Genomic DNA, 113,192 nt, shown 5'->3' with positions numbered 1-113,192 from the left:
TCCCGCCGACACCCTGCTCGGCTCCGTGCGCTGCCACGTCCGACCCGGATTTGGGCGCCCGCCCCGGAGGTGGTTGGCTTGGCGCGACGAGCGAAAACCACTGCTGGAGGAGTAGCCATGGCGCAGGTCGAGGCCACCACGGAACGCATCATCGGGGCGGACGCGGAGACCGTGTTCGACGCGCTGGCCGACTACACCGGGACCCGGGGCAAGCTGCTGCCCGAGCACTTCAGCGAGTACGAGGTGCGCGAGGGCGGCGACGGCCAGGGCACCCTCGTCCACTGGAAGCTCCAGGCCACCAGCAAGCGGGTCCGCGACTGCCTGCTCGAGGTCAGCGAGCCCACGGACGGCCAGCTCGTGGAGAAGGACCGCAACTCCTCCATGGTCACCACCTGGACGGTCACCCCGGCCGGCGAGGGCAAGTCCAAGGCCGTCGTCACCACCGTCTGGAACGGCGCGGGCGGCGTCGGGGGCTTCTTCGAGCGCACCTTCGCGCCCAAGGGCCTGGCCCGGATCTACGACACCCTCCTCGCCAACCTGGCCACCGAAGTCAAGGGCTGAGCAAGGCCGTTGGGGTGAGGCCGGCGCCGGTGGGGCCGGGGATCGGGCCTCACCGGATCGGGTGAAACGAACCCGCCCGGCCGCCCGCCGGGACCCGCGACCGGACCCGTGCCGGGCCGGCCGCGCGGACCCGCGCCCGGACCCCGCGCCGAGGGCGCGCCGCGGCGGGCGTGGCCCCGGTGTCCGGCGGGGGCCGGAAGGTTACGCTGGCTCCCTGAGCGCTACCGACCGCCCGGGGGCCCGATGAAGATCCTCATCTCCGCCGACATGGAAGGCGCCACCGGCGTCACCTGGCCCGCCGACGTGCTGCCGGGGACGCCGCAGTGGGAACGCTGCCGGACCATGTTCACCTCCGACGTGAACGCCGCCGTCCTCGGCTTCTTCGACGCCGGCGCCGACGAGGTCCTCGTCAACGAGGCCCACTGGACCATGCGCAACCTGCTGCTGGAGCATCTCGACGCACGCGTCGAGATGCTCACCGGCCGCCACAAGTCCCTCTCCATGGTCGAGGGCGTCCAGCACGGTGACGTCGACGGCATCGCCTTCGTCGGCTACCACACGGGTGCGGGGACCGAGGGCGTGCTCGCCCACACCTACCTCGCCAACTCCATCACCGGGGTCTGGGTCAACGGGATCCGCGCCAGCGAGGGCCTGCTCAACGCACACGTGGTCGCCGAGTACGGGGTCCCCGTCGTCCTCGTCACCGGAGACGACCTGACCTGCGCCGACGCCGCCGGCTACGCCCCGGACGCGGTGACCGTCGCCGTCAAGGACCACGTCTCGCGCTACGCCGCCGTCTGCCGCACCCCCGCCCGCACGGCCGCCGACATCCGGGCCGCCGCCAAGCAGGCCGCCGCCCTGGCCGTGCGCCACGAGCCGGTGCGCGGGGGTCCGTTCGCGGTGGAGGTCGAGTTCGACGCCGAGCACCTGGCGATGGCCGCCACCGTGGTGCCCGGGGTCGGCCGGACGGGCGAGCGTAAGGTCGGGTACACCAGCGAGACGATGTACGAGGGGATCCGGACCTTCAAGGCGGTCACGACGATCGCCTCGGCGGCTGTGGAGGAGCAATATGGCTGACATGTCCGACCCGGGCGGGAGCACCCCCGTCGACCAGGTGGCGCTCGACGAGGCCGTCGAGTTCACCTCCGGGCTGATCCGCATCGACACCACCAACCGCGGCGGCGGCGACTGCCGCGAGCGGCCCGCCGCCGAGTACGTGGCCGAGCGGCTGGCGGACATCGGGCTGGAGCCCGCACTGCTGGAGCGCACCCCGGGCCGTACCAACGTGGTGGCCCGGATTCCGGGCACCGACCCCACCGCCCCCGCCCTGCTCGTCCACGGCCACCTCGACGTGGTCCCGGCCGAGGCCGCCGACTGGAGCGTGGACCCCTTCTCGGGCGAGGTCCGCGACGGGGTGGTCTGGGGTCGCGGCGCGGTCGACATGAAGAACATGGACGCGATGGTGCTCGCCGTCGTACGGGCCTGGGCGCGGGCAGGGATCAGGCCCCGCCGCGACATCGTGATCGCCTACACCGCCGACGAGGAGGACAGCGCGATCGACGGCTCGGGCTTCCTCGCCGACCGCCACCCGGAGCTCTTCGAAGGCTGTACCGAGGGCATCAGCGAGTCCGGCGCCTTCACCGTGCACGCCGCCCCCGGCCAAGGCCTCTACCCGATCGCGGCAGGTGAACGCGGCACCGCCTGGCTGAAGCTCACCGCGACCGGTACCGCCGGGCACGGCTCCAAGCCCAACCGGGCCAACGCGGTCAGCCGGCTCGCCGCCGCCGTGGCCCGCATCGGCGAGTACGAATGGCCCGTCCGCCTCACGGACACCGTCACCGCCTGCATCACCGAACTCGCCGCCCTCCAGGGGCTGTCGGTCGACCCCCGGGCCCCCGGATTCGCCCTCGACCCGATCCTCAACAAGCTCGGCCCGGCCGGCGCCCTCGTCGGGGCGACCGTGCGCAACAGCGCCAACCCGACCATGTTCAGCGCCGGTTACAAGGTCAACGTCATTCCCGGCGCCGCCACCGCCTACGTGGACGGCCGGATGGTGCCGGGCGGTGAGGAGGAGTTCGCAGCCACCCTGGAGGAACTCACCGGACCCGATGTGCACTGGGAGTTCCACCACCGGGAGGTGGCCCTCCAGGCCCCGGTGGACGGGCGGACCTACGGGATCCTGCGCGAGTCCGTGGAGACCTTCGACCCCGAGGGCCACGTGGTCCCCTTCTGCATGGCGGGCGGCACCGACGCCAAGCAGTTCTCCCGCCTCGGCATCACCGGCTACGGCTTCTCCCCGCTCAAGCTGCCGCCCGGCTTCGACTACTGGGCCCTCTTCCACGGCGTGGACGAGCGGGTCCCCGTCGACGCCCTGCACTTCGGGGTCCGCGTCCTCGACCGCGCCCTGCGCGCCCTGTGATGGAGGTCGGCACGGCCCCCTACGGCAGCTGGCCCTCGCCCATCGACGCCGCGCTCGCCGCCTCCCTCGACGGGCGGCCCGAGTACGTGGGCGCGGTCGGCCCCGAGGTGTGGTGGACCGAACCCCGGCCGGCCGAGGGCGGCCGCCGGGCCCTGGTCCGGCGGCCCGCGGACGGCGGCCCGGCGCTCCCGGTACTGCCCGCGCCGTGGAACGTGCGCAGCCGGGTCACCGAGTACGGCGGCCTGCCCTGGGCGGGCGCGCAGCGACCCTCGGGCGGGCCGCTGGTGGTGTTCGTCCACTTCGCCGACCAGCGGCTGTACGCCTACGAGCCCGACGCGCCCGGCGGGCCCGGCCCGCGCGCGCTGACGCCCGTCTCGGCGGTGGGCGGCGGGCTGCGCTGGGCCGACCCGGTGCTGCGGGGCGGTGAAGTCTGGTGCGTGCTCGAGGAGTTCACCGGCGAGGGGCCGGGCGACGTGCGCCGCGTCCTGGCCGCCGTACCGCTGGACGGGTCGGCCGCCGAAGACCGCTCCCGGGTACGGGAGCTGACCGACGACCGGTACCGGTTCACCACCGGGCCCCGGCTCTCCCCGGACGGGCGGCAGGCGGCCTGGCTGGTGTGGGACCACCCCCGGATGCCGTGGGACGGCACCGAGCTCAGGCTCGCCGAGGTCACCCCGGACGGCCGGCTCGCGCGGCCCCGTACCGTGCTCGGCGGACCCGAGGAGGCCGTCGCACAGGTCGAGTGGACCACCGGCGGAGCCCTCCTCGCGGTGAGCGACCGGGGCGGCTGGTGGAACCCGTACCGGGTGGACCCGGAGACCGGTGAGGCGGTCAACCTGTGCCCCCGGGAAGAGGAGTTCGGCGGAGCGCTCTGGAAGCCCGGACTGCGCTGGATCGCGGCCCTGCCCGGCGGGCTGGTCGCCGTCCTGCACGGTCAGGGCTCTTCTGTGCTCGGCGTGCTCGACCCGGAGAGCGGCGACCTGGTCGACGCGGCGGGACCCTGGACGGCCTGGCAGCCGACGCTCGCGGTCTGCGGCGAGCGGGTCTACGGGGTCGCGGCCAGTCCGCGCAGCGCGTACGAGGTCGTGGAGCTGGACACCGTCACCGGGCACGCCCGGGCGGTGGGCGGGCGCGGCCCGTCGGGGGCGGACCGGGTGGACCCGGCCTACTACCCGGAGCCGCTGAGCAGGACCTTCGCCGGCCGGGGCGGCCGGGAGATCCACGCCCACGTCTACCCGCCGCACCACCCCACGCTGCGCGCCCGGGCGGTCGAGCTGCCCCCGTACGTGGTGTGGGCGCACGGCGGCCCCACCGACCACGTGCCGCCCGTGCTCGACCTGCACATCGCCTACTTCACCTCGCGCGGCATCGGCGTCGTCGAGGTCAACTACGGCGGCTCCACGGGGTACGGACGCGCCTACCGGGAACGGCTGCGCGAACAGTGGGGCGTGGTGGACGTCGAGGACTGCGCGTCCGTGGCGCGGGCCCTGGCCGCCGAGGGCACCGCAGACCCGGACCGGCTCGCGATCCGGGGCGGCAGCGCGGGCGGCTGGACGGCGGCGGCCTCGCTGGCCGCCACCGGGCTGTACGCGTGCGCGGCGATCATCTACCCCGTACTGGAGCTGGCCGGCTTCGCCGAGGAGACCCACGACCTGGAGTCCCACTACATCCAGGGACTCGCCGGCCCGCCGCAGACCCTGGCGCTGATCAGCCGCGAGCGCTCCCCGGTGGCCCGGGCCGACCGGATCACCGCCCCGTTCGTCCTGCTCCAGGGCCTGGACGACCCGGTCTGCCCGCCCGCCCAGGCGGAACGGCTGGTGGCCGCGATGCGCGGGCGGTCGGTACCGCACGCGTACGTCACCTTCGAGGGCGAGGGGCACGGCTTCCGGCGGGCGGAGACGATGGTCCGGGCACTGGAGGCGGAACTGTCCCTGTACGCCCAGGTGTTCGGCTTCGACCGTGCCGACATCCCCCGGCTGCCGCTGAGCGGGAGGTGCCCTGAGGACCGGTGACCTGATCGACCGGTGACCTGAGCGCCCGGTGCCCTGAGGGCCGTTGACCCGAGCTGCCCGGTGACCTGGGCGACCGGTGACCTGGGCGACCGCTGACCCGAGCCGCCCGGGTGCCCGGTCAGCCCGTGTGGACCCAGACGCGGAGCGGGCCGATGGCGGTGAAGCCGTGGCGCAGTGCCGTGTCGAGGTCGTCCCCGGACTCGTAGCCGACGACCGCCAGGCCGGGCCAGATCCCGGCGATCCCGGTCAGCGCGCCCGCCCAGGCCTCGTCGTCCGGGGTTCCTTCGGCGCTGAACACGTTGGAGATTCCGACGACTTGGCCGGTGCGGTTGGCGGCGGCCCCGGCGCGGATCCGGCCTTCGGCGTCCCGGCCCGCGAAGAAGGCGATGTCCCCGTCGTGCCCGGAGTCGCCCGTGTCCCCGGAGAGCAGCCCCGGGTGGAACAGGCCGGTGCTCTCCTCGCCGTCCCACGCGGTCTCCCAGGCCTCCAGCTCGGCGGAGCCGGTGACCCGGCTCCACTGCAGCGCCGGGGCGGCGCCGGGAGCGCCCGCCGGGCGGTGGATCCACTGGGCGCCGAAGAGGACTTCGAAGCCGGCCGGAGCCAGGTCGAGCGCGGCGAAGCTGTCCTTGACGGAGGCGCGCGGGGAGCCGGTGTCGATCCCGGCGAGCAGCGCGGCCGTGTCGGTGTCCCGGGTGAGGGTCACGGCGTCGGGATAGTAGAGCGGGGTCGGGCGCGGACTGCTCCAGACCTCGGAGGTGAAGGAGCCGTCGCGGCTGACCGCGGCACACCACGCGGCGTTGTTGTACGCGGCCGCGAGGAGGAGTTCTTCGGTGTTCGGGGTGATGATCACACCGGGGATCGTGTCATAGGTCCTAGCCTGGTGCGATGTCATATATCGCGTACCTCGTCGAGGGCGAACGGGTGGCCCTGCGACCCCTCCGGCCCGCCGACGGACCCGAGTTCACCGCCCGGGTGCGCGAGAGCCGGGAACTGCACCGGCCGTGGCTGTCCCCGCCCGCCACACTCGAGGAGTACGGAACCCACGCCGCCCGGTTCGCCGGGAGTCCCGGCGACGAGGGCCCGGCGCGGGCCGGGTTCCTGGTCTGCGAGCGCGGGGCCGGCGGCGCCATCGCCGGGTTCGTCAACGTCAACAACATCGTGCGGGGCGCGTTCCGGTGCGGCGCGCTCGGCTACGGGGCCTTCGCGCACGCGGTGGGCAAGGGGCTCATGCGGGAGGCGCTGGGCCTGGTCATCGGCCACGCCTTCGCCGGGGACGGTCTCGGCCTGCACCGGCTGGAGGCCAATGTCCAGCCGGGCAACGCCGCTTCGATCGCGCTCGTCCGCGGGCTCGGCTTCCGGATGGAGGGCCTGTCGCCGGACTTCCTCCACGTCGACGGCGCCTGGCGGGACCACGAACGATGGGCGATCACGGCCGAAATGCCTCGTCCAGGGGCCCGGCATCGCCCAGGATGAGTCCATGCGAACCCTCGTGCTCCTCGACGCGCCGTCCAACCTCGGCCTCAGGCCGCCCGCCCCGGGGACCGTACCCGGCGTCTACAAACTTGCCGGAGCCCTGCGCGAACAGGGCCTGCTGGCCCGGCTCGGCGCGCGCGAGGGCGGGGTGGTCGTCCCACCGCGCTACGACCGGGGCGACTGGAAGGAGGGCGACGGGGTGTTCCACGCCGGGCCGCTCGCCGCGTACACCGTGGCCCTCGCCGACCGCATCGAGAACCACCTGCGCAACGGCCAGTTCCCCGTCGTGCTCGGCGGCGACTGCTCCATCCAGCTGGGCGCCTCGCTCGCCATGCGCCGCCTCGGGCGGTACGGGATCGCCGCGATCGACGGCTCCGCCGACTTCCGTCACCCCGGAAACGAGGCCGTCAACGGGCCCGTCGGAGCGGCCGGCGGCGAGGAACTGGCGCTCGCCACCGGGCGCGGCCAGGCGGACCTCGCGAACCTGGAGGGACTCGCGCCGTACGTCCGCGACGAGGACCTGCGGATCTTCGGGCTGCGCGACGGTGACCCGGACCTCCCCGAGCTGCGCACGGCCGGGATCTTCGCCGCCACGGTCGGGGCGATCCGCGACCGCGGCGCCGGGCCGGTGGCCCGTACCGCCCTGACGGGGCTCCAGCCCCCGGCCACCGCCGGGTTCTGGGTCCACCTGGACGCCGACGTGCTGGACCCGGCCGTGATGCCGGCCGTCGACAGCCCGGACCCCGGCGGGCTGGTCCCCGACGAACTCGCCGAACTGCTCGGGGTGTTGATCAGTTCCCCGCGGTGCGTCGGACTCAACGTCACGATCTACGACCCGGACCTGGACCCGGACGGCCGCGCCGGAGCCCTGCTCGCGGACCTGGTGGCGGGAGCCTTCGGCTGACCGGCCCAACTGACCGGCCCGGCCGGGCTTTGCGTAATCCTGACCGGTGGTGATCCGCCGAATCCCTGTGCAGCGGCGGCCTCGGCGTGTTCCATTTTCCTCATGGCCACCACCGTCCGCCGCTCCGTACTGACCCTTCCCGCAGCCCCGTTGGGCCCCGAGAACCCACTGCCCGGCCTCCGCGCACCCGACGGCGTGCACGCGCTGGACGATCGCTCGCGCGAGGGCCTGCCGCGCGACATGGCCCGCCAGATCGGGTACGAGCCGCTGCGCTCGCTGCTGCCCGTCCGGATCCGGGACGGCTACCAACGCCGGCGCACCGAGCAGGACATCGAGACGATCGTCATCGAGAACGCGCACCTGCGCGTCACCGTGCTGCCCGGACTCGGCGGCCGGATCCATTCGCTCGTCCACCTCCCCACCGGACGCGAACTGCTCTACCGCAACCCGGTGCTGCAGCCCGCGAACTTCGCCCTGAACGGCGCCTGGTTCTCCGGCGGCATCGAGTGGAACCTCGGTGCCACCGGCCACACCACCCTCTCCTGCGCACCGCTGCACGCGGCCCTCGTACCGGCGCCCGACGGAGGCGTCATGGTGCGGCTGTGGGAGTGGGAGCGGCTGCGCGACCTGCCGTTCCAGGTGGACCTGTGGCTGCCCGCGGACTCGGAGTTCCTCCACGTCGGGGTCCGCGTGCGCAATCCGCACGAGCGGCCCGCGCCCGTGTACTGGTGGTCCAACACCGCCGTGCCCGAGGGCGCCGGCACCCGCGTCCTGGCCCCGGCCGACGAGGCCTGGCACTTCGGGTACGAGCGCTCCCTGCGCCGGATCCCCGTACCCGCGTGGGAGGGCGCGGACCGCACGTACCCGCTGCGCAGCGAGTACCCGGCCGACTTCTTCTACGAGGTCGACGGCCGGTCCCGGCCCTGGATCGCCTCACTCGACGCCGACGGGCAGGGACTCGTCCAGACCTCGACCGCCCGGCTGCGCGGCCGCAAGCTCTTCGTCTGGGGCTCGGGCACCGGCGGCAGGCGCTGGCAGGAATGGCTGACCGAGCCGGGCACGGGCGGCTACGCGGAGATCCAGGCCGGGCTGGCCCGGACCCAGCTGGAGCACGTCCGGCTCGAGGGCGGGGCGGAGTTCAGCTGGCTGGAGGTCTACGGGCCGCTGTCCGCGGACCCGGCGGCCGTGCACGGGGACGACTGGTCGGCGGCCCGCGCCGCGGCCGGGGCGGCGCTGGAGTCCGCGCTGCCGGGGGCGGCCGTGGACGCCGCCCACGCGGCCTGGCGCGCGTGCGCCGACACCGAACCGGGGGAGCGGCTGGCGGCCGGTTCCGGCTGGGGTGCGCTGGAGGTGCTGTGCGGCGGCCACAAGCTGCCCGGTACCCCCTTCACCGAGGACACCCTCGGCGAGGCCCAGGCCCCGTGGCTGGAACTGTGGCGCACCGGCGTGTTCCCCACGCCGCGCCGGGTCGCGCCGCCCGGCCCGAGCCTGGTCGCCCCGCACTGGCGGGACATGCTGGAAACGGCCCGGGCGGACCCGCTGACCGAGTACCACCTCGGGGTCGCCCAGTGGCACGCCGGGGACATCGCCCAGGCGGTACGCAGCTGGGAGCGCGGGCTGGCGCTGGCCCCGTCGCGGTGGCCGCTGCTGAGGTGCCTGGCGGTGGCCGACGACCTGGCCGGTGACCCGGCCCGGGCGGCCGGCTGGTACGCCGAGGCCTTCGAGGACCTGACCCAGGAGAGCCGCGGCGGCGCGGGCTGGCTGGCGGCGGAGTCGGCGCTGGGCCGGGAGGCACTGGCGTCCCTGCTGGCGGCCGGGCTGGTGCCGCAGGCCCGCTCGGTATGGGACCGGCTGCGCCCCGCCCTGCGCGAGGAGGGCCGCTTCCGGCTGGCGGCGGCCCGGCTGCTGGCGGCGGAGGGGCATGTCGGCGCGGCCCGGCGGGTCTTCGAGGAGGGCTTCGAACTGGCCGACCTCCGGGAGGGCGAGGAGATCCTCTCGGAGGTCTGGTCGATGCTCACGGACCGGCCGCTGCCGGGCCCGTACGACTTCCGCATGCGCCCGCCGGGGGTCTGAGGCCCGGCGGTCGGGAGCGGACCGTGACCTGGGTCAGTGCGTGTACCGGCGGATGCGGTAGCGCAGACCGGTCGTCGAGGACTGCCAGCCGCCGTCCTCGGCGACCTTCCACGTCGGGTCCGGGACGGGGGCGTGGGTGTCGCCCGCCACGGCCGAGTCGACCTCGGTCACCGAGAGCACCGCGGCATGCGCCAGGGCGGCCCGGTAGACCTCCCCGCCGCCGATCACCCAGCACTCCGCGGCTGAGGCGGCCGGCCCGGGCGACGCCGCCGCGAGCTCCAGCGCCTCGGCGATGGACCCGGCGCGCTCCGCGCCCTCGGCCGCCCACAGCGGATCGCGCGTCACCACGATGTTGCGCCGGCCGGACAGCGGGCGGAACCGCGGCGGCAGCGAATCCCAGGTCCTGCGCCCCATCACCACCGGGTGGCCGAGGGTGGTCGCCTTGAAGTGCGCCATGTCCTCGGGCAGCCGCCACGGGATCCCGTTGTCCGCGCCGATCACGCCGTCGGTGGTCTGCGCCCAGATCAGCCCGATGCTCATGCCGCCGGTCGTGCCGCTGGCCGTGCCGCTGGACACAGCGCTCGTCGTACCGCTCGTCATACCGCGACCGGGGCCTTGATGGCCGCGTGGTGCCGGTAGTCGAGCACCTCCACGTCGGAGTAGGCGTAGTCGAAGAGCGAGTCGGCCCGGTTCAGCTTCAGCTCGGGGAACTCGAACGGGGTGCGGGAGATCTGCTCGGTCACCTGCTCGACGTGGTTGTCGTAGATGTGGCAGTCGCCGCCGGTCCAGATGAAGTCGCCGGGCTCCAGGCCCGCCTGCTGCGCCACCATGTGCGTGAGCAGGGCGTAGCTGGCGATGTTGAAGGGGACCCCGAGGAACAGGTCCGCGCTGCGCTGGTACAGCTGGCAGGAGAGCTTGCCGTCGGCCACGTAGAACTGGAAGAACGCGTGGCACGGTGCGAGCGCCATCTTGGACAGCTCGGCGACGTTCCAGGCGGAGACGATCATCCGGCGGGAGTCCGGGTCGCGGCGCAGGGTGTCGAGGATCTCGCTGATCTGGTCGATGTGGCTGCCGTCCGGGGTCGGCCAGGAGCGCCACTGCACTCCGTAGACCGGCCCGAGATCGCCGTCCGCGTCGGCCCACTCGTCCCAGATGGAGACCCCGTGCTCCTGCAGCCACCCGACGTTCGAGTCGCCGCGCAGGAACCACAGGAGCTCGTACACGATCGACCGCAGGTGCACCTTCTTGGTGGTGACCAGCGGGAACCCCTGCGAGAGGTCGTAGCGCAGTTGGTGCCCGAAGACACTCCGGGTGCCGGTGCCCGTCCGGTCGGCCTTCGCCGTCCCGGAGGTGAGCACGAGCTTCAACAGGTCTTCGTACTGGGTATCCGCCACAGGCACCGAGTCTACTGTCCGGTTCCGGTTCCCAGGTTCCCGCTCTGCGCCGCGGGCGCCGTCAGCCGGTCACCAGCCCGTCGGCGATCAGGCCGGCGAGGACCGCCTCGCCGACGGTGATGACCGCAGTCTGGGGGCGGATCATCACGGTGATCTCCTTGATCCGCCCGCCCGGGGCGGAGGCGTCCCCAGGGGCCAGGTACAGCATGTCGATGCCGTGCACCTGGCGGCCGTTCACGACGGTCCGGAACGGGAGGACCGTCGCCGGGCCCTCGGTGCCGTCGGCGGCGTCCTCGACGCTGCCCTCGAACCGGCCGACGTAGCGGAAGTCCTCGAAGGTGCGCAGGAGGACGCGGAAGAGGGCCAGCACCGGGGCCTTGCCCTCGAAGGGCTTCGACTTCACCGGGCTGTTGAGCCGGACGTCCTCGGTGAACAGGGCGTCCAGGGCGGCGAGATCGTGGCCGGCGACTGCGGCACGGAATCGGTCCGCGGTGCTCATGTCCGCGGTGCTCGAGTCTGCGGTGCTCGTGTCTGTGGTGCTCGAGTCTGCGGTGCTCATGACGGCTCCTGGTGTCGATGAATAGTCATGGATGTGATTACTCAGTTTCTTGACTATCATGGCCGGGCGTTCCTGAGAAGACGCCGTCGCGCACGGAAGAGGTGGACCGATGGCTTTGCGCCACGCCGTACTGGCGGCGCTGCTCGACGAGGAGCTGAGCGGCTACCAGCTGGCCAAGGCCTTCGGCACGGGCGTGGCCAACTTCTGGCACGCCCTGCCGCAGCAGCTCTACACCGAGCTGGCCAAGCTGGAGCGCGAAGGGCTCACCGAGGGCCGGGAGGTCGTCCAGGACACCCGCCCCAACAAGCGGCTGTTCCGGGTGACCGACGCCGGACTGGCCGAGCTGGAGCGCTTCACGGCCGCCGCCACCAAGCCCTCCGTCATCCGCGACGACCTGCTCGTGAAGGTCCAGGCCGCCGACCACGTCGACACCCAGGTGCTGATCGCGCAGCTCGCGGAGCGGATCGCCTTCGCCGCGGCCAAGGCCGAGCTGTTCGAGGCGCTGCTGCGCACGATGCGCGGCGAGCGCACCGAGGAGGAGTTCCTGCTCCACGGCGCGGGGATCGGCCCCTACCTCACCTGCCTGCGCGGCCTGGAGTTCGAGCGGGCCAACCGGGCCTGGTACGAGCGCACCACGACCATCCTGAGCGAGAGGCGGGCATCCCGTGCCGAGTGACGAGCACGACCAGGACCGCGGGACGCGGTACGTGGCCCTCGGCGACAGCCAGACCGAGGGCGTCGGCGACGGCGACGACCGCACCGGGCTGCGCGGCTGCGCGGACCGGTTCGCGGAGCTGGTGGCGGCGTACGACCCCGGCGTCCGCTACGCCAACCTGGCCGTACGGGGCCGGCTCGCGGCCGGCGTGCGCGAGGGACAGCTCGGGCCGGCCCTCGCGCTCCGTCCCGACCTGGCCACCGTCGTCGCCGGGGTCAACGACGTGCTGCGGCCCCGGTTCGACGCCGACGAGGTCGCCGGGCACCTGGAAGCGATGTTCGCCGCGCTCACCGCGCAGGGCGCCCGCGTCGCCACGGTCACCTTCCCCGACATCGCGAAGCTCGTTCCGCTCGCCCGGGGCGCGGCCCCGCGCGTGGACGCGCTCAACGACCGGATACGGCGGGCCGCGGGGCGGCACGGGGTCGCCGTCGCCGACTTCGCCCGGCACGAGGCGTGCACCGACCCCCGGATGTGGAGCGCGGACCGGCTGCACGCCGCCCCGCTCGGCCACGCGATGATCGCCGCCGGTGTCGCGCACGCCCTGGGGCTGCCCGGCAGCGACGACTCCTGGACCCGCCCGCTGCCCGGGCCGCCGCCGGCCGCACCGACGGGCCTGCGGGGCGTCGCCGGGGAGGTCCGGTGGGCCGTCGGCTTCGCCGGGCCCTGGATCGGCCGTCGGCTGCGCGGGCGCTCCTCCGGGGACGGCCGTACGGCGAAGCGGCCCGAGCTGCTTCCCGTCCGCGGCCTCGTCAGCCCTTAGCGGGGGCGGGCCGTTCCGTTGGGTCGGGCGCGGAGCGTTCCGCGGGAGTCAGGCGCGGGCGATGATCTCGCCGTTCAGTACCGAGAACCAGGCGTCCGGGTCCGCGCCCCACGTGCGCCACGCGTCCGCGATGCCCGCCAGCTCCGCCTCCGTCGCGTGTCCGCCGCCGGTCGCGATCCCGGCGTAGGCCGAGGCGGTCGTACGGTCCGCCCACAGTGCTGACCACCACGCCGCCTCCTCCGCGGTCGCGTAGCACCACGAGCTCGCCGTACAGGTGGTGTCGGTGAAGCCCGCCGCCCGTGCCCAGCCGCGCAGGCGGCGTCCGGCGTCCGGCTCCCCGCCGTTGGCGCGGGCGACCCGCCGGTACAGGTCCAGCCACTCCTCCAGCCCCGGGGTCGGCGGGTACCAGGTCATCGCCGCGTAGTCCGCGTCCCGCGCGGCCACGATGCCGCCCGGGCGGCACACGCGGCGCATCTCGCGCAGGGCCTGGACCGGGTCGCCAACGTGCTGCAGTACCTGGTGGGCGTGGACCACGTCGAAGGAGTCGTCCGGGAAGTCCAGTGCGTGGACGTCGGCCGTGGCGAACCGGATGTTGGTCACTCCCCGTTCCTCCGCGTGGGCGGAGGCCTGCTCGATCACTTCCCGCGCCGCGTCCACCGCCGTGACGTGGCCGTCCGGCCCCACCAGCTCCGCCAGGTCCGCCGTGATGGTGCCCGGACCGCAGCCCACGTCCAGCACGGCCATTCCCGGGCGCAGCTCGCCGATCAGGTACGCGGCGGAGTTGCGGGCGGTGCGCCAGCGGTGCGAGCGCAGCACCGACTCGTGGTGTCCGTGGGTGTAGACGGCGGTCTCGTGCGAGGCGTGCGAGGCGTTCATGGGGAGTGGCTCCTTCGTCGTCGAAGCATTGGTTTCACCGTAAGGGATCAGTTCGTCATTTGAGATATGCGTTTTGACATGTGGACACCATCCCTGTGTGCCAAGGGGGTTCGAAGGGTCGGTGGCAGGGCGGAGCGGGTGCGAGGACAGTGAAACCGGGGGAGGACCCGACCCTGGCCAAGGACGGTGAGATCCATGCCGGACCCGCTGCTCGACCGGCACGCCGAGGCGCTGCGGCTCTTCGGTCAGTACGTGCACGCGGTCTCGGACGCCCAGTGGGACGCGCCGACGCCCTGCAGCGAATGGAGCGTGCGCGAGCTGGTCAACCACGTCACCGCGGAACAGCTGTGGATACCGCCCCTGGTCACCGACGGGCGAACCGTCGAGGACATCGGCAGCACCTTCAACGGCGACGTCCTCGGCGCGGATCCGGGCGCCGCCTGGGACGAGGCCTCGGCCGCCGCGCACACCGCCTTCGAGATCCCCGGGGCGATGGACCGGACCGTCCGCCTCTCGTACGGGCCCGCGTCCGGCTCGGCGTACTGCTCGGAACTGACCGCCGACTGCGTCGTCCACAGCTGGGACCTGGCGCGGGCCATCGGCGCCGACGACCGGCTGCCGGACGGCCTCGTCGAGTTCTCCATCAAGGAGGTCATGCCCTACGCGGACACCCTGGCCGCGAGCGGCATGTACGCCGCCCCGCTGGAGGTGCCCGCCGGAGCGAACGCGCAGACCAGGCTGCTCGCCCTGCTGGGGAGGAGCGGCTGAGGCCGCGTCGGGCCGCCGCGGGGTGGCGGCAGGCCGGTGGCGGCAGGCGACAACGGGCGACTCGGGGCAAATAACCGTATAAAGGCATGGTCGGTGAGCGCCGGGACGGCAGGAAGAGGTGGCGCGCGGTGTCGGGGATCCAGCGCACGACGGCCGAGGGCCGCGGCCCGGTCCGCTACGGCCCGCCCGCACCCCAGCCGGGCCTGCCCGTCCTGCCCGAGCTCACGGCCGTCCTCGCGTCGGCCGCCTGGCGCTCCGCCCCCGAACCCCCGGGTGGGGGAGTGCCCGTACGGGCCGCCGCGGCCCGGCACTGGGGGCGGCGCGGGCTGCCGACCGACCCCGACCAGGTGGCCGCCGGACCCGGCGCGCCCGCCCTGCTGCTCGCGCTGCTCGGCGCGTACGGCGGCGACGTCATGCTGCCCAGGCCGTGTCCCGCGTGGTGGACCCCGCAGGTCCGGCTGCTGGGACGGCGGGCCTACCACGTGCCGACCCCGGCCGAGTGCGGTGGCGTGCCCGACCCGTACGCCCTGCTGGAGACCGTGCGCCGGGTGCGCGCGGAGGGCGGCGACCCGCGCGTGCTGCTGCTGTCCGTCGCCGACGACCCGACGGCGACCGTCCCGCCGCCCGAGCTGCTGCGGGAGGCCTGCGAGGCCGCGGCTTCGGCCGGGCTGTTCGTCATCAGCGACGAGACCTGGCGCGACACCGTGCACCGGCCCGGCCGAGGCTCCCAGGGTTTCCAGGACACCGGCGGCTCCCACTCCCTCCAGGACCCCCGCGACACCCGTGGCGCGCACGACACCCTCGTCGTCCTCAGTCCCGCCGAGATGCTGCCGGACGAGACCGCCGTGCTCCTCGACCTGTCCGGTGCGCTGCTGCCCGCGGGCTGGCCCGCAGCCGTCATCCGCTTCCCCGGCACCCCGCACGGCACGTGGCTGCGGGCCCGGACCCTGGACGTCCTCACCGCCACGGGCGGCTCCGTCGCGGGCCCCGTCGCCGGGGCCGCCGCGCACGCCCTGGACGAGCCCCCCGCCGTCGCCGCACGCGCCGCCGCGGCCGCCGCCCTGCACGGTGCGGTGGCCGGCGCCGCGCACCGGGAACTGCTGGCCGTCGGGGCGCTCGCCAGGCCCCCGCAGGCGGGCCGGCACCTCTACGCCGACCTGACACCGCTGCGCGCGGGCCTCGCCCGCCAGGGGGTCGGCGACGCCATGGAGCTGGAGGACTGGCTGGGCGGGCGGCTCGGCGCGCCGACGCCCGGCGGGCAGCGGTTCGCCGACGAGCCGGTCGCGCTGCGGGTCCGCCTGTCGACCGGACCGCTGCTGGGAACCACTCCGGAGGAACGGCTCGCCGCGCTCACCGCGGGCGACCCCCTCGAACTGCCCCACGTACGGGGCTCGCTGGACCGGCTCCGGTCGGTCCTCGCCGGACTGTCCGACTGACGCCGCGGCCGGCACCCGGCTGACGCCCCCGACCGAACCGCACCCGACCGAACCGCACCCGGCCGAACCGCACCCGGCTGGCGCCGGTGAACGGAGACTTCTCGATGAGGGACCAGACGGACGCCCCCGAAGCCCCCGTCCCGGACGCGCCCGCCGCTGCGGGCGTACGGCGGGCACCGGTGCGGTCGGCTGCGGCTCCGGCGGGGGTGCGGCCGCTCGGCGAGCACCGGCTGTGGCCGCGCTCCTTCGCGGACCGGCTGACCACCCCGCTGCCGGGGCTCCGGGCGTTCGCCCGTCTCGCCCGCGAGGGCGCCTTCCGGCCCGACCCCGCGGGGCTGCGCGGCATCCCGGACCTGCCCTACGAGCCCGCCCCGCTGCCCGCGGTGGCCCCGGGGACGGTGTCCGTCACCTGGGCCGGGCACGCCAGCTGGATCCTGCGGACCGGCGGGCTGACCGTACTCACCGACCCCGTCTGGTCCCGCCGGATCCTCGGCACGCCCGCGCGGATGACCCCCGTCGGGGTGCGCTGGGAGGAACTGCCGCCCGTCGACGCCGTGGTGATCAGCCACAACCACTACGACCACCTCGACGCCCCCACCCTCAAGCGCCTCCCGCGCCGGACGCCCCTCTTCGTCCCGGCCGGCCTCGCACGCTGGTGCCGGCGCCGGGGCTTCACCCGGGTCACCGAACTCGACTGGTGGGAGTCGGCCGAACTGGACGGCGTACGGTTCGACTTCGTGCCCGCGCACCACTGGTCGAAGCGGTCGCTGCTCGACGCGTGCCGCACGCTGTGGGGCGGGTGGATCCTCACCGATGCGCGGGGCGGGGCGCCGAAGCAGGTCTACTTCGCGGGGGACACCGGCTACGGCCACTGGTTCGCGGAGATCGGGCGGCGGTATCCCGGTATCGACCTCGCGCTGCTGCCGATCGGCGCGTACGCGCCGCGGTGGTGGCTGCGGGACGTGCACGCGGATCCGGAGGAGGCCGTGCAGGCCTGTCTGGACCTCGGGGCGCGGCGGATGGCCCCCATGCACTGGGGGACCTTCGCGCTCTCCTCGGAGCCCGTCATGGAGCCGCTCCAGCGGGTCCGGGCGGCGTGGGCCCGTACCGGGCTGCCCCGGGACCGCCTCTGGGACCTGCCGGTCGGGGCCTCCCGCGCGCTGTAGCCCCCGCTCCTCAAACGCCGGAGGGGCTGGAAAATCAAGCCCCGCCGGCGATTGAGGCGATCTTTTCAGCCCCGCCGGCGTTTGAGGAGCGGGGTCCGGGGTCCGGGCCCCGGCAGCGGCGCCGCCCCGGGACCGTTCCCGACCGGCCAGGTCAGCGGCGGCGCCACAGCGCAGGGGCTCCGCTGATCGCCAGGGTGAGGCCCACCGCCAGGGCCACGCCCTTCCAGGGGTCCGAGAAGAGGGAGCCGCCCAGGATGCCGATCAGGCCGTAGGTCGCCGCCCAGGCCAGGCAGGCGGGGGCGTCGCCGCGGGCGAAGCGGCGCAGCGGTAGCTCCGCCAGGAGGCAGGCCAGCATCACCGGGATGCGGCCGGCCGGCACCAGGCGGGAGACCACCAGGACCAGTACGCCGTGCTCGTCCAGCTTCCGCTGCGCCTGGGCGAGGCGTTCCGGGCTGGCCCGGCGCCGCAGGGCCTCCAGCCACCGGGAGCCGCCCCGGGAGCGCACCCCGCGCCGGCCCAGCCAGTACAGCGCCAGGTCCCCGGTGAACGCGGCCAGCGAGGACACCCCGAACACCAGCAGCAGGCCGAAGGGGAGGGACTCCTGGTGGAAGGCCACCACCGACGCCGTACTGACCAGCGCGCCCGTCGGAATGACCGGCACCAGCGCGCCCAGCGCCACCAGCACGAACAGGGTCGGATAGCCGACCGCCTGCTGGGTGGATTCGGGCGGGGTCTGGGCGGCGGCCTCCGCCAGCCGCACCAGGGCGGAGGCCGCCGCGGGCATCGTCACGGCAGCCGCACCCGCTCACCGTGTACGGGTACCCGTACCGTCACCTTCGGCGCCTCCCGGCGCGCGCACCGCACGAACTCCTCGCCCGGCGAGTGGAACTCGTGCGGCCGGACCGCGTCCATCCCGATCGGCCAGTACGTCCCCCAGTGCACCGGAACCGCCGCCGCCGGCGCCAGCAGGGCCAGCGCCCGCGCCGCGCCCGCCGGGTCCAGGTGCCCCGGACCCAGGTACGGTCCCCAGCCGCCCACCGGCAGCAGCGCCACGTCCACGGGCCCGACCTCACCGGCCATCGCGTCGAACAGCCCGGTGTCCCCGGCGAAGTAGGTGCGGGCCGAGCCCTCGATGACGTACCCGAGCGCGGGTGCCCGCTGGGGGCCGAACGGCAGCCGGCGTCCGTCGTGCCGCGCGCTGACCGCCCGTACCCGTACGCCGTCCCCCGCACCGGCCACGTCACCCGGCGCCATCTCCGTGGCCTCCAGACCCCGGGCGCGCACCATCCGCGCCAGCCCCGGCACCGCGCCCCGCGCCCCGCGCGGCAGCAGCAGCCGGGTCCCGGGCGCGAGCCGCGCCAGCGAGGGCAGGTGCAGGTGGTCGGCGTGCAGGTGCGAGACGAGCACCGCGTCGGCCACCGCCGCCTCCGGCGGGGGCACCGCCCCGCGCCGCCGCCGCAGGTGCGCCAGCCGGCGCGCGAAGAGCGGGTCCGTCAGCAGCCGGACACCGGAGTCCTCGACCGTGCACGTGGCGTGGCCCCACCAGGTGATCTCCACCGGCCCCTGATCCCCTCCCTCGTCCCGCGCCCGCGCGGTCCCGTCGAGCCTAAAGGCTGCCCGCCGAAACCGCCCGGAACCGGGCCCCGACGCCCTCTCCTCCCCGGCGGCGGATCGGAGTAGGGTCGGGCGGCATGGATGAGCTGCGCGTGGCCGCGATCACCAGCCTGGCCCCGCTGGAGGATCTGGACGCCGATCCCTTCGCCGTCGACACCCGGAGCCAGCACGCCATGTGCGCCCGCTGGGCCGCCGACCGGGGCTACGTCGTGACCCGGCAGCTGTTCGTCTACGGGCTGCGCGCCGACCACTGCGGGCTCTGGAACGACATCGACGCCGGCCGCGTCGACCTGTTCGTCACGGCCAACCACCGGGTGCTGACCCGCGCGCTGCACTCCGTGGACGAGTTCACCGCCGAGTGCGAGCGGCGCGGGGTACGGCTGGAAACCGCCGGTCTCGAAGAGCCCCGCTACACCTCCGCGATGAAGGCCGAGGTGCACCGCCGCCTCTCCATGCCGACGGCCGGCTACGACGGCACGTAGGCCGCCGGCCGCCCGCGTCCGACCCCGCCGCCTTCCGTACGCATATCCGCCACCCGTGTCATCCGGCCGTCCGGGCGCCCCTGTGCGAGCCTGGAGACCGTGGGACGGGGGCTCGTCGGCGCGGTGCGGGCCACGGTGGTGAGGCGGGTTCGGCGTGCTGCGAGGCCGGTGGCGGAGTGCGGGCAGCGCCCTGGTGCGGGTCGTCCTGGTCTGGGCGGTTTCCACCCTCACCATGCTCGTCCTGGCCGGCATCCTCCCCGACTTCCGGCTCCAGGGCGGCGGAGACGACGACAGCATCACGCAGATCGGGCTGACGGCCGCTCTCGGCGCCGGGGCGTTCGGTCTGCTGAGCGCACTGGTCTGGCCGGTTCTCGTCCGCGCCCTGCTGCTCGTACCGGCCCTGGTGCTCGGCCTGCTCGTGTTCTTCCTCAACGGTTCGCTGCTGCTGATAGCGCTCAGCCTGATCCCGGCCGGCCGCGGCGAGTTGGCCCCGGAAACGGCCGTGGTCGTCGCCGCCGTGATGTCCGCCGTGGCCTCCGCGACCTCCACCGCGCTCGCCGTACGGGACGACGAGGCCTACCGGCGCCGGCTCTACCGGCTGGCCGACCGCCGCCGGCGCCGCCAGCGCCGCGAAGGGACGCCCGGCGCCGGCGAATGCGCGCCCGCCCTGGTGTTCCTGCAGCTCGACGGGGTCGGGTACGAGGTGCTGCGGCACGCGGCGGGCAGCGGTCTGATGCCGACGGTGGCCGACTGGCTCGACCGCAGCCACCGCATCACCTCCTGGCGGACCGACTGGTCCAGCCAGACCGGCGCCAGCCAGCTCGGCATCCTGCACGGCTCCAACTTCGACGTACCGGCCTTCCGCTGGTACGAGAAGGACACCGGCGAGGTGGTGGTCTGCAACCGGCCCACCAGCGCCGCCGAGCTCCAGCGGCGCGCGGTCGAACGCACCCGGAACGGCGGCCTGCTCACCCTCGACGGAGCCAGCCGCGGCAACCTCTTCAGCGGCGGCGCCGACCAACTGGCCCTGGTCCTGTCGGTCTCCGCCCGGCGGGGCCCGGACAACCGCTCCCGCGCCGGCTACTTCGCGTACTTCTCCGACCCGGCCAACGCCGTCCGCACCGCGCTCTCCTTCGTCGCCGAAGTGGCCCGCGAGATCATCCAGTCGCTGCGGAGCCGTGTGCGCGGGGACCGGCCGCGCGTCGCGCGCGGCGGGCTCTACCCGCTGATCCGGGCCTTCGCGACGGTGGTGGAGCGCGACGTCGTGGTGGCGGCGGTGATCGGCGACATGCTGGCCGGGCGCGCCGCGGTCTACGCGGACCTGGTCGCCTACGACGAGGTCGCCCACCACTCGGGCCCGCGCGCCCGGGACACCGAGCAGGTGCTCGCCCGGCTCGACCGCAGCCTCGCCCTGATCGCACGGGTGGCCGAGCACGCGCCGCGGGAGTACCGGATCGTGCCGCTCTCGGACCACGGCCAGAGCCCGGGGGAGACCTTCCTGGCGCGGTACGGGCTCACCCTGAAGGACCTGGTCCGCGCGGGCTGCGGGCTGCCGGTGTCCCGGCGGGCCGGCCGCACCCACAGCGGGGCCGAGGCACGTGCCGCCGTACGGGCCGCCCTGCACCGGCCGGTCGAGGAGGAGGCCGGGGAGGCGCACCCCGCGGCGGGCCCGGACCCGGTGGTGCTGGCGTCGGGCAACCTGGGGCTGATCTCCTTCCCGGACCTGCCCGGCCGGGCCTCGCGGGAGCGGATCGACCGCGCGCACCCGGCGCTCCTGGCGACCCTGGCGAACCACCCCGGGGTCGGGTTCCTGCTGGTCGACGGGGTGGTGCTGGGGCCGGGCGGGGCCGAGGCGCGGCTGGACGAGGCGGGCGCGGCGGAGGAGCTGCTGGCCCGCTTCGGGCCGGGCGCGGCGCAGGCGGTGCGGCGGACCGACACCTTCCCGCACGTGGCCGACGTGATGGTGAACTCGGCGTACGACCCGGAGACGGGCGCGGTGCACGCCTTCGAGGAGCAGATCGGCTCCCACGGCGGCCTGGGCGGGGAGCAGGGGCACCCGTTCCTGATGTGGCCGGCGGAACTGTCCGAGCCGGGGTCCCGGCCCGGCGGTGAGCTGGTGGGCGCGGAGGCCGTGCACGCCGTACTGCACCGCTGGCTCCGCGAGGCGGACGGCCCCCAGGTCCCGGTGGACCCGCAGCCACGGTCGCCGCAGGCCGAGGCCCCACCGCCCCCCTGACCACCCGGGCCCCGGCTGGCCCCGGCCCGGGCCGCTGCCCCGGCCCCCGGCCCTGAACCCCGGCCCCGGCCCCCGCCCTGAACCCCGGCCCCGGCCCCGGCCCCCGCCCTGAACCCCGGCCCCGGCCCCGGCCCCCGCCCTGAACCCCGGCCCCGGCCCCGGCCCCCGGCCCTGAACCCCGGCCCCGGCCCCGAACCCCTGCCCCTGCCTCCGGCCCCGGCCTTCCCACCACGGGCGGAAAATCCCCGGCCGAAGGGGGCTGCCGGCGCAAGACCTCCCTCCGTCACGCGGCCCGGACGGGATGAAAACCACTGATTTGGTGCGGCTCCGGCGATACCTGAGCATGTGTCGACCTGTCCAGCATGTGAAACACCCGAGGCCCGCGACCCGTGAGCACCACCCCTGCCATATCCCCCGCAGCACCCCCCACGAGCACCGGAGCGGCAGCGACCCCGCACGCCCGCCGGTTCGGCCTGCCGATCGCGACCTGCCTGGTCATGGGCAACATCATCGGCGGCGGCATCTTCCTGCTCCCCGCCTCGGTGGCCCCGTTCGGCACCATCAGCCTCGTCGCCTTCGCCGTCCTCACCGCCGGCGCGATCGCGCTCGCGCTGGTCTTCGGCCGGCTCGCCGAACGCCACCCGCAGACCGGCGGCCCGTACATCTACGCCCGCGCGGCCTTCGGCGACTTCGCCGGATTCCTCGCCGCCTGGAGCTACTGGATCACCACCTGGGTCTCCAACGCGGCCCTCGCCGTGGCCTCGGTCGGCTACCTCTGCGTGCTCTTCCCGGCCGTGGGCGCGCACAAGTGGTCCATGTGCCTGGCCGCCCTCACCGTGCAGTGGCTGCCCGCGCTCGCCAACCTGGCCGGCACCCGGTACGTGGGCCAGGTCCAGCTCATCGCCACCGTGCTGAAGTTCGCGCCGCTGCTGCTGGTCGCCGTCGGTGGGCTGTTCTTCTTCGACCCCGCCAACCTCGGCCCGTTCCGGGCCACCGGCCAGAGCCCGATCGGCGCCGTCTCCGCCGCCGCCGCGATGCTGCTCTTCAGCTACCTCGGCGTCGAATCGGCCGCCGTCAGCGCGGGCGAGGTCCGCGACCCGGCCCGCAACGTCGGCCGGGCCACCATCCTCGGCACCGCGGGCGCGGCCGTCGTCTACCTGCTCGGCACCCTCGCCGTCTTCGGCCTGGTCGCCCACGAGCAGCTGGTCGGCTCCACCGCCCCCTTCTCCGACGCGGTCGACGCCATGTTCGGCGGAACCTGGGGCGGCACGCTCGTGGCCTGCGCCGCCGTCATCTCGATGGTCGGCGCCCTCAACGGCTGGACCCTGCTCAGCGCGCAGACCCCGTACGCCGCCGCGAAGGACGGCCTCTTCCCGAAGGCCTTCACGACGAAGAGGCGCGGGGTCCCGGTCGTCGGCGTGATCGTCACCGTGATCCTGGCCTCCGGCCTCACCCTCTACAACTACACGTCCGGCTCGGACGGGGTCTTCGAGGTGCTGGTCCTGATCACCACCTTCACCGCGACCGTCCCGTACCTGCTCTCCACCGCCGCGCAGATCTACTTCCTCGCCTCGGGGCAGTCCGGGCGCGTCCACCGGGGCCGGCTGGTCCGCGACGCCGTCCTGGCCTGCACGGCCTTCGCCTTCTCCATGTGGCTGGTCGCGGGCTCCGGTTACGCGGCCGTCTACCAGGGCGTGCTGTTCCTGTTCGGGGGCGTCCTCGTGTACGCGGTGATGTCCGCCCGCAAGCAGCGCGGGGGCGTCCGGCCCGCGGCGTAGGAAAACGGACCGCCCCGACCATCTCTGGGCGCAGCCGCCCAAGACGGAGGAGCCCTTCTCCACGCCGCGCTCCTGGCACATGCTCTCCGACGCCCTGCACTCCTTCGGGCCGGAGCTGGACGAGCAGACGCTCGGGGTGCTCGCGCACGGCACGCTCACCCCCGCGCACGCCGTCTCCTTCCGCGGCTACGCCAAGATCGTCCGCCACACCTTCGGGATCGAGGCGGTCATGAAGGGCGAGGCGGGCTGGCCGCGCGGCCCGGAGGACCGGCACCTGCTGTACTACCTGGCCGAAGCCTTCCGGGGGCGCCTGATCAAGGAACTGCCGCGTCCGGAGCCGGTACGCAGCTTCGCGCGGCCGGCCCGCCGCCAGGCATCCACCCCGGACATCCCGCGCGCGGGCCGGTACTTCCCGGTCGAGGAGACCGCCCGCTGCACCTTCGGAGTGGTGCTCGACACCTCGGGGTCGATGGTCACCGCCCTGCTCGGCAAGGCGCTCGGCGCCATCGCCTCTTACACCGAAGCCCGCGACGTTCCGGCGGCACGCGTCGTGTTCTGCGACGCGGCGCCGTACGACGCGGGCTATCTGCCCCCGGCCGAAATCGCGGGCCGGGTGAAGGTCCGGGGCCGGGGCGGGACCGTACTGCAGCCGGGGATCGACCTGCTGCTCCGGGCGGAGGACTTCCCGCCCGGGGCCCCGGTGCTGGTGATCACGGACGGGTGGATCGACACCCTGCGGATCCGGCGCGAGCACGCCTTCCTGGTTCCGCAGGGCGCCTCCCTGCCGTTCACGCCCCTCGGGCCGGTCTTCCGACTGGCCCGAGGGGCGCCTCCCCGCTTTTTTAGTCGAGGTAGTCGCGCAGCACCTGCGAGCGCGACGGGTGGCGGAGCTTGGACATGGTCTTCGACTCGATCTGGCGGATGCGCTCACGGGTGACCCCGTACACGCGGCCGATCTCGTCGAGGGTCTTCGGCTGGCCGTCGTTGAGGCCGTACCGCATGGAGACCACGCCCGCCTCGCGCTCCGAGAGCGTGCCCAGGATCGACTGGAGCTGCTCCTGGAGGAAGGTGAAGGAGACCGCGTCGGCCGGCACGACCGCCTCGGAGTCCTCGATGAGGTCACCGAACTCGCTGTCGCCCTCCTCACCCAGCGGGGTGTGCAGGGAGATCGGCTCGCGGCCGTACTTCTGGACCTCGATGACCTTCTCGGGGGTCATGTCGAGTTCCTTGCCCAGCTCCTCCGGAGTGGGCTCCCGGCCGAGGTCCTGGAGCATCTGGCGCTGGACGCGGGCCAGCTTGTTGATGATCTCGACCATGTGGACGGGGATGCGGATGGTGCGCGACTGGTCGGCCATGGCACGCGTGATCGCCTGCCGGATCCACCAGGTCGCGTACGTGGAGAACTTGAAGCCCTTGGTGTAGTCGAACTTCTCCACCGCGCGGATCAGACCGACGTTGCCCTCCTGGATCAGGTCCAGGAAGAGCATGCCGCGGCCGGTGTAGCGCTTGGCGAGGGAGACCACGAGGCGGAGGTTGGCCTCCAGCAGGTGGTTCTTGGCCCGGCGGCCGTCCTCGACGAGGATCTCCAGCTCGCGCTTGAACGCGGGCTTGTGGTCCTCCTCCTCTTCGAGCTTGTACTCGGAGAAGAGACCGGCCTCGATGCGCTTGGCGAGCTCGACCTCCTGCTCGGCGTTGAGCAGCGGCACCTTGCCGATGAGCTTGAGGTAGTCCTTGACGGGGTCGGCGGTGGCGCCGGCGACCATGACGGTCTGCGCCGGGGCGTCGTCCTCGTCGTCGTCGGACAGGACGAAGCCCGCGCTGCCGCCCGTCTTGGGCGTTTCCTTCTCGTCGCCCTCGTCGAGGTCCTCGGCTGCCCAGTCCTCGCCCTCGGCCACGGGCGGCTCGGCCTCGTCGCCGTCCTTGGCGGTCTTCTTCGTGGCGGCGGTCTTCTTGACCGCGGTCTTCTTCGCGGCGGTCTTCTTGACCGTCCGCTTCTTCGGCGCGGCGGCGGCCTCGGCCGCCACCTCCTCCTCGGTCCCGGAGGCCGTCGGGTCGGATATCGCCGCGGCGGTGGCGGGGGCCGCCGTCTTGCGCGCACCGATGAGGCGCGGCGGGGCGGCAGCCTTCTTGGTGACGGCACGCGCCGGGGCGGCGGCCGCCTTGCGCGGCTTCTTGGCGGCAGCCTTCGTGGCGGGCGCGGCGCTGACGTGCAGCGCGACGCCCTCCTCGTCCAGGACCTGGTTCAGGCTGCGCAGGACCCGCTTCCACTGGTCCACCGGGATGCGGCCGGCCTCGAAGGCCTGTCGCACGTCATCACCGTTGATGTGACCCTGCTCGCGGCCGCGCTCGACAAGCGCGACCAGGGCCTCGGATTCGGCGATCTCCGTGGGGAACGTACGGGACGGGCTGAGCGACACAAGGAGCCTCTCGTTGCGAACAGATAAAGGGGTGGCGGGACATCATCGCGCGAACTTGGGAAACAGACCCGAGGGGGGTCTGTATTCCGGGCCGCACGAGGACACCTGTCGGTTCATCGCATGCCCGAGTAGATTCGTTACGCGCTGAATTGAGTGACCTGCGCCACGCTGTGACCGGGCAACCGATCGGTGGTGGTCGCGTCCGCCCTTTTTGTCAGCCCGTTTTGCGGGCCTCGATCAGGAATCGGGCGGTGTGCGCGACGAACGGGCCCTCGCGCTCGATCTGTTCGTGCAGCTCGCGCAACCGGTCCCGATGCTGCCCGACCGTGAAGCCCGGCACCATCCAGATCACCTTCCGTAGAAAGTAGATCACGGCTCCGATGTCGTTGAACTCGGTCCGCAGCCGTTCCGAGCGCAGCTCGACCACCTCCAGTCCCGCCCCGGTGGCCCCGGCGACCGCGTCGTCGGGGTGCCGGCCGCGCCGGACCGCCTCCGGCTGCGGGCCCAGGAAGTACTCGACGAGCTCGAAGACGCTCGCCGGACCGACCTGCTGGGAGAGGTAGCTGCCGCCGGGCCGCAGCACCCGCGCGATCTCCTCCCACCAGATCGTCACCGGATGCCGGCTGACGACGAGGTCGAAGGCCTCGTCGCCGAAGGGCAGCGGCGGCTCGTCGGCGTCCGCGACCACCACCGCGCCGAGCGGGTGCAGCAGCCGGGTCGCCTTGCCGATGTTCGGCGGCCAGGACTCGGTGGCCACCGTCAGCGGGGGCAGGGGCCCCGCTCCGGCGAGGACCTCGCCGCCGCCGGTCTGGATGTCCAGGACGGACCGGACCTGCGCCAGACGCTCCCCCAGGAGGCGCTGGTAGCCCCAGGAGGGGCGCTGCTCGGTGGCGCGGCCGTCGAGCCAGGAGAAGTCCCAGCCGTCCACGGAGACGGACTCGGCTTCCGCGACGAGATGGTCGAATGTGCGCGTCATGTCTCGATCGTCCCAGGTCGGACGCCGGTCATCCACCGGATTGCCGGGCGGTGGGCGCCGGCGGGGTTCGCCTACACTGGGCGGCGGGCCGTGACTGGCGTTCGGGTGGATCACCACCGGGGAGCGGCCCGGCGTGCTCCCGTACGTCGACTGCCGCGCGCCTGGGCGAACCGCGATCCCGCAGCGACGCTCAGGAGACCCCATGACGACTGCCCAGAACGTTCAGGAACAGGCTGTTCAGGAACAGACCGTTCAAGAACGGACCGCCCGGCTGATGGACGGCACCGCCCTGGCCCGCCGCATCTCGGAGCGGACCGCCGACCACGCCGCGAAGATCACCGAGCGCACGGGCACCGCGCCCTGTCTCGCGACCGTGCTGGTCGGCGAGGACCCCGCGTCCGTCACCTACGTACGGATGAAGCAGAACCGCTGCGCCAAGGCCGGGATCACCTCCCGCCACGTCGAGCTGCCCGCCGCGACGACCACCGAGGAGCTCGTCGCCACCCTGACCGAGCTCTCCGAGGACCCCGAAATCAGCGGGATCCTGCTCCAGCACCCGGTCCCGCACCACATCGACGAGCGCGCCGCCTTCGAGGCCATCGCCCCCGGCAAGGACGTCGACGGGGTCACCATGCACTCCTTCGCCGCCATGGGCTTCGGACTGCCGGGCTTCGTCTCCTGCACCCCCGGCGGCATCATGCGGCTGCTGGAGGCCTACGACGTGGACCTCACCGGCAAGCACGCCGTGGTCGTCGGCCGCAGCGCGATCCTGGGCAAGCCGGCCGGGATGCTGCTCCTGGAGCAGAACGCCACCGTCACCTACTGCCACTCGCGCACCGTGGACCTGCCGTCCATCGTGCGCCAGGCGGACGTGCTGGTCGCCGCGGTCGGCAAGGCCGAGTTCATCCGGGGCGAGGACATCAAGCCGGGCGCCGTGGTCCTGGACGCCGGCTACAACGAGGGCAACGTCGGCGACGTCCACTTCGAGTCGGCCGCAGCCCGCGCCTCGCTGATCACCCCCGTCCCGGGCGGTGTCGGCCCGATGACCATCGCGGTGCTGCTGGAGCAGACCGTGCAGGCGGCCGCCGAGCAGGCCGGACTGGCCCTCGCGGACCTCTGACCGCACCCTCGCAGGGCGAACGCCCCGGGCCCTTGGGCTCGGGGCGTTCCCGTTTCCGCCGGTAACGGCCGAAAGACCGATCCGGGCAACCGGCACGAGCGCTGCAATGAATATGTGAACGCATCGATGGATATGCAGAAGACCTCGGGACCGGACGCGGCGGTGGGCGCGAAGCGCCACCCGCGCGGGCTCGCCACCCTCGTCCTCGCCGAGCTGTGGGAGCGCTTCAGCCTCTACGGCATGGTCGCCATCCTCGTGCACTTCCTCGCGGCCTCCCGCGGCCACGGCGGCATGGGCCTCCACGAGGGCACGGCCGAGGCCGTCGAAGGCGTCTACATGGCCATGATCTCGCTGCTGGCGCTGCCCGGAGGCTGGATCGCCGACCGGTTCCTCGGCGCCCGCCGCGCCGTCCTGTGGGGCGGCCTGGTCATCATGGCGGGCCACGCCCTCATGGCCGTACCGAACCCGGTCTTCGTCTGGCCCGGCCTGGTCCTCATCGTCATCGGCACCGGGCTCCTCAAGCCGAACATCTCCGCCCTCGTCGGCCGGCTGTACGCCGCCGACGACGACCAGCGGCGCGACGCCGGCTACTCGATCTTCTACATGGGCATCAACCTCGGTGCCGTCATCGCCCCGCTCGTCGTCGGCTACCTCGGCGAAGAGGTCAACTGGCACCTCGGCTTCGGCGCCGCCGCGGTCGGCATGGCCATCGGCCTGGTCCAGTACGTCCTCGGCGGCCGCCGGCTCTCGCAGCAGCTGCGCGCCGAACCGGTGGTCGGGCTCACCCCGGCCGAGCGCGCCAAGGTGCGCAGGTCCTCCGCGTACGGCCTGGTCTTCACGGCCGTCCTGATCACCCTGCTCGCCGCCTCCCACGCCCTGAGCATCGACAACATCACCTTCGTGCTCACGATCGTCGCCGTCGTGGTCCCGGCCGGGGTGCTGCTCTCGATGTACCGCAGCCCCAAGACCGACCGGGTGGAGAAGACCCGGCTGCGCGCCTACGTCTGGCTCTTCCTGGCCGCCACGCTGTTCTGGCTGGTCTACGACCAGATGGGCAACGAGCTGAACCTCTTCGCCGCCCAGAAGACCGACCTGTCCCTCCTGGGCTGGCACATCCCGGCCAGCTGGACCCAGTCGCTGCCCTCGCTGTTCGTGATCGTCCTGGCCCCGGTCTTCGCCGCCTTCTGGGTGCGGCGGGGCAAGCACATGAGCACCCCGTTCAAGTTCGGCCTGGCCCTGCTGCTGACCGGCGCCTCCTTCGTGGTCATGTCGGGCGCCGCGGCCATCGCCTCCAGCGGGGTCAAGGTCTCGTTGATGTGGCTGGTGGGCGTGTACGTCATCCAGGTGATGGGCGAGATGTGCCTGAGCCCGGTCGGCCTGTCGGTCACCACCAAGCTCGCCCCGCGCGCCTTCACCAATCAAATGATGGGCGTCTGGTTCCTCGCGGCCGCCACCGGGGACGCGATCGGCGCGCAGCTGCCCAGGCTCGACGCGGTCATCGGCCAGAGCTGGAACTTCCTGTGGCAGGGCGCCATGGTGATCGCGGCCGGCGCGGTGATGGTCCTGTTCACCAAGCGGCTCAAGGTACTGACAGGCGAGGCGGCCGGGGCCGCCCGGAGCCGCGAGACGGTGGCCGCGGCGGTCTGACGGCCCCTACGGCGGCCCGGGGTGAGCCCGCCGGGCTCCGGGGTGGCTCAGACCGCGTGCGCGGCCCTGCGGCGGGCCTCCGCCACGATGGGGGAGGTGTGGAACTCCCGGGCCAGCTCGGTGAGCGGGGCATCACCCAGACGGCAGGGCTCCGCGGGGCCGGATACGGCGGGCAGCCCCGGGGCGGGCGCGGTCCGGCCGGCGGCCGTACGGTCGGTGCCCGCGCGGCCGGTGACGGCCCGGTCGGCGGCCGCCCGGTCGGCGGCCGCCCGGTCCGCAGCCGCCCGGCGTTGGCAGGCGGCCGCGAGCACGGCCGCGTCGGCCACCAGGGCGGCGCCCCGCTCGCCCCGGCCCTGGGCGCGCGCAGCCTCGTAGGCCTCGCTCCGCACCGCGGGGTCGAACCAGGAGGCGAGCGCCAGGAGCCCGTCGTCGATCACCGACTCGCGGTGGATCAGCCGGATCCCGACCGGGGACCACCAGGTCAGCGGCACCGTCATCACACTGGACGCGGCGAATCCGTGCAGGGCCCGCCACAGCGGACGCAGCCGGCGGTACTGGCTGAACTCCTGCCAGGCCGCCGATCCGCCGACCAGGGGCACGATGAACCCGGTACCGACCAGCAGGGCCGCCGCGGAGGCGAGCGGCGGCGCGAGGTAGGTGGACAGGCCGTCCCAGTCCCGGCCGGACCAGCGGGCCCCGACGGCGGCCCACTTCGCGATGAGGTAGCCGACGTCCATCACCATGCCGAACATGAGCAGCGCCAGCCCGGTGCGCAGCGGCCGCAGCGCCGGGTCCACGCGCCGCAGCCACTTCCAGCACAGCAGGGTCAGCGCCGTGCTGCCCACGGCGTGGGCGGTCAGGTAGAGGGCGATCATCTCGCGCATCCACGGGGTGTTGGCGTAGTACGTGTCCAGGTCCCGCAGCCGCTCGACCGGCGCGTCCGCCATCACGAACAGGAAGACGATCGTCACGATGACGGCGCTGTACGCGACCACCGTGATCCGGGTGGCCCGCAGCACGCCCCGGGTCGGGCCCCCGCCCCAGTGCAGGATCAGCACGATGCACGACCCGGAGAACGCGGTGAGCACGCTGTAGACCAGGGGGGCGGAGAAGTTGACCACGCCGGTCAGCCGGTTGACCGCGGCGATCGTCGGCGGACCGGACAGGAACATGGCCATGGAGCCGACGACCAGCAGCGTGCACACGGCGCGCATCAGCGGCTGGTCCCAGCCGCGGCGCAGCGTCGGAGCCTTGATGGCCAGGGCCAGGAGGATCACGAACCCCGGCACGTAGAGGATGAGCCCGTGCGTCATCGGGCGCCTAGCGGGCTTCGACGGGGTCGGCCTCTTGGTCGAGCCCCGCGACGGTCCGCTCGGCGGCGGTGAGCGGCGGTGCCTTGAGCGCGCCCCGGTCAGAGGCGCGCAGCACCTGCCAGACCACCGACGGCTTCAGCCAGTAGGTGGGCGGGCTGCTCATGGTGATGACCTCCAGGAAGGCCGAGGTCAGCTCCTCCTGGGTGGTCGCGCCGGTCATCAGCCGGGAGACGTAGGAGTTGAGCAGGCCGGCGCCGGTGCGCGGCTCCATGCCGGTGGCCCCCGGGTACAGGATGTCCTGCGAGGTGGCGAGCTCCCAGGCGGTGGCCACCTGCGGGGCCAGCGCACGCTGCGCCTCCATGCCGATGGAGGGGTGCGCCAGGCCCTTGGCGCGCAGCAGCGCACGCACGGCCAGCAGGCCCTGGGCGGCAACGGTCATGCCCTGGCCGTAGAGGGGGTTGAAGGTGGCGACGGAGTCGCCGACGGCGAAGAAGCCGTCGGGGAGCTCGGCCTTCTCGAAGTACACCCGGCGGTTGGCGGTGCCCTGGGTGACGGCGACGTCGGTCAGCGGCTTCTTGCCCTCGAGGAGTTCGCCGACGATGGGGTCGCGGATGCCCTTGGCGAACGGGATGAACTCGTCGGGGTCGCCCGTGGGCTGGCCGCCCCGGGTCCCGGAGAGCGTGGCCTGCCACTGGCCGTTCTCGATGGGCACGATCGTCGCGGTCTGGCCGGGGACCGGAACCCGGGGGTCGGACTGGACGTTGACGATGGGAAAGCCGATCTCGTGGGCGCCCTCGGGTGCCTCGAAGATCCTGGTCGCGTAGACCAGACCGGAGTCGACCTCGGCCTGCCGGATGCCGTCCACGCCCAGCCCCTGGAGCCAGGTGCGGGCCCGGGAGCCGCGGCCGCTCGCGTCGACCACGAGGTCGGCGGTGATCAGCCTGCCCTCTTCCTCCGGGGTGTCGACGCGGACGCCGGTGATGCGCGCGGCCGTGCCCTCCAGGGAGCGGACCCGGCTGCGCTGCAGGGTGGTGACCCCGGGCAGGGAGATGACGCGGGCGCGGACCACCGAGTCGAGGAGGTCGCGGCTGCAGGAGATGTTGAACTGCTTCTCCCCGCACCGCGGGATCCAGCCCTGGGCGGTCTTGGTGACCAGGTCGGTGGGCAGGCTGCGGCGGATCGCACCCGCGGCGATCCAGCCCTCGGTGATCCCCGGCAGGATGTCCTCGATGGCCCGGGCACCGCCCGACCACATGACGTGGACGTGGCGGCCCTGGGGGAGTCCGCGCCGGGGTGCCGGGCTGTCGGGCAGGGTGTCCGCGTCGATGATGGTGACCGACGCGTGCTCGGCGAGGACGGCGGCCGCCAGGAGGCCGGCCATGCTGCCCCCGATGACGACGGCGTGGCGGGGCGGAGAAGACTGGGTCATCGTGTGGTGCTCTCTGTCAGGGCCGTGCGCGTGCGCATCGGCGGAGTGGGTGCGTCGGCGGGAAGGCGGTGGTCAGTCGCCGGGGGCGCGTGCCGGGGCCCGCTCAACGTCCGCAGCCGAACGAGGTCTTGATGCGCTCGATCGCCTCGGGGACCTGCTCTTCCCGGGGCGGCGGCAGGAAGGTCTTGAGGATCTTTCCGAGGTGCAGGCCGAAGGTTTCGGCGCGGATCTCCGCGGGATCGCTGCGGTCGGCGCGCGCGGCCGCCTGCCGGACCACGGTGCTCAGCCCGTCGTCGGTGTGCAGCAGTTCCGCCAGGCCGCCGCCCCGGCCGGTCAGCCGGGCGGCCACCGCCATGCCCTGGCCGTGGCGGTCGCAGGTGCCCTCGTCCAGGTGCCACAGCTCGTGGCAGGCGATGACGAGCTGGTGCTCGGGCCGGGTGCGCTCCTCGATGACCAGGAGATCGCGGTCCTCCATCTCCAGCCACAGCCCGCTGGCCGTGTCAGGAGGGAAGGCGGCGAACCGGAACAGCACGGACCGGTCGCGGCCGCGTCCGTAGGCGGCGCACAGGCTCCCGATGATGCCGGGGGCGTCGGTGCTCGGAGCCAGGCGCGCTGCTGTCAGCAGATCGTCGCCGAGCTTCCGCATGGCCCGTGTGGTCCTCATGGCGCTCCCCCTTCGGCACTGCGGTCATCGGCGGCTCCGCGGTCATCGGTCACTCCGCGGCCGGTGGCGGCTCCGCGGTCGTCGCCGGGTCCGCGGCCGGTGGCGGCTCCCCGGTCATCGCCGGGTCTGCGGCCATCTGCGGCTCTCCGGTCATCGCCGGGTCCGCGGTCGTCGGTGGGTCTGCGCTCGGTCGCTCCGTGCTCGGTGGCGGCTCCGCGGCCGGTGGTGCCCGGGCCCAGCTGCCCTTCGCGCGCGAGCAGATCGTCCAGGTGGTCCGCCAGGGACTTCCACCCGCGCGGGGAGAGCCGTCCCGCCCGGGTGACGATGCTGCGCACGTCGTGCGCCCGCATCACGGCGAGCATCGGGTTCTCGGCGGGCCGTTCCGCGGCGTGCATGTCGCGTTCGATCCCGGTGAGGGCGTCGGCCAGCGCCTCGGTGTCGTCGGCGAGCAGGAACCCGCTCTCGACTCCGTAGAAGCGCTGGATCCCGGCGGCCGCCGCGAGGTTGGGGAGGCCCTCTCCCTGGGCGAGGCGGGTGAGTGACTGCCCCGAGGCGTCGAAGGATCCGGCTATGGCGGAGAGGGAGTGGGCCTGCCCGTCCTCCCGGGGGCGGGTGCGGCGCAGGTGTTCGAAGCGCCGGCGCACCTGCTCCTTGAGCGGGAGCCTGGGCGGATTGCCCTCGAGCGTGAGCCGGATGCCCTCCGGGGTGATGCCGGTGAGGTACGAGAGGCGTTCGAGGTCGTCCGCGGCGCCGTCCGCCCGGCCCCCGGGACCGGAGCCGGTGGTGGCCAGGGCCCGCTCCACCGCGCTCTTGCTGTCGGCGAGCAGGAAGCCGGCGTAGACCCCGAAGAACCGCTGCACGCCGGCCGCGTGGCCGAGCCGGGGCAGTCCGGTGCCCGCGTTGAGCGGGCCCAGGGAGGCACCGGGGGCGTCGAAGTCCTCGGCGATGGCGGCGAGCGACCACTCCCGGCCGTGTTTGTCGCGGCGGGTGGCGCGCAGCCGCAGGAACCGCCGGTGCACCCGCTCGCACAGCGGCAGGTCGGCGGCGGTGCCGGCCAGCACCCGGGGGACGCGGGCCGGATCGACCCCGGACAGGTGGCTGAGCCGCTCCACCGCGAGGACGTGCTCCGGGTCCTGGCCGCGCCGCTCCGCCAGTGCCACGACACGGGCCCAGGCCGCGGTGAGGTCGGGTCGGGGGGCGGCTGGCACCGGGTGTTTCTCCGTCAGTAGAGAGAAGGTTCGATCTGGTTGCTCTGCGTGAACCCTATCCCCCGGTTCCGTGGCAGAACAGGGCGCCCCCCAACCTTTCCTTCCATCCGCCTCAAAAAAGGTGGGGATGCGCACCGTGCGGTCCCCGGCGACCGCGGGTGCCTCGCCGTCAACGGGCGCGGCAGTCGGCATCCCGCGGCGTCAGCCCGGCCGGGTCACCCCAGGTCGAAGGCGTTCGGCAGGCCGAGCCGGTAGCGCCACAGGTCGTGCCGTTTGAAGGACTCCACCTCCGGAGCCCGGTACAGCGGCTTCACCGTGCACCGCCCGGCCGTCGAACCGTCGCGGTCCAGGAGCGAGTTGACCGCCGCGCGGGCCGAGGCGTTGGCCCCTTCCATCGTCGCCAGGTCGATGTCGACGGACACGTAGTCCCCGCTGAGGAAGAAGTTCGGGATGCGCGTCCCCGCGCTCGGCCGGTTGTGGAAGGTACCGGTCGGGTGGATCAGCAGCTGGTCCTGGTTGGTCGGGTGCGGAGTGCCGATCCCGTCCACCCCCGGGTCCAGGAACCACGAGTGCAGCTTCCCGTCCGACAGCAGGGTCTTCCCGGTGTCGTTGAGCGAGGCCTTCAGCTGCGCCCACACCTCGCGGGCGACCTCTTCGCGGGTGCACTCCTTGGCCGTCTTCCCGTACAGGATGCCGGGTTTGTCCCACTCGGAGATGTCCACCGACAAGCAGTCGACGGCCGCGCCGTCCCCGTAGTCGGCCGGGAAGTTCCGCGAGGTCCAGTGCTCGGCCTGCTGGATCGCCGTCAGCGACCACGGCGAATCGATGCAGTTGAGGTGTCCGTGTACGAGGGGCGCGCGCTCGGTGAGGTAGAACTGGATGCCGGTCATCCAGTCGGTCTCCAGCAGGTCGCACCGCCCGAGCATCGGGTCGGCGGCCCGCAGCGCCGGGCTCCACGTGCGGCGGGCGTGCTCGACGGGCAGTGCGCTGACGTAGTGGTCGGCGGTGACGGTGCTCGCGGCGCCGGCCGGGTCCTCGACGAGGACCCCGCTCACGCGGCCGTCCCCGTACCGGACCTCGCGCACCGTCCAGCCGATCCTGAACTCCACGCCGAGCGAGCGCAGATGGGTCTCCCACGGGTCGATCCACGCCTCGTTGGTCGGCAGGTTCAGGATCCGGTCCGGCGGGCCGTCCGCGCCGCGCCCCAGCAGGTTGAAGACGAAGGCCTCACCCAGCGTGCCGACCGTACGGGTGGACGCCTCCTCGGCCTTGGTCGCCACGATGTTGCGCGTGACGCCGATGGCGAGGATGCGCTGGTACTCGCTCGACATCCGCGCGGCCCGGGTGAACTCCCACCACGGGGTGCGCTCCCACTGCTCGTCGCGCCGCTCGTCGCAGCTGGTGAGGAAGACGAGCACGCGGTCGACGAAGTACGCCGTCTCGTGCGGCGGGAGCCGGACCAGCGACTGGAGGATCCCGGTGAGGGCCCGGCGCAGTTCGTCGGGGGTCAGCTCGGCGGGGGAGTGGTCGGGCCAGGGGATCGGCGCGCGCAGGTCCTCGCGGCCGGCCGCCCGGGCGAACATCATCTCTCGCGGGGCCACCAGGTTGTCCCAGACGCCGTTGGCGTTGCCCGGGAAGGGGATGCGCCGCATGGTGTCGGGCAGGTTGTGGTAGATCCCCGGGATGAAGCGGAAGCCGTGCTCGGCGGGGAGCGGACGGCGCCCGCCCCGCGCGCTGTCGGGGACGTTCATGCTGCGGGCCTTGCCGCCGAGCGCCCGGCGCTCGTACACGGTGACGGCGTAGCCGCGTTCGGCCAGCTCGTGCGCGGCGGTGAGGCCGGCGACCCCGCCGCCGAGGACGGCCACGGTGCGCGCCCGCCCGGCTCCGGCGGATCCGGCGGCGGCCTCGGCGGCGGCTTCGGCCGGGGTGGCCAGGGCCCCGGCGCCGGATAACGCGCCCGCGGTGGCCGCGGCCCCCGCGATGAACGTGCGCCTGGAATTTCCTGTGCGCGTCACGATGATGCTCCCTTGGTACCGGCGGCACCGCCAGCGGTATTACCGGCGGTAACAGTCACGTCCGGCGCAGGAGCATAGGGGCGGCGCGGTGGTCACGGAAGGCGCGGAAGTACCCGCACGCACTATGGCGCGAAACCTTCCCTCCAGCCCGAGCTGTGGGAACCTTGACCTCACGTCAGGTCAACAGGGCAGTCGCGTACGCGTACGCGCACGGGGAAGGAGCCTGCGGATGTCGCGAGAGCCGCTTTCGCAGAAGGAGATCGAAGACCGGTTGCGGGAACTCCCCGGCTGGGCCTTCGAGGACGACAGGATCTTCCGCACCTACCGGCTGGTCAGCCACTTCGCGGCGAGCGCCCTCGTCAGCCACATCGCCAGCGTGCAGGAGGAGTTGAACCACCACTCCGACCTCACCCTCGGCTACAACACCGTCCGCGTCTCCGTGAACACCCACGACGCCGGGGACTCCGTCACCGACGCCGACTTCGCCCTGGCCGAGCGCGTCGAATCCCTCGCACCCGCCCACGGCGCCGCCTGATGCCGAAGGCCGTGCCACTGACGGTGCCGGTACCGCGGCCCCTGCTCGACTACGACGCCGAGGCCGAGGCCTACGACGCCACGCGCGGCGGGGTCCCGCGCGCCGAGGCCGCCGCCGCCGCGGTCCTCGGCCTGCTCCCGCCGGCCACCGGGACCCTGCTCGACCTCGGCTGCGGCACCGGCATCGTCACCACCCGCATCGCCGCCGCCCGTCCCGGGCTGCGCGTCCTCGGGCTGGACACCTCGCAGGGGATGGCGGCCATGGCGCTCTCCCGGGGGGTCCCGGTGGTCCTCGCCTCCGGGACCAGGCTCCCGCTCCGCGCGGGCTCGCTCGACGCGGTCGGCGCGGTCTGGCTGCTGCACCTGCTGCGCGCACCGGGCGCGGTGGCCGCCGTGATCGCCGAGGCCGGGCGGGTGCTGCGGCCCGGCGGGGTGTTCGTCACCACCGTCGACAAGGACTCCGCCCACGACGTCGGCAGCGACATCGACGCCGTGCTGGCACCGCACCTCAACGCGACCCCCGCCGACGCCACGGCGGACGTCACCGCACACGCGGCCCGGGCCGGCCTGCACCCCGCCGGGGAAGCCCTCTTCACCGGCCACGGCCAGGGGCGCACCCCGCGCCGGAGCGCGGCCGCGCTGCTCGCCGGGCAGTACGCCTCCCGGGTCCGCCCGCGCGGGATCGCCCCGCGCGAGCTCGCCGACCGGCTGGAACTCCTGCCGGACCAGGACACCCCGCGCGCGGAACCGACGTACCGGCTGCGCGCCTTCGTACGGGACTGACGGGCGGGCGGCCGGGCGGCCGGACCGGCCGGCTGGCCGGCGTGGGGCCAGACCGGGGCCGGTCGCCGCGGGCCCGGCAAGATCCGAAAGAGAAGGCCTAGGCGGGCTCCAGGCGCCACCACTGCGCCGGCGAGTCCGTGTCCTCGAACTGGCGGGCCCGGCCCTCCGCGTCCGCCTCCAGCGGCAGTCCGCTGATCGCGGCGATCAGCGAGACGACGCCGGGGTCGTCGAGGTGTTCCTCGACGACCCACTCCTGCGCCCCGAAGGCGTTCGCCTTCCACACCTGGACCCGGCTGCCGCTCTCGGTCGACGCGTTCGCCACGTCGAGCCGCTTGCCGTTGTGCACGCTGACCAGGTGGAAGATCCCGCCGCCACTGTGGACCGGCGTGATCTCCCACTGCCGGGCCGCGGCCGGCTCGCCGTCCGGCCCGACGCACACCCGGTTGCCGCTCTCCACCTGGAGCAGCAGCCCGCTCGCGGCATTGCGGACCCGGTACACGCCGTCGGGCGCCGTCCACGTGCTCATCGAGGGGCTCAGAAGTCGAACTCGGCCGGGTCGGGACCGATCCGGCGGCCCGCCGCACCCGCGCCCAGGGCGTCCAGCGCGGCGATGTCGGCGTCGTCCAGCTCGAAGCCGAAGACGTCCAGGTTCTCCCGGATCCGCGCGGGGGTCACCGACTTCGGGATCACGACGTTGCCGAGCTGCAGGTGCCAGCGCAGCACCACCTGCGCGGCCGAGCGGCCGTGCTTGGCGGCGATCGCGGTGACGGCGGGCAGGGTGAGGAGCTCCTTGCCCTGGCCGAGCGGGGACCAGGCCTCGGTGGCGATGCCGAGCCGGGCGTGCACGGCGCGCAGCTCGTCCTGCGGGAAGAGCGGGTGCAGCTCGATCTGGTTCACGGCCGGGACCAGGGAGCTCTCCGCGCCGAGCCGCTCCAGGTCGGCGGGGCGGAAGTTCGACACGCCGACGGCCTTGGCGCGGCCGCTCGCGGCGATCTCCTCGAAGGTCTTCCAGATGGTCAGGAAGTCGTCGCGCATCGGGCGCGGCCAGTGGATCAGGTACAGGTCGATCTCGTCGAGGCCCAGCTTGGCCAGCGAGGCGTCGAACTCGCGGAGCACGCCGTCCCGGCCCCAGGTCTCGGACTTGCCGTTCCACAGCTTGGTGGTGACGAACAGCTCCTCGCGCGGCACCCCGGCGGCGGCGATGGCCTTGCCGGTGCCCGCCTCGTTGCCGTAGATGGCGGCCGTGTCGATACTGCGGTAGCCCGCCTCCAGCGCGGTCGCGACGGCCTGCTCCGCCTCGGCGTCCGGGACCTGCCAGACGCCGTAGCCGAGCTGGGGCATGAGCGTGCCGTTGTTGAGCTTGATGACGGGGACCTGGTTCACGTCGGTCGTTCCTCGAGTCGTCGCTGGTACGGGGGCTGGCTGACTGCTGGTACGAAGGCTCGTACGACCGGCGACAACCGGACTCCCGCGCGGCCTATTCCCGCCGCACGGGTGAAATCCGTACGGCGGGAACAGGCCGGCACCCCCGGGCCGGTCCTACGCCCCCAGGTACGCCTCCCGCACCCGCGCGTCGGCCCGTACCTCCGCGGCCGTGCCCTCGGCGAGCACGGTTCCCAGGTCCAGGACGACCACCCGGGTGCAGAGGTCCATCACGAAGGCCACGTTGTGCTCGACCAGCAGCACCGCGCAGCCCTCCTCCCCGGCGAGCCGGCGCACGACCACCGCCAGCTGCTCGCGTTCGGGAGCGGACATCCCCGAGGCGGGCTCGTCCAGCAGCAGCACCCGGGGCGGATCGGCGACGGCGCGGGCCAGCTCGACCATCCGGGCCCGCCCCACCGGCAGCCCGCCGGCGTACGAGTCCCCGAGCGCGCCGATCCCGCAGTCGCCCAGCACCCGCGCGGCCCGCTCCCGCCGCTCCCGCTCCCGGCGGCGCCGGGAGGGGTAGGCGACCAGGTCGGCGGCGAACCCCCCGCCCCCGCCCCGCCACTCCTGCGCGACGAGGACGTTGTCGGCGACGCTGAGCTGCCCGAACAGCTGCTGGCGCTGGAAGGTCCGGCGCATCCCGTGCCGGGCCCGCCAGACCGGGGAGCGGCGGGTGATGTCCGCCCCGTCGAGCAGCATCCGCCCCTGGTCGGGTCGGCGGATCCCGGACAGGACGTCGAACAGGGTGGTCTTCCCGGCCCCGTTCGGCCCGATCAGCCCGCACACCTCGCCGGCCCGGATCCCGAGGTCGACGCCGGTCAGTGCCCTGACCCCGCCGAAGCGGACACTGATGCCGCGGGCCTCCAGCACGGGTTCGCGCTCGCTCATGTCGCCATCCCCAGATAGGCCTCGGTCAGCCGGTCCGCCTCCACCTCGGAGCGCGGGCCGCACCAGGAGACCCGGCCCTGGGAGAGGTAGGCGACGGTGTCGGCGATCCCGAGGATCTCGGCCGCCTTCTCCTCCACCAGCAGCAGCGCGGTCCCGGCGGCGCGGAGCTCGGTGAGCAGCCCGTACACCTCCTCCACCACGCGCGGTGCGAGTCCCAGCGAGGGCTCGTCCGCGATGAGCACCCCGGGCGGCCGCTGCAACAGCGGTGCCAGGGCCAGCATCTGCTGCTCCCCGCCGGACAACGCCCCGGCGGGGACGGTGCGGCGCTCGCGGAGCCGGGGGAACCGGTCGTAGACGGCGTCGCGTTCGGCCGGGTCCCTCAGGTACAGGGCCAGGTTCTCCTCGATGCTGAGGGAGGGGAAGATGCCCCTTCCCTCGGGCGCGAGCAGTACCCCGGCGCGGGAGCGGCCCACGGCTCCGTCGCGGGTGGCGTCGCGGCCGCCGATGTGCACGGTCCCGCCGGTGACGGGCAGCGCGCCGGCCGCCACCCGGCAGGCGGTGCTCTTGCCGGCTCCGTTCGGGCCGAGCACGGCGAGGATCTCCCCCTTCCGTACGAGGAGGTCCACACCGTGCAGCACGAGCCCGCCGTCGTACCCGGCCGTTATGCGGCGCAGCTCCAGCGCGGGCGCGGGCCCTGCGGGATATGGCACCGGCGGGGCTGAATTCCAGCCCGCCCGGCGTTTGAGGGCCGGGGTCCGGGGCGGAGCCCCGGTTTCGGGAAGGGGCGGGGTGGGGGAAAGCCCCGCAGGGCCCACCCCGACTCCGCCACCCACCCGGGCCGCGGGAACGGCTCCGCCGACAGCCTCGGCTCCGGTCCCGGCGGGGGCTCCGGCCGCAGCCGCAGCCCGTCGCCGGGCGAGCCGGACCGGAACCGCCGCGCAGTACCCGTCCGGGTCGTTGGCCAGGGCCAGGCCGGCCAGGCCGAAGAGGATGACCGGCAGGTGTGCCGACTCCGTCACGTAGTCCGCCATCACCCGCGGAGCGACGGCGAAGACCAGCCCCGCGACCACCGCGTACTGGGGCCGCCGGACCCCCGCCGCCACGACCACCGCCAGCCACACCAGGCCGGTCATCGCGGTGAAGTCCGTAGCCGTGATGCGGGTGTTGTACGAGGCGTACAGCACGCCCCCGAACCCCGCCAGCCCCGCCGACAGTGTGAACAGCAGCAGCTTCGTCCGCAGCACGGACACCCCGGAGGCCATCGCGGCCGCGGGGGCCGACCGTACGGCGAGCATCGCCCGGCCCGAGGGGGAGCCCCGCAGCGCGCTGAGCCCGGCCGCGACCACGGCGACCACGACCACCAGGGCCACCCCCAGCGCCCGGTCGTCGGAGAGGTCCACGGGGCCGATGACGGGGCGCGGGACCGACCAGCCCGAGTCCCCGTTGCGCAGCCACCGCATCTGGAACAGCACCTGGTCGGCGAGGAAGGCCAGGGCCAGCGTGGCCAGTGCCAGGGACCGCCCGCCGAGCCGCAGCGCGGGCAGCGCGACCAGTGCTCCCAGCACGGCGGCCACGCAGGTCCCGACCGCCAGCGCCGCCACGAACGGCCAGCCGTGGCTCATCAGCAGCCCGGCCACCAGCGCGGCCGCGGTCACGAAGGTGCCCTGGGCCAGGGACACCATCGCGCCGAGCCCGGTGACCACGGTGAAGGACATGAACACCAGGGCCAGCGCGAGCCCCTGCGCGAGGAGCCCGCTCCAGAACGGCGTGGTCACGGTGTAGAACGCGATGGCCAGCGCCAGGGCCAGGCCGGCCCACACCCCCCACCGCCGCCCCCACGAGGCCCCGGCCAGATGATCCACCGGGGCCAGGTCCACGGCGGCGGTCCCGGCGGTCCGGGCCCGCCGGGTGAGGACCAGGAGGCCCCCGAACAGGATCAGGAAGGGCACCGCCGTCCTGAACCCGGTGATGGAGTCGGCGAACGAGGCGTAGCCGACGACGAGGTTCTGCAGCACCCCCAGCCCCAGCCCGCCCGCGAAGGCGAGCGGTACGGAGGCGAACCGCCCGATCACCGCGGCCGTGGCCGACACGAACAGGAACAGGGTGAAATCGTGCGCCGACAGCCCGAGCAGCGGCGTCGCCAGCACCCCCGCCAGCCCGGCCAGTCCCGAGGCGATCATCCACGCCACCGAGGACAGCCGGCCGGCGTCGATCCCGCGCAGCTCGGTCAGCGAGCGGTTGTCGACGGCCGCGCGCAGCCGCAGCCCCAGCCGGGTGTGCCGCATCAGCACCCACAGGGCCACCGCCACCACGGCCGTGGCCAGCCAGGTGATCAGCTGGTCGGAGTCGATGCCCACGTCGGCGGTGAGCTGCCAGGACTTCGCGGGGCTCGGCCCCACCCCCGGCAGCCCGAACTGGTTCTCCGCCGGCTTGAGCGGAGCGCCCGCGTCCTGCAGCAGCTCCACCGCCCACAGCCCGGCCGCCGGCAGGGCCACCAGCAGGCCGATGGTGGCCACGATCTGCGCCGTCTCGCCGACCTGCGCGAGCCGGCGGAACATCAGCCGGTCCAGCGCCCAGCCGAGGCCGGGCGCCAGGACGAGGACCACCAGCAGCGCCGCCGGGACGGCCGGCCAGCCCAGCCCGGAGTGGAGTTCGTAGAAGGCGAGCGCGCACAGGTAGGCGGTGGCCCCGTGCGCGAAGTTGAACAGTCCGGACGCCGAGTACGACAGCACCAGCCCGGTGGCGAGCAGTGCGTACAGGGCGCCGGACACCAGACCGCTCAGTACGAAGGCGAGCAGATCTCCCATGCGGATTCCCGTACCCCTACTTGAAGGGGATGGGCTCGTAGCACTTGAACGGTACGGAGACCTCGTACGCGCCGTTCTTCAGCTGGACGAGCGCCCCGCAGCCGAAGCTGTCCTTCTGGCCCTTGGGCTCCGAGCGGTCGCCCACGAGGGTGGCGGAGTCGGTGAAGCCCTGCGCGGCGGCCTGGAAGGACTCGACGGTCAGGTCCTTGCCGGCCTTCTGCGCGATGGACAGGAACAGGTCGGCGGACATGTAGCCGGTCATCATGTGCATGTTGAGCGGTACGTCCTGTCCGCCCGAGGCGGCCTTGATGTCGGCCTTGAACTGGGCCATCTTCGGGTCCGTCGACTCGAACGGCTCGAACTGCAGCAGGACGTGCACGCCGTCGAGGGCCTGCTTGGTGGCGTCCTTGGCGAGCAGGCCCGGGTCGTAGTCGGTCGGGTCGGAGAGCAGCCCCTTGTACCCGCTGCGCTTGAGCGAGGTGAACAGCCCGATGTTGTTGGGGGTCTGCATGACCGAGACGACGGCGTCCGGGGCCTTGCCGTCGTTGCTCTGGAGGATCTCCTTGACGTACGCCGACCAGTCGCTCGGCACGGCGGTGCCGGGCACCGAGGCCTTGGCGTAGGCCACCTTGAACCCGGCGCTGGCGAAGCCCTGCTGGAAGGTGCGCACGCCGAACTTCCCGGCGTCGCTGTCGTTGGCGATGATCGCCACGGACTTGCCCTGGGCCCCGCCGAGCACCTTGCCGATGCCCTCGGGCCAGGTCTGGTTGATGGTTCCGCCGGGGGTGGGGACGAGGCAGCCGTTGAATCCGTAGATGTACTTGGGGCCGCAGAAGGAGGGGAGCGTGCCCCAGCCGAAGGTGGGGACCTTCTCCTGTTCCAGGAAGTCGGCGCCGGAGAAGGTCACCGAGCTCATCGGGGAGACCGCGAACACCTTGTCCTGCTGGACGAGTTTGCGGGCCGCGGCCAGGTTCTTGGCGGGGTCCTGCCCGTCGTCCTCGGCGCCGATGTAGTCGATCTTGCGGCCGTTGACCCCGCCCTCGGCGTTGGCCCTCAGGTAGCGGGCCTTCGCCCCGAGGTCGGTGTCCTTCTTGCTGTAGCCGCTGGCGCTGGTCATCGACACGATGCCGCCGACCTTGATCGAGTCGGCGCTCACCCCGCGGGAGGTGCCGGAGGCTCCCGGCTTGCCCGGGGAGGAGCTGTTGGAGGCGGAGTTGCAGGCGGATACGAGCGCGAGCGTCGCCGCCGCGGCGGCCAGGGTGCGGATCGGTCGCAACATGTGTGGATCCCCTCCGTCGGAATCCCCGCATTCTGTGCGCGACCTGACGCATCGTCAATATCAATGACAAGTAAAGTGACGGCCCGTCAGGTAACGGTTTCGGACCGGTGGGACGGTCGCTTCCCGCGCCCGTCAGGACTGGTAGAGGGCCGCCACCTCCTTCGCGTAGGCCTTCTCGATCGCCCGCCGCTTCAGCTTCAACGAGGGGGTCAGCAGCCCGCGTTCCTCCGAGAACTGCTCGGCCAGGACACGGAACGTACGGATCGACTCGGCCTGCGAGACCAGGGTGTTGGCCGCCACCACCGCCCGGCGCACCTCCACCGTCAGATCGGGGTCGAGCACCAGGTCCGCCGCCGGCAGCTGCGGGCGGCCGCGCATCGCCATCCAGTGCGCGACCCCCTCCATGTCCAGGGTGAGCAGGGCCGCGATGAACGGCCGGTCGTTGCCCACCAGTACGCACTGCGAGACGAGCGGATGCGAGCGGACCCGCTCCTCCAGGGCCGTGGGTGCCACGCTCTTGCCGTTGGAGGTCACCAGGATCTCCTTCTTGCGCCCGGTGATCGTCAGGTACCCGTCCGCGTCGAGACGCCCCAGGTCCCCGGTGGCCAGCCACCCGTCGCGCAGCACCTCCTCGGTGGCGCGCGGGTCGTTCAGGTACCCGGCGAAGACGTGGCGGCCGTGCAGCCAGATCTCCCCGTCCTCGGCGATGTGCACCGTACTGCCGGGGATCGGCCGGCCGACGGTGCCGTACTTCGTGGCCCCGGGCGGGTTCGCGGTGGCCGCCGCGCAGGACTCCGTCAGCCCGTACCCCTCGAAGACCGTGACCCCGGCGCCGTCGAAGAACAGCCCGAGCCGGCGCGACATCGCGGAGCCGCCCGACATGGCGTGCCGGACCCGGCCGCCCAGCGCGTCGCGGACCTTCCCGTACACCAGCTTCTCGAACAGCTGGTGCTCCATGCGCAGCTTCGCCGAGGGGCCGGGCCCGAGCCCGAACGCCTTCTGCTCGCGCGCCTCCGCGTACCGCACGGCCGTGTCCACCGCCCGGTCGAAGGGGCCGGTCCGGCCCTCCGCCTCGGCCTTGCGGCGGGCGGCGGCGAAGACCTTCTCGAAGACGTACGGGACCCCGAGCACGAACGTCGGCCGGAACGCGGCGAGGTCCGGCAGCAACTCGGCCGCCGCCAGCACCGGCTGGTGTCCGAGCTTCACCCGGGCACGGACGGCCGCCACCTCCACCATCCGCCCGAAGACGTGGGCGAGCGGCAGGAACAGCAGGGTGGAGGGCTGTTCGCCCGGCCCGGCCCGGAAGACGGACTCCCAGCGGGTCACCATCGTGTCGGCCTCGAACATGAAGTTGCCGTGGGTCAGCACACAGCCCTTGGGGCGCCCGGTGGTCCCCGAGGTGTAGATGACGGTGGCCGTCGCGTCGGGGGTCACGGCGCCCCGGTGGCGGTGCACCACGTCCTCGGCCACCTGGAGGCCGTCCTGGACCAGCCCGTCCACCGCGCCCGCGTCCAGCTGCCACAGCCTGCGCAGCCGCGGCAATCGCTCGATGACCGACCCGACGGTCATGGCCTGGTCCTCGTCCTCGACTATGCAGGCCGTGCACTCGGAGTCGTACAGGATCCAGTGGACCTGCTCGGCGGAGGAGCTGGGATAGACGGGGACGGGCTGGGCGCCGATCGCCCACAGGGCGAAGTCGAAGAGCGTCCACTCGTACCGGGTACGGGACATGATCGCGACCCGGTCCCCGAAGCGGATGCCGTGCGCCAGCAGCCCCTTGGCCAGCGCGACGACCTCCGAGGCCAGTTCGCCGGAGGTCACGTCCCGCCAGACCCCGCCGCTCTTGCGGCCCAGCACGACCCGGCCGGGGTCCTCGCGGGCGTGCAGGAAGACGACATCGGCCAGACCGCCGACGGGCGAGCCCGTGACGGCCGGTGGGACGGTGATCTCGTGCAAGGCCCCGCTCCTCTCCGTGCGGCGCGGCGACGCTATCCCACGCCTACCCGCAAGTGATCACGGAAGGGAGACCTCCACAAGACCTCCCCAGCGGCGCGTCTAGGCCGTGACCACGGAAAGGTTGAAGTCCACCGGGCCGAGCACCCCGTAGAGGCGAAGCCACAACGCCATCAGCGCCTCGGTGGCGCGGGCGCTCGACAGGTCGCCGAGATCGATGATCTGGGAGGGGCCCCACCCGAAGGAGCGCAGCAGCGCGGCGGTCTCGGCCTTCGCGTCGGCGTCGTCGCCGCTGACGAACACGTTGTGGTGGCCGGGCACGCGGCCGGGCTCGACCATGACCGCGTTGTTCATGGTGTTGAGGGTCTTGACGACCCGGGCCCCGGGGAACGCCTTCTGGAGCTGCTCGGCGATGCTGTGGCCGTCCGGGGTGACGACCCTGGGGGGAAACCCCTCGGAGAAGTCCAGCGCGTTGGAGACGTCGACGATGGTCTTCCCCTCGAGGTTGGCGGCGCCGGCGGCCTCCAGCACGGCGAGGGAGACCAGCCCGCCGGTGGCGTTCACGACGAGCTCGGCGCCGGCGGCGGCGTCGGCGAAGGTCCCGTGGGCGCCGCCGGTCTCATCGGCCCACTTCCGGGCATCGGCGTTGTCCGCCGTCCGGGATCCCATCGTGACCTGGTGTCCGACCGCGACGAGCTTCCCGGCCAGCTGCCGGCCGACTTCGCCGGTCCCGAGTACTGCGATCCTCATGTGCGCCCGTCCCCGTTTCCCGATGTCCCGTTCCGTACGAATCGCCGCCCGGTGCGGGCCGGTTGGCGTAGGGCGACCCTAGGCGTACGGGGTCCCGCCCGGCAGCACATTCCGGCCGTGGCCGGGTAACGATCCCGACCACCCCACCACCGGTGCCCGGCCCCGGCCCCCGCGCCTCAATCGCCGGCGGGGCTTGGTTTTGGCCGGTGCAGGTCTGCACGTGCGTGCAGCGAGGCGGGCTGGATTGCCCGCAGGGCAATTCCGGCCCCGCCGGCGTTTGAGGCGCGGGGTCCGGGGTGGAGCCCCAGGGGCCTCGGGCGGAGCCCGGGTCCAAGGGGCCGGGCTCCGCCCGGGGAACGGTGGAAGGGCGGGTATGGGGAGAGCCCCGCAGGGCAGCGGCACCCCGCAGCCGGTCCCGGTCCGGTCCCGTACCGGTCGTTCCGGCAGAGCCGCGTCCCCAGCCCGGGTGCGGAGCCCCAGCGGGAGCAGGCCGGGCCCCTCGGCGCACCGCCGGGTCTTGGTCGTGCGGGGCGCCTCCGGCGCCGGGTTCGTGGACGCCGCTACGCGGCGCGCGTGAGCCGGTCCGCTCCCGAGAGGATCGCCGCGGCCAGGGCTTCCGCGGCGGGGGAGACCCGGGGGCCGCGCAGGAGGGCGAACTCCACCGAGCCGAGGTCCGGCAGCCCGCCCACCCGGACCAGCCCCGGCGGGATCAGTCCCCGGGTGTGGGCCATCACGCCCAGCCCCGCCCGCGCCGCCGCGATCAGACCGCTCAGGCTGCCGCTCGTACACGCGATCCGCCACGGCCGCCCGTCCGCCTGCAGTACGTCCAGCGCCCGCGCCCGGGTGATCCCCGGCGGCGGGAAGACGATCAGCGGAACCGGCCGGTCCGGGTCCACCCGCAGCCCATCCGCCCCGATCCACACCATCCGGTCCCGCCACACCAGCCGCCCCCGCTCGTCCCCGTCCCCGCGCCGCTTGGCGAGCACGAGGTCGAGGCGCCCCGCGTCCAGCCGTTCGTGCAGGGTCCCCGACAGCTCCACGGACAGTTCCAGCTCCACCTCGGGGTGTTCGTGCCGGAAGGCCTCCAGGATCTCCGGCAGCCGGGTCAGCACGAAGTCCTCCGAGGCCCCGAAGCGCAGCCGGCCCCGGATCCGGGTTCCCGCGAAGAAGGCCGTCGCGCGCTCGTGCGCCTCCAGGATCGAGCGGGCGAAGCCGAGCAGGGCTTCGCCGTCCTCGGTGAGTTCCACGCTGTGCGTGTCACGGAGGAAGAGCGGCCGGCCCGTGGCCTCCTCCAGCCGCCGCACGTGCTGGCTGACCGTGGACTGGCGGACGCCGAGCCGGGCGGCGGCCTGCGTGAAGCTCAGTGTCTGGGCGACGGTGAGGAAGGTGCGCAGCTGAACCGGGTCGTACATGGCTGTGCATCCTACTCCCGCTCATCACGGCTCGTGATGACAGTCAGAGCGGTGTACGGGTTTCCCGATCACCACCCCACCCCCGAGGATGAATGGAAGGAAGGCCCGCCCCGCCCGCCCCGCCCGCCCCGCCCGCCCCCGCCCCGAGCAAGTGAGCATCCCCATGCGCCGCCCGCACCTCCCCGCCCGGTTCCCCGTGGACCCGTTCATCATGGGCCTGCTCGCCACCGTCGGCGTCGCCGCCCTGCTGCCCGCCCGCGGGGCGGCCGCCCCCGTCGCGCAGGGTGCCTCCACCGCGGCCGTGGCCCTGCTCTTCTTCCTCTACGGCGCCCGGCTCTCCACCCGCGAGGCCCTCGACGGCGTGCGGCACTGGCGGCTCCACCTCACCGTCCTCGCCTGCACCTTCGTCCTCTTCCCCCTCCTCGGCCTCGCCGCCCACGCGCTGGTCCCCACCCTCCTCACGCGCCCGCTCTACGGCGGCCTGCTCTTCCTCTGTCTGGTCCCCTCCACCATCCAGTCCTCCATCGCCTTCACCTCGATCGCCCGCGGCAACGTCCCCGCCGCCATCTGCGCGGGCTCGTTCTCCAGCCTCATCGGCATCTTCCTCACCCCCCTCCTCGCCGCCGGCCTGCTCGGCAACAGCGCGGGCGGCTTCTCCCTCGACTCGCTGCTGAAGATCGTCCTCCAGCTGCTCCTGCCGTTCCTCCTCGGCCAGGCCCTGCGGCCCTGGGTGGGCGGCTTCCTCGTCCGCAACAAGAAGGTCCTCGGCTACGTGGACCGCGGCTCGATCCTGCTCGTCGTCTACTCCGCCTTCGGCGCGGGCATGGTCGCCGGGATCTGGCACCAGGTCAGCGTCCCGCGACTCGGCGTGCTGATGGCGGTGGAGGCCGTGATCCTGGCCGTGATGCTGCTGGTCACCTGGTACGGGGCGAAGCGCCTGGGATTCAGCCGCGAGGACCGGATCGCCATCCAGTTCGCGGGGTCGAAGAAGAGCCTGGCCGCCGGACTCCCCATGGCCAGCGTGCTGTTCGGCGCGCAGGCGAGCCTCGCCGTGCTGCCGCTGATGCTCTTCCACCAGATGCAGCTGATGGTCTGCGCGGTCCTGGCGCGCCGCCGGTCGCAGGACCCGGAAGCCGGGGAAGCGGCGCGGGCCACGGAATCCACGCAGCCCCCGCAGGCCGTGCAGCCCTCACCGGCCGCGCAGCCCTCGCAGCCCACACCGGCCGCGCAGCCCATACCGGCCGTGCAGACCGCACCAGCCGCGCAGCCCACACCGGCCGTGCAGACCGCGCAGCCCACCCAGGCCGCACCAACCACCCAGCCCACACCGGCCGCGTAACCGCCCGGACCCTCCGCCGGACATGTGGCGGAGGTCTCGCGCACCCCCCAACACCCCGTCCCGCGGGCCCGGTAACGTGCGGCGGTGACCTGGATACGCCCGCTCTCCGCCCACGCCCCGCGCCCCTGCACCCTGGTGGTCTGCCGGGGCTGCTGCTGCGGTGACCCCAGCAAGAACCCCGGCACCGACCACGCGGGCCAGCTGGCCCGGCTGCGCGAGGCCGCCGCGGCCTCCGGCGGGCGCCTGGCCGTCCGTACGACCGACTGCCTCGGCCTCTGCGCGCAGGCCAACGTCATCGTGGTGCAGCCCACCACCGAGGCCCGCCGCCGGGGCGCCCGCGCGGCCTGGTTCGGCTGGGCCCTGGACGACACCGCCACCGACGAGATCATCGCCTGGGCCGAATCCGGCGGCCCCGGAGCCACCCCCGTCCCGCCGACCCTCGACCTCCATCGCATAGACCCCCCGGCCCCGAAGCCGGCCGCACCGGGCTCCCGCCGCGGCCGCCGGGGGCGCTGAAGCGCGGCCGGGGGCCCCGGGAGCCGCGACCGCACCCGGGGAGCCGCGACCGCACCCCGGTCGGGGCACCGTAAGCGCGGAGGGGGTCCGGGAGCCGGAAGCGTTAGAGCGGCGAAATGTCGCCTTCTTCTAGCTTCGGGGTGTCAGTCGAACCCGAACCCCCCACGGCAAGGAGCCCCCCCCATGAAGTTCAGCAAGCGCATCGCCGCCACCTCGGCCGCCGTCCTGCTCGGCACCCTCGCGCTCGGCGGCGTCGCCAACGCCGCGGACGGCGGCGGAAAGGCCGCGCCGCAGAAGACGGTCGAGGCCGCCCCGGGCACCGAGCACGCGGCCGCCAAGAAGATCGAGCCCGCCTCCAAGGACAACCCGTACAGCCAGACCGTCGAGGCGAAGCCGGGTACCGCGCACACCGGCGCCGGGGTCCTGGCCGAGAAGCAGAAGTAGTCCATCGCGGCGCGCGGGGGGCCCGGCACCGGCGGCCCCCGCCCCGCGGCGGCCTCACGCCGGCAGGAGGATCCGCTCCTCGCCCGCGTAGATGTTCATGTCCCCGCCCCGCAGGAAACCTACGAGCGTCAGCCCCGACTCCAGCGCCAGGTCCACCGCGAGCGAGGACGGCGCGGACACGGCCGCGAGGACCGGGATGCCCGCCATCACGGCCTTCTGCGCCAGCTCGAAGGAGGCCCGGCCCGACACCAGCAGGACCGTGCCCGCCAGCGGCAGCCGCCCGTGCCGCAGCGCCCGCCCGACGAGCTTGTCCACCGCGTTGTGCCGCCCCACGTCCTCCCGTACGTCGATCAGCCCGCCCTCCGCGGAGAACAGCCCGGCGCCGTGCAGCGCGCCCGTGCGGTCGAAGACCTTCTGCTCGGCGCGCAGCCGGTCCGGCAGCTCCCCGAGGACCCGCGCGCTCACCCGTACCGGATCGTCCGCGAGCCCCGGGAACAGGGTCGCCGTGCGCACGGCGTCCAGACTGGCCTTCCCGCACAGGCCGCACGAGGACGTGGTGTAGACGTTCCGCTCCAGCGTGATGTCCGGCACCGGAACTCCCGGGGCCAGTTGTACATTCACCACGTTGTAGGTGTTGGTCCCGTCCTCGGCGGCGCCCTCGCAGTAGGTCACCGCCCGGACGTCGGAGGCCGAGCCGAGCACGCCCTCGCTGACCAGGAAGCCGACGGCGAGCGCGAAATCGTCACCCGGCGTGCGCATCGTGATGGCCAGCGGCTTGCCGTTCAGCCGTATCTCCAGCGGCTCTTCGGCCACCAGGGTGTCCGCCCGGGAGCCCACCACGCCATTCCGGATACGGACGACGCGACGGCGTTCGGTGACCCGTCCCATGTGATCAGCCCACCTGTTCTGTCCTTGTCATACGCCTGGGTGACCCATTCTCCCGGATCCGCTTCCGGCACCTTCCCCGGCTGGAAGATCCTCGGGAAGCTCCAAATTCAGGGCACCTAATCCTGTCGGGTCACGCGCCCCTGTACCCGTCAGTAGCAGGCAAAGCTGGTAAATCCTGACTGCCTTACAAGGGGGGACCCCGCCCATGACCGGTTCACGCGTGGTGGCGCTAGGGCACTACCAGCCCGCGAAAGTGCTCACCAACGAGGACCTCGCGGCCATGGTGGACACCAACGACGAGTGGATCCGGTCCCGCGTCGGGATCAAGACCCGCCACATCGCGGGCCCCGAGGAGCCGGTCGACGAGCTGGCCTACCAGGCCGCGGGCAAGGCCCTCGCGAGCGCCGGTCTGACCCCCGACGACATCGATCTCGTCCTCGTCGCCACCTCGACCGCGATCGACCGTTCCCCCAACATGGCCGCCCGCGTCGCGGCCAAGCTCGGCATGGGCGGGCATCCCGCCGTCATGGACATCAACGTCGTCTGCTCGGGCTTCACCCACGCCCTGGCCACCGCCGACCACGCGATCCGGGCCGGCGCCGCCACCCGGGCCCTGGTCATCGGCGCCGACAAGATGACCGCGATCACCGACTGGACCGACCGCACCACCTGCGTCCTGACCGGCGACGGCGCCGGCGCGGCCGTCGTCGAGGCCTGCGAGGAGCCGGGCATCGGCCCGGTCCTGTGGGGTTCGGTGCCCGAGATGGGCCACGCGGTCCGCATCGAGGGCTCGCCGCCGGTCTTCGCCCAGGAGGGCCAGTCCGTCTACCGCTGGACCACCAGCCAGCTCCCCCCGCTCGCCCGCAAGGTCTGCGAGAAGGCCGGGGTCACCCCCGAGGAGCTGGCCGCGGTCGTCCTCCACCAGGCGAACCTGCGGATCATCGAGCCGCTCGCCGCCAAGATCGGCGCCGTCAACGCCGTCGTCGCCCGCGATGTCGTCGACTCCGGCAACACCTCGGCCGGCTCCATCCCGATGGCCCTGTCCAAGCTGGTGGAGCGCGGGGAGATCCCCTCCGGGGCGCCCGTCCTCCTCTTCGGCTTCGGCGGCAACCTCTCCTACGCCGGCCAGGTCATCCGCTGCCCGTAGCCCCGGCCCCGGCCCCGGCCGCCGCGGACCCGGCGGCCCCGGGCGCCCCGGCCGCCGGCCGCGTGCCCCGGACCTCCGCCGCCAGCGCGGTCACGAGCACCAGGACGAGCCCGCCCAGCTGCCAGGCGGCCCCGAGCCGCATGCCGGCCGCGGCGGTCGCCAGTACGGGCACCACCGCGAGCGCGCGGAACCGTACGGGCCGGATCCCCAGCACCAGCCGGAAGGCGACGTCCCCGGCCAGGTAGCAGGCCACCCCGCCCGCGAGCGCGAGGGCGGGACCGGCCGGCAGCTGCTCGCCCAGGTGCCCGATGCTCTTCTTCACGCCCGCCGAGAACGCGGCGATGCCCAGCAGCATCGGGATGAAGGCGTAGTAGTACGCGCGCAGCGCCAGCTTGAAACGCCGTTCCGGGGGAGTGCTCGCGAAGACGTGCTCGGCGCGCCCCTCGTCGCGGACGAAGTACATCCACCACAGGGCGGCCCCGACGGCCAGTGTCAGGAAGGCGCCCACGGCGATCCCGAAGGTCAGCGGCAGCGACCCCACCCCGATGCCGATCGCGATCACCGATTCACCGAACACGATGATCAGCAGCAGCCCGTGCCGCTCCACGAAGTGCGCGGCGCCGATCCCGCCGAGCTGCACCTCGATGGTCGTCCCGGCGGCCGGACCGGCTCCCGGGGCCGTCGCCCGCCGCGAGATGGCGGGCGTGACGAACTGGAACAGCAGCGCCAGCGCCCACAGCCCCAGAGCCGCGGCCCCGTCGAAGAACCCGGCGGCCGTCACCGACAGCGCGGACAGCGCGTTCGGCAGCGCGAACCAGAGCACCCCGCGCCCGTGGGCCTGGCTGTACAGCGCGCTGTGCGTGATCACGACGACCAGGTAGCCGAGCCCGAAGGCGACCCCGCCGTCCCCGAAGGCCGTCGGCACGGCCAGTGCGCACACCAGGAACGCGCCCATGGCGAGCAGGAGGAGCAGCCGGCGCACGGGCCGGTCGGGCGGCACCTGGTTGGTCAGGTAGGCGTAGCCGCCGTACATCCAGAACAGCACCGTGAAGATCAGCAGCACCCGCCCGGCGCCGCGCGGGGTGAGGTCGTCCGCGAGCAGCACCGTCAGCTGGGTGATGGTGAAGACGAAGACGAGGTCGAAGAAGAGCTCCAGCGTGCTGACGCGATGCTCGGATTCCATACGTGGTTCCCCCTGGACTCAAACGTGCGGCGCCCATCCGATCGGCTCGGAACGCCGCTGTCCAGCGGATATCGGCATCCGGGAGCCCGCGGGGCGGTGCGACCCGGGAGGTGCGCAGATCCCGTCCCCGGGGGCCGGGGCGCGGCAACGCGGGCAACCGGTCGCGAGACGCTGCGTCTCCCTCGGCCGGTGGGGTCCGGCCCCGGGCATGCCCGCAGGTCAGCGCGGCGCGTCGAACCCGGCCCGGCCGAAATACCTGGTCGGAACCCCGCCGAACCTTTGCTATTGTTGTCCATGTCGCCGCGGGAAACCGGGGCCGACCACCTGGTCCGGGTGGCGGAATGGCAGACGCGCTAGCTTGAGGTGCTAGTGCCCTTTATCGGGCGTGGGGGTTCAAGTCCCCCCTCGGACACAAGCGAGAACCCCACTTCGGTGGGGTTCTTTTGCGTTCCACTATGGGAGGGGTCCCCGTGTCCGGAGTCAAGGCCGAACTCGACGAGCTGATGCGCGTCTTCCTCGGCGCCTTCACCAATACCGCGGGAGCGCGGCCCAACCTCGACGCGGTCCGCGAGGTGTTCATCCCGCAGGGAATGATCATCAAGAACGTCGGAGCCGAGCCCGTGGTCTACGACCTCGACTCGTTCGTCGAGCCCCGCGAGAAGATCCTCACCGACGGAACGCTGACGGAGTTCCGCGAATGGGAAGTCGCCGAGCGGACCGAGATCTTCGGGTCGATCGCGCACCGGTTCAGCGAGTACGGCAAGTCCGGTTTCCTCGACGGCGAGTGGTTCGAGGGCTCCGGCCGCAAGACCACCCAGTTCGTCCGGACGCCCGCCGGCTGGCGGATGAGCTCGATGGCCTGGGACGACGTGTAGGCGGACGCCGGACGCCGGACGCCGGGCGCCCTGCGCCGGTCGGCCACGGGCTGCGAAGCGCAAAGCCGTACGGCCCCCTGCGGACAGCAGGGGGCCGTACGTCCTTACCGTGCCGGCGGCCTGGCGGTCCGGCGGCCCAGTGCTGCGGTGCAGGGGGATCGGTTACGCGACCGGCTGCTGCTGGGTGACGCAGTGGATGCCGCCGCCGCCCGCGCCGAGGCTGTCGATGTTGAGCTGCTCGACGACCCGGCCCGGGAAGATCCGCTGGAGGGTCTTCTTGGCGGCCGCGTCCGCGGTGCTGTCACCGAACTGCGGGGCGATGACGGCGCCGTTGCACACGTAGTAGTTGGCGTAGGCGCCCACGAAGTCCGGGTTGGTGGAGCGGATCTTGTCGTAGTCCGGGCCCTGCAGCTTGGTCACCGCGACCGCGTGGCCCTGGGCGTTGGTCGTGGTCGACAGGATCTGGTACTGCTGGCGCGCGTCGTTCGACCAGGCGTCGGTGTCCTTCGCGAGCGGCATCTGCACCAGTCCCGACCCCTCGGCGAGGAACCGGGAGGTCGCGTCCACATGGTCGTCGGTGATGTCCCGGCCGAGTACGCCCTTGAACCAGACGACCTTGGAGGCACCGAAGGCGGCGCACATGGCCGCTTCCAGCTGGGCCTGGCTCACCCCGGGGTTGCGGTCCGGGTTGATCAGGGAGCTGCGGGTGGCCATCAGGGTGCCCGCGCCGTCCGTCTCCACCGCGCCGCCCTCGCCGGTGAAGGAGGCCGTGCTGAACGGCACTCCGGCGTAGGCGGCGACCCGGCCGGCGACCAGGGCGTCCTTGGCGTGGGTCTGCTGGTTGCCCCAGCCGTTGAAGTTCAGGCCGACCGCGTCCAGGCCGCCGGATCCGTTGGTACGGAACACCGGGCCGCTGTCGCGCATCCAGCAGTCGTCCACCGGGATCGTGCTGATGACGGTGACGGCCGAACCGCAGGCGCTCCTCGCCTTCGAGACGCTCGCGGAGTTGGCGCACATGACGACCGGCTCGTACTTCGCGATGGTCTTCGCGATGAGCGCTATGTTCGCCTGGACCCCCGAGAGCTTGCTGCCCCAGATGGCGGAGCTGTCGGGCCACGCCATCCAGGTCCGGGTGTGCCGGACGGTGTCGATCGGTACGGCGAAGCCCGCGGCCGCGGCCGCGGCCCCGGCCCTGGCCCCGGCCGGGGCCGACGGACGGACGGCCGCGAAGGCCTGCCCGCCGACCGATGCCAGGGCGGCCCCGGCGGCCGTGAGGCCCGCGGCCGTGAGGAACCCTCGTCTGTCCAACTTCCTTGCCACGTGCTCGTTCATCTCTGATCTCCGATCAGTCATGAGGGGTGCGCGAATGCGTGGATCCGATGAACCGATGGGTGTGGGCGCCGCCGCGCCCACACCCCCCTCACAGAGCGCGACGCGCAGCGGCGATGCTCCGGGGGTCCCACCCCGGGCGGGGTACGGACTCCAGGAGCAGGCGCGTGTAAGGGTGCTGGGGGTCGGCGAGTACCCGCGCCGTCGGGCCCGACTCGACGATCCGGCCGCTGCGCATGACGATCACGTCATCGGTGACGCAGCGCACGACGCCGAGGTCATGGGTGATGAACAGGTAGCCGATGCCGGTCTGTTCGCGGATGTCGAAGAGCAGGTTCAGGATCTGCGCCTGCACCGAGACGTCCAGGGCGGCCACCGCCTCGTCGAGGACGAGGACGGAGGGCTCGACGGCCAGCGCGCGGGCGATCGCCACGCGCTGGCGCTGTCCGCCCGACAGCTGCCGGGGCAGGGCGTCCGCCTCGCGGGAGCCGAGCCCGACCTGGTCGAGCAGTTCGGTGATCCGGCGGGTGTGGTCCGCGCCGGGGAAGTGGAGTCTGAGGGTCTCCCGGATCGCGGCGCCCACCGTGGTGCGGGGGTCCAGGGACAGGAAGGGGTCCTGGAAGACCATCTGGATCTCCCGGGCCCGCTCCAGGCGCCCCGCCCTGCCGCGCCGGTGTTCGCCCCGGTCGCGGCCGTGGATCAGGACCCGGCCCGAGTCGGCGTGTTCCAGACCGACCACGATGCGGGCGGTGGTCGTCTTGCCCGAACCGGATTCGCCGACGATGCCCAGGGAGCCGCCCTTCGCCAGCCGGAAGGACACGTCGTCCACGGCCTGGACGCTGCCGTAGGCCCGGTGCAGGCCCGCGACCTCGAGAACGGTCTCCGGCGCGGCAGGTGCGGCAGGCGAGGCAGGCGCGCCCGGATGGGTTGCCCGGGTCGGCTCGTTCGGCTCGGTCGTCAAGATCCTCACGGTCCTCATGGGTGGAGTTCCTTCCGCTGCGTCCCCGCCCGTTCGCGTTCCACGAGCAGGTCACCGTGGTGGCAGGAGGCGAGGCGGCCCGGTTCGCCGGCGACCGGGAGCAGCGCCGGGGCCTCCCGGGTGCACACGTCGGTCGCGAGCACGCAGCGTGCGGCGAAGGGGCATCCGGTCATTTCCTCGCGCAGGCTCGGCGGCCGGCCCTCGATCGCGGCGAGCCGCCCCCGGGGCGCGTCCAGGCGCGGGGTGGAGTTCAGCAGTGCCGCCGTGTACGGGTGGCGGGGCCGGGCGAACAGGTCGTCCGCCGGGCCCGTTTCCACGATCCGGCCCGCGTACATCACGTAGACCCGGTCGCTGATCGCGGCGGCGAGGCCGAGGTCGTGGGTGACGAACAGCAGCCCGGTGCCGAAGCGTTCGCGCAGTTCACCGAGGAGGGCGACCACCTCGGCCTGCGAGGTGACGTCCAGTGCCGTGGTGGGTTCGTCGGCGAGGATGAGGGCGGGGTCGCCCATCAACGCGGCCGCGATCACGACGCGTTGCAGCATGCCGCCGGAGAGCTGCCCGGGGTACTTGCGCAGCGCCGCGGCCGTGAGGCCCACGGCCTCCAGCATCGCCACCGCCCGCTCCTCGGCGGCCTCCTTGGAGGCCTTGGCGGTCAGGCGCAGGCTCTCGGTGAGGAAGTCGCCGACCCGGCGCATCGGATTGACGGCCGCCCGGGGGTCCTGGAAGATCATCGCCGCCGTGCTGGTGCGCAGTACCCGCAGCCGCGCGGACGACATCGTCAGCACGTCGTCGCCGACCACCCGGACCTCGCCCTCCGTGCGGGCGCCGCGGGGCAGCAGCCGCAGCACGCTCCGCGAGGTGAGGCTCTTGCCGGAGCCCGACTCGCCGACCAGTGCCACGGTCTCCCGGGCTCCGACGGTCAGGTCGACCCCGTCGAGGACGGGCCGGGAGGTGTCCGGCAGGTGCAGTCGCAGCCCCTGGATCTCAAGGGTGTTCAGCGGTCTCATCGGTCCCTCCTGGATACCTTGTCGGCCCAGCGCTCACCGACGACGTTGAAGGCGACGACGGTCAGCACGATGGCCGCGCACGGCACGACCGCCGAGAGCGGGTAGCCGGCCTGGATGGCCGCGTTCCCGTCGAAGACCATGCGGCCCCAGTCGGGGGTCAGGGCGGGCACGCCCAGTCCGAGGAAGGAGAGACCGGCCAGGTCGATCAGGGCGTAGCCGAAGTTGATCGTGGACTGGGCGAGGACGACGGGCATGACGGCGGGGACCACGTGGCGCAGGCAGATCTGCGTCCCCGAGTGGCCCTGCACCCGGTACGCCTCCACGTACGGGCGGGAGCGTTCGGCCAGGACGAGGGAGCGGGTGAGCCGGCTGACGTAGGGCAGGTAGGCGATGGCCAGGGCGAGGACGGGGGCGAGCAAGCCCTCGCCGTAGACCGAGACGATCAGGATGGCCAGCAGCATGCCGGGGAAGGCGAAGACCAGCTCGGTGCTGCGGGAGAGCACCGAGTCGAGCCAGCCGCCCCGCCAGGCCGCGGCGGTGCCGATCGCCACGCCGGCCGCGGTGGAGAAGACGACGACGCCGAGCGGGCCCAGGAGCGAGGTGCGGGCTCCCAGGACCAGCCGGGAGAACGTGTCGCGTCCGGAGGAGTCGACCCCGAGGAGGTGGTCGGCGGAGGGGCCCGCGAGGGCGTTGCCGAGGTCGACGGCGTTGGGGTCGTAAGGCGTGATCCAGGGGGCCAGCACCGCGACGAGGACGACGAGGGTGACGAATCCGGCGCAGAGCAGGGAGAGGGGGGCGCGGGAGGTCCGGAGCCGGGCGAGGCCCGGCCGGCGCACCAGGACGGCGCTCACGCGGCCTTCTTCGAAGGCCCGAGGGAGACCCGGGGGTCGACCAGCGGATGGAGCAGGTCGACGACGAGGTTCACCGTCATGAACAGCGCGACCATGATGAGGGAGATGGCCTGCACGGTAGGGAAGTCCTTGGTGGTGGTGGACAGTTCGAGGAGCTGGCCGATGCCGCCCACGCTGAACGCCGACTCCACCAGGACGGTGCAGACCAGCAGGGTGGAGACGATGAGCCCGCCGGTGGTGAGCACGGTCCCCAGCGCGTTGCGGAAGACGTGCCGCCGGATCACCAGGCTTTCGCGGACGCCCCGGCTGCGGGCGACCGTGACGTGCTCCTGGCTCAGGACGTCGAGCATCGCGGCGCGGGTGACCCGGGCGAGCATGCCGATCAGGTAGAGCGCCAGCGCGACGGAGGGCAGGGTCAGGTGCCACAGCATCGACCCGAACCCGTCACCGGCGCCCCCGGTGGGGAACCAGTGCAGCCGTACCGCGAACAGTCCCTGCAGCAGGACGGCCGCGACGAACGACGGGGTGCCGATGGCGAAGGTGGTGGTCACCAGGATCGCCGAGTCGGCGGCCCCGCCGCGGACCGCGCCGATCCAGCCCAGGAGCAGCCCGAGCACGAGGACCAGTACGAGCGCCATCGAGATCAGCATCAGGGTGTTGGGCAGCCGGTCGGCCAGCAGCCGCGACACGTCCGTGCGGTACGTGATCGAGCGGCCGAAGTCCCCGTGCAGCACCTGGCCGAGCCAGCGCAGGTACCGCACGGCGAACGGGTCGTTCAGGTGGTAGTGCTCGTTGATCGCCTGCAGGGCCTCCGGGGAGGCGGAGCGGCCGCCGAGCAGGAAGCTCGCCGGGTTGCCCGGGGCCAGGTACAGCGCGCCGAAGATGACGAAGGAGGCGCCGAGCAGGGTGGCGGCCATCTCGGCCAGCCGTCGTACGGCGAAGCGCAGGAAACTCATCGTGCGGCCGCCCCGACGTCCGCCGCCCACGGGTAGTAGAGGTAGGAGATGGTGGTGGGCGCGCCGGTGATCCGCTTGCCCAGGAAGACGGCGGTCGGCCATTCGGCGACCGGGATCCACAGCAGCTGGTCGGCCGCCTTCTTCTGGAGTTCGGCGGCCGCCGAGAAGCGTTTGGCGGGGTCGTACTCGGACCGGGCCTTGTCGGTCAGCGCGTCGTAGGCCTCGTCGCTGTAGCCGGCGTAGTTCTGGTAGGCCCCGGTCTTGAAGTTGCTCAGCAGGTCCATCGGGTCCGTGACGGAGTCGTAGTACGTCTCCGGGAACATGTCCAGGCCCTCGCGCGCCTTGGGGTCGGTGAACAGCGAGGTGAAGGCGTTGGGGGCGATGGTCTTGAGCTCGACCTTCAGGCCGATCTTGGTTCCGGCGTCCTGGACGGCGGTGGCCAGCAGCGACACGTCCTGGCCGATCGAGCTGGTGGCGATGGTCACCGTCTTGCCGGTGGCGCCCGCCTCCTCGACCATCCGCTTGGCCGCGTCGATGTTCTGCTCGGGCGAGGGCAGGCCGGCGAAGGCGGAGTCGCGGAGGTTCGCGGGGGCCCCGGCCCAGGCGGCCTTGGTGGTGAGCGAGGTGGTCACGGTGCCCGCGCCGCCCAGACCCGCCTTGACGAAGCCGCTGCGGTCCAGGGCCAGGGACAGCGCCCGGCGGACGCGGACGTCGCCCAGGGCGCCCTTCATGCTCGTGACGTTGACGTTGACGGTGCTGAGGCCCTCGCCGAAGTAGAGCGTTCCCGCGCCGCTGGCGCGCAGCCGGGCGTAGCTCTCGGTGGGGATCAGGTACCCGCCGTCGGCCTCGCCGCTCAGCATGGCGTTCGTGCGGGCGGAGGGGTCGGTCAGGAAGGTGAAGACCGCCTTCTTCGACTTGGCCTTGGTGCCCCAGTAGCCGTCGAAGCGCTGGAGCTCGACCGACTGGCCCTTGTTCCAGGTGCCCAGTTTGAAGGGGCCGGTGCAGTCCAGGCTGCCGGAGGTGCCGTAGTTCTCGCCGGCATTCTCCACGCCCGCCTTGGAGGCCACCACGCCCGCGGCGGTCGCCATGTACTGCGGGAACTGCGAGTCGGGCTGCTTCAGCGAGACCGTCACCTGGAGCGGGCCGGTCTTCTTGACGGACTCGACGTTCTCGAACTGGCTGGCCCAGGCCGCGCCGTTCGCGGGGTCCGTCTGCCGGCCGAGGCTGAAGACCACGTCGTCGGCGGTCATCACGGAGCCGTCGTGGAAGTGCACGCCCGCGCGCAGGTCGTAGACCCAGGTGAGGGGGGTGGGGTTGGTGGCCTTCTCGGCCAGGCCCGGGACCGTGGTGAGCTGCGGGGTCCACCGCATGAGGCTCTCGCAGACGTTCGACAGGATCGTGTTCTGCGGGTAGTCGAAGGCCGCGATGTAGTCCAGCGTCGGCGGTTCCGCGTACAGGGCCCAGGTGAAGGAGTCGAGTTCACCGGCGGCGGCGGGGGTGCCCGCGGACAGCTTGAAGGCGGTGTCCGTCTTGGGTCCGCCGCCCTTGGGCGGGCCGGCGCAGGCGGCGAGCAGGCTGACCGCGGCCAGCGCGGCGACCGGGAGCGCGTACCGGCGGCGGGTGGACCGATGACGGGTGGACCCGGCGGCTCCGGTCAGGGGAAGGGCTCTGGGCATCGGTGCTCTCTCTTCCATGCGGGGCGGGGAGGTACGGACCGGGCGGCCGGCGGAGGCGAGTGGCGGGACTCGGGGCGGGCCGCCGGTCCGGGCACGGCGAAGGGGGCGAGCAGGTCAGGCGGTGCGGCCCGCGGCGGGGACCTGCTGGGTGATGCAGTGCACGCCGCCGCCGCCGTACGCGATCACGCGCGAGCGGACTCCGACGACCTTGCGGCCGGGCAGGGCGGACGCGATGACGGCGAGCGCGCCCTCGTCCTCGGGGGTGTCCGCGACCGGGACGACGACCCCGCCGTTGGCGATGTAGAAGTTGAGGTAGCCGACCTCGGTCTCCTTGCCGTCGACGTCGACGAACGAGCTCTGCGGCAGGTCGATGATCGTGAAGGGGCGGCCGGCGGCGTCGGTGGCCCCCTCCAGGACGGCGCGGTTGGCGCGCATGCGCTCGTAGTCGGGGTGGGCGGGGTCGTCCGGCAGCTGCACGACCACCGTGGCGGGGGCGACGAACGCGCAGACGCCGTCCACGTGGCCGTCGGTCTCGGTGTCCAGCAGACCGCCGTACGGCAGCCAGATCACCTTGGTGACGCCGAGGCGGGCGATCAGCTCGGCCTCGATCTCCCCCTTGGTCATGTCCGGGTTGCGGTTCGGGTGCAGCAGGCACTGCTCGGTGGTGATCAGGGTGCCCTCGCCGTCGACGGTGATCGCACCGCCCTCGAGGATCATCCGGGAGTCGATCCGGTCCACACCGAAGTGCTGGAGCAGGGCCGCGGCGATCTTGTCATCGGTGTCGTAGGGGAAGTGCTTGCCGCCCCAGGCGTTGAAGCGGAAGTCCACGCCCGCCCGCCGGCCGTCCTGGCTGAGGACGAAGATCGGGCCGGAATCGCGGAACCAGGAGTCGTCCAGCGGGAGCTCGATCACGTCGACGCCCTGCCCGCACAGTGCACGGGCCTCGTCACCGGCGCCGGGCAGGGCGACCATGGTGACCGGCTCGAAAGTGGCGATCGCCGCGGCGACCTGGGCGTACTCGGCCTTGACCTCGTCGAAGACGTCGCCCCAGAGTTCCTGCCGGGTGGGCCAGGCCATCAGACAGCCCTCGTGTTCGGTCCACTCGGCCGGCATCCGGAAACTGGTCATGATCTCTCCTGTTTGAAAATTTAGTCAGTAGGTGTGGGAGTGCCCGCATCCTCCACCGAACTGAAAATTCAGTCAATGGTTCTGGCCAAGCTGTTGCGGAACTGGCCACACCGCGTGTCGAAGGGTGTGCGGGCAGTGGTTCAAAGGGGCCTGATCGCGACATTGCCGCCAGAAACCGGGCCCTGATGTTACGGTCAGGAAAAGCCCCAGGTGACGAGCCCGGCGGGTAGAGTGACCCTTCGTGTCAGACCGTCGATCGGAAATACTCAGGGCCGCCACGCGAGTGATCGCGCGCCGCGGCGTGCGCGGGCTCCGCGTGGGAGAGCTGGCCGCCGAAGCGGGCGTGTCCACCTCGCTGATCTACTACCACTTCACCGACCGCGCGGGGATCCTGCGCCGGACGCTGGAGTTCATCAGCGACCGTGCCGAGCGCTACACGGCCGAGCGGGAAGACGGCCCGGACGACCCGGAGAGCCCCCGCGAGGAACTGAAGCGGACCCTGCTCCTGGAACTCCAGGACACCCCGGAAGTACGCGAGAACAGCACCGCCTGGGGCGAGCTCAGGGCCAGCGCCGTCTTCGATGCCGACCTGCGCGAGGACGTGGCCAAGGCCACCCACAGCTGGGTCCACGAGATCTCCTACCTCCTCGCCCAGGCCCGGCCCACCGGCACGGCCCCCGAGCACGCGGCCGCCGCCGAACGGCTCACGGCCCTCCTCGAAGGCCTCAGCGTCCGGTGGCTCAGCGGCTCGCTTCCCCTGGAACACGCACGCCGGCTCCTCGCCGAGGCGATCGACGGGGAACTGACCGTCTAGCGGACGGCAGGCCGGGCATGGAGGCGGAGATGAGCGGCGCCACCCGCGGGGCCGCCGGGCCGGCCCGCCTGGGGGAGCTGCCGTCTGGAGGGAGCTCAGCCTAGGGGAAGCTCAGCCCAGGGGGAGCGCCGCTGAGGGGGCGCCGTCTAGAGGAAGTACAGGCGGCTCAGCGAGATGGAGTCGGCCGGCTCGGAGACCAGCGGCTCCCCGTCGAGCGACACCAGCCCCGTTGCGGGGTGCACGTCCACGCTGCCGGTCCGGCTGTTGCGGAGCATGTCCTTCGGCCCGATGCCCCGGGTCCCGCGGACCGCCACGCGGCGGCGCCGGGTGGGCATCAAGTCACCGTTCTGCACAGCCGCTTCGGAGACGAACGCCACGGATATGTCGGCTGCGGTGGCCCCGTACGAGCCGAACTGCGGTCCGAGCACCAGCGGTTCGCAGCGGTCGGTGGCGGCGTTCGGATCCCCCGTGACCCCGTATGCCGGGAATCCGCCCTTGAGGACCAGCTGCGGTTTGGCGCCGAAGTACTGCGGGCGCCACAGCACGATGTCGGCGAGCTTGCCGACCTCGATGGAGCCGATCTCGTGGGCCAGGCCGTGGGCGATGGCCGGGTTGATGGTCAGCTTGGCCATGTAGCGCAGCACGCGCTCGTTGTCGTCACCGCTCCGCGCCGTCCCGTAGGAGCCCTCGCCGTCCATCGGACCGAGCTCGGCCTTCATCTTGGCGGCCATGGCGAAGGTGCGGCGGATGGTCTCGCCCGCGCGGCCCATGCCCTGGGCGTCGGAGGAGGTGATGCCGATGACCCCCAGGTCGTGCAGGAGGTCCTCGGCGCCCATCGTGCCCGCGCGGATCCGGTCACGGGCCATGGCGGCGTCGCCGGGCAGGTCCGGCTTGAGGTCGTGGACGGAGACGATCATGCCGTAGTGCTCGGCTACCGCGTCGCGGCCGAAGGGCAGGGTGGGGTTGGTGGAGGAGCCGATGACGTTCGGCACTCCGGCCATCTTCAGGACGTTGGGGACGTGGCCGCCGCCGCAGCCCTCGATGTGGAAGGCGTGGATGGTCCGGCCGTCCAGGACCCGCAGGGTGTCCTCGACCGACAGGCACTCGTTCAACCCGTCGCTGTGCAGGGCGACCTGCACGTCGTACTCCTCGGCCACGCGCAGGGCGGTGTCCAGGGCGCGGGTGTGGGCGCCCATGTCCTCGTGGACCTTGAAGCCGGAGGCACCTCCCTCGGCGAGCGCCTCGATCAGCGGGGCCGGGTCCGAGGAGGAACCGCGGGCCAGGAAGCCGATGTTGACGGGCCAGGCGTCGAAGGCGTTGAAGGCGTGCTTCAGCGCCCACGGGGAGTTGACGCCCACACCCCAGACCGGGCCGAACTCCTGGCCGATGATCGTGGTGACGCCCGCGGCGAGCGAAGCCTCCATGATCCGCGGGGAGAGCAGGTGCACGTGCGTGTCCACGGCGCCCGCGGTGGCGATCATGCCCTCGCCGGAGACGATCGAGGTGCCGGTGCCGACGACCACGTCGACCCCGTCCAGGGTGTCGGGGTTGCCGGCCCGGCCGATCGCGTGGATGCGGCCCTCGCGGATGCCGATGGAGACCTTGCGGACGCCGAGGACGGCATCGATGACCAGCACGTTGCTGATCACCACGTCGCAGGTGTCACGGACGGCCGCGGCCTTGAGGTGCAGTCCGTCACGGGCCGTCTTGCCGAACCCGGCCAGGAACTCGTCCCCGGGCCGCTGCGCATCGGACTCCACCCGGACGATGAGCCCGGAGTCCCCGAGCCGGACCCGGTCGCCCGCCCGCGGCCCGTGGACGGCCATGTAGTCGTGGGGGTCGGTACTGTCCGCCGGGGCCGCGCCCGGACGGCCGTGACAGCCCGCGGAGTCGAAGATGCTGCCGCTCATGCCTGCTCCTGCTCCTGGTGCCGGTATTCGGTGAGGTACCCCGTCGCCCGGGCCTTGGCCAGGGCGGCCTCGCGCGCCCCGGGGGCGTCCAGCGGGCCGTCGACCAGACCGGCGAATCCGATGGCGACGCGCGCCCCGCCGATGGGCACCAGGTCCACCACGACGGAAGCTCCGACGTCGAAGCGGACCGAGGAGCCCGCCGGTACGGCAAGCCGGGTGCCGTAGGCGGCGGCGCGGTCGAAGGCGAGGCGCGGGTTCGACTCGAAGAAGTGGAAGTGCGAGGTGACGCTGATGGGCACGCCGGAGGTGTTGCGCACGGCCAGCCGCACCGTCGGTTCGGCGGGCCCGTACCCCTCGCCGTCCCCGGGCAGTCCGGCGCCGGGAGCGTCGGCCCCGAGCGAACCCGCCTGCCGGAAGGGATCGTCGATGACGCAGAGCCGGGTGCCGTCGTCGAACACCGCCTCGACCTGGATCGAGGTGACCACGTCGGGCACTCCGGGCAGCACGTCCTCGGCGCCGAGTACGTGACGCCCCGCATCGATCGCCTCGGCCAGCCGGCGGCCGTCGCGCGCCGCCTCGCACACGGTGTCGGTGATCAGCGCGGTCGCCTCGGGGACGTTGAGCTTCACGCCGCGCGCGCGGCGGGTACGGGCCAGTTCGGCCGCCGTGAAGATCAGCAGCCGGTCCCGCTCGGTCGGTGTCAGTCGCATCGCATACGGCCTCGTCTGTGAAGGGAAGGGGCGGAGCAGGGGTCGGCGGCTCCGGTCCGGGGTCCGCTACGGGAGCGGCTCGTGCATCGTGGAGCAGTGGATGCCGCCGCCCCCGGCCATCAGCCGGTCGACGTCGAGCTGGACGACGGTCCGGCCGGGGAAGGCCGCGGCAAGGGTGGCCCTGGCCGCGGCGTCCTTCGCCGCGTCGCCGAACTGGGCGGTGATGACCGCCCCGTTGACCACGTGGAAGTTCAGGTACGAGTCGACGAACTGGGAGCTCTTCGAGCGCACCGTGTCCGGGCCGGCGACCCGGATGACGGTCAGCCGCCGCCCCCGGGCGTCGGTGGCGGCGGAGAGGACCGACAGCTGCTCGCGGGCGTCGCGCGCCCAGACGTCGTCGCGGTCCGCCGGCGGCACCTGCACCATCACGACACCGGGGCGGACGAAGCGCGAGGTCACGTCGATGTGGTCGTCGGTGATGTCCTTGCCCTTGATGCCGGGGACCCAGATCATCTTGTCCGCGCCGTACGCGCGCAGCACGGCCTCCTCCACCTCGGCCCGGCTCATGCCCCGGTTGCGGTTCTTGTTGACCAGGCTGCTCTCGGTGGCCATCAGGGTGCCGTCGCCGTCGGTCTCGATCGCCCCGCCCTCGCCGACGAACTCCGTCCTGGTGAAGACGAGGTGGTTGTCGTACGCGATGGTCTCGGCCACGTCGGCGTCGTAGGAGTGGGTCTGCTTGTTGCCCCAGCCGTTGAAGTTCAGGCCGATCGCGTCGAGCCCGCCGCGGCCGTCCCGGCGGAAGACGGGTGCGATGTCGCGCATCCACAGGTCGTCGGTGGCGACCGAGGTGATCACCTCGACCGCCGGGCCGCACGAGGAGCGGGCCGCGGCGGCCGTGTAGGCGTCCGGCGCGCACATGACGACGGGCTCGAAGCGCGCGATGGTCTTCGCGATCAGCGCGATGTCCTCCTGGACCCCGCCCAGTGCCCGGCCGCCCCAGATGGACGGGCGCGACGGCCAGGACATCCAGGTACGGGCGTGGCGGACGTCGTCCCGGTCCACCCGCCAGCGCGGCAGCTCCGCACTCGCCGGCCGCGGGGCCGCCGACGGGGCTGCGGACGCCGCCACCGGGCCGAGCACGGATCCCGCCGCTCCGAGGCCGGCGGCCCCCAGGACGTGCCTGCGGGAGGGGGAGGAGCCGAAGAGCCGGCCGAAGAGGGAGCGGTTACCGGTGGGGGAGCCGTGCATCGGTGAATCTCCGGATCAGGTGCGGGCGCCGAGATTGGCCGTGGCCAGAACTCTGTCACTGACTGAAAATTCAGTCAAGATGTGAGACGTGCGTGATCCCCTGAGATGACCGGTGGGTGTAGTGATGCGGGCTGGACTGGTGGGACCAGTGGTGCGGGGTCAGGCGCGGGCGAGGCGGTCCAGCTCGGCGGCGATGGCCGACACCATCAGCTCGCGGGCGTGCGCCAGGGGCAGGCTGCCGCTGAGCCAGCGCGCGCTCAGCCCCTCCACCAGGGCCGTCAGCCGCTCGGCGGCGCCGGTGAGCGGCGCGGGACCGGCGGTGGGCTCGACCCGGCCGAGCAGCTCGGTCACTTCCTGGATCCATACGCGGGTGGCGCCGGCGAGCTCTTCCCGCAGGTCGGGGTCGAAGACCGCGCTGGCCCGCAGCTCTCCCCAGGCCGTGCTGTTCTCCCGCACCCCGGGGGCGTCCTGGAACTCCAGCAGGAGCGTCTGCTCCAGCTCGCCCCGGGCGTCGAGCGGCGGCCCGGCCGGATCCCGCTCGGTCGTGTACCGCTCCGCGCGGTCATTGATGAACTCCAGGGTCGCGCGCAGAATGCCCGCGCGGTCCTTGAAGTGGTAGTAGATCAACGCCGTGGACACACCCGCCTCCGAAGCGAGCTCCTCCACGCGCAGGCCGCGGACGCCGCGCCGGGCGATGACCCGCGCGGCGCCTTCCATGATTGCCGTTCGACGATCAGCCACGGTCCGACACCTTACCCGGAGCGTGGCGGATCGGATCAGGGCCCGGGTGGCGGCCGGCGGGGTCGGCCGGGTCAGTCGTCCAGGGCGAAGACCCCCAGCTGATCGGGGAGCGCGGACCCGCCCCGGAGCTGGTCGGACGGCAGGTCGATGTGGAATCCCGTCAGATCGGGCATCGACGCCAGCGGGGAGACGTCGATCTCGCCCCCGGCGGCCGGCTTCCCCCTGAAGCGGCAGACGAGGAGGCCGGGGAAGACGTGCGGCAGCCGGTCGATCACCTGCTGGGCGACGTGCACGCCGTCGTGGTCCCGCAGGTGCAGATCGATGACGTGCGGCAGGACCGTGCCGGTGGGAAGGGTCGTGAACGAGAGCGCGTCCACGGCGAGGTACGTGAGGGAGGGCAGAGCGGAGATCTCCTGCCAGTCCCCGGCGGACAGCGGTCCCGGGGCATTGAGGGAGGTGAGCCCGGTGAACCGGTGCAGTCCTGCGAGCCCCCGCTCGGGAAGGGCCTCGCCCGCCACGTGCAGCTGCTGCAGGGGCGCCTGCGGATGGAGGCGGTCCAGGGACCAGCCCAGGGCGGCCGAGCTCCTGATCCGCAGGTGGGTGAGGGCCGCCAGGCTCTCCAGCGGGCGCAGGTCCACGGCCGTCGTGGTCTCGATGTGCACGTCCCGGAGCGGGAGCCCGCGGAGGGGGGACAGATCGACGAGACCCGGGCAGTCGGCGGCCACGAACACGCCGAGGCCGGTGTGCCCGGAAAGGGGTCCCAGATCCCGGACCGGGTGCTCCATGAGCCGCAGCCCCGTCAGGGTGTGCCGGGAGAGGTACGAGTCGAGGGCTTCCACGGACACGGCGGCCCTGACGTCCAGCGAATCCACCCGCACCGTCAGGCGTTCCAGCTCGTGCAGCTGTTCGTCGGAGGTGACGGTGTAGTGGAGTCCGTCCGGGTCCAGCCGCGCGATGACCTCCTCCGCGTACCGAACCGTGTCGTAGCGCGACCAGGCCCAAACGAGCTGACTGCGCACGGCGAGGGAGGGGTGCCCGGCGTACCCGGCCAGGAAGGGCAGGGCGGCATCGGAGGTGATCCGGGAGGCCGCGACCACCGTCCAGGACGCCTCCATCTCGCTGAGGCCCTCGGGGCCGGGCAGGAGGTCCAGGACCAGCGGGCCCACTTCGCTCAGGGCGCGGGCCTCGATGTCGCCGCGTGGCGGAATCACGTGCCGGGTGCGGGCCTCCACGGCCGCCCGGACGGAAGGCTCCAGAGTCGTGGCGTGTTCCAGGCAGGCGGCGGCGAGCAGGTAGACGCGGAACCCGGTGCGCTGATCGCCGGCGTGGTCGCCGATGGCCAGCAGGTCCCCGAAGAACGCCACCCGCTCGCGCGGCCGGGCCAGGGCGACCGCCATCCGGATGACGTCCTCCCACTGGTCGTCGGCGGCGTGCGAGGCGAGCAGGCCGAAGTCGCCCTCCTCCACCGCGGCCCGCGCACCCAGGAAGTCCTGGAAGGTGCGGTGGACGAAGTCCACGGTCCCCGGAGCCGGTTCGCGCAGCAGCCCGCTGCGCTGGAGGAAGTGCTCGAAGACGGTCCGCGCATCACCCAGGGCAGCCGCCTCGGGGACGGCGGGCAGGGCCCGGCCGATGATGTCCTCGGCCCGCGAACGGTCCATCTCCGTACGGCCGTTCTTGATCAGCCAGTACGCGAGCCGCTGGAGCAGGTCGAGCTGCGGCTCCTCCCGGAGGTCGGGGACCTTCATGTCCCGCTCCCGGTCCCGGCGGCTGATCAGCATCGACAGCGCGGCCTCGTACAAGTCCTTGCGCCCGTGCGGGAGATAGCCCCGCCGGTCACGGTGCAGCGCGCAGATCAGCCCGCACATCAGCGGGTTCGTGGCCAGCCTGCCGAGGTCGCCCTTGGTGCGGACGGCGGTGAGGAGCTGCGCCTCGTAGCCGTCGAGTTCGGGAGCGTCGCCGGCCTCGCCGCGGGCAGCTGCGTGCCAGCGCCTGATGAAGGTGGCGGTGTCGGAGGGCCCCATGGCGGACAGCGCCAGCTCGCCGAATCCGTCCTCCGAGAGCCAGTCCTGGCCGACGGCCGACGGGCGGGAGGTGACCAGCCAGCGGTTGTCGCCGTCGTACGTGTCGATCAGGTCCCGCAGCCAGCGGCGCGTCCGCTCCCGTTCGGGCTCCGGGACCTCGTCGATGCCGTCCACCAGGACCAGGCCCCGCCCGGCGGAGAGGACCCGGTGCTCCCAGCCGGGCGGCTGGGAGCCCGCCAGGGGACAGCCGGTCGCACCGAGGAAGTCCTTGGGCGCGGGCAGCCGTTCGCCGTGGCGCGTGAGCGTGCGCAGGGGGAGGACGAAGGGAACCCGGTCGCGGAGGTGCGCGGGCCGGTCCGCGCGGTCCTGCTGCGCCGCGGTGACGGCCAGCCACTGGACCAGCGTGGTCTTGCCCGAACCGGCCTCGCCCCGCAGCAGGACGCGCGGGCTGCGGGCCAGCGCCTGGTCCGCGGGCCGGGACTCGGCGAGGTGCCGCAGCCCGGCCCGCCGGGCCTCGCGGTGGTCGTCCGCACTCTCGTACGCGTCGAAGGACGGCTCCGGCGCCCGCGGCGGCGCCGCCTCCAGACTCAGGTACGCCACGTCCAGCGGCCACCGGGCCGGCGAACGGCTCAGGTCGATCCCGTAGATGGTGAGCCTGGCGTGCCTCTTCGCCACGTAGGGGAGGTACGCCGCCTCGAACGCGGCGTCGGCCGCGTCGGGCAGCGGGCTGCGCCGGATCAACTCGTCCGTCTTCGCCGTCAGTTCGCCGACCGCGCGGGTCTGGCTGACCAGTGCGTGGGCCGTGAACGTCTTGCGCTGGGTGAAGAACTCCAGGATGTGCAGGGCGGCGACGCCGAGCAGGGCCTCGTAGAAGTGCGCGGCGTCGGCGGAGAGACGGCGCTCCGGATGGTCGCCCGCGCGGCGCAGCTCGCGGGCGAAGGCCTCCGGGCCGAGGCGAACGGCGTCGACATCGGTGATCGTGAGGTCGCCGAGGGCGTGCAGTGTCGTGGCGAGGGCGTCGGTGACGGCCTCCTCCTCGTCCGCCGGTACGCGGCGTTCGCCCGTGCGCTGTGCCTGCCGGACCAGAGTGGCGGCCAGGTCGTGCACGTCGGACTCGGTGAGGGTGCGTTTCTCGCCCTTGAACGAGACGTATCCGGAGAGCCGGACCGGCTTGTCGACCAGGCCCGCCCCGGGGGCTTCGGCGACGAAGAACTTCCGGACGAGCGGTCCGACCACGGCCGAAGCCAGCCGGAGCCCGATGGCTGTGGGTTCCACGTGTGCCCCCCCCGTAGAGCTGTGACCGGTGCCACCGCGATTCTAGGGTGCGGCGGGGTGCGCCGGCGGGGCGCTGACGGGGAACGCCGACGGGGCTTCGGCGCGGGGAACCGGGAGGCGTGCAGGCTGCGGCATCATGGGCCCGGGACCAGGTGAGGGGGAGCGCAGTGGCGCAGGACGAGGTGCGCGGCAGTGTCGTGGTGGCCGGGCGGTACCGCCTGGAAGAGCGGCTGGGCCGGGGCGGGATGGGGACCGTCTGGCGGGCCACCGACGAACTCCTCGGCCGGCCGGTCGCCGTCAAGGAACTCCACATAGGCGAGGGCGACGGGGCCGGAGTGGCCGCCGGGGCACTGCGCGAGGCGCGTGCGGTGGCACACGTGCGCCACCCCCATGTCGTCGTCGTCCACGACGTGGTCGAACACGACGGGCGCCCCTGCATCGTCATGGAACTGGTCGACGGCGGTTCGCTCGCCGACCTGATCTCCACCGGGAAGACCCTCACCCCGGTGGAGGCGGCCAGGACCGGGCTCGCGCTGCTCGGCGCCCTGACCGCCGCGCACAGCAGGGGAGTGCTCCACCGGGACGTCAAACCGGCCAACGTCCTCATGGAGGCGGGCACCGGCCGGGTGGTCCTGACCGACTTCGGCATCGCCAGGCTCTCCGGAGCCACCACCATCAGTCAGACGGGCGCGTTCGTCGGTTCGCCCGAGTACACCGCTCCCGAGCGGATGCAGGGCGCCGAGGCCGGTCCGGCCGCCGACCTGTGGTCGCTGGGCACGCTGATGTGTGCCGTGCTGACCGGGGAGTCGCCCTTCCGGCGCGATTCGCTGGGCGGCATCCTGCACGCCGTCGTCTCCGCCGAGATCCGCCCGCCCGCGCAGGCGGGTCCGCTGCTGCCGGTCATCCGGGGCCTGCTGGAGCGCGACCCGGAGCGCAGGATGACGGCGGCCGAGGCGGACCGGCTGCTGTCGGCGTACCTGGCCGGCGGCGCCATGGAGCCCGCCGACCGGATGCCCGTACCCGTACCGGCGCCGGCGGCGGCACTGGGGTACGGACCCCAGTCGGCGCCGGATTCCGAGGGGTTGACGGCGCCTGCCGTGGCTCCGCGCCCGACGGCCAGGCAGCTCGTCGCCACCCGGCCGGGCCTGCGCCTCGGGCTGGTCGCGGCCTCCGTCGTCCTGGTGGCGGCCGGAGCGGTGGCCGGCGCCTCGCTGCTCGGCGGCGGGGAGAAGGCGCAGGGCCAGGGTCAGGGTCAGGGTCAGGGCCAGGGTCAGGGGGCGGGCCAGGGGGCGGGCCAGGGGCAGGCGTCGCGGAGCGCGCCCGTGGCCGGGGCCTCCGGAACTCCCGTGTCCCCGGCCTCCCCTGCGCCCCCGAGCCCGACTCCGACTCCGGTGGGCGGGAGGTCAGGCGAGCTGCCAGCCGGGTACCGGACCTTCGCCGATCCCCAGGGCTTCGGCATCGCCGTACCCGAGGACTACCAGCGGGCCACCGACGACCAGCGGGTCTTCTACATCTCGCCGGACGGCGCCTTCCGGATCGGGATCCGGGTGAAGATGCCGGTGCCCGGCGGCCCGCTCGGCGTGATGCGGCAGGCCCATGCGAACGGCCCGGACACCAACCCCGGCTACCGCGCCGGCTCGGTCGTCTCGACGAAACACGGCAAACTCCCGGCCGCCCTCTGGGAGTTCACCTGGGACGGCTTCTCGGCGTCCGAGGGAGCCCGGCACAGCTACGACCTGTGCTGGGACGAGAACGGCCGGATGTACGACATCTGGGTCTCCGCGCCCGTCGGCAAACTCGCCGAGGCCAGGCGCCACTTCGACACCGCCCTGGCCACCTTCGTCCCCGGCACCCCGGGCCCCGTGACTCCCTGACCGTCCTCAGGTCCGCAGCACCACCAGCCCGTCGGCCGTGCGCAGACTGCCCGGCACCAGCGGTGCGAACGTGTGCGGGAGCACCAGCCCCGGGGCCCCGCCGGCCTGCGGTGCGTCGAAGAGGTACGCCGCCTCCGAGGCGCTGTCGCTGACCAGATGCGGCCCCCCGGCCCCGCCCCCGCCCCCGCCCGAGCCCCGCGGAAGCGGCGTCCGGAAGAGGCTGCGCAGGTGCCGCAGGGTCTCCGCCGTGACCGGCACCGGACCCGGAACGGCATCCGGGTCCTCCGGGGTCCGGTGGCCGTCCGAGCGGTCCGAGCCGTCCGGCGCGGCCCCGGGGTCCGTGGATCCGGCGGGATCCGCAGGGTCCAGGGCGTCCAGGACGGTCGGGTCGTCCGCGGGATCCGGCGGGATCGCCCCGGCCAGCAGCAGCGCCAGCAGTACCGGCACCGCTTTGCGCCGAAGCGCCCCGGTGGCCCGCTCCAGCCGGTGCGCGTGCCCGCCGGGCAGCGACAGCGCGAGGCTGCCGGCCGCGTCCCCGATCGTGAGGGGTACCGCCGCGCACACCACGCCGGGGGCGTATTCGCGCAGGTCGAAGACGGGCGCCCCGGGGGCCACCGCGTCCAGCGCCGTGAACAGGGCCCGGCTGTCGGTGATGGTCCGCTCGGTGAGCCGGGCGGTCCGGTGCCGGGCCACGTGGTCGGCACGGCCGTCGTGGTCGAGCTGGCTCAGCAGGCACTTGCCCACCGCGCTCGCGTGCGCGGCGTCCCGGAAGTCCACCCACTCCCGCACGGGCGGGGCCCCGGGACCGTCCGCCATCTGGGTGATCCGGACCTCCCCGTCCACGTACCGGCTCAGGTACACGGCCGCGCCCGCGCTGTCCCGGGCCAGGGCCAGGGTGCGCTGCAGCTGGCCCGCGAGGCCCCGGCCGCCCGGGGCCGCGAGCCGGTCGAGGGCCGGCCCCGGGGCGTACACCCCGACGCCGGACCGGTACGCGTACCCCTCCTCGCAGAGCATCGACAGCACCGGCCCGAGCTCCGCCTCGGCCAGGCCCGCCTCCCGTCCGAGCGGTCCGGCCCGCACTCCGAGCGGCCGCCGCTCCAGGACCCGTACGACGGCCAGGGCGCGGCGCGCCGCAGCCAGGGCCTCGCCCCCGCCGGGCTGGACGACGGTCCCGCGGGCCGCCGCCGTCAGCGAGGGGTGGCGCAGTGGGCCGGCCCCCAGCCGGGGCGGCCGCGCCGGGGCGGTGGCCGGCCGGAACGCGTCGAGCGCCAGGGAGACCCCCGGTCTGGGCAGCGGCACCGGGCCCAGGTCGGGATCGTGGAGCTGGTCGACGTAGCGCAGGACGGCCGCCTGCGCGCACAGCCGCACCTCGCGCAGATCCCGGTGTCCGTGCGGCCGGAAGCGGCGCCTGCTCAGCTCCAGGGCCCAGACCCGGGCGTCGTGGTGCTCGCCGCGCCGGGAGTGGTCGAGGAAGAGGCAGTACGCGGCGTGCGTGGTCCGGGTGCGCCCGGACCCGGCGGCGAACTGCCACCAGAACCGGGCCCCTTCGCGCAGGCCGGCCAGGTGCAGCAGGCAGCCGAAGACGACGGCTCCGGGCAGGTCGGCGTGGCCGCCGCTCTCGAACGCGTCGAGCCGCTCCCGGGCCCCCGTGGCGCAGACGGAGGCCAGACAGGCGGCCTTGAGGTCGCGCCCGGCCCGTTCGGAGTCCAGCGGCAGGTCCCGCGCGGGATCGCTCCAGCCCAGCGTGCGGCGCCGGCCGTGGGCCGAACCGCGCCGGGGAACCGGCGCGGCCCCGGGCTTCGGCCCCGGAACCGGCCCCGGAACCGGACGCGGTGCCGGGGAGCCGGCGCCCCGCAGCAGCCGGGCCTCCGCCGCGCCCAGGTCGTAGTGCGGATAGCGGTCGCGCACACTGGCCCGGGCCAGGAACTGCTCCAGGGAGCGCGGGAGTCCGCCGTCCTCGCGCCTGGTGCCCCGGCTCGTGTTGCGGCTCATGATTCGGCGGACGTGTCGAGCAGCCGGGCGAGCCGCCGCTGGGCCTGGCCGAGCTGCGAGCGGACCGTCGCCTCGTCGACACCCATGATGGAGGCGGCCTCGCCGGGGGTGCACTGGAGCCCGTACCGCAGCAGCACGGTGTCGCGCTGGCGTTCGGCGAGCCGGGAGACGGCGGAGTAGAAGCGGATGGTGTCGGTGAGCACCTCGTACTGGTCGGCGTCCGCGTGGGCCTCCTTGAGCGCTGCCTCGAAGGCACTGGTGTCCATCGGATCCGGCCAGGGGCTGCGGCGGTACTGGCGGTCGACCAGCCGCTGTTTGAGGACGGTCCACGCGTAGGCGTCGAGGCGGTCCATGTGCAGCATCCGCAGCCATTCGCACATGATCGAGTCGAAGGCGGCGTCGACCGCCTCCTCGGCCGCGGCGTCCGAGCCCAGCTGCAGGTACGCGAACCGCATGTAGGCCGGGCGCCGGTCGGCGTGGAAGGCCCAGTACGACAGGCGTGCCGTCGAATCCCACTGGGTCATGGGAGTCGGCCGCCGTCGCCGGCTCGGCAGACCCACGGCCCCGCCACCGGACTCCTCCGGCCCGCTGCCATCGCTCACCGCTCCACCCCATCCCGTGTGCGCGGCAAGGAAATCAGCGCGGGCGCATCCAGAGGGCGCAGAGACGAAACCTGGAGGAATTACGTTCAGTGATGTCCGTGTGCTGATCGATGTCGACCACACGCGCGCTCAACCAGCACAAACGCATATGCCCCTCCGTTGTGCCTCCCGTTCCGCGCTCCGTCGGGGTGCACGGCGTGTGACCATCCCAAGATTCACTCGTTTGCCGGAGCGTGGGCACAACACAGCGATTCGGATCCACTGCCGTGGAGCAGGCCGAGGCCGTCCTCGTCGAGCAGTACCCCCGACTGGTGCGGCTCGCCTACGTGACGCTCCCGGTCACCCTGGGCCGTCATGCCCGGGTGCTCCTCGCGCACAAGGCGGTCCAGCGGGCGCTCCCGCGCGGCGGGCGCGGCACCACTCAGGCCCCGGCCGGTCCCGACGGCCCGGGCGCCCCGCTGACCGAGGTGCGCGTACGGGTCCTGCGCGCGAGCCTGGCTCCGTCCGGCCGGGCCCGCACCGCCGCGGCCGGACTCGGGTGGCCGCCGGTGCCGCCCTTCGTGTGGGGGCTGCGGCTGTGGCCCCCGGCGGGCGGGATCGACGAGCTCGCCCGGTCGCTGGGCGGGGCACCGGGACCGGTCCGGGCCGCGTTCGTGCTGCACGGCATCGACGGACTGCCCGAGGAGGCGGTGGTCCGGCTGCTCGCCGCGGCCGGGGTGGGGGATCCCGGGGACGCGGTGGCGCTGGCCGCGCGGATCCACTGGACGGGCGGGGCGGGCGGGGGCGGGGCTCCGGAGCAGGGAGGCTCCGCGGCGGGTGCGGGTGCGGGTGTCGGTGCCGGTGCGGCGGAAACGGCGGCGGCGGCGGAGACGGCCGGGGTCTCGCCGCCCGGGAGCGGGGCCGGGGCCGGGCCGGGGGTGGAGGGGTTCGCCGGAGCCTTCGCAACGACCGGACCCTTCGCAACGACCGGACCTTTCGCAACGACCGGACCTTTCGCAACGACCGGATCCTGCGAAACGACCGGACCTTTCACAACCACCGGAGTCGTCGCAACCACCGGAGCCTTCGCAACGACAGGTGGCGTCCCCGGCGGGGACCCCATCGGCGAAACGCTCCTGCACGCCGTGCGCGGACCCGGGTTCGACGCCACCGTGGTCAGCGCCCGCCCCACCGACCTGCTGCGCCGGCGCCGCCGGACCCGCGCGGGCTGGACCGCCGCGGTAGCGCTGGCCCTGGCCGCCGTCTTCCTCGCCGCCGACGGGTCGCCGCGCCCCGACGCCTCGCCGCTCGCCGGACCGGCCGCCGCCGGGGTGCTGGACCCCGCCCGGCTCGTCCGTGTTCCCGCCGGGGCCTGGGCCGACACCGCCCGGGTCGACTTCACCGCCTGGCCCGCGCGCGGCGCCCGTACCGCCGACCGGGGGCTGCTCGCCCGCGCCCTCGGGGCCTGGGCCGCGCGCCCCCGCGAGGTGGAGGTCACGGCCGCGCCGGGGACGGCGACCGACGCCCCGCTGCGCGCCCCGCAGCTCCTGTACGCGGGGGACGTCGCGGGGCGGGCGGTGGTGCTGCTGAGCGACGGGGACCGGGTGGTGCGCTACGGCGAAGCCGCCGACGGGCCGCGCGGGCGGGAGCTCGCGTTCGCCCGTACCGACGAGGCGAACGTGACCACCGCCGCCGCGCTGACGCTGACCCGGTCGGCCGGAGCCGGTGGTGCGGGCGGAGCCGGGGGCCGGGCCCGGTACCTGCTCGCACCGTGGATCGCGCGGGCGGGCACCCGCGACCTGCTCCGGGCGGGGGACACGGCCCGGCCCCTGTCCGTCTCCGCCGACGGGGTCACGGCGGAGACCGCGGTGCCCCGGACCACGGTGCCCCCCGCGGACGGCTCCGGCGGCCCCGGCGGCCCCGGCGGAACGTGCGGGACCTGGCCGGTACTGGAACTGACCTCCTCCGCCCGCATCGTGGAGAAGCACGCCTTCGTCCTCGCCGACCTGGGCGCGCTGACCCCCGTACACCTGACCTACACGCCGCTGCCCGACGGTCCGGCCGCCGTCGCCGCGCGCCAGCCGCGCGAGGCAACCGGCCCCGCCGCGCGGGCCGCGTGGGCGCCGGTGGCCTGCCGGCTGCGGGAGTACCGCGACGGCTCGGTACGGGCCGTCAACATCTGGGACTTCGCCGACTCCGAACTCCCCGACGGCGCGGGCCGGGCCGTCTGGACCTGCACCCGGGCCTCCGGCTGGTCCGGCCCGGGCGACGTACTCGTCCAGCTGCGCCCGCCCGCCGGGCCCCCGCAGGACGTGGCACGGTCCCGGTCGACCGCGGCGTGCGGGCGCTTCGGCCAGCACGTGCTGGCGGGCACCCGGTGGCGTTCGCCGGCCGGCCGCTGGTACCTGCTGGCGGCGGGCAGCCGCGAGGTCGCGGGCATCACGGCGGACGGCGCCGTCCGTGCGGAGGCGGCCGGCCGGACCCTGGCCGTACCCGTCGCCGGACCGCAGGGCCCGGCGCCCGCCCTGACGGGCCGGCTGGCGAGCGGCGCCCGGATCACCGCGCTCGACGGCGGCCCGGGCGGCCGCGACTGACCGCCGGCGGAGGCGAGGAGCCGTCGCCGACAGCGCGGCGGCGGCGCGGACGGAGGCGCGGACGGCGGTCCGGTGGCCGCTTCCCCCGCTGTACCATGGCCGCAGCGCGAGGGCCGTGACGCAGTGGTCACAGCCCTCGCTTTTGCGTTGCACCCACTCACGTCCACCCCGAAGAAATGCGGCGCGTGGCGTTTCGGCGGTTCGATACGATGAACCGCACGTCACGTTGTACCGGCATATATGAAATGGAGCATCCGAGGATGGCTCGACACCTGATCACCAGCGCGCTTCCCTACATCAACGGGATCAAGCACCTGGGCAACATGGTCGGGTCGATGCTTCCGGCGGATGTGTACTCCCGGTACCTCCGCCAGCGCGGCCACGACGTCCTCTACATCTGCGCCACCGACGAGCACGGCACCCCCGCCGAGCTCGCCGCGAAGGAAGCCGGGATCTCGGTCGCCGAGTTCTGCGCGCAGGCGCACGACGCCCAGAAGGCGGTCTACGACGGCTTCGAGCTGTCCTTCGACTACTTCGGCCGCAGCTCGTCCGCGCAGAACGCCGAGATCACCCAGCACTTCGCGCGCAAGCTCCAGGAGAACGGCTTCATCGAGGAGCGCGCGATCCGTCAGGTGTACTCGCCGGTCGACGGCCGCTTCCTGCCGGACCGCTACGTCGAGGGCACCTGCCCGCACTGCGGTTACGACAAGGCCCGCGGCGACCAGTGCGAGAACTGCACCCGCGTCCTGGACCCCACGGACCTGATCGAGCCCCGCTCGGCCATCTCCGGCTCCACCGAGCTGGAGGTCCGCGAGACCAAGCACCTCTTCCTCCTCCAGTCCGCGCTGCAGCACGAGGTCGAGGCCTGGGTCGCGGAGCACGAAGAGGAGTGGCCGCAGCTGGCGTCCTCCATCGCCCGCAAGTGGCTGACCGAGGGCCTGCACGACCGCGCCATCACGCGTGACCTGGAGTGGGGCGTCCCGGTCCCGGCCGACACCTGGCCCGAGCTGGCCGCCGACGGCAAGGTCTTCTACGTCTGGTTCGACGCCCCGATCGAGTACATCGCCGCCACCAAGGAGTGGTCGGACGCCGACCCGGCCAACCGCGACTACAAGGCCTGGTGGTACGAGGCCGAGGACGTCCGCTACACGCAGTTCATGGCCAAGGACAACGTCCCGTTCCACACGGTGATGTTCCCGGCCACCGAGCTCGGCACCCGCGAGTCCTGGAAGAAGGTCGACTACGTCAAGGCCTTCAACTGGCTGACGTACTACGGCGGCAAGTTCTCCACCTCGCAGAAGCGCGGCGTCTTCACCGACCAGGCCCTCGACATCCTGCCGGCCGACTACTGGCGCTACTTCCTCATCGCCAACGCGCCCGAGTCCGACGACTCCTCCTTCACGTGGGAGCACTTCACCACCACGGTGAACAAGGACCTCGCCGACACCCTCGGCAACTTCGTCAACCGCGTGCTCTCCTTCTCGCGCAAGCGCTTCGGCGACGAGGTCCCGGCGGGCAACGCCGCGGGCGAGGCCGAGGTCAAGCTCGGCACGCAGATCGCCGAGCTGCTGGCCGAGTACGAGGGCCACATGGACACCCTCCAGTACCGCAAGGCGGCCGCCGCGCTGCGCGCCCTGTGGTCGGCCGGAAACTCCTACCTGGAGGAGAAGGCCCCCTGGCTGGAGATCAAGACCGACCCCGAGGGCGCCGCGCTCACGCTGCGCACCGCGATGAACCTCATCCACCTCTACTCGGTGGTCTCCGAGCCGTTCATCCCGGCCTCGGCGCGCGCCATGCGCTCCGCGTTCACGCTCGCCGACGACACGGCGGCGTGGATCACCCCGGAGCAGGCCGCGGCCCTCGACGCGGTGCCGGCGGGAACGCCGTTCACCGTGCCGCCGGTGCTCTTCGCGAAGATCACCGAAGAGGACCTGGAGTCGTACCGCGAGCGGTTCGGCGGCAACCCGGAGGCCTGAGCCTTCCGGCCGGTCGACCCCGTCGACCCGGTCGGCCCCGTCAACTGACGCAGGGGCGGCACCCGTTGGGGTGGCGCCCCTGCGGCGTTCCCGGGCGCGCCGCCGCGGCACGTCCGGACGGGGGGTAGGGAAAACCCCACTCCGGACAGTCCACTTGGGTGTGCAGACCGGGCCGGTCCGCGCGGCTGGAATGGAGGCATGCCCCCTTCCCGCACCTCCAGTGCCTTCCGTGCTTCCCGTGCTTCCCGTGCTTCCCGTGCCTTCCGTACGTCCGCGGCCTCCCGGTGGACCGCCGGCTGGCTGCTGGCCGCCGCGTGGGCGCTGTCCTTCCCGCTCTTCTCCACCCTCGGCCCGCACCGGCTGTGGGGCGGCTGCGCGGCCGTCGGCTACCTGGCCGCCGCGGCCCTCACCGCGCGCCGGCCGGGTGCCGCCCTCGCCGCGGCCCTGACGGGAGCGGTGGCCGTGCCACTGCTGTGGCTCGTGCTGAGCGGACAGGGCCAGTCCGAGGTGATGGTCATCGAACGCTCCGGCCGGCTCCTGCTGGAGTCCGGCCGGCTCTACGTGGACCACCCGGCCGGGGTCGAGGAGTACACGCCCTACCTGCCCGGCACGGCCCTCTTCGGCATCCCGCACGCCGTCCTGGGCGGCCCGTTCGGCGATGCCCGGCTCTGGTGCGCGGCGGCGCTGTTCGGCGGTCTGCGGGCCGGGCGGCGGCTGCTCGGCGGGGAGCACGCCGGCCGGGTGCCGCTGCTGGTGGCCTCACCGGTGGTGGCCCTGCCGCTGGTGGTCAGCGGGGTAGACCTCCCGCTGGCGGGGCTGCTCTGCCTGGCCCTGGCGGCCGCGGGGGCCGGGCGGCCGGTCCTGGCCGGGGCGGCGCTCGCGGGGGCGTGCGCGCTGAAGTGGACGGCGCTGCCCGCGGTGGCGGTGGTGGTCGCCCTCCTCGCGGTCCGCCGGGGCCGCGCCGCGGCGGTGCGCTGCGCCCTGGTGGCGGTGGGCGGCTCGGCCGCGCTGATCCTGCCGGGCGCGCTGCTCCAGCCGGCGGAGCTGTGGCGGCAGGTGTTCGCGTTCCCGACGGGCCGGGCCGAGGTGCCCACCCCGGCGAGCAGCCCGCTGCCGGGGCACCTGCTGGCCGAACTCGCGCCGTGGGGTTGGTACCTGACGGTGGGCCTGCTCGCGGTGGGCGGCCTCGCGATCGCGGCGTCCCTGCTGGTGCGGCCGCCGCGCACGGTGGTGGCGGCCGCCGACCGGCTCGCCATCGGTCTGACCCTGGCCTTCGCCCTGGCCCCGGCGGGCCGCTTCGGCTACCTCGCGCTGCCGGTGCTGCTCTGCGTCTGGGCCCGCTCCTGCGCGGTCCCGGGGGTCTCCCGGATCGTGGCGGGCCCGCGGCGGCCGGGAACCCTCCGTCCGGCACTGCCGGGCGGCGCGACCCGGTGAACCCTTCCGGTCACGGTGCCGGGCGTCGCGGGCCCGGCAAGATCCGAAAGAGACGGCCTAGTTCCGCGCGCCCTGGTTCTCCGTGCCGCGCAGGTGGGCCAGGACCGCCAGGACGCGGCGGTTGCCCTCGGTCGGGTCCAGGTCGAGCTTCATGAAGATGCTGCTCGCGTGCTTGACGACGGCCGCCTCCGTGACGAACAGCCGCGCTGCCAGGGCCTGGTTGTTCAGGCCTTCCGCCATCAGGGCCAGCACCTCCCGCTCGCGCGGGGTCAGTCGGGCCAGCGGTTCGCCGGCCGCCCGGGAGCTCAGCAGGACGCGGACCACCTCCGGGTCGATGACCGTCTGGCCGTCCGCGACGCGCAGGAGGGCGTCCAGGAACTCCGCCACCTCACCGACCCGGTCCTTGAGCAGGTACCCGAGCCCGCCGGAGCCGCCGGCCGGGGCGGCGGCGGTGAGCAGCTGGGTCGCGTAGGCCGTGGCCACGTACTGGGAGAGGACCAGTACGGGCAGCGAGGGGTCGCGGCGGCGCAGTTCGAGCGCGGCCCGCAGGCCCTCGTCGCGGAAGTCCGGCGGCATCCGGACATCGGTGACGACCGCGTCGGGCCGCTGTTCCGCCACCGCGCCGAGCAGTTCGCCGGCGTCGCCGACCGCCGCGAGGACCTCGTGGCCGCTGCGCGTGAGCAGTTCCGTCAGCCCGGCGCGCAGCAGGACCGAGTCCTCGGCGAGGATCAGCCGGAGCACGGCACCTCCACGCGGAGCTCGGTCGGTCCGCCCGCCGGACTGGAGACCACCAGCCTGCCCTTCAACATCGCCACCCTGTCCGCGAGACCCGCCAGGCCCGCCCCCGCGCCGGGATCGGCCCCGCCGCGGCCGTCGTCGGTGATGGTGAGGGTGAGCCGGTCCCCTTCGACCCTACCGGCGACGGCGACGTGCGAAGCGCCGCTGTGCTTGGCGGCGTTCGCCAGCGCCTCCGTGACCGTGAAGTACGCCGTGGTCTCCACGGAGCCGGCCAGCCGGGGCACGTCGAGGTCCACGGTCACCGGCACCGGATGGCGCAGCGCCACCTCCGCGACGGCCGCCGCGAGTCCGTGGTCGGTCAGCACCTGGGGGTGGATCCCCCGTACCAGGTCCCGCAGTTGGCTCAGTGCCAGCTTCGCCTCGCCGCGGCCCCGGGCCACCAGCTCTGCCGCGGAGGCCGCCTCCGGCACCCTGCGCAGCTCCATCTCGGCCAGGCCCAGGGTCATGCTCAGGGCCACCAGCTGCTGCTGCGCCCCGTCGTGCAAGTCCCGCTCGATGCGGCGCCGTTCGGCTTCGAAGGCGTCGACCAGCCGGATCCGCGAGCGGGTCAGCTCCAGGACCCGGGTGTCCTCCTCGCGCGGGCCGAGCAGGAGCCTGGCGGTCTTCACCTGGGCTCCGGCGAGGAGGGCTCCCGCGTACGCGGTGACGGCGAGCCCGGCCAGGCCCGCGACGGTGCCGCCCAGGGCCTCCAGCGGGCCGGAGACGGCCTCGCCGGGGATCAGCATCACCCGGTCGGGGGCGATGGCCCAGGCGATGGCGGGCGTCGCGACGAGGATCAGGGAGAGGGCGAGCAGCGAGACGACCCCGAAGCCGGCCGGGGCGAAGACCGCTCCCAGCAGGGCCGCGTAGCCGAGCTCCCGCCACGTGGCCCGCTCCCGGAGCCGGGTCCGCAGCCACGCGGCCGCCCCGGCCCCGGCCAGCGAGGTGTGCGGATCGGTCACGGGCAGGGGCTCCACGAAGCGCAGCCGGCGCCGTTCGAGGCGCCCGAGCGGCACCGCCGCGGACACGGTCCCGAGCAGCATCAGCAGCCCGATCCCGGCCACGGCCGTCAGGACCCCGAGCCCGGCCAGGACGGCCAGGGCGACCAGCACCGGGTAGCCGATCAGGAAGCCGCTGCCGAGGTAGCCCCAGCACCGCCAGGGCCACCAGGAGCGGACCAGGAAGCGGCCCGGCCGCCGCATCGCGGCCCATGCGGAGACGGGCGGGCCGGGGTCCTGGGGGGCGGGGGAGTCGGCCATCCGTCCACCCTAGGCCGTCACTTCGGATCTTGCCGGGCCGGCAAGATCCGAAAGAGACGGCCCAGGGCCGGGGCCGCCGGCTACATCGCCGCGCCGAGCGCCAGGAAGCCGCAGATCAGCACGAGCAGGATGCCGAGCAGCGGCCAGACGAAGCGCAGGTACTTGTCGTAGCCGACCTTGGCCAGCGCGACGCCGCCGATGGTCACGGCGGTGGTCGGGACCCAGAGGTTCATCCAGCCGCTCGCCGCCTGCCAGGCCGTCACCATCAGCGCGCGGGAGACGCCCGCGAAATCGGCCAGCGGGGCCAGGATCGGCATGGTCAGGGTGGCGTGGCCGGAGGTGGAGGGGATCAGGAAGGCGAGGGGGAGGTTGACGAGGAAGACGAGGATCGCGAAGACCCCCGAAGAGGTTCCCTTGACCACGCCCTCGATCGAGTGGAGCACGGTGTCGGTGATCTTCGAGTTGTTCATGATGACCGTGACCCCGCGCGCCAGCATGATGACCAGGGCCGGGGAGATGAAGTCGGCGGCGCCCTGGATGATCGTGGAGCTGAGCTTGGCCTCGCCCATCCGGGCCACCAGGCCGATCAGTACGGCCGCGCAGATGAAGAGCGCCGCCAACTGTGCGAAGGACCAGTCCAGTTCCCAGGAGTACGGGGCCGCATCCGCCTTGCCGGTGAGCGCGCTCGACCAGGGCACCACCGAGAAGATCATGAAGGCGAAGACGAGGACCAGCAGGACCAGCACCGTCTTGTGCAGCCCCGTCAGCTCCGGTTCCGCGTCCTCGGCGCCGGTGGCCTTCTGCTCCCGGTCCCCGGGCAGGAACCCGCAGATGGACTTCGAGGGATCCCTCTGGACCCGCCGCGCGTACCGGATGACGTAGAGGACGGTCACGGCCGTCAGCACGATCCACATGAGGAACCGCAGCCCGATCCCGTCACCGAGCGAGATGTCGGCCGCGGAGGAGGCCACACCGGTCGCGAACGGGTTCACGGTGGAGCAGAGCACGCCGACGCCCGCGCCGAGGATGGCGGCGCCGACGGCGACGAGGCGGTCGTAGCCCAGGGCCAGCATCATCGGCACCAGCAGGCCGTAGAAGCCGAGGGTCTCCTCGGCGAAGCCCTCCACCGTGCCGAGCACGGAGAAGACCACCATCACCGCGGCGATCAGCAGCCCCCCGCGTTCGCGCAGCCGGTGGGCGAGGCGGGCGATGCCGCGGTCCAGGGCGCCGGTCGCGAACACGACGGTGATGAACGCGCCGATGGCGAGCACGAAGAGGAAGACCCCCGCGCTGCCGTACAGGTCACCGCTGAAGGTGGGGCCGACCTGGCCGGTCTTGGGGTCCTGGAGGCCGTAGAGGCCGTTGACGGGGGAGAGGAACAGGTCGTTCAGGCGGTCGGTGAAGCTCCGCGCGCCGTCGACCCGGTGGTAGGTGCCGGAGACCGGGGCGCCGCTGTCGCTGCGGTCGTACTGGCCGGCCGGGACGAGGAAGGCCAGGAGCCAGACGGCGACGGTGACGATGGCCAGGATGGTCAGCGCGCTGGGGAAGGCGAACTTCCGCGGGGGCGGGGGCTCCTGCTGCGGAGCCGGCACCGCCGGTGCCGGAGGCGGGGGAGGGGTCGGGGGCGGGGTCGCGGTGGTCACCGGGCGCCTCCGGAGGCGCCCTCGGCCGCGCCCGGCGAGCGGTCGGCGCGGAAGTCCGCCGCGTACTCCCGTACGAAGGCGGCCATCGCCACCACCGTGTTGCGCACCTCCGACAGCAGCACCCGCTCGTTCGGCGCGTGCAGGTTGCACATGCTGTCCTGCGCGCCGAACAGCAGCACCTCCGCGCCCGGAGCCGCCTTCGCGAGGCCGTTCACCAGGGGGATGGAGCCGCCCGTGGCCACGTACGAGGCCGCCGTGCCCCAGGCCTCCTTGAGCGCGGTCAGCGCCGCCCGGTACGCGGGCCCGCCCGTGCGCGCCTCGAAGCCGGGGCCGGTGTCGCCCGGGGTGACCTTGAGCGCGATGCCGAAGGGGCGCTGCGCGCGCAGGTGTTCCACCAGTGCGGCGCGGGCCTCCCGCGGGTCCTGGAGGGGATGGAAGCGCAGGTTCAGCTTGGCCCGCGCGTACGGGACCACCGCGGAGGCCGCGCCCGCCACGTCGGGCGCGTCCAGCCCGATGACGGTGACGGCGGGCCCGCTCCACAGGCGTTCGCCCAGCGAGCCGGTGCCGATCAGCGGCAGGCCGTCCTGCACCGAGGCGAGGTCGCGGAACTCCTCCTCGGTGTAGGTCGTTCCCTCCCAGGGATCGCGGCGCAGCCCGGGGACCGCCACGTCCCCGTGTTCGTCGTGCAGGGTGGCCAGCGCCCGGAGCAGGACCAGCAGGGCGTCGGGGGCGGCGCCGCCGAACTCCCCGCTGTGCCGGGCCTCCGCCAGGGTGCGCACCTCGACCACGACCTCGCACGCTCCGCGCAGGCCGGTGGTCAGGGTGGGGGTGCCCGGGCGCAGGTTGCCGAGGTCGGCGATGACCATCGCGTCGCACGCGAACCGGTCCGGATCGGTGGGCGGGTAGTCGTCGAAGGGGCTGCCGTACTCCTCCTGCCCCTCGATCACGATCTTGATCCCGACGGGCGGGCGGCCGCCGTAGAGCCGCAGCATGCCCAGGTGCGCGATCACGTTGGACTTGTCGTCGGCGATCCCGCGCGCCCGCAGGGCGCCCGGGACGCCGGGGACGGGGGTCGGCTCGAAGGGCGGGGAGAGCCACAGGGTCGGATTGCCGGCGGGCTGCACGTCGTAGTGCCCGTAGAGCAGGACGGTCGGGGCGTCCGGGTGCGGTGGCGGGATCTCTCCGTAGATGACCGGGGCGGTGTCCGGGAGGTCGATCCGCTCGATGGTGGGGACGCCCGCCTCGCGCAGCAGCCCGACGAGCAGGTCGTGCGCCTCCTCGACGGGCTCCGGCGGGTACCCGGGGAAGGACACCGAGGGGATGGCCGCCAGCCGTTCCAGATCGGCCCGCAGGCCGTCCATCAGGGCGTCGACCTGTCCTTCGAGGGTCTGCGAGCCGTCCGCGTCCACCTGCCACCGTCCCTGTGCTCGCCGGGCGACCCCGCTGAGCTGCGGGATCGGGTCCTCCGATCATCGGCGGGCGGAGCGGCCGGTGCCGTGGCGGAATGGGCCGGGCGGGTGAACGGCGGCCCGGGGGAGAAGGGCCCGGCGGGTGAGTGGCGGCCCGCGCGGGACGGGCCCGGCGGGTGAGCGGCGGCCCGGGGGAGAAGGGCCCGGCGGGTGAACGGCGACCCGCGCGGGACGGGCCGGGGCCGGCGGTGCGGCTCGAAGTCGGCTCCCGGGCATGGATCTTGACCTGTCTGCCGCGTATCGAAGCACCGCCGTGATCGTTTCTTCAGATGTAGTCCTCATCCCTGCTGCGGAATCGGGAGAACGCGCGGTGACCGCTTGGCAGTACTTCGCCGGGGCCGGCCTGGTGGCGGCGCTCTGCCCGCTGCACGGTCATGTGGAGGTCGCCGGGGACGGCCACGGGCGCGGTGCCCGGGTCGACCTGTGCGTCCCGGCCGGGCCGAAGCCGGCGCGGCCCGCGGTACGGCCCTCCCCGGGGACGGCGGCGGTACCGCCCGGCCGGCCGCGGGTGACCCTGCCCGGCCTGGCGGGGCCGACGGTGCGCCACCCGGGCCGGGGCCCCCTCGCGCCCCTCGTGCCGCCGGCGTCTCCCGCGGCTTCGTGGCCGGGTGCGGTGGCGGAGCCCGCCCCGGGGCCGACGGCGGAGGCAGGGGCCGGGGCGGCGCAGCCGCGGGCGGCCGCGGAGGACGGGGCCGGGGGTGCGGAGGCGGCGCCCGGCGGAGCGGTGGCTCCGCACCGGGGCGCAGCGGTGGCCGCGCGCGTGAGCCGCTTCCACGTGCGCCCGTACCACTCCTCGGCACTGGCGCGGCGCGGCCCGGACGGCATGTCCACCCTGATGCTCATGGTCGTCGTCACGACCCCGGCGGTGCTCGCGGCCGTCGCGCTGCGGCCCCGTTCCAAGAGTCGCCGCTGACCGTTCAGTCCGTTCCATTCAACCTACGGAGAACCCTCGTGTCCGAATGGCTGGTCCTGGCCATCGCCATGGCGCTCGTCTGCGCCCTCGTCCTCACCTTCACCGCGATCCGGCACCGCCGGGTCGCGGCGGACGAGGACACCAGCGAAACCCCCGACGTCATCGAGTACATGGTGATGATGGTCGGTGTGGTCTACGCGATCGTGCTCGGCCTGGCCATCGCGGGCGTCTGGGAGGCGCGCGGCGCCGCCGAGGACAGCGTGCGCCGCGAGGCCCAGTCGCTGTACGAGGTCACCCAGCGGGCCGACGTCTACCCGGCCCCCGTCCGCGACCGGATCCGTGGCGAGGTCGACGCGTACGTGTCGCACACCGTCAGCGTGGACTGGCCGAGGCTGACCTCGGGGGCGCCCGCCTCGCCGGAGGGCGGCGAACTGCTCGGCAAGCTGCGCAGCGACGTCACCCACCAGAGCCCGGGCAACGAGCTGCAGGCGCAGGCCTACCAGCCGCTGCTGGACCACATCGCCGCCGCCGACGACGCCCGCCACGAGCGGACGCAGAGTGACGAGTCGACGCTGCCGGGTGTGGTGTGGCTGGGGCTGGTGGCGGGCGGTCTGGTCACGGTCGGGCTGATCTTCACCCTGCAGATCCGGCGGTCCGGACGGGAGCTGCTGCTGGCCGGGCTGTTCAGCGCGCTGATCGTGTTCCTGCTGTTCATGGTGTGGAGCTTCGACGCGCCCTTCGGGCGGGACGGGATCGATTCGGCGGGGCCGTTCCAGGACCTGTTCCCGGCGGTTTCCATGGCGGCGGGGCGCTGATCCCCGCCGGACGCTGACGGGGGTGCGGACGGGCGGACGCGGACGGGAGGGTGCGGACGGGCGAGCGCCGACGGGCGAGCGCCGACGGGCGAGGGCTGACGGGCGGGGCTCAGCTCCCCGGCAGGAGGGACGCCTGGCGCCGGCATTCGGCCACCACGGGGGAGTTCCGCAGGGCGTGGGAGATCCGTACGAGGTCGCGCGGACCGGCGGCGGCCGGCGGGGCCCCCTCCTCGCTGGCCCCGATGACCCGCCCCTCGGGGTCGGCCGCCCGGGCGCGCACGGCGGCCGCGACCATGGCCGCGTCGGCGACGGCCCGCGCGGTCTCCTCGTCCGCGCCAGCGGCGAAGGCCCGGGCCAGGGCCGTGTCCCGGTAGGCCTGGTCGAAGTACGGTCCGAGGTGCAGGAAGCCGTCGTGGATGTCCGACTCGCGCTGGATCACCCGGATGTCGGCGGCGGACCACCAGGACATCTGGACCCCGACCGGGGTGTCCGGCGCGGAGATCCGGACCTCGTGCCACAGCGGGCCGAGCCGCCGGTACGTGGACCAGTGGTGCCAGCTGTCCGAGAGGCGCTGACAGAGCAGCGGCAGCACGAACCCCACCGCGCTGATGAGGGCTCCGAGGGCGGCGAGCGGCGGGGCGACGTAGGTGCTCAGGTCGTCGAGCCGGGGGCCGAGCCCGATCCAGCGGCCGATGACGGCGCTCATCTTGGCGGCGTCGTAGCTGAGGTTGAAGGCGTAGCCGACCACGATGATCATCAGACCGGTCCGCAGCCAGCCGCGCACCTGCAGGGACCAGCGCCAGCACATGGCGACCATGACGAAGGCGGCCACGTTGTGCGCGAGCAGGTAGAGGCCGATCATCTGCCCCATGTACGGGGTGTTGGCGTAGAAGGTGTCGAAGTCGCGCAGCCGCTCGACGGGCGCCGCACCGAGGAGGAAGAGCGTCATCAGGGTCAGGATGACCGTGCCGTAACCGAGGATCCACCGGCGTGAGATGCGCCGGGTCTGCTCGGGCGGACCACCGCGCCAGTTGACGATCAGGACCAGGCAGGAAGCGCTGAAAGCACTGATCAGGCAGTAGACGAGCGGGGCCGAGAAGTTGGTGATGCCGGTCCAGCGGTTGACGGCCTCGATGGTGGGCGGGGCGGCGAAGGTGAAGACCGCACCGGCCAGGGTGAGCAGGGCGCAGACCGATCGCAGGAGCGGGTCACGCCAGTTGTGCCTCAGAGCCGGCAGCTTGAAGGCGAGTGCGATCGCCAGTGCCGCGGCCGGTATGTAGTAATCCTTGCCGTTCAACGGTCGTTCCTGTGCCCCCGGTATCCGAGCGATGCCTCGATGCGGCCCGCCAGCTGATCTCTCTGCGCCGGTGCACGATGGCTCGCCGAACCGGCGAGCCAGGTCCTACACCTGCTGCCCAGCAGTAAACCGAAGGTTTCCGCTTCGGTCTCCTCCTGGACGTCGGCGCGCGTGCGCGCGGCGACGCTCCGTACGGTCTCGCCGATGTCGGCCTCGTCCGACAGCAGCCGGGCGGCGACGGCGGCGCCGTCGACGTGGTGGCTGCAGTGGCCGGCCTTCATGTGCCACAGCTCGTGACCCAGGATCACCAGCTGGTGGTCGGGTGCGGTCCGTTCCTCGATGACCACCAGATCGCGGTCCGCCATGTCGAGCCACAGGCCGCTGGCCGTCCCCGGTGGGAACGAGGCCATCCGGAACTCCACCCGGCGGCCGCGGTGCTTGCTCATGCCCTCGCAGAGGGCGGCGTAGAGGTCCACAGGCTCCACGGGCGCGGTCAGGTTGATGCCTGCCACCAGCTCCCCGCACAACCGCCGCTGCTCTCTGCCTATGCTCACCGTTCTCCCCGTCGGCGCGGATCCGGATCAGGACTCAAGGATCAGACCCAGACTTTCGACTGGGTCAGGATTCGTTCGGTTTGACGCTTTCGAGAAGCATGTCCAGCCATTCGGTCACCTTGTCCCGGTGCTTGTCGCTGGGCAGTTGGGCGGCTCGCCAGGCGATGCCCCGTACGCCGTGGTTCTGAAGAAGTCTTGCCAGCGGATCGCCCGCCGAAGCGGCCGGAGCGGAGGCGGTTTCCCGGGCGCGTCCCGCGAAGTCCTGGAGCAGCTGCTGCTCGGTCCGCTGCAGCGCGTCCGTGAGGGCGTCCGCGTCGTGGGCGGTGAGGAAGCCTGCGTGTACCCCGAAGAAGCGCTGGATCGCGTCGCAGTGCTCCATGGTAGGCCTGCGGTCGCCGTTGATGAGCGCACCGGCCTGCTGGCGCGACATGGCGGCGCCGTCGGCGATCTCCTGCTGTGTGTAGCGGCGACCGTTGGGCTTGACGCGCGTGCGCCGCAGCAGGTCGAGCCGCTGGAGGAACCGGGTCTGGAGATCGGGCTCGCCGGCGGGTCTGCCGTCCAGCAGGTTCCGCACCACGTCTGCGGGGACGCCCGAGGCCTCGGAGAGGCGGCGCAGGTCGAAGACCTGGCTCAGGTCGCGGCCCATCTTGCCCGCGAGTTCTGCGACGCGCGTGACGGTGGCTGCCAGGAGCGTGTTGGCCACCGCGACGGGAGCCGGGAAGCCGTCTGTCACCAGTGGTTCTCCTAGATCGCACGAGGTCGGGGTACGGGCACGTGGTCGGCTCCTGGAATCTATCCGGTCTCTCTCCGTAGGGCTAGAACTTGCCACAGCTGTGGCGGGAATGAGCTGTCAAGAGGCTGGAATTGCCACAATAGTTGACACTCGAATGAAGTCGGTAGCAGGATCGCCACACGGAAATGAAGATCCAGACCGTAATAAAGAGGGGGAGCTCTCGGTGCCACATCTCGCAGCGGTGGGCCCGTCCGATGGCCTCGCCCACATCGGTGGAGAGCGCCTCGCGGGCGAGGAGTCCGCACGCGGCGCCGTGCGGTCGGAGCGACGCAAGGAGATTTTGCGCCAGCGTCGGGAGGAGCTGGGGCTGAGCCAGGAGGACATGGCGGCCCGGCTGCGCATCAGCGTGCGCGCGTACGGAAACTGGGAACGCGGCCTGGTCAAGGAGTGGACGGACCGCAAACTGCTCGCCCTGGCCGAGGCGCTGGAGATGGGCGAGCGGCAGTGCTTCTGGCTCTTCCGGGTCATGGTCGACCGCGACCCGCCGCCCACCTGGCGCGCGGCCGAGGAGAACCGGCTGCCCGAGGACCCGGCGCAGCGCGACTACCTGTGCGACTACGCGGCCCTCATGGAGGCCGTGCCCTACCCGAGCTTCCTCGTGGACCACCGCTGGGACGTGGCCCTCACCAACTCGGCGTTCGACCGGCTCTTCCAGTCGGTGCGCCCGCATCCGACCGCCCTGCCGGACGACAACTTCCTGCGCTTCGTGCTGTTCCACCCGGACGCGGCGGCCGTGCTGGAGGACCACGAACCGGCCTGGTGCGTACCGCTGCTGGCCCGGTTCGCGACCGCCCTGGCCGCGGCCCCGGAGGACGAGGGGCTGCGCAGCATCCGTCAGGAGGTGGCCCGTGACCCGTTCATGGAGGCCGCCTACCGGTACGGGGTGCCGCACTGGCTGACGACCCACGGGGCCGAAGCCGCCGAGCAGGACGGGGCCGTGCGCACCGTGCGCCACCCCGATCCGGTCTGGGGCCTGGTGCGGTGCCGGATGGTGGCCGAATCCGGTCCGATGCTCGATGCCATGGGGCTGACCCGGATGACACTGATCCTCTCGGCGCCGCAGGGCCTGCCGACGGGACCGGTACCGGGCGGTCCGGGCGCGGCGGCGCGCCCGACACCGCGGCTGCGGGCCGTGCCGTCGCCGGTGGACTGACCCGGCGGGAGAGACTGGTGCCACGGAACGTGGCATTGGGACGGGCCCGGGCACCGGCACCGGTACGCCACGGGCGCCGGCTCGGGCACTGCGAAGGGCGGTAAGGGCGTGCGGCTGACGATCCTCGGCGGGGGCGGTTTCCGGGTACCGCTCGTCTACGGAGCCCTGCTCGGCGACCGGGGCGAGGGCAGGGTGTCGCACGTGACCCTGTACGACGAGGACTCCGGCCGGCTCGGTGCCATGGCGCGGGTGCTCGCGGACCAGGCCGCCGCCTCCGTCGGCGGGATCGCGGGCGCGCCGGCCGTGACGGCCACCACCGATCTCGACGAGGCCCTGCGCGGCGCCGACTTCGTGTTTTCGGCCATTCGCGTGGGCGGGCTGGAGGGGCGCGCCGCCGACGAGCGGATCGCCCTGGCCGAGGGGGTGCTGGGCCAGGAGACGGTGGGCGCGGGCGGGATCGCGTACGGCCTGCGGACCGTGCCGGTGGCCCGCGAGATCGCACGCAGGGTGGCCCGCAACGCTCCCGGGGCGTGGGTCATCAACTTCACCAACCCGGCCGGGGTGGTCACCGAGGCCATGGCCGAGGAGCTCGGGGACCGGGTCATCGGCATCTGCGATTCACCGGTCGGGCTCGGGCGGCGGATCGCCCGGCTGCTCGGCGCGCGGCCGGAGGAGGCCTGGATCGACTACGTCGGCCTCAACCACCTGGGCTGGGTGCGCGGGCTGCGGATCGGCGGCCGCGACGAGCTGCCGCGGCTGCTGGCCGACGCCGCGGCACTGGAGTCCTTCGAGGAGGGCCGGCTGTTCGGGGCCGACTGGCTGCGCTCGCTCGGGGCGATCCCGAACGAGTACCTGCACTACTACTACTTCAACCGTGACACGGTACGGGCGTACCAGGAGGCCAAGCAGACGCGCGGGGCGTTCCTGCGCGACCAGCAGCGGGGTTTCTACGCCGAGGCCGGGCGGCCGGAGCAGGCCCCCGGGGCGGCGCTGGCCGCCTGGGACCGGACGCGGGCCGAGCGCGAGGCGACGTACATGGCCGAGAACCGCGAGGTCGCGGGGGTCGGTGAGCGCGAGGAGAGCGACCTGGAGTCGGGCGGGTACGAGAAGGTGGCCCTCGCCCTGATGCGGGCCATCGCCCGGGACGAGCGCGCCACCTTGATCCTGAACGTGCGCAACCGCGGGACGCTGTCGGTGCTCGACGCCGGGGCCGTCATCGAGGTGCCGTGCCTGGTCGACGCCAACGGGGCCCACCCGGTGGCCGTCGATCCGCTGCCGCTGCACGCGGTGGGCCTGGTGACCTCGGTCAAGGTCGCCGAACGGGAGGTGCTGGCGGCCGCGGCGAGCGGATCGCGGGCGGACGCCGTCAAGGCCTTCGCGCTGCACCCGCTGGTGGACTCGGTCGGGGTGGCCCGGCGGCTGCTGGAGGGGTACGCGGCGGAGCATCCGGGGCTGGGCTACCTGCGCTGAGGCCGGGGGCGGGCCTGGGGCGGGGCCGGGGCCGGGGGCGGTCCTGGGCTGCTCGGGTCGGCGCCGGCGGTGCACACGGACGGACCAGTGCCGCATGCGGCCGGCCGGGTGCGCTGTGAGAGTGCGAGATGTGACCACAGCCTCCGCCATACCCGCCACGGCCCCGCCCGTCCTCGACCGGCGCAGGCGCAACGTCATCTTCGTCACGATCATGCTGGGCGTGCTGCTGGCGGCACTCGACCAGACGATCGTGGGCACCGCCCTGCCCACGATCGTGGCGGACCTCGGCGGCGGGGACCACATGTCGTGGGTCGTGACCTCGTACCTCCTCACGGAGACGGTCGCGACGGTGCTCGTCGGCAAGTTCGGCGACCTCTTCGGCCGGAAACTGGTCTTCCAGGTCTCCGCCATCGTCTTCATCACCGGTTCGTTCCTGTGCGGACTGGCGAACAACATGACCCTGCTCATCGTGTGGCGGGGCGTGCAGGGCATCGGCGCCGGCGGCCTCATGGTCACCGCGATGGCCCTGATCGCCGACGTGGTCCCGCTGCGCGAACGGGGCAAGTACCAGGGCGCGATCGGCGCCGTCTTCGGCGTCGCGACGGTGATCGGCCCGCTGCTCGGCGGACTGTTCACCGACCACCTGACCTGGCGCTGGGCCTTCTACGTCAACGTCCCGATCGCCATCGCGGTCGTCGTGGCGGCCGCCCGGACCATCCCGTCCGTGCGGGCCGCCGGGAAGCCCGTCATCGACTACCTGGGCATCGCGCTGGTCGCGGCCGGCGCCAGTGCGCTGATCCTGGCCACGAGCCTGGGCGGCAACGAGTACGCCTGGGGCTCGCCGCTCATCGTCGGGCTCTTCGCGGGCGGCGTGCTGGCCCTGGCGCTCTTCTGCCTGGCCGAGACCCGGGCCGCCCAGCCGATGCTGCCGATGCGGCTGTTCCGCAACCCCGTCTTCTCGGTCTGCTCGGTCCTCAGCTTCGTCGTCGGCTTCGCGATGCTCGGGGCGATGACTTTCCTGCCGACGTACTTGCAGTACGTGGACGGGGATTCGGCCACGGTCTCGGGCGTACGGACGCTGCCGCTGGTCATCGGCCTGCTCATCGCCTCGGTCTTCAGCGGCAACGTCACGAGCAAGACCGGCCATTACCGGATCTTCCCGATCGTGGGCTGCGCCGTGATGGGAGTCGGGCTCTACCTGCTGTCGCGGATGGGCCCGGGGACCGGGGCCTGGCTGGAATCGCTGTACATGTTCGTCCTCGGCGTCGGCATCGGCCTGTGCATGCAGGTACTGACCATCGCCGTGCAGAACACCGTGGACTACGCCGACCTCGGCACCGCGACCTCGGGCGTCACGTTCTTCCGCACCCTCGGCAGCGCCTTCGGGACCGCGGTCTTCGGCACGATCTACGCCAACACCCTGGGACCCGCGCTGACGAAGGCGGTCGCGGAGGCCGCGCGCCTCACCGGGCAGGACCCGGTGCAGCTCGGCAAGGCGGTGCAGAGCCCGCAGGGCGTGAACGCCCTCGATCCGGCGGCGGCCGGACCGATCATCGGCGCCTATGCCGACACCCTGCACACGGTGTTCCTGTGGACCGTGCCGGTGGCGGTGGTGGGCTTCGTCGTCGCGCTGTTCCTCAAGCAGGTCAAGCTGCGCGACAGCGCCCGGGCCGGCTCCACGGACATGGGCGACGGGTTCGGCTCGCCGGCCACGGCGTCCGGGGACTCGGCGAAGCTGCTGGAACTGGCGGTCGGCAAGCTGGTGCGGAGCATGGGGGCGGACACGGCGCGCGGGATCGTGGCGGCCTCGGACACCCGGCTGGACATGGCGGGCGCGTGGGCGGTGATGCAGGTGGACCTGATGACCCGCACGGTCGGCCACGCCAGCCTCGGCTTCATGGCGTCAAGGCGCCACCTGCCTCCGGAGGTGCTGCTGCCGGTCTTCGAGCGGATGGTGGAGGAGGGCTACCTGACGCGGCAGAACGGCTTCTACACGCACACCGCGGCCGGGGAGCGCGAGGCGGGAGTCATCTCGGACGCCTGGGCGCAGTGGCTGGGCGACCAGCTGGAGAAGGACCGCGGCCGCCCGCGCAGCGCCGAACTGCGGGCGGCGGCCGACGCGATCGCGAAGCGGCTGCTGGCGGAGGACCTGGGAGACGGCAACTTCGCGCCCCGCGCGATGGCGGGAAGGCCGTAGCGGGCCGGTGGCGGAGCCGGGTTCAGCCGGGTGAACCAGGGTGAACCCGGCAGGTCCGGGGAACTTCCGGGTGGGTGCGGACGTCTGAGCAGGAGAAGGCGGACGGGTCTAGGGGGGTGCCGGGCATGACGATCACTCTGGCGGAGGAGATCACGCTGCTGTCGCTGGACGACGAGTCCGGGTCGGTCAAGCAGCGGCAGTCGGTGGGCTGGGCGGTGGCGGGCGCGATCCTGCTCGAACTGGTCCTCGCGGAGCGGGTGCTGGTGTCGGGCAAGTACCTGGAGCTGGTGGACACCTCGCCCACCGGGGAGGCACTGCTCGACGGCCGGATCGGGTTGATGGAAACCTGGATGCGGGGCCGGAGCAAGCGCCGGGTGACCGACTGGCTGACGAAGGACCAGGCCAGGGCGATCGGCGCGGCCGTGGAGCGGCTGACCGTGCGGGGCGTGGTCGTGGAGGAGCGGCGCAAGGCGCTCGGCGTGTTCCCGGTGCGGCGCTACCCCGAGGCGGACGGCTCGGTCGAGCGCGCGGTGCGCGAGCGGCTCGTGTCCGCCGTCCTCAAGGGTGCCGAGCCGGACGGGCGCACCGCCGGCCTCATCGCGGTGATCCACGCGGCGGCGCTGCACGGGCCGGCCTTCCCGGGCCACCCGCGCAAGGAGATCGTGGCGCGCACGGCGGAGATAGCCGACGGGCAGTGGGCGGCCGAGAGCATCCGCGGCGCGATCCGCGACATGCGGTTGGCGATGGCCGCGATCACCGTGGCGACGGCCGCGGGGGCGGCGGCGTCGGGCTAGGCCGTCTGGAGGGTGGACCGGGCGGGTCGGCCGGGTCGGGGCCTTCGGGTTGACCGGGGCCTTCGGGTCAAGGGGCGGTGGTCGTCGGGTAGTCGTACGAGGGCGCGTGCGGGAGGGCCGGCGTGAGATCGGGCCGCCAGGCGCGCAGGACCGCCACGGACGGGGCGTAGAGGGCGGCCGGGATCTCGGCCGGGGCGAACCACGACCAGCGGGCGATCTTGTGGGGCTCGGTGACCGTGGCGGTGCCCTCGGCGGCGGAGGTGACGGCCGCCGCGGTCAGCTGGGTCACCCCGGCCGTGGGGTCGATCTGGACCGACAGGATCCGGATGTCCCCGGGGTCGGCCCGCAGCGCGGTCTCCTCGGCCAGCTCGCGGGCGGCGGCCCGCTCGAAGCCCTCCCCGGGGTCGACCTTGCCGCCGGGCAGCTCCCAGCGCCCGTCGTGCGCCTGGCCGAGCAGCACCCGTCCGTCGCGGCCGACCACGACCACGCCGACTCCGACGACGGCGTTGGGGCGGGGGACGGCGCGCCGGCGGTGCTCGGGCCCGTCGGGTGGCCCGGCTGGTTGCGTGTGGTGCTCGATGGACATGGATCCATTGGCCGGTTCGGGGCCGTCCTTTGTCAACCGGAGCCGGAGCGGGGGCCGGGCGGGGCGCTGCCGGGGAGGTGGGGGAGCGCCGGGTGGTCGCAGCTGCCGGTGCCTGGCTCCGACCCTTCGAATGGGGCAACGGCGCGGGTTTCGGCCAGGCCCGGCCCGCGCAGGCTTCCGGCGATGTGATCGTCGTACCACCCATCGGCTCAGGGGGCGCAATGGCACATGTGCTGGTTGTCGGCGGAGGCGTGGGCGGGCTGGCCACCGCCCTGCTCGCGGCACGTCACGGACACACCGCCGAGCTCTTCGAGCGCGATACGAGATCCCCCGGCACCGCGCTCGACCGGGACTTCTTCGGCTGGCGCCGGCCGGCGGTACCGCAGGCCAACCAGCCGCACGTGCTGCTCGGCGCCGCGCGGAACCTGTTGCGCGAGGAACTGCCCGACGTACACGCCGAGATGCTCCGGCTGGGAGCACGGGAGCGGCACGAACTGGACTGGTTCGAGGTGCGCCCGCCGGCCCGGCCGGGCGACGAGGACCTCGTGATGCTCCAGGCCCGGCGCATCGTGCTGGAGAGCGCGCTGGCCACGGCGCTGCGCGCCGAGCCCGGGGTGGTCGTGCGGTACGGCGAGCCGGTGAGCGGGCTGACCGCGGTGGAGGGAGCTTCCGGGGTCCGTGTGACGGGAGTGACCACAGGGGCGGGCATGTACGAGGGGGACCTCGTCGTGGACGCGGGCGGCCGGCGCGGCGGCTCCGAACGGTGGCTCGCGGCGGCCGGCTGCCGGCCGGGCGTCGTGGAGCGGCACCGCACCGGCCTCGCCTACTTCTGCCGCTGGTACCGGCTGCCCGAGGGCATGGACGAGGGCCCGCGCCGCCCCTGGACGGTGACCGGGGGCAGCTTCGCCGGGTGCGCCGTCTTCCCCGCCGACAACGGGCTGTTCGCCGTGACGCTGTTCGTGCACACCGGGGACCCCACGCGCTCCGCGCTGCGCGATCCCGCCGTCTTCGACGCCGCCGCACGGTCCTTCCCGCCCGGCGCGGCCTGGCTGGGCCTGGGCGCCGAGCCGCTGTCCGGGGTACTGGCCACGGCCGGGCTGGACAACCGCTGGAGTGCCCTCGTGGACGAACGGGGGCCGGTGGTGAGCGGGTTCGTGCCCATCGGGGACGCCGTCACCCACACCAACCCGACGCTCGGACAGGGCACTTCGCTGACCCTGTGGGCCGCGCGCAGGGTGGCCCGTACGGCACACCGTGACCCGGGATCGGTGCGGTTCGCCGCCGAGTACCACGTGTGGGCGGTGCGCACCCTCAAACCGTGGTTCGACTTCCAGGTCGTCGCGGACGGCGCCATCGGGGAGCGGTTCGCGACCCGGGCCGGGCGCACGGGGCCGGCCCGCGAGGTGGCGGCGCTCTTCGAGTGCGCGCTGGAGGACCCGGAGGTCATGCGCGCGCGGGCGAGGGTCCGGCATCTGGCCGATCCGCCGGAGCGGGCGTACGCCGACCCGGAGATCCGGGCGCGGGTCTCCCGATGGCTGGCGGCCCGGCCCGACCACGCCCCGAACACGGCCGGCCCGAGCCGGGCGGAGTGGGAGAAACTGACGACGGGCTGAGCGCTCGACCCCCTCGGCCGACCGACCGGCGGATGCCGAAGCGGGGTGCCCGACGGAGGCGGAAGGCTTCGTGCTGGAACCGCTCGAAGAGTTCGGCGAGGGCGCTAGATGAGGCCATCGGCGATGGTCACCTTGGTCACCTTCATGGTTTCCGGTTCCCCTCTCCCGTTCGGCGAGTGCCGCGTTCGATGCTCCCGAGCCCGAGAGCCCGGGGTCAAGCGATCACGGTTGAGAGAACGGGAAGGCGGGCCTGTCTAGGTGCCCTTGATGCCCAGTACCTCGTCCAGGTCGTAGCCCACCACTTCCTCAAGCTGGTCGTAGGTGCAGCTCTCGGGGGTCCGGTCGGGGCGCCAGCGGCGCCACCGGGCCGTGTGCCGGAACCTCCCTCCTTCGCCCCCGTCCACCCTGTTGGTAAGGGTGTCGTACGCCACCTCGCAGACCCGCTCGGGGCGCAGCGGTACCCAGGACAGGTCCTTCTTTCCGGTCCAGCGGCTCTGGGCTCCGGGCAGTCGGGCGGTCTCGTGGGCGGCCTCCTCGGTCCAGGCGGCCCAGGGGTGGCCTGCGGGATCGGGCATCCGGAACGGTTCGAGCTCGTCGATCAGCTCCGCGCGGCGCTTCATCGGGAAGGCGGCGCAGACGCCCACGTGCTGGAGGACGCCGTGGGCGTCGTACAGGCCCAGGAGCAGCGATCCGACAATCGGACCGCTCTTGTGGAAACGGAATCCCGCGATGACGGCGTCGGCCGTACGCTCGTGCTTGATCTTGAACATGAGGCGGGCATCGGGCCGGTAGGGGAGATCGAGGGGTTTGGCGACGACCCCGTCGAGCCCGGCGCCCTCGAATCGCTCGAACCACTCCTGCGCGAGGGCGGGGTCGGTGGTCGCGGGCGCGAGGTGCACGGGGGGCCGAGCGGTGGAGAGCATGCGGGTCAGGGCGGTGCGGCGGTCGACGAGGGGTGTGTCGAGGAGGGACTCGTCGCCGAGCGCCAGCAGATCGAAGGCGACGAACGCGGCGGGCGTGGTCCCGGCGAGCAGCTTCACGCGGGAAGCGGCGGGATGGATCCGCTCGCTGAGCCGGTCGAAATCGAGGCGGCCGTCGTGGACGACGACGATCTCGCCGTCTACGACGCAGCGCTCCGGCAGATTGGCCTTCAGCGCCTCCACCAGCTCGGGAAAGTACCTGGTCAGGCTCTTGCCGGTGCGGCTGCCGAGCTCGATCTCGGCCCCGTCCCGGTGGACGATCGCGCGGAAGCCGTCCCACTTGGCCTCGTATTGCATGCCCGGCGGGATCCTGGCCACGGACTTGGCGAGCATCGGCTTCACGGGTGGCATCACCGGCAGATCCATGTCTCCGATTCTGCGGTGGTACGCCCGGACCCGCTCGGTGTGCGGTCCCGCCCGGGCCCGCCTACCGTGGCGGACATGGGTGCAGCGGGCAACGCGATCGAGCTGGAGGCCGGCGGCCGGACCGTCCGGCTGTCCAGCCCGGACAAGGTGTACTTCCCGGAGCGCGGCCTCACCAAGGGGGACGTGGCCGCCTACTACCTCGCGGTCGCGGACGGAATCACCCGCGCCCTGCGCAACCGGCCCACGACCCTGGAACGGTTCCCCGACGGGGTGGAGGGCGAGTCCTTCTTCCAGAAGCGGGCCCCCAAGAACCTGCCCGACTGGATCCCCACCGCCCACATCGCCTTCCCGAGCGGGCGCACCGCCGACGAGATCTGCCCGACCGAGCCGGCCGCCGTCCTGTGGGCCGCCAACCTCGGCTGCCTCACCTTCCACCCCTGGCCGGTGCGCCGCGAGGACACCGACCGTCCCGACGAGCTGCGCATCGACCTGGACCCGCAGCCGGGCACCGACTACCACCACGCGGTCGCGGTCGCCCACGAACTGCGCGTCCTGCTGGAGGAGCTGGGCCTGCGCGGCTGGCCCAAGACCTCGGGCGGCCGGGGCCTGCACGTCTTCGTCCCGATCGCGCCGCGCTGGACCTTCACGGAGGTCCGCCGGTGCGCCATCGCGATCGGCCGGGACCTGGAGCGCCGGATGCCGGGGAAGGTCACCACCGCCTGGTGGAAGGAGGAGCGGGGCGAGCGGATCTTCGTCGACTACAACCAGACGGCGCGCGACCGCACCATCGCCTCGGCCTACTCCGTCCGCCCGCACCCGCACGCCCCGGTCTCCGCGCCGCTGCGCTGGGACGAGCTGGACGCGGCGGAGCCGCGCGACTTCGACATCGTGACGATGCCGGCCCGGTTCGCGGAACTGGGCGATCTGCACGCGGACATGGACGAGCACGCCTTCAGCCTGGACGCCGCGCTGGAACTGGCGGACCGCCACGAACACGACCACGGACTCGGCGACATGCCGTACCCCCCGGACTACCCGAAGATGCCGGGCGAGCCGAAGCGCGTACAGCCGAGCCGCGCGAAGCACGAGGACTGACTGACTGGCCTAATGGCTGAATGGCTGACGACGGCCGGCCGCTCGGAGACGGAAAGGCGGGGGCGCGGGTCCACGGGCCGTGACATGATCGGCCGCATGACCGCGTCCTCATCCTCCGCGTGCGAGAGCGACCACCGCCCCGCACCGTGAAGCGGCCCGACCGGGCCGGGCCCGCAGACCGGGCCGCGCGCTTCCTGGCCTGTCTGGAGACGCTGCGGACGGCCCCTGCCCCATGCCGTCCGGAGCTCGACGCGGCGCTGTTCCAGGACGCCGGGGAAGCCGCGCGCCACCTCGCGGACGCCGGGGAACGCTGGGAGCGGGTGCTGTCGGAGCTGGGCCGCGAGCAGGACACGTACGGCATCGTGGGACGCCTGCTGGCCGACCCCGCGACCCGGGACCTCGGCGCCGGACTCGGCCGTGCGGCGTGCCAGACCTGGCGGGCGGCCGCGGTGGAGTTGCTGCCCCTGTTCGTCCGGTACCGCGGCCGGGACACCAGCCGCGCCATGGACGAGGCCCTCACCACGGCTTCGGTGTCGGATCTGGCGGTGAGCGCGCACGGCGACCTGCTGGCCCGGATCGGTTTCACCCCCGCCCCGAGGCCGAGGGGCCGGGGCCGCGGTACCACCGTGTACGACGCGGCGTCCGCCGCCGAACTCCTGGCGGCCAAGGCCATGGGGCTGTCCAGGCTCCGTGGCGCCCCGCAGATCTTCGGGGCCCTGCTGGACGCGGGTCCGCTGACCTTCCGGCAGGCCGCGCAGCTGTACGGCCTCACCTTCGAACGGCCGGGCCACACGCAGGGCGTGTGCGCCCCGCTCTGGCTCCGGCACGCGGGCCCCCCGGCCCTGCCGCGGCTCCTCGGTCTCATGACCCCGTACCTGGACGACTACGCGATCGGCGAGTTCTACCTCGAAGGGCTCGCCGGGATGGGCGGACAAGCCCTGCCCGCGCTGCCGGCCGTGACGGCGATGATCGAACGGCGTACGCGCATCCCCACTCTGGCCTCCACGCGGGACGGAGAGATGATGCTGGACGAGACCCTGCTGAAGGCCGCGCTCAACGCCCGCTCCGCGATCCTCGCCGACAGCGCCGCCGCCGGACACCCCCGGCCGTAGGGGCGCCGGCAGCCACCCGGGCCTTGCGAGCCGGGCAGCTCGTCGTCGATCGTCGGCTCCATGGGAATGCTGATGACCTGTCTGGTCTCGCTGGCCGGTGTGAACCTCGCCCTGGGGCTGGACCGGCTGTGGCGCCGGTCGGTGGAGGCCCGGATGGTCCGGCAGGTGCGGGCCTGGCCGGGTCTCGACGCCTATCACGCTGAACTTCTCAGCGCTGCCGAACCGTTGTGCTCGGCCGGCCACCAACCCGACCGACTGGAGCGCAACTCCCACCGCGCGGCCGAAGTGGCCGTCCGCCTGATGCGTGAGGAAGGCCTGCTCGACGAGCACGGCATGGAGTTGGCGGAGACCGCGACCGAGCCCGCCCACCCGGTCACCGCGGCCGCGTTCCGCGTCATCGGCCGGTACCGGGCCGTCCACGGCCTCCCACGCCTCGGCGACATCGGCCGCGACCACGGATTCCAGGCCGCCGTCCGGACCCATCTGAACGAACTCTTCGCCCACGCCCCGGCCACCCGCCACCACTTGAGCACCACGAGCAGGGACGTGGCCCTCTGGTCCTACGGCCTCGGCGCGGCGGCCCCCGCCGTCCACGTCTTCCTCCTCCTGCGCCGCTCCGCCCCCACCGACCCCGACGTCGTGGGGGGTGCCTTCGTGCTGGCCTCCCTCGCCTTCCTGGCGGCCCTGATCTTGCTCACGGCCCAGGCCGGCAACACCTGGCACCCCCTCGAAGACCAGGAAGTGCCCACCGCTCTCAAGCAACCGGCCCCGCCCCGCTCGGCGGGGCCCTCCTCGACGACACGGAGGTCGGGGCCGTACGACTGCCGTGGGCCCACTGATCCCCCCTGATCCCCCCTGATCCCGACTGATCCCGACCGGTCAGCGGGCGAGGGAGACGGCGAAGGGCTTGAAGCCGTGGCGGCGCAGGATGTGCGGCACGATCAGGATCATGGCCTCGGTAGCGCGGGCCGTGGTGATGTCGCCCAGGTTCTCGATCCGTTCGGGATGCCAGCCCAGGTCGCCGAGCAGGCCGGTGACGGTCTCCTTCGCGTTCTCGTCGTCGCCCGAGAGGTAGGCGGTCGGCGGGGTGGCCAGGGTTTCGGGGGCGGTCATGACCATGAAGAGCATGGTGTTGAGGGTCTTGACCACACGGGTGTCGGGGAGCGCGGCCTGGAGCTTCTCGGCGAGGCTGCTGCCGGGGTAGCACAGGTCGTCCGGCAGGCCGTCAGCGGCGTCGCGGGCGGCATTGGAGACGTCGATGAGGATCTTGCCGGCGAGTTCGGTGCGCAGTTCCGTGAGGCGCTCCAGGGAGCTGTCGCCGGGCGTCGCGTTGATCACGATGTCCGTGGTGCGGGCGGTGGTGCGCTGGTCGGCGAAGGCGATCCGCGGGGCGGGCCCCATGGTGCGGGTGGCGGCGTCTTCGGGGTTCCGGCTGCCGAGGGTGACGTGGTGTCCGGCGGCGGAGAGCTTGCCGGCGAGGTTGGTGCCGACGCGGCCTGCGCCCAGGATGCCGATGCTGGTCATGGGGTGATGCTCCTTGTGGTGGCGGACGGGAAGAGCGGAGGCGCCCGGTCAGACGATCGGGGCCAGGACCTTGAGGGCGGTGGCGTGGATGCCGGGGGCGGCGGCCAGGAAGTCGCGGCTGCCGGTGTTCCAGGGTTCGCCCGCCAGGTCGGTGACGGTGCCTCCGGCTTCGGAGACCAGCAGGGCGCCGGCGACCAGGCCGGAGCGGACGTCGGAGAACTGCCAGAACGCGTCCATGCGGCCGGCGGCGACGTGGATGAGCTGCATCGTGGCGGGCACGGACACGCGCACGACCAGGCCGTTGACCAGCATGGCGGTGACGGAGTCGCCGATCCGCCGGAAGGTGCGCTCGTCCTCGCCGGGCTTCGCCTGGCCGGTGCCGATGAGCGCGGCGCCCAGGTCGGTCTTGGCGGACACCTTCAGCGGGCGGCCGTTGAGGCGGGCACCGCCGCCGGCGACCGCGGTGTAGGTGTCGCCGGTCAGCGGCAGGTGGACGACGGTGAGTACCGGCCGGTTGTCGCGGACCAGGGTGGCGGTGACGGCCCAGTCGTCCATGCCGTGGACGTGGTTGATGTTCCCCTCGGCGGGGTCGACGACCCACCATTCACCGGCCGGGAGCGCGCCGCCGGCCAGCTCGTCCTCGGCCCACCGCGACCCTTGCCGGGCCCGCAGCAGCGGTTCCCGCAGCACGTCCAGCACCGCGTCGTCGTTCGCGTGGATCTCGCCGACGATCTCGTCCAGACCGACGCCCCTCGCGTGCGGGGTGTAGCGGTCGCGCAGCGTCGCGCCGGCGGCCTTCACTGCGGCGGTCACGTCGGACAGGAGCGTCGCGTCAGCGTCGAAAGGCATGGCTGTGCTCATGGTGGGCTCCCTGGGTGATCGGTGGAAGCGGGGCGGTCGTCTCGCCCCCGCACTTCGAAGGTAGGCCGCCCCGATCGTTAACAACAAGTGCATGCTTGTCACTTGTAGAGTTACTGCCATGCAACTGGATCTGAATCTGCTCACGGCCCTGGACGCCCTGCTGGAAGAGGGCAGTGTCGCCGGCGCGGCAGCCCGCCTCCACGTCACCGCACCGGCGATGAGCCGCTCCCTGGGCCGCATCCGCAAGGCCACCGGTGACCAGATCCTGGTCCGCACCGGCCGCAGCATGGTCCCCACCACCCGCGCGCTGGCCATGCGCTCCCAGGTCCACGCCCTCGTGCAGCAGGCCCACCAGCTTCTCTCCGCGCAGCAGGAACTCGACCTGGCGGCTCTGGACCGGGTGTTCACCGTGCGCTGGCACGACGCCCTGACCGCCGCCTGCGGCACCGCCCTGATCACCGCCGTCCACGGCGAGGCCCCCGGAGTCCGGCTGCGCCTGTCGGCCGAGCCCGGGACCGACGACGCCGAACTGCGCCGTGGTGAGGTCGACCTCGAATCGAGCTCCGGCATTCCGACGCTGCCCGACATCCGCCACCGCCTCGTCGGCACGGACCGGCTGATCCTCGCCGTCCGGCCGGGCCACCCGCTCACCGAAGCCCCGCTGAGCCCCGAGCGCTACGCGGCCGCCGAACACCTGACCGTCTCCCGGCGCGGAAGCCTGCGCGACCCGATCGACGACGCCCTGGCCACACGCGGCCTCGAGCGACGCGTCGTCGCCGCCGGGCCCACCGCCGCCTTCGCCCTGCAACTCGCGCTCGACACCGACCTAGTCGTCACCCTCCCGGACGCGGTCACCCGCGCGGCCCGGGACCGACTCGGCCTGGTCGCGCTGCAGCCGCCCCTCCAGTTGCCCGGCGTCCCCCTGTACCTGCTGTGGCATCGGCGCTACGACAACGATCGCGCCCACACGTGGCTGCGCGATCTGGCCGCCGACACCATCCAGGCGCTGTTCGCACCGCAGACCGCCTGAAAGAACACGAACGGTCGTGCTAATGTCTTCTCATTGTTCTGATCATGCCAGCAAGCTGGCCACTCTGAGGAGATCCGGAGAACCGGGCATGCACCCCATGGCTTCACTCCTGAGCACGACCCTCAACCTCACGGCCCGGTTGGCCCCGGGCCCGGTCGGGCGGGTGGCGTTCGCGCTGTTCGTGCGGCCGCTCGGGCGGCCGAAGGTGCGGCCGGGCGAAGCGGAGGTCATGGCCCGGGCCGTGACCGGCCGGCTCGTCGTGGACGGGATACCCGTGACCACGTACCGCTGGGGCGACGGCGGGCGCCCCGTCCTCATCGTGCACGGCTGGAGCTCGCGCGCCTCGCGCTTCGCGGGCTTCGTCGAGGCACTGCGCGCCCAGGGGCGGACCGTCGTCTCCTTCGACGCACCCGGCCACGGCGAGTCCGGGGGGCGGGCCACCACCATCCTTCGCCAGCGCGAGATCATCCGCCGACTGCACGCCCTGCACGGGGGCTTCTCGGACGTGGTGGCCCACTCCTTCGGGGTGCTGTCCACCTTCTTCTCCCTGCGGGACGGGCTCCGGGCAGAACGGATCGTCGGCATCGGAGCCATCGCCGACTTCGACTACCTCGCCGAGCGGTTCCGCGGCCTGGCAGGGGTGAACCGGGCCGTCGAGGACGCCATGCGCGGCCATGTCCAGCGCCGCCTCTTCCCGGACGAGCCCGGTGTCTGGCCCCGGTTCGACGTCTGCCACCACCCCGAGGAGGTCCCCTCGGAGATCCTGCTCGTGCACGACGCCGACGACGACACCTCGCCCCCCAGCCAGTCCCGGGCGATCGCGGCGGCCTACGGGGAGCGGGCCCGGCTGATCGAGACCCGCGGACTCGGCCACCGCCGCATCCTGGCCGCCCCGGAGATCATCGAGGCCGCCGTCGCGTTCCTCGGCCCGGCCCCGGCCGCCACCGGTGCGCCGTCCGCCACCGCCGCGCCCTCCTCGGATCCGGCCGTGGTTTCGGGGGCGGCGCGATGACCGGCGTCCGGCCCGAACCCGCCTCCGCCCGGGGCGACGTGGGCGCAGGCGCGGGTTCCGACCTGCCCACCTCCCCGCCTGCCCGCACCCCCGCCGCCGGCCCCGGTGCCGGGCGGGTTCTCGGGCTGGCCAGTGCCGTCACCTTCCTGGCCTTCCTCGACGCCACCGTCGTCAACGTCGCCTTCCCCGACCTGCGCAGGGCCTTCCCGGAGGTGTCACTGGCCCGTCTGACCTGGGTCGTCAGCGCCTACGCCGTACTGTTCGCCGCCCTGCTCGCCGCGGCCGGCCGCCTCGCGGACACCCTGGGCCGCCGCGCCCTCTTCCTCGGCTCCACCCTCGCCTTCACCCTGACCTCGCTCGCGGCCAGCGCGGCTCCCAGCGCCGACCTGCTGATCCTGGCCCGTGCCCTCCAGGGAGCGGCCGCCGCCGGGATGATCCCGGCGGCACTGGGCCTCGTACTCACCCACACCCCGCCCGCCCGCAGGGCCGCGGCCCTCGGCGCGTGGTCGGCGGCGGGCGGCCTCGCGGCGGCCGTCGGGCCCAGCATCGGCGGACTGCTCGTCGAGTGGTGGGACTGGCGCGCGATCTTCCTCGTCAACGTCCCGCTCGGCCTGGCGGTCGCCTGGGCCGCGGCCCGCGTCGTCCCCCGGGAGCCGCGCACCGGCCGCCGGCTCCCCGACCCCGTCGGTACGGCCGCGCTCGCCTTCGGCATCGGGGGAGTGGTGGCCGGGCTCTCCCAGGGCGCCGACTGGGGCTGGACCGACCCGAAGGTGCTCGCCCTGGTCCTCGGCGGCGCTCTGGCGGGCGCCCTCGCCCTGCACCGCTCGCGCAGCCATCCCGCCCCGGCGGTCGACCGGGACCTGTGGCGCGACCCGCTCTTCGCCCGGGCCAACATCGGCGCCGTGCTCTTCGGCGCCGCCATGTACGCGTGGCTGCTGAGCGGCCCGTCCTACCTCATCGGCCGCTGGAACTACTCGGTCCTGCAAGCGGGCTTCGGCGTCACACCGGGCGCGGTCCTCGCCATGGCCGGCGCGCTCGTCGTCGGCCGCCGGGTCCCGGCCCGCTTCCAATGGGCGGCCGTCACCGTCGGCTCGCTGTTCTTCGCCGCCAACGCCCTGCTGCTGTGGGGCTGGGTCGACGACTCGGCCTCGTACGCCCAGATCTTCCTGCCCGCCGGACTGCTCGGCGGCCTCGGCATCGGCACCGTCGTGACCGCGCTCTCCACGACGGCCTCGGCCGGTCTCCCGCCGCAGCGCTTCGCGGCGGGCACCGGACTGCTGATGACGGCCCGCCAGCTCGGCGGCGCACTGGGCGTCGCCGGTACGGCGGCCCTGCTCACCGGCGCCGGCGCCGGGGCCGGTGAGCACTGGCGCGGGGTCTTCCTGCTGATCGCGCTCACCTCGCTGGGCGCGGCGGCCGCGGGCTGCACGATGCGGCTCAGCGGTCGGACGCGGCCGGGAGACTGACGGCGGGTGCGTTGACGGCGGAGAAGCCGGAGACCGGGAATTCGAGTACGGGCGGCCGCTCCGGGAGTTCTTCCGGGGCGGCCGCCGCCGCGCGCAGCCGGGAGAGGATGCCGCTGGCGGCCCGGTCGTAGGCCGTGGTCTCCTCGTGCAGCACGGAGTGCGCGTTGGCCAGCTCCATCATCGCCGAGATCTCGAAGGCGAGCTGCCGCACGTCCACGGAGCCGGCGGGCTCGCGGAACCCGCCCGCCAGTCGGGCCTCGTCCAGCAGCCGCTCGATGTAACGGGTCCACTCGCCGCGGATCCCGGCGATCTCGTCGTGGACGGGCCCGGGGCGCGAGTCGAACTCGGCGGCGGCGGAGTAGAAGAAGCAGCCGCCGGGGAAGACCCGGCGTCCGGAGTAGCGCAGCCAGCTCTCGCACAGCCGCCACACCTTGGCGATGCCCGCGGGCTCGTCCCGTACCGGCCGCACGACCTGGTCGGCGAAGACCGACCGCGCGGCCCGCACGGTGGCGAGCTGGAGGTCCTCCTTGGAGCCGAAGAGGGCGAACACACCGCTCTTGCTCAGCCCCAGATCCGTGGCGATCCTCCCCAGGGACAGGCCCTCCAGGCCGTCCACCGAGGCGACGCCCATGGTCCGTTCCAGGACCGCCCGCCGCGTCTGGTTCCCGCGCTCCACGCGTCCGTCTGCCATGTCTCCCATGGTACCGAATTCATCGAACGCACGGTCGTACACCCAATGGGCACCCACCCCGGCACAGCCGCCCCCGTGAACGGATGTTGATCAGGCGTTGATCGGACGTCCATCGGCTGCGGACAGGCTCTGCGGCATGTCGATGAACACCACCGCAACCCATACCACCACCACCGCACCCGCCTGGTACGAGCTCGCCCTCTGCGCGCAGACGGGCCCGGGGTTCTTCTTCCCGGAGCCCGGCTCCTCGCTGCGCGACGCGAAGCGGCTGTGCGGGGCGTGCGAGGGCCGGAAGGCCTGCCTGGACTACGCCCTGGCCAACGACGAGCGCTTCGGCGTCTGGGGCGGCCTCTCCGAATCCGAACGCCAGGCCCTGCGCTCCCGCCGCCCCTGACCACCCGCCGCTCCTGACCACCCGCATCCCGCGGGCATCACCCCAGCACCTCCAGGATCCGCGAGGTCCCGCCGGCACCCGCCGGGCGGGGCCGGGGGCGGGGATCGTGGAAGCCGAGCGTGTGCGTGACCGCCTCCAGGATGTTCGTGTACGCGTCCGCGTGCTCGGTGGCCGCGCTGGTCAGATCGAGGACGAGGAGGTGGCGCCCCTCCGGATCCACCGTGACGGCCCGGGCCTGGAACAGTCCCCGGTCGGTCCCGGGGACGCAGACCGACCCGGAGACCATGGCGCACGGCAGGTGCGAGGCCAGGTCGACGAACCGGCGCGCCGAGCCGTTCCAGAGCGGGGAGCCGGCGACGGCGAGGGCCGCCCGGGCCACGGCGATCCGGGGGCCCGCGTCGCCGGCGGGCCGGACGGTGAGGGAGAACAGCGAGGTGGAGACGGCCTCCGGGCCGTCGGGGTGGAGGCCGATCGAGGTGTGGACCAGCCGCTGTCCGGGCTGTCCGGCGAGCTCGTCGAGGGCGTCCATCAGTGGGCCCAGCTGCGCCCGGGCAGCGGGGCCGCCCAGGGCTTCGGCCACCTCCTCCAGCGCGCGCCGGTCACGGGGGCCGATGTCGTGGAACCCGGGCGGCAGCCGGAACCAGACGGGCGGGACCGGGTCCGTCACGGCTGCACCAGCGTCCAGAGGCGGGCCGACCTGGCGACCGTGGACGGACCGTCGTCGAGGACGACGCGGGTACCGTCCACCGCCGTGGAGGCGCGCTCGGCCGCCGTCTCCTCGGTGGCGTAGTCGGCGACGGCCGTGGCCGCTCCCGTTGCCGCCACCGCCACGCCCACGCCTTCCCTGACCTCGGGCGTCGAGGACCGCAGCGCCCACGCGGCGAGCGGGCTCTCCACCTTGCGCAGCTCGTCCGCGGTGCTCCACGCGGTCCGGGCGAACGCGCCCGCCCCCGTCGAGAACCCCGCGAGGGCGCCCGCTTCCGGTACGGCCATGGCCGCGCGGGCCGCGACCGTACCGGCCTTCGCGCCCGAGGCGACCGCGGCCACGCCCGGGACCGCGCCGAGGCCGTCGCCGAGCAGCGTCACGCCGTTCTTCCAGAAGGCGGCGTCGAACTTGCCCCGGGTGAAGCCGTCCTTCAGGGGTGCCCGGAACCCGGGGTCGGCCAGGTGCGTGGCCAGGGCCGCCAGCGAGAGCCCGCCCGCGACCAGCATGACGGCCATGCCGGCCGGCGGGAAGAAGACGGCGAGGGCCGCACCGGCCGCCCCCAGGACGGCCGACGCGTTCGACAGCGCGTCGGCCGGATCGGCGACGATCTTGTGCCAGGCCGATTCCAGCACCCCCGGCTCCTTCGGCGCCAGGCGCTGCGCCGTGGCGGTCAGGGTGCCCGCCACGCGGCGGGCCGCCGCCGAGTGGTCCGAGGCCAGCTCCCGGGCCAGCCGGAGGGTGTCGGTGAGTGCCTCGTCCGTGGTGGCCGCCGCGGCCCGGGCCTCGTACCGGGAGGCCAGCTCGCGGTGGGAGACCAGGGTGTCGTGCCAGCCGGCCAGCCGGCGCGCCGCCTCCGCCAGGGAGGTGTGGGCCGCGTGGAGGTGGCGGGGGAGCTCCCGCGACAGCGAGGCGCGGAAGGCGGTGGCGGCCTCGCCCTGCCAGGCCGAGCTGTGGGAGACCAGGGCGTCGATGACCCGGGCGGTCTCCGCGAGGGATTCCGCCGAGGAGCCGAGCTTCTTCGCCAGGGCCCGGACCGCGGCCGGGTTGCCCGGGGCCGGGTCGAAGCCGAGCCCGGGGGAGCCGTGAGAGGCCGGGGAGCCGGGGGAGCCGGGAGAGGCCGGAGACCCCGGGGCGGCGGGGGAGTCAGTCATGAGCGGGCGCCGCCTGGCGGAAGGCCGCGCGGACGGCCTCTTCGAGTTCCGCGTACTCGGCGGCGCTGCGGCGCACGCCCTCGCGCACGGTCTTGATCCGCCGGGCGAGCTCCTTGGTGCCGTGGCCCCATCTCTCCTGGAAGCCGTCGCACGCCGTGTCGAGGTCCGCCGTGCCCAGCTGGTCGGCCCGCACGTGTCCCAGCTCCCGCCGGGCCTCGCGCAGGGCGGCCAGGGAGGTGTCAAGGGCGTTGGTGAGGCGGGTCAGCTGGTCGATCTCGACTTCGAGCGGCGTCATGACGCGAAACCCTGGCAGAGCGGGGCTCTGCCAGGGCAATCGTCGTCACCCGCCCGAGGGAGCGGAAACCGGTCAGGCCTTGCGGGCCGCGATGCGCGCCGCGCGGGCGGCCAGGCGCTCGTCGAACTTGCGTGCCTCGGAGTCGAGGCCGTTCATGAAGAGCCCGAGCTCCTCCTGGGCCTTCTGGCCCTCCGGGCCGAGGCCGTCGATGTCCATGATCTTCAGGAAGCGGATCACGGGGCTCAGGACGTCGTCGTGGTGGATCCGCAGGTTGTAGACCCCGCCGATCGCCATCTGCGCGGCCATCCGCTCGAAGCCGGGCATGCCGTGTCCGGGCATCCGGAAGTCGCACACGACGTCGCGCACGGCCTGCATCGTCATGTCCGGGGCGAGCTCGAAGGCCGCGCCCAGCAGGTTGCGGTAGAAGATCATGTGCAGGTTCTCGTCCTGCGCGATGCGGGCCAGCATGCGGTCGCAGACCGGGTCACCGGACTGGTGGCCGGTGTTGCGGTGCGAGATGCGGGTCGCGAGCTCCTGGAAGGCCACGTAGGCCACGGAGTGCAGCATCGAGTGGCGGTTGTCGGACTCGAACCCCTCCGACATGTGCTGCATCCGGAATGCTTCCAGCTTGTCCGGGTCCACGGCGCGCGAGGCCAGCAGGTAGTCGCGCATCACGATGCCGTGGCGGCCCTCCTCCGCGGTCCAGCGGTGCACCCAGGTGCCCCACGCGCCGTTGCGGCCGAAAAGCGAGGCGATCTCGTGGTGGTAGCTGGGGAGGTTGTCCTCGGTCAGCAGGTTCACGACGAGCGCGATCTTGCCGATCTCGGTGACCTTGGACTGCGCCGGGTCCCAGGCTTCGCCGTCCTCGAAGAGGCCGGGGAAGTTGCGGCCGTCGCTCCACGGGACGTACTCGTGGGGCATCCAGTCCTTGGTGACCTTCAGATGGCGGTTGAGTTCCTTCTCGACCACCTCTTCCAGCGCGAACAGCAGCTTGGCGTCGGTCCACGCCTCCGAGCTGCCGAGGTGGGGAGAGGTGATCGTCACGGGTACTCCTGAGTGCAAAGCGAATTACCTACGGTTCCGTAGCCTACGGAGTCGTAGGTTAAGCGCGACATCAAGACCAGCCAAGCCCCACAGGGGAGCCTGTCCGGTTACATCCCGTTATCTATGCAGTTTGAGGAGGGTCCGGCGTGGCTTGAAGGGGCTTAAAGTCACGCCAGCAGGTGGTCCGCGTCTCCCGCCTTGACGGCTGAGATCAGCGCACGGAGTGCGTCGATCGAGTCGGTCACGTAGGCGGCTGAGCCGGTGGTGCCGATGTAGGCCCTCCCCTCGGCGTCGCGCCCGAAGCGGAAACAGTTCGCCCCCTCGCTGCAGAAGGCCTCGCCCCAGGTGATCCCGGCCGTCGCCGGCGGGGTCACGGGTGGGGTCGCGTTCGAGGTCGTGGTGCCCATGTCGTTCTCTCGTCTCCTCGTCGGATCCGGTCAGGTGGTCAGTCAGCCGGTCAGCCGGTCGGCCGGGTCGGCCCGGTCAGAGGGTCCGGGCGATGGCGCGGATGAAATCGCGGGAGTCGCCGGCCGGCAGCGCCAGTGAGCGCAGCCGCTCCAGCAGCCCCCGGTACCGGAGCAGCTTCATCTGCGAATCCAGCAACATCGAACCGTGCGAACTGTCGAGCTGTACGGTGTCCAGTTCGCCGATCTCGGCAACGGCGTACGTGAAGGACTGGCCGGCGCCGGGGAAGCCGCCGGCGGTGAACGGAATCACCCGCACGGTCGTGAGCGGCCGCTCCGACTGCTCCAGTACGTGTTCGAGCTGGGCCCGCGCCACCTTGGGTCCGCCGAACTG

99 protein-coding genes, 1 tRNA gene, 3 pseudogenes and 1 riboswitch (2 of these 104 only partly in view) are annotated in these 113,192 nt (G+C 73.4%); of the genes and pseudogenes, 47 read left to right on the top strand and 56 right to left on the bottom strand.

What is annotated here, in order from left to right:
- The 5 genes from OG904_RS03600 to OG904_RS03580 form a co-directional block, all read left to right on the top strand.
- Window positions 1-115, top strand: the 3' portion of a protein-coding gene (locus OG904_RS03600; protein ID WP_405487272.1) for a hypothetical protein. It extends 401 nt beyond the left edge of the window; 115 of the gene's 516 nt are visible here — the last part of the coding sequence; its start codon lies off the left edge, out of view; its stop codon occupies window positions 113-115.
- 2 nt (window positions 116-117) lie between these two features.
- Window positions 118-561: an SRPBCC family protein gene (locus OG904_RS03595; protein ID WP_405487270.1), complete on the top strand. Its 444-nt coding sequence runs from the start codon at window positions 118-120 to the stop codon at window positions 559-561.
- A gap of 243 nt (window positions 562-804) precedes the next feature.
- Window positions 805-1,638, top strand: coding sequence for a M55 family metallopeptidase (locus tag OG904_RS03590; protein WP_405487268.1), 834 nt, complete (start codon window positions 805-807; stop codon window positions 1,636-1,638).
- 1 nt (window position 1,639) lies between these two features.
- Complete coding sequence (locus tag OG904_RS03585; protein WP_405497746.1) at window positions 1,640-2,980, top strand: M20/M25/M40 family metallo-hydrolase; 1,341 nt, start codon at window positions 1,640-1,642, stop codon at window positions 2,978-2,980.
- On the top strand, window positions 2,980-4,992 hold the full coding sequence (locus OG904_RS03580) for a prolyl oligopeptidase family serine peptidase (protein ID WP_405487266.1): 2,013 nt from the start codon (window positions 2,980-2,982) through the stop codon (window positions 4,990-4,992). The genes OG904_RS03585 and OG904_RS03580 overlap by 1 nt, the downstream gene beginning before the upstream one ends.
- A 118-nt stretch (window positions 4,993-5,110) precedes the next feature.
- Here the strand turns inward: OG904_RS03580 and OG904_RS03575 are convergent, their stop codons facing one another.
- Window positions 5,111-5,842: a hypothetical protein gene (locus OG904_RS03575; protein ID WP_405487264.1), complete on the bottom strand. Its 732-nt coding sequence runs from the start codon at window positions 5,840-5,842 to the stop codon at window positions 5,111-5,113.
- A 35-nt stretch (window positions 5,843-5,877) separates the two neighbouring features.
- Between OG904_RS03575 and OG904_RS03570 the strand changes: the two genes are divergently transcribed.
- The 3 genes from OG904_RS03570 (at window position 5,878) to OG904_RS03560 (ending at window position 9,442) form a co-directional block, all read left to right on the top strand.
- On the top strand, window positions 5,878-6,465 hold the full coding sequence (locus OG904_RS03570; protein ID WP_405487262.1) for a GNAT family N-acetyltransferase: 588 nt from the start codon (window positions 5,878-5,880) through the stop codon (window positions 6,463-6,465).
- Window positions 6,466-6,469: 4 nt separating this feature from the next.
- Window positions 6,470-7,369, top strand: coding sequence for an arginase family protein (locus OG904_RS03565; RefSeq protein ID WP_405487260.1), 900 nt, complete (start codon window positions 6,470-6,472; stop codon window positions 7,367-7,369).
- Between the two features lie 102 nt (window positions 7,370-7,471).
- Window positions 7,472-9,442, top strand: a complete 1,971-nt coding sequence (locus OG904_RS03560; RefSeq protein WP_405487258.1) for a DUF5107 domain-containing protein — start codon at window positions 7,472-7,474, stop codon at window positions 9,440-9,442.
- Between the two features lie 33 nt (window positions 9,443-9,475).
- On the opposite strand, the gene OG904_RS03555 is transcribed toward OG904_RS03560, so the two are convergent.
- The 3 genes from OG904_RS03555 to OG904_RS03545 form a co-directional block, all read right to left on the bottom strand.
- Window positions 9,476-9,982: a dihydrofolate reductase gene (locus OG904_RS03555; RefSeq protein ID WP_405497744.1), complete on the bottom strand. Its 507-nt coding sequence runs from the start codon at window positions 9,980-9,982 to the stop codon at window positions 9,476-9,478.
- A gap of 56 nt (window positions 9,983-10,038) precedes the next feature.
- A complete protein-coding gene (locus tag OG904_RS03550) occupies window positions 10,039-10,836 on the bottom strand; it encodes a thymidylate synthase (protein WP_405487256.1) in 798 nt (265 codons plus the stop codon).
- Between the two features lie 61 nt (window positions 10,837-10,897).
- Entirely contained in the window at window positions 10,898-11,335 is a 438-nt protein-coding gene (locus tag OG904_RS03545; RefSeq protein ID WP_405497742.1) for a nuclear transport factor 2 family protein, read from the bottom strand.
- Window positions 11,336-11,504: 169 nt separating this feature from the next.
- Between OG904_RS03545 and OG904_RS03540 the strand changes: the two genes are divergently transcribed.
- Both OG904_RS03540 and OG904_RS03535 read left to right on the top strand, forming a co-directional pair.
- Window positions 11,505-12,071, top strand: coding sequence for a PadR family transcriptional regulator (locus OG904_RS03540; protein ID WP_405487254.1), 567 nt, complete (start codon window positions 11,505-11,507; stop codon window positions 12,069-12,071).
- Entirely contained in the window at window positions 12,061-12,870 is an 810-nt protein-coding gene (locus tag OG904_RS03535) for an SGNH/GDSL hydrolase family protein (RefSeq protein WP_405487252.1), read from the top strand. The genes OG904_RS03540 and OG904_RS03535 overlap by 11 nt, the downstream gene beginning before the upstream one ends.
- Before the next feature lie 48 nt (window positions 12,871-12,918).
- Here OG904_RS03535 and OG904_RS03530 read toward each other — a convergent pair whose 3' ends face one another.
- Window positions 12,919-13,746 carry a methyltransferase domain-containing protein gene (locus OG904_RS03530; RefSeq protein WP_405487250.1) on the bottom strand — a complete coding sequence of 276 codons (828 nt, stop codon included), beginning with the start codon at window positions 13,744-13,746 and terminating at the stop codon, window positions 12,919-12,921.
- Window positions 13,747-13,941: 195 nt separating this feature from the next.
- Here OG904_RS03530 and OG904_RS03525 point away from each other — a divergent pair, with 195 nt between their 5' ends.
- The 3 genes from OG904_RS03525 to OG904_RS03515 all read left to right on the top strand — a co-directional run bounded on the left by OG904_RS03525 (window position 13,942) and on the right by OG904_RS03515 (window position 17,116).
- A complete protein-coding gene (locus OG904_RS03525) occupies window positions 13,942-14,514 on the top strand; it encodes a TIGR03086 family metal-binding protein (protein WP_405487248.1) in 573 nt (190 codons plus the stop codon).
- A gap of 137 nt (window positions 14,515-14,651) precedes the next feature.
- Entirely contained in the window at window positions 14,652-15,950 is a 1,299-nt protein-coding gene (locus OG904_RS03520; RefSeq protein ID WP_405497740.1) for an aminotransferase class I/II-fold pyridoxal phosphate-dependent enzyme, read from the top strand.
- A gap of 104 nt (window positions 15,951-16,054) precedes the next feature.
- On the top strand, window positions 16,055-17,116 hold the full coding sequence (locus tag OG904_RS03515) for an MBL fold metallo-hydrolase (RefSeq protein ID WP_405487246.1): 1,062 nt from the start codon (window positions 16,055-16,057) through the stop codon (window positions 17,114-17,116).
- 151 nt (window positions 17,117-17,267) lie between these two features.
- Here OG904_RS03515 and OG904_RS03510 read toward each other — a convergent pair whose 3' ends face one another.
- A complete protein-coding gene (locus tag OG904_RS03510; RefSeq protein WP_405497738.1) occupies window positions 17,268-17,900 on the bottom strand; it encodes a DedA family protein in 633 nt (210 codons plus the stop codon).
- A 2-nt stretch (window positions 17,901-17,902) separates the two neighbouring features.
- Window positions 17,903-18,673, bottom strand: a complete 771-nt coding sequence (locus OG904_RS03505; protein WP_405487244.1) for an MBL fold metallo-hydrolase — start codon at window positions 18,671-18,673, stop codon at window positions 17,903-17,905.
- A gap of 134 nt (window positions 18,674-18,807) precedes the next feature.
- Here OG904_RS03505 and OG904_RS03500 point away from each other — a divergent pair, with 134 nt between their 5' ends.
- The 5 genes and pseudogenes from OG904_RS03500 to OG904_RS03480 form a co-directional block, all read left to right on the top strand.
- Window positions 18,808-19,212: a hypothetical protein gene (locus tag OG904_RS03500; RefSeq protein ID WP_405487242.1), complete on the top strand. Its 405-nt coding sequence runs from the start codon at window positions 18,808-18,810 to the stop codon at window positions 19,210-19,212.
- A 154-nt stretch (window positions 19,213-19,366) separates the two neighbouring features.
- Window positions 19,367-21,448, top strand: coding sequence for a phage holin family protein (locus tag OG904_RS03495; RefSeq protein WP_405487240.1), 2,082 nt, complete (start codon window positions 19,367-19,369; stop codon window positions 21,446-21,448).
- A 389-nt stretch (window positions 21,449-21,837) separates the two neighbouring features.
- Window positions 21,838-23,226, top strand: a complete 1,389-nt coding sequence (locus OG904_RS03490; RefSeq protein WP_405487238.1) for an amino acid permease — start codon at window positions 21,838-21,840, stop codon at window positions 23,224-23,226.
- 4 nt (window positions 23,227-23,230) lie between these two features.
- A pseudogene (locus OG904_RS03485) lies at window positions 23,231-23,554 on the top strand (MoxR family ATPase); the annotation flags it as partial.
- A pseudogene (locus tag OG904_RS03480) lies at window positions 23,549-24,046 on the top strand (hypothetical protein); the annotation flags it as partial. The pseudogenes OG904_RS03485 and OG904_RS03480, both read left to right, overlap by 6 nt.
- 22 nt (window positions 24,047-24,068) lie before the next feature.
- Here the strand turns inward: OG904_RS03480 and OG904_RS03475 are convergent.
- Complete coding sequence (locus tag OG904_RS03475; protein WP_405487236.1) at window positions 24,069-25,643, bottom strand: RNA polymerase sigma factor; 1,575 nt, start codon at window positions 25,641-25,643, stop codon at window positions 24,069-24,071.
- 214 nt (window positions 25,644-25,857) lie between these two features.
- Window positions 25,858-26,619, bottom strand: a complete 762-nt coding sequence (locus tag OG904_RS03470; RefSeq protein ID WP_405487234.1) for a class I SAM-dependent methyltransferase — start codon at window positions 26,617-26,619, stop codon at window positions 25,858-25,860.
- An 80-nt stretch (window positions 26,620-26,699) separates the two neighbouring features.
- Window positions 26,700-26,793: riboswitch (ZMP/ZTP riboswitch) on the top strand.
- 28 nt (window positions 26,794-26,821) lie between these two features.
- On the opposite strand from OG904_RS03470, the gene OG904_RS03465 reads away from it, so the two are divergent.
- Both OG904_RS03465 and OG904_RS03460 read left to right on the top strand, forming a co-directional pair.
- Window positions 26,822-27,739 carry a bifunctional 5,10-methylenetetrahydrofolate dehydrogenase/5,10-methenyltetrahydrofolate cyclohydrolase gene (locus OG904_RS03465; protein ID WP_405487232.1) on the top strand — a complete coding sequence of 306 codons (918 nt, stop codon included), beginning with the start codon at window positions 26,822-26,824 and terminating at the stop codon, window positions 27,737-27,739.
- A gap of 114 nt (window positions 27,740-27,853) precedes the next feature.
- Window positions 27,854-29,386: a peptide MFS transporter gene (locus tag OG904_RS03460; protein ID WP_405487230.1), complete on the top strand. Its 1,533-nt coding sequence runs from the start codon at window positions 27,854-27,856 to the stop codon at window positions 29,384-29,386.
- Window positions 29,387-29,433: 47 nt separating this feature from the next.
- On the opposite strand, the gene OG904_RS03455 is transcribed toward OG904_RS03460, so the two are convergent.
- The 5 genes from OG904_RS03455 to OG904_RS03435 all read right to left on the bottom strand — a co-directional run bounded on the left by OG904_RS03455 (window position 29,434) and on the right by OG904_RS03435 (window position 36,015).
- Entirely contained in the window at window positions 29,434-30,699 is a 1,266-nt protein-coding gene (locus tag OG904_RS03455) for an MAB_1171c family putative transporter (protein ID WP_405487228.1), read from the bottom strand.
- A gap of 7 nt (window positions 30,700-30,706) precedes the next feature.
- A complete protein-coding gene (locus OG904_RS03450; RefSeq protein ID WP_405487226.1) occupies window positions 30,707-32,128 on the bottom strand; it encodes an NAD(P)/FAD-dependent oxidoreductase in 1,422 nt (473 codons plus the stop codon).
- Window positions 32,129-32,231: 103 nt separating this feature from the next.
- Window positions 32,232-32,792, bottom strand: a complete 561-nt coding sequence (locus OG904_RS03445; RefSeq protein ID WP_405487224.1) for a toxin-antitoxin system, toxin component — start codon at window positions 32,790-32,792, stop codon at window positions 32,232-32,234.
- The gene (locus OG904_RS03440; protein WP_405487222.1) at window positions 32,789-34,000 is read right to left on the bottom strand and encodes a hypothetical protein; all 1,212 of its coding nucleotides are present in this window, start codon (window positions 33,998-34,000) and stop codon (window positions 32,789-32,791) included. Before OG904_RS03440 ends, OG904_RS03445 begins: the two co-directional genes overlap by 4 nt.
- A 215-nt stretch (window positions 34,001-34,215) precedes the next feature.
- Window positions 34,216-36,015: an FAD-dependent oxidoreductase gene (locus tag OG904_RS03435; RefSeq protein WP_405487220.1), complete on the bottom strand. Its 1,800-nt coding sequence runs from the start codon at window positions 36,013-36,015 to the stop codon at window positions 34,216-34,218.
- A 229-nt stretch (window positions 36,016-36,244) separates the two neighbouring features.
- On the opposite strand from OG904_RS03435, the gene OG904_RS03430 reads away from it, so the two are divergent.
- Both OG904_RS03430 and OG904_RS03425 read left to right on the top strand, forming a co-directional pair.
- Window positions 36,245-36,550 (top strand): 4a-hydroxytetrahydrobiopterin dehydratase, encoded by a 306-nt coding sequence (locus OG904_RS03430; RefSeq protein WP_405487218.1) that lies wholly within the window; start codon window positions 36,245-36,247, stop codon window positions 36,548-36,550.
- Between the two features lie 41 nt (window positions 36,551-36,591).
- A complete protein-coding gene (locus OG904_RS03425) occupies window positions 36,592-37,332 on the top strand; it encodes a class I SAM-dependent methyltransferase (RefSeq protein ID WP_405497736.1) in 741 nt (246 codons plus the stop codon).
- A 97-nt stretch (window positions 37,333-37,429) separates the two neighbouring features.
- Here OG904_RS03425 and OG904_RS03420 read toward each other — a convergent pair whose 3' ends face one another.
- The 8 genes from OG904_RS03420 to OG904_RS03385 all read right to left on the bottom strand — a co-directional run bounded on the left by OG904_RS03420 (window position 37,430) and on the right by OG904_RS03385 (window position 47,846).
- Complete coding sequence (locus OG904_RS03420; protein ID WP_405487216.1) at window positions 37,430-37,858, bottom strand: RICIN domain-containing protein; 429 nt, start codon at window positions 37,856-37,858, stop codon at window positions 37,430-37,432.
- Between the two features lie 8 nt (window positions 37,859-37,866).
- Window positions 37,867-38,715, bottom strand: coding sequence for an aldo/keto reductase (locus OG904_RS03415; RefSeq protein WP_405487214.1), 849 nt, complete (start codon window positions 38,713-38,715; stop codon window positions 37,867-37,869).
- 156 nt (window positions 38,716-38,871) lie between these two features.
- A complete protein-coding gene (locus OG904_RS03410; RefSeq protein ID WP_405487212.1) occupies window positions 38,872-39,645 on the bottom strand; it encodes an ABC transporter ATP-binding protein in 774 nt (257 codons plus the stop codon).
- Window positions 39,642-42,452 carry an ABC transporter permease subunit gene (locus tag OG904_RS03405; protein ID WP_405487210.1) on the bottom strand — a complete coding sequence of 937 codons (2,811 nt, stop codon included), beginning with the start codon at window positions 42,450-42,452 and terminating at the stop codon, window positions 39,642-39,644. Before OG904_RS03405 ends, OG904_RS03410 begins: the two co-directional genes overlap by 4 nt.
- 16 nt (window positions 42,453-42,468) lie before the next feature.
- On the bottom strand, window positions 42,469-43,731 hold the full coding sequence (locus OG904_RS03400; protein WP_405487208.1) for an ABC transporter substrate-binding protein: 1,263 nt from the start codon (window positions 43,729-43,731) through the stop codon (window positions 42,469-42,471).
- 132 nt (window positions 43,732-43,863) lie between these two features.
- A complete protein-coding gene (locus OG904_RS03395) occupies window positions 43,864-45,687 on the bottom strand; it encodes an AMP-dependent synthetase/ligase (protein ID WP_405487206.1) in 1,824 nt (607 codons plus the stop codon).
- A gap of 99 nt (window positions 45,688-45,786) precedes the next feature.
- Window positions 45,787-46,434, bottom strand: coding sequence for an NADPH-dependent F420 reductase (locus OG904_RS03390; RefSeq protein ID WP_405487204.1), 648 nt, complete (start codon window positions 46,432-46,434; stop codon window positions 45,787-45,789).
- A 560-nt stretch (window positions 46,435-46,994) separates the two neighbouring features.
- Window positions 46,995-47,846 carry a LysR substrate-binding domain-containing protein gene (locus OG904_RS03385; protein ID WP_405487202.1) on the bottom strand — a complete coding sequence of 284 codons (852 nt, stop codon included), beginning with the start codon at window positions 47,844-47,846 and terminating at the stop codon, window positions 46,995-46,997.
- 163 nt (window positions 47,847-48,009) lie between these two features.
- On the opposite strand from OG904_RS03385, the gene OG904_RS03380 reads away from it, so the two are divergent.
- From OG904_RS03380 to OG904_RS03370, 3 genes are all read left to right on the top strand, one after another.
- Entirely contained in the window at window positions 48,010-49,185 is a 1,176-nt protein-coding gene (locus OG904_RS03380; RefSeq protein ID WP_405487200.1) for a bile acid:sodium symporter, read from the top strand.
- An 84-nt stretch (window positions 49,186-49,269) separates the two neighbouring features.
- Window positions 49,270-49,701, top strand: coding sequence for a (2Fe-2S) ferredoxin domain-containing protein (locus tag OG904_RS03375; protein ID WP_405487198.1), 432 nt, complete (start codon window positions 49,270-49,272; stop codon window positions 49,699-49,701).
- A gap of 183 nt (window positions 49,702-49,884) precedes the next feature.
- Window positions 49,885-50,145: a hypothetical protein gene (locus OG904_RS03370; protein ID WP_405487196.1), complete on the top strand. Its 261-nt coding sequence runs from the start codon at window positions 49,885-49,887 to the stop codon at window positions 50,143-50,145.
- Window positions 50,146-50,199: 54 nt separating this feature from the next.
- Here the strand turns inward: OG904_RS03370 and fdhD are convergent, their stop codons facing one another.
- The gene (gene fdhD / locus OG904_RS03365) at window positions 50,200-51,033 is read right to left on the bottom strand and encodes a formate dehydrogenase accessory sulfurtransferase FdhD (RefSeq protein ID WP_405487194.1); all 834 of its coding nucleotides are present in this window, start codon (window positions 51,031-51,033) and stop codon (window positions 50,200-50,202) included.
- Window positions 51,034-51,238: 205 nt separating this feature from the next.
- Between fdhD and OG904_RS03360 the strand changes: the two genes are divergently transcribed.
- Window positions 51,239-52,180: a beta-ketoacyl-ACP synthase III gene (locus OG904_RS03360; protein WP_405487192.1), complete on the top strand. Its 942-nt coding sequence runs from the start codon at window positions 51,239-51,241 to the stop codon at window positions 52,178-52,180.
- Here the strand turns inward: OG904_RS03360 and OG904_RS03355 are convergent.
- Window positions 52,164-53,363 (bottom strand): low temperature requirement protein A, encoded by a 1,200-nt coding sequence (locus tag OG904_RS03355; protein WP_405487190.1) that lies wholly within the window; start codon window positions 53,361-53,363, stop codon window positions 52,164-52,166. The two genes, OG904_RS03360 and OG904_RS03355, sit on opposite strands and share 17 nt — an antisense overlap.
- Window positions 53,364-53,690: 327 nt before the next feature.
- Here OG904_RS03355 and OG904_RS03350 point away from each other — a divergent pair.
- Together OG904_RS03350 and OG904_RS03345 are read left to right on the top strand one after the other, a co-directional pair.
- Window positions 53,691-53,775 (top strand) — tRNA-Leu (locus OG904_RS03350).
- A 58-nt stretch (window positions 53,776-53,833) separates the two neighbouring features.
- Window positions 53,834-54,238, top strand: a complete 405-nt coding sequence (locus OG904_RS03345) for a DUF4440 domain-containing protein (protein WP_405487188.1) — start codon at window positions 53,834-53,836, stop codon at window positions 54,236-54,238.
- 162 nt (window positions 54,239-54,400) lie between these two features.
- Here the strand turns inward: OG904_RS03345 and OG904_RS03340 are convergent, their stop codons facing one another.
- From OG904_RS03340 to OG904_RS03310, 7 genes are all read right to left on the bottom strand, one after another.
- Entirely contained in the window at window positions 54,401-55,546 is a 1,146-nt protein-coding gene (locus tag OG904_RS03340; RefSeq protein ID WP_405487186.1) for an agmatine/peptidylarginine deiminase, read from the bottom strand.
- A gap of 112 nt (window positions 55,547-55,658) precedes the next feature.
- Window positions 55,659-56,426, bottom strand: a complete 768-nt coding sequence (locus OG904_RS03335) for an ABC transporter ATP-binding protein (protein ID WP_405497734.1) — start codon at window positions 56,424-56,426, stop codon at window positions 55,659-55,661.
- Window positions 56,427-56,542: 116 nt separating this feature from the next.
- A complete protein-coding gene (locus tag OG904_RS03330) occupies window positions 56,543-57,553 on the bottom strand; it encodes an ABC transporter ATP-binding protein (RefSeq protein ID WP_405487184.1) in 1,011 nt (336 codons plus the stop codon).
- Window positions 57,550-58,404: an ABC transporter permease gene (locus OG904_RS03325; protein ID WP_405487182.1), complete on the bottom strand. Its 855-nt coding sequence runs from the start codon at window positions 58,402-58,404 to the stop codon at window positions 57,550-57,552. The genes OG904_RS03330 and OG904_RS03325 overlap by 4 nt, the downstream gene beginning before the upstream one ends.
- Window positions 58,401-59,360: an ABC transporter permease gene (locus tag OG904_RS03320; protein ID WP_405487180.1), complete on the bottom strand. Its 960-nt coding sequence runs from the start codon at window positions 59,358-59,360 to the stop codon at window positions 58,401-58,403. The genes OG904_RS03325 and OG904_RS03320 overlap by 4 nt, the downstream gene beginning before the upstream one ends.
- Complete coding sequence (locus OG904_RS03315) at window positions 59,357-61,036, bottom strand: ABC transporter substrate-binding protein (RefSeq protein ID WP_405487178.1); 1,680 nt, start codon at window positions 61,034-61,036, stop codon at window positions 59,357-59,359. Before OG904_RS03315 ends, OG904_RS03320 begins: the two co-directional genes overlap by 4 nt.
- 114 nt (window positions 61,037-61,150) lie before the next feature.
- Window positions 61,151-62,164 (bottom strand): agmatine/peptidylarginine deiminase, encoded by a 1,014-nt coding sequence (locus OG904_RS03310; RefSeq protein ID WP_405487176.1) that lies wholly within the window; start codon window positions 62,162-62,164, stop codon window positions 61,151-61,153.
- 241 nt (window positions 62,165-62,405) lie between these two features.
- Here OG904_RS03310 and OG904_RS03305 point away from each other — a divergent pair, with 241 nt between their 5' ends.
- Window positions 62,406-62,978 carry a TetR/AcrR family transcriptional regulator gene (locus OG904_RS03305; protein WP_405487174.1) on the top strand — a complete coding sequence of 191 codons (573 nt, stop codon included), beginning with the start codon at window positions 62,406-62,408 and terminating at the stop codon, window positions 62,976-62,978.
- A gap of 146 nt (window positions 62,979-63,124) precedes the next feature.
- Here OG904_RS03305 and OG904_RS03300 read toward each other — a convergent pair whose 3' ends face one another.
- The 5 genes from OG904_RS03300 to OG904_RS03280 form a co-directional block, all read right to left on the bottom strand.
- A complete protein-coding gene (locus OG904_RS03300; protein WP_405497732.1) occupies window positions 63,125-64,804 on the bottom strand; it encodes an urease subunit alpha in 1,680 nt (559 codons plus the stop codon).
- Between the two features lie 80 nt (window positions 64,805-64,884).
- On the bottom strand, window positions 64,885-65,598 hold the full coding sequence (locus OG904_RS03295) for an urease subunit gamma (protein ID WP_405487172.1): 714 nt from the start codon (window positions 65,596-65,598) through the stop codon (window positions 64,885-64,887).
- 66 nt (window positions 65,599-65,664) lie between these two features.
- Window positions 65,665-66,846, bottom strand: coding sequence for an agmatine/peptidylarginine deiminase (locus tag OG904_RS03290; protein WP_405487170.1), 1,182 nt, complete (start codon window positions 66,844-66,846; stop codon window positions 65,665-65,667).
- A gap of 159 nt (window positions 66,847-67,005) precedes the next feature.
- On the bottom strand, window positions 67,006-67,563 hold the full coding sequence (locus OG904_RS03285) for a TetR/AcrR family transcriptional regulator (RefSeq protein ID WP_405497730.1): 558 nt from the start codon (window positions 67,561-67,563) through the stop codon (window positions 67,006-67,008).
- A 95-nt stretch (window positions 67,564-67,658) separates the two neighbouring features.
- Window positions 67,659-70,883 carry an NACHT domain-containing protein gene (locus OG904_RS03280; protein WP_405487168.1) on the bottom strand — a complete coding sequence of 1,075 codons (3,225 nt, stop codon included), beginning with the start codon at window positions 70,881-70,883 and terminating at the stop codon, window positions 67,659-67,661.
- A 245-nt stretch (window positions 70,884-71,128) separates the two neighbouring features.
- On the opposite strand from OG904_RS03280, the gene OG904_RS03275 reads away from it, so the two are divergent.
- Window positions 71,129-72,757 carry a serine/threonine-protein kinase gene (locus tag OG904_RS03275; RefSeq protein WP_405497728.1) on the top strand — a complete coding sequence of 543 codons (1,629 nt, stop codon included), beginning with the start codon at window positions 71,129-71,131 and terminating at the stop codon, window positions 72,755-72,757.
- A 420-nt stretch (window positions 72,758-73,177) separates the two neighbouring features.
- Here OG904_RS03275 and OG904_RS03270 read toward each other — a convergent pair.
- Both OG904_RS03270 and OG904_RS03265 read right to left on the bottom strand, forming a co-directional pair.
- Window positions 73,178-73,897: pseudogene (locus OG904_RS03270) on the bottom strand (IclR family transcriptional regulator C-terminal domain-containing protein); the annotation flags it as partial.
- A gap of 848 nt (window positions 73,898-74,745) precedes the next feature.
- Window positions 74,746-75,273, bottom strand: coding sequence for a sigma-70 family RNA polymerase sigma factor (locus OG904_RS03265; protein WP_405487166.1), 528 nt, complete (start codon window positions 75,271-75,273; stop codon window positions 74,746-74,748).
- A gap of 344 nt (window positions 75,274-75,617) precedes the next feature.
- Between OG904_RS03265 and OG904_RS03260 the strand changes: the two genes are divergently transcribed.
- From OG904_RS03260 to OG904_RS03250, 3 genes are all read left to right on the top strand, one after another.
- Complete coding sequence (locus OG904_RS03260) at window positions 75,618-77,924, top strand: hypothetical protein (RefSeq protein ID WP_405487164.1); 2,307 nt, start codon at window positions 75,618-75,620, stop codon at window positions 77,922-77,924.
- Window positions 77,925-78,184: 260 nt separating this feature from the next.
- Entirely contained in the window at window positions 78,185-79,900 is a 1,716-nt protein-coding gene (metG, locus tag OG904_RS03255; protein ID WP_405487162.1) for a methionine--tRNA ligase, read from the top strand.
- A 198-nt stretch (window positions 79,901-80,098) separates the two neighbouring features.
- Window positions 80,099-81,334, top strand: a complete 1,236-nt coding sequence (locus OG904_RS03250; RefSeq protein WP_405487160.1) for a glycosyltransferase 87 family protein — start codon at window positions 80,099-80,101, stop codon at window positions 81,332-81,334.
- Window positions 81,335-81,391: 57 nt separating this feature from the next.
- Here OG904_RS03250 and OG904_RS03245 read toward each other — a convergent pair whose 3' ends face one another.
- The 4 genes from OG904_RS03245 to OG904_RS03230 form a co-directional block, all read right to left on the bottom strand.
- On the bottom strand, window positions 81,392-82,075 hold the full coding sequence (locus OG904_RS03245) for a response regulator (RefSeq protein ID WP_405487158.1): 684 nt from the start codon (window positions 82,073-82,075) through the stop codon (window positions 81,392-81,394).
- Window positions 82,063-83,370, bottom strand: a complete 1,308-nt coding sequence (locus tag OG904_RS03240) for a sensor histidine kinase (protein ID WP_405487156.1) — start codon at window positions 83,368-83,370, stop codon at window positions 82,063-82,065. The genes OG904_RS03245 and OG904_RS03240 overlap by 13 nt, the downstream gene beginning before the upstream one ends.
- An 80-nt stretch (window positions 83,371-83,450) precedes the next feature.
- Window positions 83,451-84,962 (bottom strand): YfcC family protein, encoded by a 1,512-nt coding sequence (locus OG904_RS03235; protein WP_405497726.1) that lies wholly within the window; start codon window positions 84,960-84,962, stop codon window positions 83,451-83,453.
- A 47-nt stretch (window positions 84,963-85,009) separates the two neighbouring features.
- Window positions 85,010-86,422 (bottom strand): M20/M25/M40 family metallo-hydrolase, encoded by a 1,413-nt coding sequence (locus OG904_RS03230; protein WP_405487154.1) that lies wholly within the window; start codon window positions 86,420-86,422, stop codon window positions 85,010-85,012.
- A 370-nt stretch (window positions 86,423-86,792) separates the two neighbouring features.
- On the opposite strand from OG904_RS03230, the gene OG904_RS03225 reads away from it, so the two are divergent.
- Together OG904_RS03225 and OG904_RS03220 are read left to right on the top strand one after the other, a co-directional pair.
- Window positions 86,793-87,395, top strand: coding sequence for a hypothetical protein (locus OG904_RS03225; protein ID WP_405487152.1), 603 nt, complete (start codon window positions 86,793-86,795; stop codon window positions 87,393-87,395).
- A 38-nt stretch (window positions 87,396-87,433) separates the two neighbouring features.
- Window positions 87,434-88,210: a hypothetical protein gene (locus tag OG904_RS03220; RefSeq protein ID WP_405487150.1), complete on the top strand. Its 777-nt coding sequence runs from the start codon at window positions 87,434-87,436 to the stop codon at window positions 88,208-88,210.
- A 109-nt stretch (window positions 88,211-88,319) separates the two neighbouring features.
- On the opposite strand, the gene OG904_RS03215 is transcribed toward OG904_RS03220, so the two are convergent.
- From OG904_RS03215 to OG904_RS03205, 3 genes are all read right to left on the bottom strand, one after another.
- The gene (locus OG904_RS03215) at window positions 88,320-89,507 is read right to left on the bottom strand and encodes an MAB_1171c family putative transporter (protein WP_405487148.1); all 1,188 of its coding nucleotides are present in this window, start codon (window positions 89,505-89,507) and stop codon (window positions 88,320-88,322) included.
- Entirely contained in the window at window positions 89,504-90,061 is a 558-nt protein-coding gene (locus OG904_RS03210) for a toxin-antitoxin system, toxin component (protein ID WP_405487146.1), read from the bottom strand. The genes OG904_RS03215 and OG904_RS03210 overlap by 4 nt, the downstream gene beginning before the upstream one ends.
- A gap of 64 nt (window positions 90,062-90,125) precedes the next feature.
- Window positions 90,126-90,794, bottom strand: a complete 669-nt coding sequence (locus OG904_RS03205; RefSeq protein ID WP_405487144.1) for a helix-turn-helix domain-containing protein — start codon at window positions 90,792-90,794, stop codon at window positions 90,126-90,128.
- Between the two features lie 223 nt (window positions 90,795-91,017).
- On the opposite strand from OG904_RS03205, the gene OG904_RS03200 reads away from it, so the two are divergent.
- From OG904_RS03200 to OG904_RS03185, 4 genes are all read left to right on the top strand, one after another.
- A complete protein-coding gene (locus OG904_RS03200) occupies window positions 91,018-92,007 on the top strand; it encodes a helix-turn-helix domain-containing protein (protein ID WP_405487142.1) in 990 nt (329 codons plus the stop codon).
- Window positions 92,008-92,115: 108 nt separating this feature from the next.
- Window positions 92,116-93,477, top strand: coding sequence for a 6-phospho-beta-glucosidase (locus OG904_RS03195; RefSeq protein ID WP_405487140.1), 1,362 nt, complete (start codon window positions 92,116-92,118; stop codon window positions 93,475-93,477).
- Between the two features lie 94 nt (window positions 93,478-93,571).
- Entirely contained in the window at window positions 93,572-95,674 is a 2,103-nt protein-coding gene (locus OG904_RS03190; RefSeq protein ID WP_405487138.1) for an MDR family MFS transporter, read from the top strand.
- Between the two features lie 125 nt (window positions 95,675-95,799).
- On the top strand, window positions 95,800-96,468 hold the full coding sequence (locus OG904_RS03185; RefSeq protein ID WP_405487136.1) for a GPP34 family phosphoprotein: 669 nt from the start codon (window positions 95,800-95,802) through the stop codon (window positions 96,466-96,468).
- A gap of 67 nt (window positions 96,469-96,535) precedes the next feature.
- On the opposite strand, the gene OG904_RS03180 is transcribed toward OG904_RS03185, so the two are convergent.
- Window positions 96,536-97,054 carry an NUDIX hydrolase gene (locus tag OG904_RS03180; protein WP_405487134.1) on the bottom strand — a complete coding sequence of 173 codons (519 nt, stop codon included), beginning with the start codon at window positions 97,052-97,054 and terminating at the stop codon, window positions 96,536-96,538.
- 221 nt (window positions 97,055-97,275) lie between these two features.
- On the opposite strand from OG904_RS03180, the gene OG904_RS03175 reads away from it, so the two are divergent.
- Entirely contained in the window at window positions 97,276-98,667 is a 1,392-nt protein-coding gene (locus OG904_RS03175; RefSeq protein ID WP_405487132.1) for an NAD(P)/FAD-dependent oxidoreductase, read from the top strand.
- Between the two features lie 254 nt (window positions 98,668-98,921).
- On the opposite strand, the gene OG904_RS03170 is transcribed toward OG904_RS03175, so the two are convergent.
- Entirely contained in the window at window positions 98,922-100,013 is a 1,092-nt protein-coding gene (locus tag OG904_RS03170) for an ATP-dependent DNA ligase (RefSeq protein WP_405487130.1), read from the bottom strand.
- 75 nt (window positions 100,014-100,088) lie between these two features.
- Between OG904_RS03170 and ligD the strand changes: the two genes are divergently transcribed.
- The 3 genes from ligD to OG904_RS03155 all read left to right on the top strand — a co-directional run bounded on the left by ligD (window position 100,089) and on the right by OG904_RS03155 (window position 103,069).
- Window positions 100,089-101,108, top strand: coding sequence for a non-homologous end-joining DNA ligase (ligD, locus tag OG904_RS03165; RefSeq protein WP_405487128.1), 1,020 nt, complete (start codon window positions 100,089-100,091; stop codon window positions 101,106-101,108).
- Between the two features lie 119 nt (window positions 101,109-101,227).
- Window positions 101,228-102,220, top strand: a complete 993-nt coding sequence (locus OG904_RS03160; protein ID WP_405487126.1) for a hypothetical protein — start codon at window positions 101,228-101,230, stop codon at window positions 102,218-102,220.
- Window positions 102,221-102,280: 60 nt separating this feature from the next.
- Complete coding sequence (locus OG904_RS03155) at window positions 102,281-103,069, top strand: hypothetical protein (protein WP_405487124.1); 789 nt, start codon at window positions 102,281-102,283, stop codon at window positions 103,067-103,069.
- 30 nt (window positions 103,070-103,099) lie between these two features.
- On the opposite strand, the gene OG904_RS03150 is transcribed toward OG904_RS03155, so the two are convergent.
- On the bottom strand, window positions 103,100-103,744 hold the full coding sequence (locus tag OG904_RS03150; RefSeq protein WP_405487122.1) for an NADPH-dependent F420 reductase: 645 nt from the start codon (window positions 103,742-103,744) through the stop codon (window positions 103,100-103,102).
- Window positions 103,745-103,792: 48 nt separating this feature from the next.
- Window positions 103,793-104,605 (bottom strand): inositol monophosphatase family protein, encoded by an 813-nt coding sequence (locus tag OG904_RS03145; RefSeq protein WP_405487120.1) that lies wholly within the window; start codon window positions 104,603-104,605, stop codon window positions 103,793-103,795.
- A 118-nt stretch (window positions 104,606-104,723) separates the two neighbouring features.
- Here OG904_RS03145 and OG904_RS03140 point away from each other — a divergent pair, with 118 nt between their 5' ends.
- The 3 genes from OG904_RS03140 to OG904_RS03130 all read left to right on the top strand — a co-directional run bounded on the left by OG904_RS03140 (window position 104,724) and on the right by OG904_RS03130 (window position 108,113).
- On the top strand, window positions 104,724-105,635 hold the full coding sequence (locus OG904_RS03140; RefSeq protein ID WP_405487118.1) for a LysR family transcriptional regulator: 912 nt from the start codon (window positions 104,724-104,726) through the stop codon (window positions 105,633-105,635).
- Between the two features lie 97 nt (window positions 105,636-105,732).
- Window positions 105,733-106,647 carry an alpha/beta fold hydrolase gene (locus tag OG904_RS03135; protein WP_405487116.1) on the top strand — a complete coding sequence of 305 codons (915 nt, stop codon included), beginning with the start codon at window positions 105,733-105,735 and terminating at the stop codon, window positions 106,645-106,647.
- On the top strand, window positions 106,644-108,113 hold the full coding sequence (locus tag OG904_RS03130; protein WP_405487114.1) for an MFS transporter: 1,470 nt from the start codon (window positions 106,644-106,646) through the stop codon (window positions 108,111-108,113). The genes OG904_RS03135 and OG904_RS03130 overlap by 4 nt, the downstream gene beginning before the upstream one ends.
- Here OG904_RS03130 and OG904_RS03125 read toward each other — a convergent pair.
- Window positions 108,085-108,813: a TetR/AcrR family transcriptional regulator gene (locus OG904_RS03125; RefSeq protein WP_405487112.1), complete on the bottom strand. Its 729-nt coding sequence runs from the start codon at window positions 108,811-108,813 to the stop codon at window positions 108,085-108,087. The genes OG904_RS03130 and OG904_RS03125 overlap by 29 nt on opposite strands.
- A 127-nt stretch (window positions 108,814-108,940) precedes the next feature.
- Between OG904_RS03125 and OG904_RS03120 the strand changes: the two genes are divergently transcribed.
- Window positions 108,941-109,198, top strand: a complete 258-nt coding sequence (locus OG904_RS03120; protein WP_405487110.1) for a WhiB family transcriptional regulator — start codon at window positions 108,941-108,943, stop codon at window positions 109,196-109,198.
- Between the two features lie 37 nt (window positions 109,199-109,235).
- Here the strand turns inward: OG904_RS03120 and OG904_RS03115 are convergent, their stop codons facing one another.
- The 6 genes from OG904_RS03115 to OG904_RS03090 form a co-directional block, all read right to left on the bottom strand.
- On the bottom strand, window positions 109,236-109,865 hold the full coding sequence (locus tag OG904_RS03115) for a hypothetical protein (protein ID WP_405487108.1): 630 nt from the start codon (window positions 109,863-109,865) through the stop codon (window positions 109,236-109,238).
- Complete coding sequence (locus OG904_RS03110; protein WP_405487106.1) at window positions 109,862-111,055, bottom strand: hypothetical protein; 1,194 nt, start codon at window positions 111,053-111,055, stop codon at window positions 109,862-109,864. Before OG904_RS03110 ends, OG904_RS03115 begins: the two co-directional genes overlap by 4 nt.
- The gene (locus tag OG904_RS03105; protein ID WP_405487104.1) at window positions 111,048-111,350 is read right to left on the bottom strand and encodes a hypothetical protein; all 303 of its coding nucleotides are present in this window, start codon (window positions 111,348-111,350) and stop codon (window positions 111,048-111,050) included. The genes OG904_RS03110 and OG904_RS03105 overlap by 8 nt, the downstream gene beginning before the upstream one ends.
- Before the next feature lie 72 nt (window positions 111,351-111,422).
- Complete coding sequence (locus OG904_RS03100; protein ID WP_405487102.1) at window positions 111,423-112,394, bottom strand: acyl-ACP desaturase; 972 nt, start codon at window positions 112,392-112,394, stop codon at window positions 111,423-111,425.
- 167 nt (window positions 112,395-112,561) lie between these two features.
- On the bottom strand, window positions 112,562-112,801 hold the full coding sequence (locus OG904_RS03095; protein ID WP_405487100.1) for a hypothetical protein: 240 nt from the start codon (window positions 112,799-112,801) through the stop codon (window positions 112,562-112,564).
- A gap of 76 nt (window positions 112,802-112,877) precedes the next feature.
- Window positions 112,878-113,192: the 3' portion of a helix-turn-helix domain-containing protein gene (locus OG904_RS03090; protein ID WP_405487098.1), read on the bottom strand. The gene runs 537 nt beyond the window's last position; only the last 315 of its 852 coding nucleotides appear in the window; its start codon lies beyond the right edge, outside the window; it ends in the stop codon at window positions 112,878-112,880.

Origin of the sequence: Streptomyces sp. NBC_00096 (assembly GCF_045041305.1) — a bacterium.
Lineage (GTDB): Bacteria > Actinomycetota > Actinomycetes > Streptomycetales > Streptomycetaceae > Streptomyces.
This window is presented reverse-complemented; position numbering and strand designations above follow the sequence as displayed.

Excerpts from the sequence above, each read along its gene's own strand:
- OG904_RS03595 (WP_405487270.1), top strand. The coding sequence starts at position 118 with ATGGCGCAGGTCGAGGCCACCACGGAACGCATCATCGGGGCGGACGCG.
- OG904_RS03590 (WP_405487268.1), top strand. The coding sequence starts at position 805 with ATGAAGATCCTCATCTCCGCCGACATGGAAGGCGCCACCGGCGTCACC.
- OG904_RS03585 (WP_405497746.1), top strand. The coding sequence starts at position 1,640 with ATGTCCGACCCGGGCGGGAGCACCCCCGTCGACCAGGTGGCGCTCGAC.
- OG904_RS03580 (WP_405487266.1), top strand. The coding sequence starts at position 2,980 with ATGGAGGTCGGCACGGCCCCCTACGGCAGCTGGCCCTCGCCCATCGAC.
- OG904_RS03570 (WP_405487262.1), top strand. The coding sequence starts at position 5,878 with ATGTCATATATCGCGTACCTCGTCGAGGGCGAACGGGTGGCCCTGCGA.
- OG904_RS03565 (WP_405487260.1), top strand. The coding sequence starts at position 6,470 with ATGCGAACCCTCGTGCTCCTCGACGCGCCGTCCAACCTCGGCCTCAGG.
- OG904_RS03560 (WP_405487258.1), top strand. The coding sequence starts at position 7,472 with ATGGCCACCACCGTCCGCCGCTCCGTACTGACCCTTCCCGCAGCCCCG.
- OG904_RS03555 (WP_405497744.1), bottom strand. The coding sequence starts at position 9,982 with ATGAGCATCGGGCTGATCTGGGCGCAGACCACCGACGGCGTGATCGGC.
- OG904_RS03545 (WP_405497742.1), bottom strand. The coding sequence starts at position 11,335 with ATGAGCACCGCGGACCGATTCCGTGCCGCAGTCGCCGGCCACGATCTC.
- OG904_RS03540 (WP_405487254.1), top strand. The coding sequence starts at position 11,505 with ATGGCTTTGCGCCACGCCGTACTGGCGGCGCTGCTCGACGAGGAGCTG.
- OG904_RS03530 (WP_405487250.1), bottom strand. The coding sequence starts at position 13,746 with ATGAACGCCTCGCACGCCTCGCACGAGACCGCCGTCTACACCCACGGA.
- OG904_RS03525 (WP_405487248.1), top strand. The coding sequence starts at position 13,942 with ATGCCGGACCCGCTGCTCGACCGGCACGCCGAGGCGCTGCGGCTCTTC.
- OG904_RS03515 (WP_405487246.1), top strand. The coding sequence starts at position 16,055 with ATGAGGGACCAGACGGACGCCCCCGAAGCCCCCGTCCCGGACGCGCCC.
- OG904_RS03510 (WP_405497738.1), bottom strand. The coding sequence starts at position 17,900 with ATGCCCGCGGCGGCCTCCGCCCTGGTGCGGCTGGCGGAGGCCGCCGCC.
- OG904_RS03500 (WP_405487242.1), top strand. The coding sequence starts at position 18,808 with ATGGATGAGCTGCGCGTGGCCGCGATCACCAGCCTGGCCCCGCTGGAG.
- OG904_RS03470 (WP_405487234.1), bottom strand. The coding sequence starts at position 26,619 with ATGACGCGCACATTCGACCATCTCGTCGCGGAAGCCGAGTCCGTCTCC.
- OG904_RS03465 (WP_405487232.1), top strand. The coding sequence starts at position 26,822 with ATGACGACTGCCCAGAACGTTCAGGAACAGGCTGTTCAGGAACAGACC.
- OG904_RS03455 (WP_405487228.1), bottom strand. The coding sequence starts at position 30,699 with ATGACGCACGGGCTCATCCTCTACGTGCCGGGGTTCGTGATCCTCCTG.
- OG904_RS03450 (WP_405487226.1), bottom strand. The coding sequence starts at position 32,128 with ATGACCCAGTCTTCTCCGCCCCGCCACGCCGTCGTCATCGGGGGCAGC.
- OG904_RS03445 (WP_405487224.1), bottom strand. The coding sequence starts at position 32,792 with ATGAGGACCACACGGGCCATGCGGAAGCTCGGCGACGATCTGCTGACA.
- OG904_RS03430 (WP_405487218.1), top strand. The coding sequence starts at position 36,245 with ATGTCGCGAGAGCCGCTTTCGCAGAAGGAGATCGAAGACCGGTTGCGG.
- OG904_RS03420 (WP_405487216.1), bottom strand. The coding sequence starts at position 37,858 with ATGAGCACGTGGACGGCGCCCGACGGCGTGTACCGGGTCCGCAATGCC.
- OG904_RS03410 (WP_405487212.1), bottom strand. The coding sequence starts at position 39,645 with ATGAGCGAGCGCGAACCCGTGCTGGAGGCCCGCGGCATCAGTGTCCGC.
- OG904_RS03405 (WP_405487210.1), bottom strand. The coding sequence starts at position 42,452 with ATGGGAGATCTGCTCGCCTTCGTACTGAGCGGTCTGGTGTCCGGCGCC.
- OG904_RS03400 (WP_405487208.1), bottom strand. The coding sequence starts at position 43,731 with ATGTTGCGACCGATCCGCACCCTGGCCGCCGCGGCGGCGACGCTCGCG.
- OG904_RS03390 (WP_405487204.1), bottom strand. The coding sequence starts at position 46,434 with ATGAGGATCGCAGTACTCGGGACCGGCGAAGTCGGCCGGCAGCTGGCC.
- OG904_RS03385 (WP_405487202.1), bottom strand. The coding sequence starts at position 47,846 with ATGTACGACCCGGTTCAGCTGCGCACCTTCCTCACCGTCGCCCAGACA.
- OG904_RS03380 (WP_405487200.1), top strand. The coding sequence starts at position 48,010 with ATGCGCCGCCCGCACCTCCCCGCCCGGTTCCCCGTGGACCCGTTCATC.
- OG904_RS03370 (WP_405487196.1), top strand. The coding sequence starts at position 49,885 with ATGAAGTTCAGCAAGCGCATCGCCGCCACCTCGGCCGCCGTCCTGCTC.
- fdhD (WP_405487194.1), bottom strand. The coding sequence starts at position 51,033 with ATGGGACGGGTCACCGAACGCCGTCGCGTCGTCCGTATCCGGAATGGC.
- OG904_RS03360 (WP_405487192.1), top strand. The coding sequence starts at position 51,239 with ATGACCGGTTCACGCGTGGTGGCGCTAGGGCACTACCAGCCCGCGAAA.
- OG904_RS03355 (WP_405487190.1), bottom strand. The coding sequence starts at position 53,363 with ATGGAATCCGAGCATCGCGTCAGCACGCTGGAGCTCTTCTTCGACCTC.
- OG904_RS03330 (WP_405487184.1), bottom strand. The coding sequence starts at position 57,553 with ATGAGACCGCTGAACACCCTTGAGATCCAGGGGCTGCGACTGCACCTG.
- OG904_RS03320 (WP_405487180.1), bottom strand. The coding sequence starts at position 59,360 with ATGAGTTTCCTGCGCTTCGCCGTACGACGGCTGGCCGAGATGGCCGCC.
- OG904_RS03315 (WP_405487178.1), bottom strand. The coding sequence starts at position 61,036 with ATGCCCAGAGCCCTTCCCCTGACCGGAGCCGCCGGGTCCACCCGTCAT.
- OG904_RS03310 (WP_405487176.1), bottom strand. The coding sequence starts at position 62,164 with ATGACCAGTTTCCGGATGCCGGCCGAGTGGACCGAACACGAGGGCTGT.
- OG904_RS03300 (WP_405497732.1), bottom strand. The coding sequence starts at position 64,804 with ATGGCCGTCCACGGGCCGCGGGCGGGCGACCGGGTCCGGCTCGGGGAC.
- OG904_RS03295 (WP_405487172.1), bottom strand. The coding sequence starts at position 65,598 with ATGCGACTGACACCGACCGAGCGGGACCGGCTGCTGATCTTCACGGCG.
- OG904_RS03290 (WP_405487170.1), bottom strand. The coding sequence starts at position 66,846 with ATGCACGGCTCCCCCACCGGTAACCGCTCCCTCTTCGGCCGGCTCTTC.
- OG904_RS03285 (WP_405497730.1), bottom strand. The coding sequence starts at position 67,563 with ATGGAAGGCGCCGCGCGGGTCATCGCCCGGCGCGGCGTCCGCGGCCTG.
- OG904_RS03275 (WP_405497728.1), top strand. The coding sequence starts at position 71,129 with ATGGGGACCGTCTGGCGGGCCACCGACGAACTCCTCGGCCGGCCGGTC.
- OG904_RS03265 (WP_405487166.1), bottom strand. The coding sequence starts at position 75,273 with ATGACCCAGTGGGATTCGACGGCACGCCTGTCGTACTGGGCCTTCCAC.
- metG (WP_405487162.1), top strand. The coding sequence starts at position 78,185 with ATGGCTCGACACCTGATCACCAGCGCGCTTCCCTACATCAACGGGATC.
- OG904_RS03250 (WP_405487160.1), top strand. The coding sequence starts at position 80,099 with ATGCCCCCTTCCCGCACCTCCAGTGCCTTCCGTGCTTCCCGTGCTTCC.
- OG904_RS03240 (WP_405487156.1), bottom strand. The coding sequence starts at position 83,370 with ATGGCCGACTCCCCCGCCCCCCAGGACCCCGGCCCGCCCGTCTCCGCA.
- OG904_RS03190 (WP_405487138.1), top strand. The coding sequence starts at position 93,572 with ATGCGGCCGGCCGGGTGCGCTGTGAGAGTGCGAGATGTGACCACAGCC.
- OG904_RS03185 (WP_405487136.1), top strand. The coding sequence starts at position 95,800 with ATGACGATCACTCTGGCGGAGGAGATCACGCTGCTGTCGCTGGACGAC.
- OG904_RS03180 (WP_405487134.1), bottom strand. The coding sequence starts at position 97,054 with ATGTCCATCGAGCACCACACGCAACCAGCCGGGCCACCCGACGGGCCC.
- OG904_RS03175 (WP_405487132.1), top strand. The coding sequence starts at position 97,276 with ATGGCACATGTGCTGGTTGTCGGCGGAGGCGTGGGCGGGCTGGCCACC.
- OG904_RS03170 (WP_405487130.1), bottom strand. The coding sequence starts at position 100,013 with ATGGATCTGCCGGTGATGCCACCCGTGAAGCCGATGCTCGCCAAGTCC.
- ligD (WP_405487128.1), top strand. The coding sequence starts at position 100,089 with ATGGGTGCAGCGGGCAACGCGATCGAGCTGGAGGCCGGCGGCCGGACC.
- OG904_RS03155 (WP_405487124.1), top strand. The coding sequence starts at position 102,281 with ATGGGAATGCTGATGACCTGTCTGGTCTCGCTGGCCGGTGTGAACCTC.
- OG904_RS03150 (WP_405487122.1), bottom strand. The coding sequence starts at position 103,744 with ATGACCAGCATCGGCATCCTGGGCGCAGGCCGCGTCGGCACCAACCTC.
- OG904_RS03145 (WP_405487120.1), bottom strand. The coding sequence starts at position 104,605 with ATGAGCACAGCCATGCCTTTCGACGCTGACGCGACGCTCCTGTCCGAC.
- OG904_RS03140 (WP_405487118.1), top strand. The coding sequence starts at position 104,724 with ATGCAACTGGATCTGAATCTGCTCACGGCCCTGGACGCCCTGCTGGAA.
- OG904_RS03135 (WP_405487116.1), top strand. The coding sequence starts at position 105,733 with ATGGCTTCACTCCTGAGCACGACCCTCAACCTCACGGCCCGGTTGGCC.
- OG904_RS03130 (WP_405487114.1), top strand. The coding sequence starts at position 106,644 with ATGACCGGCGTCCGGCCCGAACCCGCCTCCGCCCGGGGCGACGTGGGC.
- OG904_RS03125 (WP_405487112.1), bottom strand. The coding sequence starts at position 108,813 with ATGGGAGACATGGCAGACGGACGCGTGGAGCGCGGGAACCAGACGCGG.
- OG904_RS03120 (WP_405487110.1), top strand. The coding sequence starts at position 108,941 with ATGTCGATGAACACCACCGCAACCCATACCACCACCACCGCACCCGCC.
- OG904_RS03110 (WP_405487106.1), bottom strand. The coding sequence starts at position 111,055 with ATGACTGACTCCCCCGCCGCCCCGGGGTCTCCGGCCTCTCCCGGCTCC.
- OG904_RS03105 (WP_405487104.1), bottom strand. The coding sequence starts at position 111,350 with ATGACGCCGCTCGAAGTCGAGATCGACCAGCTGACCCGCCTCACCAAC.
- OG904_RS03095 (WP_405487100.1), bottom strand. The coding sequence starts at position 112,801 with ATGGGCACCACGACCTCGAACGCGACCCCACCCGTGACCCCGCCGGCG.